Annotated in this window: 107 protein-coding genes (1 of these 107 only partly in view); 72 read left to right on the top strand and 35 right to left on the bottom strand. The window is 65.6% G+C overall.

Features of this window, described 5'->3' with window-relative positions:
• Positions 1-582, top strand: the 3' portion of a protein-coding gene (locus NL2_RS03335; RefSeq protein WP_068071694.1) for a phosphotransferase. Its footprint begins 489 nt before the window's first position; only the last 582 of its 1,071 coding nucleotides appear in the window; the start codon falls outside the window, past its left edge; its stop codon occupies positions 580-582.
• A 53-nt stretch (positions 583-635) separates the two neighbouring features.
• On the opposite strand, the gene NL2_RS03330 is transcribed toward NL2_RS03335, so the two are convergent.
• The gene (locus NL2_RS03330; RefSeq protein ID WP_068071692.1) at positions 636-1,052 is read right to left on the bottom strand and encodes a nuclear transport factor 2 family protein; all 417 of its coding nucleotides are present in this window, start codon (positions 1,050-1,052) and stop codon (positions 636-638) included.
• A 109-nt stretch (positions 1,053-1,161) separates the two neighbouring features.
• On the opposite strand from NL2_RS03330, the gene NL2_RS03325 reads away from it, so the two are divergent.
• From NL2_RS03325 to NL2_RS03305, 5 genes are all read left to right on the top strand, one after another.
• Positions 1,162-2,169 carry an NADP-dependent oxidoreductase gene (locus NL2_RS03325; RefSeq protein ID WP_068071690.1) on the top strand — a complete coding sequence of 336 codons (1,008 nt, stop codon included), beginning with the start codon at positions 1,162-1,164 and terminating at the stop codon, positions 2,167-2,169.
• A 4-nt stretch (positions 2,170-2,173) separates the two neighbouring features.
• Positions 2,174-2,920, top strand: coding sequence for a glucose 1-dehydrogenase (locus NL2_RS03320; RefSeq protein WP_068071688.1), 747 nt, complete (start codon positions 2,174-2,176; stop codon positions 2,918-2,920).
• Between the two features lie 10 nt (positions 2,921-2,930).
• The gene (locus NL2_RS03315; RefSeq protein WP_068071683.1) at positions 2,931-3,458 is read left to right on the top strand and encodes a VOC family protein; all 528 of its coding nucleotides are present in this window, start codon (positions 2,931-2,933) and stop codon (positions 3,456-3,458) included.
• Between the two features lie 12 nt (positions 3,459-3,470).
• A complete protein-coding gene (locus tag NL2_RS03310; RefSeq protein WP_068071681.1) occupies positions 3,471-3,821 on the top strand; it encodes a Rieske (2Fe-2S) protein in 351 nt (116 codons plus the stop codon).
• Between the two features lie 99 nt (positions 3,822-3,920).
• The gene (locus NL2_RS03305) at positions 3,921-4,331 is read left to right on the top strand and encodes a nuclear transport factor 2 family protein (protein WP_068071679.1); all 411 of its coding nucleotides are present in this window, start codon (positions 3,921-3,923) and stop codon (positions 4,329-4,331) included.
• Positions 4,332-4,472: 141 nt separating this feature from the next.
• On the opposite strand, the gene NL2_RS03300 is transcribed toward NL2_RS03305, so the two are convergent.
• Positions 4,473-6,959: a TonB-dependent receptor gene (locus tag NL2_RS03300; protein ID WP_245647553.1), complete on the bottom strand. Its 2,487-nt coding sequence runs from the start codon at positions 6,957-6,959 to the stop codon at positions 4,473-4,475.
• Positions 6,960-7,099: 140 nt separating this feature from the next.
• Here NL2_RS03300 and NL2_RS03295 point away from each other — a divergent pair, with 140 nt between their 5' ends.
• Entirely contained in the window at positions 7,100-8,110 is a 1,011-nt protein-coding gene (locus NL2_RS03295; RefSeq protein ID WP_068071672.1) for an NADP-dependent oxidoreductase, read from the top strand.
• A 117-nt stretch (positions 8,111-8,227) separates the two neighbouring features.
• On the opposite strand, the gene NL2_RS03290 is transcribed toward NL2_RS03295, so the two are convergent.
• A complete protein-coding gene (locus tag NL2_RS03290) occupies positions 8,228-8,992 on the bottom strand; it encodes an SDR family NAD(P)-dependent oxidoreductase (protein ID WP_068071942.1) in 765 nt (254 codons plus the stop codon).
• 85 nt (positions 8,993-9,077) lie between these two features.
• Positions 9,078-11,390, bottom strand: coding sequence for a TonB-dependent receptor (locus NL2_RS03285; protein ID WP_068071670.1), 2,313 nt, complete (start codon positions 11,388-11,390; stop codon positions 9,078-9,080).
• 174 nt (positions 11,391-11,564) lie between these two features.
• Here NL2_RS03285 and NL2_RS03280 point away from each other — a divergent pair, with 174 nt between their 5' ends.
• From NL2_RS03280 to NL2_RS03270, 3 genes are read left to right on the top strand one after another with little or no spacing between them, the layout of a single operon-like run.
• The gene (locus NL2_RS03280; protein WP_068071941.1) at positions 11,565-12,593 is read left to right on the top strand and encodes an NADP-dependent oxidoreductase; all 1,029 of its coding nucleotides are present in this window, start codon (positions 11,565-11,567) and stop codon (positions 12,591-12,593) included.
• Positions 12,590-13,306, top strand: coding sequence for an SDR family NAD(P)-dependent oxidoreductase (locus tag NL2_RS03275; protein WP_068071668.1), 717 nt, complete (start codon positions 12,590-12,592; stop codon positions 13,304-13,306). Before NL2_RS03280 ends, NL2_RS03275 begins: the two co-directional genes overlap by 4 nt.
• 43 nt (positions 13,307-13,349) lie before the next feature.
• Entirely contained in the window at positions 13,350-14,159 is an 810-nt protein-coding gene (locus tag NL2_RS03270) for an SMP-30/gluconolactonase/LRE family protein (RefSeq protein WP_218006087.1), read from the top strand.
• 161 nt (positions 14,160-14,320) lie between these two features.
• On the opposite strand, the gene NL2_RS03265 is transcribed toward NL2_RS03270, so the two are convergent.
• From NL2_RS03265 to NL2_RS03250, 4 genes are all read right to left on the bottom strand, one after another.
• Positions 14,321-15,148: an SDR family NAD(P)-dependent oxidoreductase gene (locus NL2_RS03265; protein WP_068071664.1), complete on the bottom strand. Its 828-nt coding sequence runs from the start codon at positions 15,146-15,148 to the stop codon at positions 14,321-14,323.
• A 3-nt stretch (positions 15,149-15,151) separates the two neighbouring features.
• Positions 15,152-15,655: a VOC family protein gene (locus NL2_RS03260; protein ID WP_068071662.1), complete on the bottom strand. Its 504-nt coding sequence runs from the start codon at positions 15,653-15,655 to the stop codon at positions 15,152-15,154.
• The gene (locus tag NL2_RS03255; RefSeq protein ID WP_068071660.1) at positions 15,652-17,025 is read right to left on the bottom strand and encodes an aromatic ring-hydroxylating oxygenase subunit alpha; all 1,374 of its coding nucleotides are present in this window, start codon (positions 17,023-17,025) and stop codon (positions 15,652-15,654) included. Before NL2_RS03255 ends, NL2_RS03260 begins: the two co-directional genes overlap by 4 nt.
• A gap of 231 nt (positions 17,026-17,256) precedes the next feature.
• A complete protein-coding gene (locus NL2_RS03250; protein ID WP_068071658.1) occupies positions 17,257-18,015 on the bottom strand; it encodes an SDR family NAD(P)-dependent oxidoreductase in 759 nt (252 codons plus the stop codon).
• A 146-nt stretch (positions 18,016-18,161) separates the two neighbouring features.
• On the opposite strand from NL2_RS03250, the gene NL2_RS03245 reads away from it, so the two are divergent.
• Entirely contained in the window at positions 18,162-18,968 is an 807-nt protein-coding gene (locus NL2_RS03245) for an SDR family NAD(P)-dependent oxidoreductase (RefSeq protein ID WP_068071940.1), read from the top strand.
• A gap of 126 nt (positions 18,969-19,094) precedes the next feature.
• Here the strand turns inward: NL2_RS03245 and NL2_RS03240 are convergent, their stop codons facing one another.
• Complete coding sequence (locus NL2_RS03240) at positions 19,095-20,720, bottom strand: AMP-binding protein (RefSeq protein ID WP_068071655.1); 1,626 nt, start codon at positions 20,718-20,720, stop codon at positions 19,095-19,097.
• Between the two features lie 191 nt (positions 20,721-20,911).
• On the opposite strand from NL2_RS03240, the gene NL2_RS03235 reads away from it, so the two are divergent.
• Genes NL2_RS03235 through NL2_RS03225 form a run of 3 tightly spaced genes read left to right on the top strand, consistent with a single transcriptional unit; the run spans position 20,912 to position 23,264 of the window.
• Positions 20,912-22,090: an aromatic ring-hydroxylating oxygenase subunit alpha gene (locus tag NL2_RS03235; protein WP_068071653.1), complete on the top strand. Its 1,179-nt coding sequence runs from the start codon at positions 20,912-20,914 to the stop codon at positions 22,088-22,090.
• 14 nt (positions 22,091-22,104) lie between these two features.
• Positions 22,105-22,896, top strand: a complete 792-nt coding sequence (locus NL2_RS03230) for a sugar phosphate isomerase/epimerase family protein (protein ID WP_068071651.1) — start codon at positions 22,105-22,107, stop codon at positions 22,894-22,896.
• Complete coding sequence (locus NL2_RS03225; protein ID WP_068071649.1) at positions 22,893-23,264, top strand: EthD domain-containing protein; 372 nt, start codon at positions 22,893-22,895, stop codon at positions 23,262-23,264. Before NL2_RS03230 ends, NL2_RS03225 begins: the two co-directional genes overlap by 4 nt.
• Before the next feature lie 18 nt (positions 23,265-23,282).
• Here NL2_RS03225 and NL2_RS03220 read toward each other — a convergent pair whose 3' ends face one another.
• The 3 genes from NL2_RS03220 to NL2_RS03210 form a co-directional block, all read right to left on the bottom strand.
• Entirely contained in the window at positions 23,283-23,975 is a 693-nt protein-coding gene (locus NL2_RS03220; RefSeq protein ID WP_245647552.1) for an SDR family NAD(P)-dependent oxidoreductase, read from the bottom strand.
• Positions 23,972-25,312: an aromatic ring-hydroxylating oxygenase subunit alpha gene (locus tag NL2_RS03215; protein WP_068071938.1), complete on the bottom strand. Its 1,341-nt coding sequence runs from the start codon at positions 25,310-25,312 to the stop codon at positions 23,972-23,974. Before NL2_RS03215 ends, NL2_RS03220 begins: the two co-directional genes overlap by 4 nt.
• Before the next feature lie 136 nt (positions 25,313-25,448).
• Entirely contained in the window at positions 25,449-26,081 is a 633-nt protein-coding gene (locus tag NL2_RS03210; RefSeq protein WP_245647551.1) for a TetR/AcrR family transcriptional regulator, read from the bottom strand.
• 222 nt (positions 26,082-26,303) lie between these two features.
• On the opposite strand from NL2_RS03210, the gene NL2_RS03205 reads away from it, so the two are divergent.
• From NL2_RS03205 to NL2_RS03170, 8 genes are all read left to right on the top strand, one after another.
• Positions 26,304-28,682, top strand: coding sequence for a TonB-dependent receptor (locus NL2_RS03205; RefSeq protein WP_245647550.1), 2,379 nt, complete (start codon positions 26,304-26,306; stop codon positions 28,680-28,682).
• Positions 28,683-28,743: 61 nt separating this feature from the next.
• A complete protein-coding gene (locus NL2_RS03200; RefSeq protein WP_084355820.1) occupies positions 28,744-29,826 on the top strand; it encodes a nuclear transport factor 2 family protein in 1,083 nt (360 codons plus the stop codon).
• 4 nt (positions 29,827-29,830) lie between these two features.
• Positions 29,831-30,268 carry a GFA family protein gene (locus NL2_RS03195; RefSeq protein ID WP_068071645.1) on the top strand — a complete coding sequence of 146 codons (438 nt, stop codon included), beginning with the start codon at positions 29,831-29,833 and terminating at the stop codon, positions 30,266-30,268.
• Positions 30,255-31,001, top strand: a complete 747-nt coding sequence (locus NL2_RS03190) for an SDR family oxidoreductase (RefSeq protein ID WP_068071643.1) — start codon at positions 30,255-30,257, stop codon at positions 30,999-31,001. Before NL2_RS03195 ends, NL2_RS03190 begins: the two co-directional genes overlap by 14 nt.
• A complete protein-coding gene (locus NL2_RS03185) occupies positions 30,998-31,531 on the top strand; it encodes a nuclear transport factor 2 family protein (protein WP_068071642.1) in 534 nt (177 codons plus the stop codon). The genes NL2_RS03190 and NL2_RS03185 overlap by 4 nt, the downstream gene beginning before the upstream one ends.
• A 40-nt stretch (positions 31,532-31,571) precedes the next feature.
• A complete protein-coding gene (locus tag NL2_RS03180) occupies positions 31,572-32,894 on the top strand; it encodes an aromatic ring-hydroxylating oxygenase subunit alpha (RefSeq protein ID WP_068071640.1) in 1,323 nt (440 codons plus the stop codon).
• Complete coding sequence (locus NL2_RS03175) at positions 32,891-33,352, top strand: nuclear transport factor 2 family protein (RefSeq protein WP_245647549.1); 462 nt, start codon at positions 32,891-32,893, stop codon at positions 33,350-33,352. The genes NL2_RS03180 and NL2_RS03175 overlap by 4 nt, the downstream gene beginning before the upstream one ends.
• A 161-nt stretch (positions 33,353-33,513) precedes the next feature.
• On the top strand, positions 33,514-35,166 hold the full coding sequence (locus tag NL2_RS03170) for an FAD-dependent oxidoreductase (RefSeq protein WP_068071638.1): 1,653 nt from the start codon (positions 33,514-33,516) through the stop codon (positions 35,164-35,166).
• 51 nt (positions 35,167-35,217) lie between these two features.
• On the opposite strand, the gene NL2_RS03165 is transcribed toward NL2_RS03170, so the two are convergent.
• From NL2_RS03165 to NL2_RS03155, 3 genes are read right to left on the bottom strand one after another with little or no spacing between them, the layout of a single operon-like run.
• Positions 35,218-35,994 (bottom strand): SDR family oxidoreductase, encoded by a 777-nt coding sequence (locus NL2_RS03165; RefSeq protein ID WP_068071636.1) that lies wholly within the window; start codon positions 35,992-35,994, stop codon positions 35,218-35,220.
• Between the two features lie 49 nt (positions 35,995-36,043).
• Positions 36,044-36,862 (bottom strand): glucose 1-dehydrogenase, encoded by an 819-nt coding sequence (locus NL2_RS03160; protein ID WP_068071634.1) that lies wholly within the window; start codon positions 36,860-36,862, stop codon positions 36,044-36,046.
• The gene (locus NL2_RS03155; protein ID WP_068071632.1) at positions 36,859-37,641 is read right to left on the bottom strand and encodes an SDR family NAD(P)-dependent oxidoreductase; all 783 of its coding nucleotides are present in this window, start codon (positions 37,639-37,641) and stop codon (positions 36,859-36,861) included. The genes NL2_RS03160 and NL2_RS03155 overlap by 4 nt, the downstream gene beginning before the upstream one ends.
• 178 nt (positions 37,642-37,819) lie before the next feature.
• Here NL2_RS03155 and NL2_RS03150 point away from each other — a divergent pair, with 178 nt between their 5' ends.
• Positions 37,820-39,256, top strand: coding sequence for an aromatic ring-hydroxylating oxygenase subunit alpha (locus NL2_RS03150; protein ID WP_068071630.1), 1,437 nt, complete (start codon positions 37,820-37,822; stop codon positions 39,254-39,256).
• Positions 39,253-40,038, top strand: a complete 786-nt coding sequence (locus tag NL2_RS03145) for a ThuA domain-containing protein (RefSeq protein WP_218006086.1) — start codon at positions 39,253-39,255, stop codon at positions 40,036-40,038. The genes NL2_RS03150 and NL2_RS03145 overlap by 4 nt, the downstream gene beginning before the upstream one ends.
• Before the next feature lie 141 nt (positions 40,039-40,179).
• On the opposite strand, the gene NL2_RS03140 is transcribed toward NL2_RS03145, so the two are convergent.
• Positions 40,180-41,304: an acyl-CoA dehydrogenase family protein gene (locus NL2_RS03140; RefSeq protein WP_068071628.1), complete on the bottom strand. Its 1,125-nt coding sequence runs from the start codon at positions 41,302-41,304 to the stop codon at positions 40,180-40,182.
• Between the two features lie 240 nt (positions 41,305-41,544).
• On the opposite strand from NL2_RS03140, the gene NL2_RS03135 reads away from it, so the two are divergent.
• Complete coding sequence (locus NL2_RS03135) at positions 41,545-42,213, top strand: helix-turn-helix transcriptional regulator (protein ID WP_245647548.1); 669 nt, start codon at positions 41,545-41,547, stop codon at positions 42,211-42,213.
• Positions 42,214-42,245: 32 nt separating this feature from the next.
• Here NL2_RS03135 and NL2_RS03130 read toward each other — a convergent pair whose 3' ends face one another.
• The gene (locus NL2_RS03130; protein ID WP_068071626.1) at positions 42,246-43,121 is read right to left on the bottom strand and encodes an OmpA family protein; all 876 of its coding nucleotides are present in this window, start codon (positions 43,119-43,121) and stop codon (positions 42,246-42,248) included.
• Between the two features lie 428 nt (positions 43,122-43,549).
• Positions 43,550-45,169: a GMC family oxidoreductase gene (locus NL2_RS03125; protein ID WP_068071624.1), complete on the bottom strand. Its 1,620-nt coding sequence runs from the start codon at positions 45,167-45,169 to the stop codon at positions 43,550-43,552.
• Positions 45,170-45,298: 129 nt separating this feature from the next.
• On the opposite strand from NL2_RS03125, the gene NL2_RS03120 reads away from it, so the two are divergent.
• Genes NL2_RS03120 through NL2_RS03090 form a run of 7 tightly spaced genes read left to right on the top strand, consistent with a single transcriptional unit; the run spans position 45,299 to position 52,110 of the window.
• Positions 45,299-45,700, top strand: a complete 402-nt coding sequence (locus tag NL2_RS03120) for a Zn-ribbon domain-containing OB-fold protein (protein WP_068071622.1) — start codon at positions 45,299-45,301, stop codon at positions 45,698-45,700.
• Positions 45,697-46,857 carry a thiolase family protein gene (locus tag NL2_RS03115; RefSeq protein ID WP_068071620.1) on the top strand — a complete coding sequence of 387 codons (1,161 nt, stop codon included), beginning with the start codon at positions 45,697-45,699 and terminating at the stop codon, positions 46,855-46,857. The genes NL2_RS03120 and NL2_RS03115 overlap by 4 nt, the downstream gene beginning before the upstream one ends.
• A gap of 4 nt (positions 46,858-46,861) precedes the next feature.
• The gene (locus tag NL2_RS03110) at positions 46,862-48,082 is read left to right on the top strand and encodes an acyl-CoA dehydrogenase family protein (RefSeq protein ID WP_068071618.1); all 1,221 of its coding nucleotides are present in this window, start codon (positions 46,862-46,864) and stop codon (positions 48,080-48,082) included.
• Between the two features lie 31 nt (positions 48,083-48,113).
• Positions 48,114-49,085: a thiamine pyrophosphate-dependent dehydrogenase E1 component subunit alpha gene (locus NL2_RS03105; protein WP_068071616.1), complete on the top strand. Its 972-nt coding sequence runs from the start codon at positions 48,114-48,116 to the stop codon at positions 49,083-49,085.
• 22 nt (positions 49,086-49,107) lie between these two features.
• Complete coding sequence (locus tag NL2_RS03100) at positions 49,108-50,118, top strand: alpha-ketoacid dehydrogenase subunit beta (protein WP_068071614.1); 1,011 nt, start codon at positions 49,108-49,110, stop codon at positions 50,116-50,118.
• Positions 50,119-50,132: 14 nt separating this feature from the next.
• Positions 50,133-51,551: a dihydrolipoamide acetyltransferase family protein gene (locus NL2_RS03095; RefSeq protein ID WP_068071612.1), complete on the top strand. Its 1,419-nt coding sequence runs from the start codon at positions 50,133-50,135 to the stop codon at positions 51,549-51,551.
• Between the two features lie 19 nt (positions 51,552-51,570).
• Positions 51,571-52,110 (top strand): VOC family protein, encoded by a 540-nt coding sequence (locus NL2_RS03090; protein WP_068071610.1) that lies wholly within the window; start codon positions 51,571-51,573, stop codon positions 52,108-52,110.
• Positions 52,111-52,129: 19 nt separating this feature from the next.
• On the opposite strand, the gene NL2_RS03085 is transcribed toward NL2_RS03090, so the two are convergent.
• Both NL2_RS03085 and NL2_RS03080 read right to left on the bottom strand, forming a co-directional pair.
• Positions 52,130-52,549 (bottom strand): nuclear transport factor 2 family protein, encoded by a 420-nt coding sequence (locus tag NL2_RS03085; protein ID WP_068071608.1) that lies wholly within the window; start codon positions 52,547-52,549, stop codon positions 52,130-52,132.
• Positions 52,549-53,907 carry an aromatic ring-hydroxylating oxygenase subunit alpha gene (locus NL2_RS03080; RefSeq protein WP_068071607.1) on the bottom strand — a complete coding sequence of 453 codons (1,359 nt, stop codon included), beginning with the start codon at positions 53,905-53,907 and terminating at the stop codon, positions 52,549-52,551. The genes NL2_RS03085 and NL2_RS03080 overlap by 1 nt, the downstream gene beginning before the upstream one ends.
• 150 nt (positions 53,908-54,057) lie before the next feature.
• Here NL2_RS03080 and NL2_RS03075 point away from each other — a divergent pair, with 150 nt between their 5' ends.
• The gene (locus NL2_RS03075) at positions 54,058-55,470 is read left to right on the top strand and encodes an aromatic ring-hydroxylating oxygenase subunit alpha (RefSeq protein ID WP_068071605.1); all 1,413 of its coding nucleotides are present in this window, start codon (positions 54,058-54,060) and stop codon (positions 55,468-55,470) included.
• Between the two features lie 10 nt (positions 55,471-55,480).
• Positions 55,481-56,119, top strand: a complete 639-nt coding sequence (locus NL2_RS03070; RefSeq protein ID WP_068071603.1) for a TetR/AcrR family transcriptional regulator — start codon at positions 55,481-55,483, stop codon at positions 56,117-56,119.
• A 41-nt stretch (positions 56,120-56,160) separates the two neighbouring features.
• On the opposite strand, the gene NL2_RS03065 is transcribed toward NL2_RS03070, so the two are convergent.
• The 4 genes from NL2_RS03065 to NL2_RS03050 are packed head-to-tail and all read right to left on the bottom strand — an operon-like array spanning position 56,161 to position 59,999.
• Positions 56,161-57,243 (bottom strand): phosphotransferase family protein, encoded by a 1,083-nt coding sequence (locus tag NL2_RS03065; RefSeq protein ID WP_084355819.1) that lies wholly within the window; start codon positions 57,241-57,243, stop codon positions 56,161-56,163.
• A gap of 35 nt (positions 57,244-57,278) precedes the next feature.
• The gene (locus tag NL2_RS03060; protein WP_068071598.1) at positions 57,279-58,304 is read right to left on the bottom strand and encodes a YybH family protein; all 1,026 of its coding nucleotides are present in this window, start codon (positions 58,302-58,304) and stop codon (positions 57,279-57,281) included.
• Between the two features lie 46 nt (positions 58,305-58,350).
• Entirely contained in the window at positions 58,351-59,106 is a 756-nt protein-coding gene (locus tag NL2_RS03055) for an EthD domain-containing protein (protein WP_157083007.1), read from the bottom strand.
• On the bottom strand, positions 59,106-59,999 hold the full coding sequence (locus tag NL2_RS03050; RefSeq protein ID WP_169799457.1) for an SDR family NAD(P)-dependent oxidoreductase: 894 nt from the start codon (positions 59,997-59,999) through the stop codon (positions 59,106-59,108). Before NL2_RS03050 ends, NL2_RS03055 begins: the two co-directional genes overlap by 1 nt.
• A 225-nt stretch (positions 60,000-60,224) precedes the next feature.
• On the opposite strand from NL2_RS03050, the gene NL2_RS03045 reads away from it, so the two are divergent.
• Complete coding sequence (locus NL2_RS03045) at positions 60,225-61,235, top strand: LLM class flavin-dependent oxidoreductase (protein ID WP_157083006.1); 1,011 nt, start codon at positions 60,225-60,227, stop codon at positions 61,233-61,235.
• A gap of 124 nt (positions 61,236-61,359) precedes the next feature.
• A complete protein-coding gene (locus NL2_RS03040; protein ID WP_068071590.1) occupies positions 61,360-62,106 on the top strand; it encodes an SDR family NAD(P)-dependent oxidoreductase in 747 nt (248 codons plus the stop codon).
• Here NL2_RS03040 and NL2_RS03035 read toward each other — a convergent pair whose 3' ends face one another.
• Together NL2_RS03035 and NL2_RS03030 are read right to left on the bottom strand one after the other, a co-directional pair.
• Positions 62,107-62,535 (bottom strand): acyl-CoA thioesterase, encoded by a 429-nt coding sequence (locus tag NL2_RS03035; protein ID WP_068071587.1) that lies wholly within the window; start codon positions 62,533-62,535, stop codon positions 62,107-62,109.
• Positions 62,532-63,686, bottom strand: a complete 1,155-nt coding sequence (locus tag NL2_RS03030) for an aromatic ring-hydroxylating oxygenase subunit alpha (protein WP_218006085.1) — start codon at positions 63,684-63,686, stop codon at positions 62,532-62,534. Before NL2_RS03030 ends, NL2_RS03035 begins: the two co-directional genes overlap by 4 nt.
• Positions 63,687-63,839: 153 nt before the next feature.
• On the opposite strand from NL2_RS03030, the gene NL2_RS03025 reads away from it, so the two are divergent.
• Genes NL2_RS03025 through NL2_RS03015 form a run of 3 tightly spaced genes read left to right on the top strand, consistent with a single transcriptional unit; the run spans position 63,840 to position 66,093 of the window.
• The gene (locus NL2_RS03025; protein WP_068071583.1) at positions 63,840-65,081 is read left to right on the top strand and encodes a cytochrome P450; all 1,242 of its coding nucleotides are present in this window, start codon (positions 63,840-63,842) and stop codon (positions 65,079-65,081) included.
• Positions 65,082-65,085: 4 nt separating this feature from the next.
• Entirely contained in the window at positions 65,086-65,862 is a 777-nt protein-coding gene (locus NL2_RS03020; RefSeq protein ID WP_068071581.1) for an enoyl-CoA hydratase/isomerase family protein, read from the top strand.
• Positions 65,863-65,898: 36 nt separating this feature from the next.
• Positions 65,899-66,093 (top strand): ferredoxin, encoded by a 195-nt coding sequence (locus NL2_RS03015; protein WP_218006084.1) that lies wholly within the window; start codon positions 65,899-65,901, stop codon positions 66,091-66,093.
• Between the two features lie 50 nt (positions 66,094-66,143).
• Here NL2_RS03015 and NL2_RS03010 read toward each other — a convergent pair whose 3' ends face one another.
• Complete coding sequence (locus tag NL2_RS03010; protein ID WP_068071577.1) at positions 66,144-66,431, bottom strand: antibiotic biosynthesis monooxygenase family protein; 288 nt, start codon at positions 66,429-66,431, stop codon at positions 66,144-66,146.
• Positions 66,428-68,149: a class I adenylate-forming enzyme family protein gene (locus NL2_RS03005; protein WP_068071575.1), complete on the bottom strand. Its 1,722-nt coding sequence runs from the start codon at positions 68,147-68,149 to the stop codon at positions 66,428-66,430. The genes NL2_RS03010 and NL2_RS03005 overlap by 4 nt, the downstream gene beginning before the upstream one ends.
• A gap of 116 nt (positions 68,150-68,265) precedes the next feature.
• Between NL2_RS03005 and NL2_RS03000 the strand changes: the two genes are divergently transcribed.
• The 15 genes from NL2_RS03000 to NL2_RS02930 all read left to right on the top strand — a co-directional run bounded on the left by NL2_RS03000 (position 68,266) and on the right by NL2_RS02930 (position 82,918).
• Entirely contained in the window at positions 68,266-69,402 is a 1,137-nt protein-coding gene (locus NL2_RS03000) for an acyl-CoA dehydrogenase family protein (protein WP_068071573.1), read from the top strand.
• Positions 69,403-69,441: 39 nt separating this feature from the next.
• Complete coding sequence (locus tag NL2_RS02995) at positions 69,442-70,038, top strand: TetR/AcrR family transcriptional regulator (protein ID WP_068071571.1); 597 nt, start codon at positions 69,442-69,444, stop codon at positions 70,036-70,038.
• 103 nt (positions 70,039-70,141) lie between these two features.
• The gene (locus tag NL2_RS02990; protein ID WP_068071569.1) at positions 70,142-70,618 is read left to right on the top strand and encodes a MaoC/PaaZ C-terminal domain-containing protein; all 477 of its coding nucleotides are present in this window, start codon (positions 70,142-70,144) and stop codon (positions 70,616-70,618) included.
• 4 nt (positions 70,619-70,622) lie between these two features.
• Positions 70,623-71,849, top strand: a complete 1,227-nt coding sequence (locus NL2_RS02985; RefSeq protein WP_068071567.1) for a thiolase family protein — start codon at positions 70,623-70,625, stop codon at positions 71,847-71,849.
• 3 nt (positions 71,850-71,852) lie between these two features.
• Positions 71,853-72,257, top strand: a complete 405-nt coding sequence (locus tag NL2_RS02980) for a Zn-ribbon domain-containing OB-fold protein (RefSeq protein WP_068071565.1) — start codon at positions 71,853-71,855, stop codon at positions 72,255-72,257.
• Between the two features lie 10 nt (positions 72,258-72,267).
• A complete protein-coding gene (locus tag NL2_RS02975; protein ID WP_068071563.1) occupies positions 72,268-73,872 on the top strand; it encodes an AMP-binding protein in 1,605 nt (534 codons plus the stop codon).
• Positions 73,869-75,038: a thiolase family protein gene (locus tag NL2_RS02970; RefSeq protein ID WP_068071560.1), complete on the top strand. Its 1,170-nt coding sequence runs from the start codon at positions 73,869-73,871 to the stop codon at positions 75,036-75,038. Before NL2_RS02975 ends, NL2_RS02970 begins: the two co-directional genes overlap by 4 nt.
• A 7-nt stretch (positions 75,039-75,045) precedes the next feature.
• Positions 75,046-75,852: an enoyl-CoA hydratase/isomerase family protein gene (locus NL2_RS02965; RefSeq protein WP_068071558.1), complete on the top strand. Its 807-nt coding sequence runs from the start codon at positions 75,046-75,048 to the stop codon at positions 75,850-75,852.
• Positions 75,849-76,910 (top strand): amidohydrolase family protein, encoded by a 1,062-nt coding sequence (locus tag NL2_RS02960; RefSeq protein ID WP_068071556.1) that lies wholly within the window; start codon positions 75,849-75,851, stop codon positions 76,908-76,910. Before NL2_RS02965 ends, NL2_RS02960 begins: the two co-directional genes overlap by 4 nt.
• Entirely contained in the window at positions 76,907-77,215 is a 309-nt protein-coding gene (locus NL2_RS02955) for an iron-sulfur cluster assembly protein (RefSeq protein ID WP_068071554.1), read from the top strand. The genes NL2_RS02960 and NL2_RS02955 overlap by 4 nt, the downstream gene beginning before the upstream one ends.
• Complete coding sequence (locus NL2_RS02950; protein ID WP_068071552.1) at positions 77,212-78,381, top strand: CaiB/BaiF CoA transferase family protein; 1,170 nt, start codon at positions 77,212-77,214, stop codon at positions 78,379-78,381. Before NL2_RS02955 ends, NL2_RS02950 begins: the two co-directional genes overlap by 4 nt.
• A 116-nt stretch (positions 78,382-78,497) precedes the next feature.
• A complete protein-coding gene (locus NL2_RS02945) occupies positions 78,498-80,963 on the top strand; it encodes a TonB-dependent receptor (protein WP_068071550.1) in 2,466 nt (821 codons plus the stop codon).
• A 257-nt stretch (positions 80,964-81,220) separates the two neighbouring features.
• Entirely contained in the window at positions 81,221-81,961 is a 741-nt protein-coding gene (locus tag NL2_RS02940; RefSeq protein WP_068071548.1) for a hypothetical protein, read from the top strand.
• A 91-nt stretch (positions 81,962-82,052) separates the two neighbouring features.
• Entirely contained in the window at positions 82,053-82,661 is a 609-nt protein-coding gene (locus NL2_RS02935; protein WP_068071546.1) for a cytochrome c oxidase subunit 3, read from the top strand.
• Positions 82,658-82,918 carry a cytochrome C oxidase subunit IV family protein gene (locus NL2_RS02930; protein ID WP_068071544.1) on the top strand — a complete coding sequence of 87 codons (261 nt, stop codon included), beginning with the start codon at positions 82,658-82,660 and terminating at the stop codon, positions 82,916-82,918. Before NL2_RS02935 ends, NL2_RS02930 begins: the two co-directional genes overlap by 4 nt.
• A gap of 33 nt (positions 82,919-82,951) precedes the next feature.
• Here the strand turns inward: NL2_RS02930 and NL2_RS02925 are convergent, their stop codons facing one another.
• On the bottom strand, positions 82,952-84,598 hold the full coding sequence (locus NL2_RS02925) for a flavin-containing monooxygenase (protein ID WP_068071928.1): 1,647 nt from the start codon (positions 84,596-84,598) through the stop codon (positions 82,952-82,954).
• Between the two features lie 302 nt (positions 84,599-84,900).
• Between NL2_RS02925 and NL2_RS02920 the strand changes: the two genes are divergently transcribed.
• From NL2_RS02920 to NL2_RS02895, 6 genes are read left to right on the top strand one after another with little or no spacing between them, the layout of a single operon-like run.
• Positions 84,901-85,701 carry an enoyl-CoA hydratase/isomerase family protein gene (locus tag NL2_RS02920; protein WP_068071542.1) on the top strand — a complete coding sequence of 267 codons (801 nt, stop codon included), beginning with the start codon at positions 84,901-84,903 and terminating at the stop codon, positions 85,699-85,701.
• A gap of 8 nt (positions 85,702-85,709) precedes the next feature.
• Positions 85,710-86,474 (top strand): SDR family NAD(P)-dependent oxidoreductase, encoded by a 765-nt coding sequence (locus NL2_RS02915; protein WP_068071539.1) that lies wholly within the window; start codon positions 85,710-85,712, stop codon positions 86,472-86,474.
• A complete protein-coding gene (locus tag NL2_RS02910; protein WP_157083005.1) occupies positions 86,471-87,478 on the top strand; it encodes a phosphotransferase family protein in 1,008 nt (335 codons plus the stop codon). Before NL2_RS02915 ends, NL2_RS02910 begins: the two co-directional genes overlap by 4 nt.
• A complete protein-coding gene (locus tag NL2_RS02905; protein ID WP_068071536.1) occupies positions 87,465-87,854 on the top strand; it encodes a hypothetical protein in 390 nt (129 codons plus the stop codon). Before NL2_RS02910 ends, NL2_RS02905 begins: the two co-directional genes overlap by 14 nt.
• The gene (locus NL2_RS02900; protein WP_068071534.1) at positions 87,851-88,792 is read left to right on the top strand and encodes a PDR/VanB family oxidoreductase; all 942 of its coding nucleotides are present in this window, start codon (positions 87,851-87,853) and stop codon (positions 88,790-88,792) included. The genes NL2_RS02905 and NL2_RS02900 overlap by 4 nt, the downstream gene beginning before the upstream one ends.
• 21 nt (positions 88,793-88,813) lie before the next feature.
• The gene (locus tag NL2_RS02895) at positions 88,814-90,415 is read left to right on the top strand and encodes an NHL repeat-containing protein (protein ID WP_157083004.1); all 1,602 of its coding nucleotides are present in this window, start codon (positions 88,814-88,816) and stop codon (positions 90,413-90,415) included.
• An 8-nt stretch (positions 90,416-90,423) separates the two neighbouring features.
• Here NL2_RS02895 and NL2_RS02890 read toward each other — a convergent pair whose 3' ends face one another.
• Positions 90,424-91,992: a class I adenylate-forming enzyme family protein gene (locus tag NL2_RS02890; RefSeq protein WP_068071530.1), complete on the bottom strand. Its 1,569-nt coding sequence runs from the start codon at positions 91,990-91,992 to the stop codon at positions 90,424-90,426.
• 236 nt (positions 91,993-92,228) lie between these two features.
• On the opposite strand from NL2_RS02890, the gene NL2_RS02885 reads away from it, so the two are divergent.
• The 7 genes from NL2_RS02885 to NL2_RS02855 all read left to right on the top strand — a co-directional run bounded on the left by NL2_RS02885 (position 92,229) and on the right by NL2_RS02855 (position 101,226).
• Positions 92,229-92,879, top strand: coding sequence for a TetR/AcrR family transcriptional regulator (locus tag NL2_RS02885; protein ID WP_068071528.1), 651 nt, complete (start codon positions 92,229-92,231; stop codon positions 92,877-92,879).
• A gap of 13 nt (positions 92,880-92,892) precedes the next feature.
• Entirely contained in the window at positions 92,893-94,119 is a 1,227-nt protein-coding gene (locus NL2_RS02880) for a cytochrome P450 (protein ID WP_068071526.1), read from the top strand.
• Positions 94,120-94,132: 13 nt separating this feature from the next.
• Positions 94,133-95,272, top strand: a complete 1,140-nt coding sequence (locus NL2_RS02875) for an Rv3169 family protein (protein WP_068071523.1) — start codon at positions 94,133-94,135, stop codon at positions 95,270-95,272.
• 265 nt (positions 95,273-95,537) lie between these two features.
• Entirely contained in the window at positions 95,538-97,058 is a 1,521-nt protein-coding gene (gene adh / locus NL2_RS02870) for an aldehyde dehydrogenase (RefSeq protein ID WP_068071522.1), read from the top strand.
• 193 nt (positions 97,059-97,251) lie between these two features.
• The gene (locus tag NL2_RS02865) at positions 97,252-97,707 is read left to right on the top strand and encodes a DUF779 domain-containing protein (protein ID WP_245647547.1); all 456 of its coding nucleotides are present in this window, start codon (positions 97,252-97,254) and stop codon (positions 97,705-97,707) included.
• Between the two features lie 115 nt (positions 97,708-97,822).
• Positions 97,823-98,971, top strand: coding sequence for an FIST N-terminal domain-containing protein (locus NL2_RS02860; protein ID WP_068071520.1), 1,149 nt, complete (start codon positions 97,823-97,825; stop codon positions 98,969-98,971).
• A complete protein-coding gene (locus NL2_RS02855; RefSeq protein WP_068071518.1) occupies positions 98,971-101,226 on the top strand; it encodes an ATP-binding protein in 2,256 nt (751 codons plus the stop codon). The genes NL2_RS02860 and NL2_RS02855 overlap by 1 nt, the downstream gene beginning before the upstream one ends.
• Before the next feature lie 69 nt (positions 101,227-101,295).
• Here NL2_RS02855 and NL2_RS02850 read toward each other — a convergent pair whose 3' ends face one another.
• The 4 genes from NL2_RS02850 to pedF form a co-directional block, all read right to left on the bottom strand.
• Positions 101,296-101,976 carry a response regulator transcription factor gene (locus NL2_RS02850; protein WP_084355816.1) on the bottom strand — a complete coding sequence of 227 codons (681 nt, stop codon included), beginning with the start codon at positions 101,974-101,976 and terminating at the stop codon, positions 101,296-101,298.
• Between the two features lie 54 nt (positions 101,977-102,030).
• Positions 102,031-103,755: a methanol/ethanol family PQQ-dependent dehydrogenase gene (locus NL2_RS02845; RefSeq protein ID WP_245647560.1), complete on the bottom strand. Its 1,725-nt coding sequence runs from the start codon at positions 103,753-103,755 to the stop codon at positions 102,031-102,033.
• A gap of 199 nt (positions 103,756-103,954) precedes the next feature.
• Positions 103,955-104,812, bottom strand: coding sequence for a substrate-binding periplasmic protein (locus tag NL2_RS02840; RefSeq protein ID WP_068071515.1), 858 nt, complete (start codon positions 104,810-104,812; stop codon positions 103,955-103,957).
• Between the two features lies 1 nt (position 104,813).
• The gene (gene pedF, locus NL2_RS02835) at positions 104,814-105,248 is read right to left on the bottom strand and encodes a cytochrome c-550 PedF (protein ID WP_068071922.1); all 435 of its coding nucleotides are present in this window, start codon (positions 105,246-105,248) and stop codon (positions 104,814-104,816) included.
• 163 nt (positions 105,249-105,411) lie between these two features.
• Here pedF and NL2_RS02830 point away from each other — a divergent pair, with 163 nt between their 5' ends.
• The 5 genes from NL2_RS02830 (at position 105,412) to NL2_RS02810 (ending at position 112,918) form a co-directional block, all read left to right on the top strand.
• Complete coding sequence (locus NL2_RS02830) at positions 105,412-106,383, top strand: PQQ-dependent catabolism-associated beta-propeller protein (protein ID WP_068071514.1); 972 nt, start codon at positions 105,412-105,414, stop codon at positions 106,381-106,383.
• A gap of 130 nt (positions 106,384-106,513) precedes the next feature.
• Positions 106,514-107,926 (top strand): porin family protein, encoded by a 1,413-nt coding sequence (locus NL2_RS02825; RefSeq protein WP_068071920.1) that lies wholly within the window; start codon positions 106,514-106,516, stop codon positions 107,924-107,926.
• Between the two features lie 125 nt (positions 107,927-108,051).
• Positions 108,052-110,133: a TonB-dependent receptor gene (locus tag NL2_RS02820; RefSeq protein WP_068071513.1), complete on the top strand. Its 2,082-nt coding sequence runs from the start codon at positions 108,052-108,054 to the stop codon at positions 110,131-110,133.
• The gene (locus NL2_RS02815; RefSeq protein WP_068071918.1) at positions 110,130-110,654 is read left to right on the top strand and encodes a cytochrome b; all 525 of its coding nucleotides are present in this window, start codon (positions 110,130-110,132) and stop codon (positions 110,652-110,654) included. Before NL2_RS02820 ends, NL2_RS02815 begins: the two co-directional genes overlap by 4 nt.
• A complete protein-coding gene (locus NL2_RS02810) occupies positions 110,654-112,918 on the top strand; it encodes a TonB-dependent receptor (RefSeq protein ID WP_068071510.1) in 2,265 nt (754 codons plus the stop codon). Before NL2_RS02815 ends, NL2_RS02810 begins: the two co-directional genes overlap by 1 nt.
• Positions 112,919-112,931: 13 nt before the next feature.
• Here the strand turns inward: NL2_RS02810 and NL2_RS20995 are convergent, their stop codons facing one another.
• Entirely contained in the window at positions 112,932-113,546 is a 615-nt protein-coding gene (locus tag NL2_RS20995) for a c-type cytochrome (RefSeq protein ID WP_157083003.1), read from the bottom strand.
• Between the last annotated feature and the right edge of the window lie 235 nt (positions 113,547-113,781).

Below are 113,781 nucleotides of genomic sequence, written 5' to 3'. Positions count from 1 at the left end.
GACTATGGCCGCCCGGGCAACTATTTCGAGCGGCAGATCGGCCGCTGGTCGAAGCAGTATTTCGAGGATGTGGACGCCGGACGCGACGAGACGATGGACCGGCTGATCGCGTGGCTGCAGGCCAACATCCCGGCGGACGACGATGCCACGTCGATCACGCATGGCGATTTCCGCATCGACAACATGATCTTCCATCCGACCGAGCCGCGCGTGCTGGCGGTGCTCGACTGGGAGCTTTCGACGCTGGGCCATCCCGGCGCCGATTTTGCCTATAACGCGATGATGTACCACATGCCGCCGCATATCGTGGCGGGTCTCGGCGGGTGCGACATCGCCGCGCTCGGTATCCCGAGCGAGGCGGACTACCTCGCCGCCTATTGCGCGCGCACCGGCCGCGATGTGATGCCGGGCTACGACTTCTACATGGCGTTCAACTTCTTCCGCATCGCCGCGATCTTCCACGGCATCAAGGGCCGCTATCTGCGCGGCACAGCAGCTTCTGCGCAAGCCGAGGATCGCGCGCGGGTGCTGCCGGAACTGATTGGCATCGCATGGCAGCAGGCGGTGAAAGCCGGGGCCTGACCTGGCCTGATCCGGGCGCGCCGCAATCGGCAAGCACGGAGAATCATCCTGCCCTACGCCAGCGCCTGCTTCGCCTCGCACGCAGCCACGATCTGCGCGGGATCGAAATAGTACGGGCGGATCTCGCACACCTTGTCGCCGCGGAAGCGGTACATTTCGGCCAGTTCGCCCGGTGCCAGCGCCGGATCGGCAAAGCTGAACGACAGCAGGCACACCGCAAAATCGCCGCCCACCGTGGTTTGCACGCGATCGAGCCCGACCACGTCCATCATCCCCATCACTTTGGTATAAAGATCCTGCAGCGCCGACTTGCCGCGATAGACGCCGGCGTACGGCAGCGGATCGGCCTCGGTGATGAAGAAATCGTCGGTCAGCATGGCGGCGGCGGCATCCCAGTCGCCCGCACCGGACACTTCGTAGAGCCGGTCGACGAATTCAAGCTTCTGCTGGTCGGTGAACTCGGTCGCCATGCCTCAATCCCTTTTCCCATTTGCGGCAAGTTTCCGCGATCTGACCGATTGCCGAACCTAGCGATAAAACTAGCCTCGCACGCCAGCCCGCGCAGGGTAAAGCGGCGCGATGGAAGAGGTTCGACAGATCGTGCTCGTCCGGCGCCCGCAGGGTGTGCCGGTCCCCGAAGACTTTGCGCTGGCGACCGCGCCGATGCCGCGCCCCGGCCCCGGCGAAATGCTGGTGAAGATGCGCGTGGGTTCGTGCGATCCCGCCATTCGCGGGTTCCTCGACGATCGGCCGAGCTACCTGCCCCCCGTCGCCATCGGCGCGCCGATCAACGGCATGTCGCTGGGCGAAGTGATCGAATCGAACAACCCGGCATGGCCGGTGGGCACGCTGTTGCGGGCCTTCGCCACCTGGTCTGACCACTACATCCTGCGCGGCGATGCGCTGGGGCTCGAACAGGTCGATTGCGCGCCGGATGTGCCGTTGCAGCATTACATGGGCGCATTGGGACCGGTCGGGCTGACCGCTTGGGTCGGCCTGTTCGAGATCGGCAAAGCCAAGGCCGGCGAAACGGTGCTCGTCAGCGCCGCCGCCGGGGCGACCGGCAGCACCGTGGTGCAGCTGGCCAAGGCCGCCGGATGCCGCGTGATCGGGCTTGCCGGCGGGCCGAACAAGGCAGACGTGGTTCGCGGGCTCGGCGCCGATGTCGCCATCGACTATCGCGGGGTCGACGATCTGGGCGCGGCGATCAGCGCGGCGGCGCCCGACGGGATCGACGTCTATTTCGACAATGTCGGCGGCGAAACGCTCGACGCCGTGCTGCCGCTGATGCGCCTGCACGGACGCATCGCGCTGTGCGGGATGATCGCGCAATACAACGACGCGGAACATCCGCACGGCTTGCGCAATGCATGGCAGCTGGTGGTCAACCGCGTGGGGATGCGCGGGTTCATCACCTACGACCATCCCGAAGTGCTGGACGAGGCGCAGGCGATGCTCGACGGCCTGTTCGCCGATGGCGGGCTGAAGCCGCTGGAAAACGTGCGCGACGGGTTCGAGACGTTGCCGCAGGCGTTCATCGAACTGATGTCCGGCCAGACCGTGGGCAAGACGCTGGTGCGGATCTGAGCGCATGACCGGGCGGCTGCAGGGCAAGGTCACGTTCGTCACCGGCGGCGCCTCGGGCCTTGGCGCGGCGATCGCGCGGCGCTTTGTCGGCGAAGGTGCGTCGGTTCTTATCGCCGATGTCGACGCGGCTGCGGGCGAGGCATTGGCAACCGAACTCGGCGGCGCCGCGCGGTTCGTGGCGCTCGACGTGCGGTTCGAGGACCAGTGGCTTGCCACGTTCGCGACGTGCGAACGGATCGACGTACTGGTCAACAACGCCGGGATCACCACGCTGGGCAGCATCGAGGATGTGACGCTCGAGCAGTTCCGCCACGAATTCGACATCGACGTGGTCGGCGTGTTCCTGGGCTCCAAGCATGTGCTGCCCGCCATGACCACCCACGGCGGCTCGATCATCAACATGTCGTCGCTGTGCGGCGTGCGCGCGCAGGCCGACCTGATCGCCTACAACGCGGCCAAGGCGGCGGTCACGCACATGACCAAGTCGTGCGCGCTGCACTTTGCGCAAAAGGGCTATGGCATCCGCTGCAATTCGATCCACCCCGGCGCGATCCACACCGACATGATCGACAAAGTCATGGCGCAGTCGGACGATCCGCAGGCGCTTTACGCCGGCTTCGTCGCGACCCACCCGATCGGCCGGCTGGGCAAGCCCGAGGAAGTCGCCGCGATGGCGGTCTATCTCGCCTCGGACGAATCCGCGTTCACCACCGGCGCGGAATTCCGCGTCGATGGCGGCAGTTCGATCTGAGGCGCGAACAATGAACCGGCCGATCCGCCAGGTCGCCTATTTCTGCGCGGATGTGCGCAAGGCCGCACTGGCGCACCATGCCGCGTTCGGGTCCGGCCCCTATTTCGTCGCTGACAACATTCCGCTGCGTTCGGCCCTGCATCGCGGGGTGGAGCGCCCGCTCGACCATACATCGGCCTATGGCCAATGGGGCGAGGTGATGATCGAGTTCGTCCAGCAGAACAATCCCGGCCCTTCCGCCTTCCACGACCTCTATCCCGAAGGGTCGGGCCGCTGGGGCCTGCATCACGTCGCGCTGTTCGTCGATGACGTCGATGCCGAATGCGCCCGGCTTGGCGCGCTCGGCTTTGCCACCGCGTTGCGCGCCGAAATGAGCGACGGCTTCGTGTTCGCGTTCGCCGATACCGTGTCGGCCTATGGCCACATGACCGAGCTGTATGCGCCCGCGCCGGTGCTGACCGGATTTTACGACATGGTGGCCCAGGCCGCGAAGGCTTATGCTGGCGGCGATGTCATCACCACGATTTCCTTTTCCTGAGAGACGTTGCGCATGACCGACGCCTGGCACCCGCTCATCGCCGAAACCGAATTTCCCGCTGACGGCAAGCTGGCGGCGAAGCTGGGCGGCTGGTTCGTGCTGGTCGCGAAAACCGACGGCGGCTTCCACGCGGTGAACGATCGCTGCACCCATCAGGCAGCGCTGCTGTCGGGCGGGCGCATCCGCCGGGGCGCGGTGATGTGCCCATTGCACGGCGCGCGGTTCGAACTGGCCAGCGGCAAATGCATCGGCGGCGCCTATCGCGACTTGCGGCTGTTCCCGGTGCGCGTCACCGATGGCATGATCGAGGTGTGCGTACCCGTTGCACCGCCGACGATGGAAGAACTGCCCGTCGGCATCTGACCCCGACGCAGGCCTGCCCCCTGCCCAATCCCACAGGTTCACGCGGCGCCTGCGCCCGCTAGGCTGGCGGACAAGAACCGATAACTGGGAGAGCCTGACATGCCGTTTACCGGACCCGCCGACGATCGCCTCGCGATCCGCGAACTGCTTGATATCTATGCCGATGCGGTGACGCAGTGCGACGCTGCCGCGTGGGGTGCGACTTGGGCCGAAGACGCCGAATGGTCGCTGCCCGACTACCCCGAGATCGGCACGACCAAGGGCCGCGCCGCGATTCTGGCGATGTGGATCGAGGCGATGAAGGGCTATCCCGGCATCATGTTCGAGGCATGGCCCGGTTCGATCGAAATCGACGGCAACCGCGCCACGATGCGCAGTTACACCTCAGAAGTCTATGATCAGGAGGGCGTGACCAAGCGCGATCGCGGCGTGTACGAGGACACTTGCGTGAAGATCGACGGCCAATGGCTGTTCGCCAGCCGGTCTTTCCGCAACATCCACCGGCAGTAGCGCCTGAACGTACCCGAACGACACCTAACCGCACACGAACACACAACCAAAAGGCCCGGACCGCAGCGCGATCCGGGCCTTTTGGTTGTCCGGCTGAAACCGGCCCGCCGCACCCGATCGGTGCGGCGGGTTCGGTCGCAATCAGAAGCGCTTGGTCACCTGCACCTGCACCGTGCGCGGCAGGTTGCCGAAGCCGAGCTGGTCGGCGCGGACGCCCGCTGCGGTGCCGGTGCCGCCGCCCGTCGAAGGACCATCGACATCGCCGGTGACGATGAACTTGTTGGTCAGGTTCTTGCCGATCACCGCGATCTGCCAGTTATCGTCCTCGGCGCCAAAGCGGAGACCGGCGTCCAGCGTCACATAGCTGCCCTGGCGCGAGCTGGGGTTGCCGAAGCCCGACGCGAGGTAGCTGCTGCTGTAGCGGGCATCGGCGTTCATGCCGAACTTGTAGCCGCTGCCCACTGCCGTATCGTAACCCACGCCCATCGCGCCGGTCCATTCCGGCGCAACCGACAGCGGCTTGCCGTTGAGATTCTGGCGTGCCGAGATCGCGCTGACGAACGTGCAGCCTTCCGCGATGGTCTGGCCCGCGTAGCACGGCGCCTGCGCGAACGAGGTGTAGCGCGCCTTGGTGTAGTTGATCGAACCGTGCAGGTTCAGCCCATCAGCGGCGCGCGGGGCGAATTCGAACTCCAGCTCCGCGCCTTGCGTCTTCGCATCGGCGGTCAGCGTCTGGAAGGCGAAAATCGGCGAGTTGAAGAAATCGACCTGCAGGTCCTTGTACTTGTAGCTGAACGCCGCAAAGTTCAGGCGCAGCTGGTTGTCGGCCAGCGTGGTCTTGATGCCCATCTCGAACCCGCGCGCCTTTTCGGGATTGAAGGTAAGATCGGCCAGCGGCGTCATCGAGAACTTCGAGTTGATGCCGCCGTTGGAGAACCCGCCGGACTTGTAGGCGGTCTTGTACGCGCCATAGACCAGCACGTGATCGATCGGCTTCCACGTCAGCGTGACTTCGGGCGACCAGTCGTTGAACACCTGCTTGGAATTGATCACGCCCAGGCCATCGGGATCGAGCTTGTCGCGGAAGATGAAGGTCAGGCCCGGGTTGTTGTACGGCTGGGTGAAGAAGCTGGTCTTGGTTTCATGCGTGTAGCGCACGCCGGCCGCGAATTCGACGGTGGGCACGACTTTCCACGTGACCTGGCCGAACACGGCGGCGGTCTTGCCGTCGGTGAAGCTGGTCTTGCTGGTGGCGACGTAGTTGTTCTGCGGGGCGGCCGCGCTGTTGCTCAATCCGCCGAGCATGATGTTCTGAGCAAAATCGCGCTTGGTCTTCTGGTACAGGCCGCCGATCATCAGGTTGATCGGACCGTCGAACGCCGTCTGCAGACGCATTTCTTCCGAAAACGCGCGCCAGGTGGAATTTTCGGTCGCCCACGAGCTGGCATCGGTGCTCTGGAAATCGCAGGCGCAGGCCCAGCGGTTGTTGTTGGTGTTGTAGTTGGTGACCGAGGTCAGCTTCACGTCGCCCAGATCATAGGTGACGTTGCCGTTGATCGCCCACGAACGGTAGCGGTTGTACAGCGACCCGTCGCTCTGCGAATTGGGGAAACTGGCCGCGATGTCGGCGGGGAAGTTGTTCTGGTGGGTAACGAAATCGCTGGCGCACTTGTAACCGCTCAGCTGGCTGAGGCCGCTCGCCAGGCCGCAGTTGAACGCGACGTAGTTCCACGAGCTGTTGTTGACCTTGTTGTAGTCGAACGCGCCCTTCACCGTCATCGTCAGGCGTTCGGTCGGGGTGAACTTCACGGTCAGGCGTGCCAGGATTTCGTCCTCGCCCGGCGCCTTCGCCGTGGCCGGGGTCGCGGTGTGGCCCACGGGCGTAACCGCGCGGCCGTTCAGCAGATCCTGAATGTCCACCGTGGTGTAGGTGCGATTGACCGAGACGTTGTCATAGAACCCGCCGTCCATCTTCGAACCCCGAACCGCCAGGCGCACGCCCAGCGTATCGGTCAGCGGACCCGACGCAACGAACTCGCCCTGGTACTGGCGCGACTTGAACTCATAGCCCGCCTTGGCGATGAATTCGCGCTCCGAACCCGGATCGTTGGTGGTCAGCGAGATCACGCCGGCGGTGGCATTCTTGCCGAAGAACAGCGCCTGCGGGCCTTTCAGCACTTCGACGCGCTTGAGGTCGAAGAACCCTTCCTCGATGATGCGGCCCTGCCCGTAATAGGCGCCGTCGACCACGGTGGCGACCGACTGCTCGATGCCGATCGAGGTCGACGACGAACCGATGCCACGCAAGGTGAGCTGTGCGCCCGATCCGTTGGAGGCGCGGCCGACGTTGAGGTTGGGCGTCGCCGCCGCGATCTTCTCGATGCTGGTGATGTCGCGCTGGACGATCATCTTTTCCGAAATCGCGGTCACGGCCACCGGCACGCTCTGCACGCTTTCCTCACGCTTGCGCGCGGTGACGATGATCTCGTCCAGACCGCCCTTGGCGCCGGTATCGGCCTCATCAGTGGCGGGCGTTGCGGCCGTGGCGGGCGCGGACTGTGCGAACACTGGCGCGCTGCTGCCCAGAATGCACGAAGCGAGCAGAATTGCCCTGGTGGTGCGGATCATCGTTTGTCTCCCCTTTATCCCAAGGGCGCGCCTTTAAGTTGCGATCATGACAAACCCTCCTGCCGAATGGGTTAGCCTCGCACTTTCGATAGGTGGCCTGCGCGGGGCCAGCGGGCACCGGGGACGGGAGAGGAATCCCGATGACCGCCAACCGCTTCTGGCAACTCGACCGCCATCCCGAGGGCCACGACTTCGCCTCCGCGCTGTCGCTGCGCGAGGAAACACTGACTCCGCTGGCACCCGGCGAAGTGCGCGTGGCGACCGATTGGCTGTCGATGGACGCCGGCACGCGGATGTGGATGAGCCCGCGCACCGATGGCTATCAGCCGCCCCTGCCGCTGGGATCGAAAATGGCAGGGCTATGCCTCGGCCGGGTCAGCGAAAGCCGCGACGCAGCTTTTCCCGAGGGTACGCTGGTGCGCGGGTTCGGCCGGTGGGCGGACTTCGCAACGATGGTGCCGGCGCTGTCCGGGCTGGAGGCGGTCGACGAAACAGTGGCCGACCCGCGCGAGCATTTCGGCGCGCTGGGCATGAACGCGTGGACCGCGCTGGTTGGGGTGAAAGAGATCGCTGCGGTCAAGCCGGGCGAATGGCTGGTGGTCAGCGCGGCGGCGGGCGCGACCGGCAGCCTCGCCTGCCAGGTCGGGCGCAACCTGGGCGCGCGCGTGATCGGCATCGCCGGCGGCCCCGACAAGTGCCGCTACTTGCGCGACGAGATCGGCGTGGAGTTGGCGATCGACTACAAGGCCGAAGACGTCGCCGCCGCGCTGTCTGGCGTCGAGGGTGGCGTGAACGCCTATTTCGACAATGTCGGCGGGCCGATGCTCGATGCGGTGCTGCCCAACATGGCGCATTACGGGCGCGTCGCGGTGTGCGGCATGGTCGCCGCCTATGACAGCGACGTCGCGCTGCCCGGCCCGGCGCAGTTCGACCAGGTGCTGATGCGGCGCTTGCGGATCGAGGGATTCTTCATCCCCGATTTCCTCCATCGCGGCGCAGAATTCCTGCCGATGCTGCGCGGCTGGCTCGACAGCGGGGCGCTCAGGATGCGCTTTGCCGAAACGCAAGGGCTGGAAAACGTGCTCGATGCCTATGCCGGGATGCTGACCGGGCGCGGCATCGGCAAAGTCGTGGTGCGCGTGGCGGCCTGACGTGCCGATAAGCCAGTGTCCGTCGTCCCGGGCTTGACCCGGGACCGCTGGCCGCTGGGCGCTTCCTCGCCAGCGGTCCCGGACCCGATCCGGGACGACGATAAAGCGGCGCGCAGATCAGTTCGCGGTCATGCCGCCATCGACGGTGAATTCCGCGCCGGTGATGTACTTGGCTTCGTCCGAGGCGAGGAACAGGTTCATGTTGGCGATGTCGTCAGGCTCGCCCATCTTGCGCATCGGGATCAGCGCCAGCGTCGCGTCGTAGTTGGCGGCGTTGTCGGCAGTGGCGACGTCCTGCATGTTGGTCAGGATCATGCCGGGGTGGACGGTGTTGATGCGGATGCCTTCGGCGGCGGTTTCCATCGCCACCGACTTCGACATCATCCGCACCCCGCCCTTGGCCGCGGCATACGCGGCGCAGGCGGGCACGCCGATCTGGCCGACGACCGATGAGATGTTGATGATCGAGCCGCCCTTCCCCGCCTTGCGCATCGCGGCGACCGCGCGCTGGGTGCCGTAGAACACGCTGTTGAGGTTGACGTCGTTCTGCAGCATCCAGTCCGCCGTGGTCATCTGGTCGATCGGGCGCAGCACCGCGATGCCGGCGTTGTTGACGATCACGTCGAGCCCGCCGTGCGCCGCCGTGATTGCGGCCATCACCGCATCCCACTCGGCCTCGCTGGTCACGTCGTGCGCCATGGCCTGCGCCTGCCCACCCGAATCGCGAATGCCGGCGGCGACCTTTTCAGCGCCCGCGCCATCGCGATCGGTGATCCACACCGTGGCGCCTTCCTGGGCGAACCGGATCGCGGTGGCGCTGCCCAGGCCGGGCACCGACGCGCCGCCGGTCACGAGTGCGATCTTGCCTGTCAGCCTGGCCATGGAAACCTCCGTCATCATGTCAAAAAAATAGGGACGCGGCCGCCGAGGCGATCGCGTCCCTTGAGGGTGGAACTGTCAAATCGGATCAGTACTTGAAGCCGACGGTCACGCCATACGTGCGCGGTTCGCGCGCCGAGGCGAACGACCACAGCCCGGCCACGGTGAACGCCGCCGTCGTGCCGCGATCGTTGCCGAGGTTGCGGCCGAACACGGTGACATACGCCTTGGCGCCGCTCAGCTCGAAGTTGGCGGTCAGGCTGGCGTCGAGCAGGTTCTGCACGTCGGTCTTCACGCGCGGATCGTTGCCGTTGACGATCACCGGACCCGTGGTCAGGTTGCCCGTGAGCGGCCCGAGCGAGATCTGCTGATCGTAACGCCCGATGTGGCGCAGGTTCGCGGCGGCGACGATGGTGCCGAAGCTGGTGGGCATGGTGTATTCGCCGCTGATCGAGCCCGAGAACTTGGGGCTGTAGATCGGGTTGTTGGCCGAATAATCGAACGGCACGACCGCCCCGCCGACCGGCGCGATGTTGCCGACGATGAAGTTCTTGAAGTGCGAGTCGAGGAAACCGGCGGTCGCGGTGAACTTGAGGCCTTCAGCCGGGCGCAGCGTGGCGTCGATTTCCACGCCCTTGATCGTGGCCGACCCCACGTTCGAGGTGATCGTCTGGTTGCCGGTGGGGCCGCCGGGGATCGTGGTGTTCTGCTGCAGGCCCTTGTACTTGGAAATGAAGCCCGCGATGTTGAACTGCAGGTGCCGGTCGAGCAGATCGAGCTTGGCGCCGACTTCGTAGCTGTCGACCGTTTCGGGCTTGTAGGCGACGCCGGCTGTCACGGACGTCGCTGCACGCGGACTGAACCCGCCCGAGCGGAACCCGCGCGACCACGAAGCATAGAGCATCGTGTTGTTGTCGGGACGGAAGTCGATCCCGACCTTGGGCGTGAACTTGTTGAAGCTGGCCTTGCCCGAACCCACAGTCCCCGTGGTCAGGAAGCTGTTGACCAGTTCCTTCTTGTCGTGGGTATAGCGACCGCCGAACGACAGGCGGAACCGGTCGGCAAACGCCCAGTTGAAATCGCCGAATGCGGCATAGCTTTCGGTATGGCCATGCACGACCTGCCCGTTCGCATCAAACAGCTGTCCGTCGATCGGAACCAGCGAAGCGGCGAAGGCGCCACCGAACACCCGCGAATACTGCGTCAGATTGTAGCTGGAGTTGAAGTAGAAGCCGCCGATGACGTAATCGAATGTCGATCCGATCTTGCCCGAAGCGCGCAGTTCCTGCGACCACTGCTTGTAGTCCTGCGTGCGCCGTACGTAGTACAGATCCGACGTCGACGAATCGAAATCCTGCGTCTGGTATTCGGTCGATTTGCGATAGCCGGTGATCGAGGTCAACTTCACGTCGCCCAGGCCCAGGTTCATTTCCAGCGTGCCCGACGGAGCACTGTACGTGCTGATGCCCGGGCTGTTGAACACCGTGTAGAGGTCGGTGGTGGTATTGCGATTGCACTGGTTGGCGGGTTCGATGCCACAGAACGCTTCGGTGCTGTTGGCGATGTTCGAGTTGACGACGTCGAACTTCTGGTCCTGCTTTTCGACCGTCAGCTCTGCGTCGAAATCGCTACCGCGCGGCTTGAACAGCAGCGAGGCGCCGAAGTTCTCGTTGTTGTAGCCGCCAGCGTGCTTGCCGGTGACCGCGCTGTTGTAGAACCCGTCGCTCTGGCTGTGGAAGTAGAAGCCCTTGAGGCCGATCGTTTCGCCATCGCCGACGTTGACGATCGCGCGCGCGTCCCAGGTGTTGAACTTGCCGTAGCTGGCTTCGGCCTTCACGCCGGTGGTCATGGTCGGCTTGGACCGGCGGATGCTGATCACGCCGCCGATGGTGTTGCGGCCAAACAGCGTGCCCTGCGGACCGCGCAGCACTTCGATCTGGTCGATGTCGAAGAAGTCGAGCAGCTGGCCGGTGTTGGTGCCGATGAACACGCCATCGACGACGACGCCAACGGTCGGCTCCTGCGACTTTTCGATGTCGGCATACGTCAGCCCGCGAATCGACAGGTTGGCGGCCTGGCCGCCCGAGTTCTGCTGCGTGATCAGCAGGTTCGGTGCGGCGCCCTGCAGATCGCCGATGTTGGTCGATGCCTTGCCTTCCAGCATCGCGGCGTTGATCGCGGTGATCGCGACCGGGGTCGTCTGCAGCGTTTCATCGCGACGGCGGGCCGAAACGACGATTTCATTGGAATCGATCGTGCTGGAACCGGTAGCCGCATCGGCCGGCTGGGCGGCAGCGGCGGGCGCGGCAGCGTCGGCGGCGTGTGCCGGAACAGCAAGCGCGATCAGCGATGTTGTGAAAAGTGCGCTGGTCACTGCCTGGCGCGCGAATGATGTTCGCATTGGATTCCCTCCCTGATACAGGTTGCGCTCTGCGGCAAAACCCTTCCGCCCCCGTTTACCGGATTGGTTCCAGAACCGTACTGCAACTTGTTACAGGTGCAGCGACGATACAGGCGGGCAATCTGCAGTATGTTGGCCGCCGGAAGATGGCCGTTTCGAACTGGGAGAACGATGATGACCGCCAATCGCAGGTTCCTGCTCGCCCGGCGTCCGCACGGCGATCCGGTGCCGCAAGATTTCAGCCTGGCCGAAGCGCCCGTCCCCACCCCCCAGCCCGGCGGCTTCGTCGTGCGCAACCATTTCGCCTCGCTCGATCCGGCGCAGCGCGGGTGGATGGACGATGCGCCCAGCTACATGCCGCCGATCCCGCTCGGTGATCCGGTCCGCGCGACCACGGTCGGCGTGGTCCATGCGTCCGACAATCCCGATTTCGCGCCGGGCGACTGGGTGATGGGGCTCAACGGGCTGGAGGATTATTCGCAGGTCGCTCCCGGCGGCTTCACCAGCAAGATCGACATTTCGGGCGTGGACAGCCCGTCACGCTTCCTCTCGGCGATGGGCGCGGTGGGGCTGACCGCGTACTTCGGCCTGCTCGACATCGGCCAGCCCAAGCCGGGCGAGACGCTGCTGGTGTCGGGCGCGGCCGGCGCGGTCGGATCGGCAGTGGGCCAGATCGGCAAGATCATGGGCTGCCGCACGATCGGCATCGCCGGCGGTGCGGACAAGTGCCGCCGCCTGGTCGCAGACTATGGCTTCGACGTAGCGATCGACTACAAAGATGCCGGTGGCAACGCCAAGCCGGTCGATACGCTGTCCGCCGAAATCGCCGAGGCCGCGCCCGACGGGGCCGACATCGTGTTCGAGAACGTCGGCGGCGCGGTGCTCGATGCCGAACTGATGAACCTGGCGATGCGCGCGCGGATCATCCTGTGCGGACTGATCAGCGAATACAACTCGCCCGAAAAGCTCGGCGCGCGCAACTTGTGGCAGGTGCTGGTCAAGCGCGCGACGATGACCGGGTTCCTCATCGCCGACCACGTCCCCCGCTTCGGCGAAGGCGGCGCGCAGATGGCGCAGTGGATGGCACAAGGCAAGATCCGGGTGGACGAGGATATCCAGCAAGGGCTGGAGAACGCTTACCCCGCGTTCATGCGGCTGTTCTCGGGCGCCAACACCGGCAAGCTCGTGCTGCAGATCGCATGAGCGCCGGACGCCTGGCAGGACGGCGCGCGCTGATCACCGGCGCGGGATCGGGCATCGGCGCGGCCGCCGCCTGGCGCCTTGCGGCAGACGGCGCGCGCGTGTTCACCGCCGACTTCAAGGGCGCGGTCGACCGGCAGGTGGACGTGACCGTGCCCGGCGCCAACGCCGCACTGGTGACCGAAGCGGTCGAACGCCTTGGCGGGCTCGACATCGTGGTGCCCTGCGCCGGGGTCAGCGCGTTCCATCCGCTCGAGGGGCATGACGACGCCTATTTCGACATGGTCATGGCGGTGAACGTCACGGCGGTGTTCCGCCTGATCCGCGATTGCGTGCCAGCGTTGCAACTGTCCGCGCATGGCCGGATCATCACCATCGGATCGACCATGGCGCAGTTCGGCGACGCCGGGCTGGTCGCTTACGGCACCTCGAAACATGCGGTGCTGGGCATGACCCGCTCGGTCGCGGTGGAGCTGGGCCAGTACGGCATCACCGCCAACTGCCTGATGCCCGGCGCGATCGAAACGCCGATGACCGAGCCGGCGTTCACCCAGATGCCGCAGTTCAAGACATACTGGCAAAACAAGGCCTCGCTCGGGCGGCTGGGCCAGCCGGAAGACATCGCCGACGTGATCGCGTTCCTGGCCTCCGACGATGCGCGGTTCATGTCGGGCCAAGGCTTTTTCGTCGATGGCGGGGCGATGCAGCGGCAGTAAGCCGTTCTGCATGACCAAGACCGCAGCCGGAGGGGACTACGCCATGAAACTCGAACCGATCGTCACGGGCCTGACCTTTCCCGAAGCCCCGCGCTGGCACGACGGGCGGCTGTGGTTTTCAGATTTCTACAGCCATGCCGTCTATGCCACCGACCTGACCGGATCGTGCGAGACCATCGTCGAGGTGCCCGGCCAGCCCAGCGGGATCGGCTGGCTGCCCGATGGCGATCTGCTGGTGGTGTCGATGCTCGACCAGGCGGTGCTGCGCCTGCGTGACGGCGTCCTCTCGGCCCACGCCAAGCTGGCGCCGCTGGTGCGCGACAAGTGCAACGACATGATCGTGCTGCCCGACGGCAGCGCCTTTGTCGGCAATTTCGGCTTCGATCCTTATGGCGAGGAGCCGCGCCCGACCACGCTGGTGCGGCTCGGCCCCGACGGTACGCCCTCGATTGCGGCGCACGACCTGCAGTTTCCCAACGGCATGGCGCTGATCGATGGCGGACGCGTGCTGGTGGTCGCGGAATCGGTCGCGCAAGGCCTCACCGCGTTCGACATCGCCGCCGACGGCAGCCTGTCCAACCGCCGCGTGTTTGCGCAAACGCCGGGATGCCAGCCCGACGGGATCTGCGTCGATGTCGATGGATCGGTGCTGGTCACGACGATGACCTGCAACCAGCTGGTCCGGTTCACCGCCGATGGCCGCCACATGGCCACGTACGATCTCGGCGTGGCGGTGTGGGCCTGCGCGGTCAGCGGCGCGGGCGACATCCTGGTCTGCACCAGTCCGGTCGCGGGCAAGGCCGATTGCCAGCGCGAACGCGGCGGCGCGGTACAGCGGCTGGTGTTGGACTGAACGCCACGATCCACTCCCACCACCCGCTCATCCTGAGCTTGTCGAAGGACTGCCCTGTTATTGGTGCGGTTTTGCGCATCCTCAAGATGAAGGACGATCCTTCGACAAGCTCAGGATGAGCGGGGTTGAGGGATGGCTGATCGTGTTGCCGGATTGCCGCCTCAATACTTCACGTTGCGCGTAAACCCGCCGTCCACGGTCAGGTTCACGCCGGTGATCCACGAGGCCTTTTCGCTGGCAAGGAACAGCACCGCGTTGGCGATTTCCTCGGGCTTGCCGAAGCGGCCGGCGGGGTGGCGATCGAGATTGGCCTGGTAGTATTCGGGCATCGCGTCCTTGAGGAAACCCCAGCTGCCATCATCGATGTATACCGGCCCCGGGCATACGCAGTTCGCGCGGATGCCGTCCTTCATATAGTCGATCGACAGCTGGTGGGTATAATTGATCAGCGCGGCCTTGATCGCGCCATAGCTCAGCCCGCCCTCGCCGAACGCGTGGTTCTCGATCGCGGTGATCGTCGACAGCGCGACGAACGCCCCGCCGCCCGCCTCGCGGAACCACGGCAGCGCGCCGTCGAACATCGTCACTGCCGACATCAGATCGACGTTGTAGTTGATGTCCCAACCGGTGCGGTTGCGCGGCACGCCGCCCAGCGCCGATGCGCCGGCGACGACGATGTCGATCCCGCCCATCCACGCCGCCGCCTGCTCCACCCACGTCGCGACGCGGTCGGCATAGCCGACGTCGACCACCCAGCCGCGCACCGTGCCATGGGCCGACAGCGCGGCTTGCGCTTCTTCCACGCCATCGCCTTCCATCGGGTTGGCGAACACGTCCTTGTTGCTGGGATTGGCCTCGCCCCGCCGCGCCCGGCGGCCGCAGAACGCGACAATCGCGCCTTCGTCGAGGAAGGCCTGCGCGATCGCCCGGTTCACGCCGCGCGTCGCCGCGCTGATCAGCACGCGCTTGCCCTTTAGGTTCAGGTCCATCAGTTAAACCGGCAGGATTTCGTCATTGGGATGGATCTCCATGATTTCGAAGACGTTGCCGAAGAAGTCGCGGCAATACGTCGCGGCATAGCCGGTCTTGCTGCCGTCGGGCGCGACCTTGATCGTGGACAGATCGGGCGGGGTGTGCACGCGGATGCCCGCCGCCAGCAGGCGGTCATACGTGTCCCCGATATCATCGACCTGCAGCGCGAAATGGGTGTAGCCGAAGTTGTTGACGCCCTTGTCCGGATCCTGCGCGGGCGAGCGCGGTGCGTGGTATTCGAAGATTTCAAGGTGGGTGTTGCCCAGCCGGCAGATGAACTGGTCGGCCGCGCTGCCGGGCAGGCCCACGACCGCATCGATGAACGGATTGTCGGTCCAGCTGATCGGCTTCACTTCTTCCTTGCCGCCGAGCAGGTCGATGTAGAATTCGCGCGCTCTCGCGATGTCCGGCACCGATATGCCGATATGGTGGACGCCCTGGATGCCCGGAACGGCGTGCGTCATGTCGTTTTCTCCAGATATTTGTCGAGCGTGTCGTGCAAATGGCGGATGCGCGATTCCTGGTAGACCGAGAGCACTTCGCCGCCGCCGTCGCTGGCGTACATGCCCTCGCGCTGCCAGCGCATGATGTCGGTATCCTGATCGAGCACGCTGGCGAGGAACGGATCGACCGAGGGCACGCTGGCGAATGTCTCGTGCTCGCCGATCTCGACCAGTTCGCCCACTTCAAATTCCCCGTCGCGCAGGATCGGGCGCAGCACCATCTGGTCGAAGATCGCGCGGTCGGGGTCATGGCCATCGGGCCGGAACTGCTGGATCAGCGCCAGTCCCGGCGAGGGATAGAACATCACGTTGGGGAACACGCTGTACTTCAGCGAATCGATCATCTCGGCGACCGAAAAGTCCGCATAGTCCAGCCCGAAGTCGGCCTGCATGCTGGTGCGCAGCCGATCGGCCATCACCTGTCGCGCGGTCATCCCCGGCGGCACTTGCGTACGTTCGCCGATCATCGCGCCGTCGCCCACCAGCATCGCGTCGAGCATCTCCTGCTCGCCCAGCCGCGTCTTTGCCGTGGGGCTCGGCACTGCCATGGCGCACAGATCGCGGCTGATATGATCGCTGAAGATATCGTGTTGCATGTTGTGATCGCCGACCACGTGCGTCATCTCGGGGTGGACGAACGGCGTGTGGTACGCCTCCATGAACGCGGCTTGCGCCAGCTTCCAGTTGGCCGGCACGTGCTTGCGCACATGGGTGTGGACGTACCAGCCGGTCATGTCCCACCGCTTGAAATGGTCGGGCAGCACTTCGAGGTATTCGAGCAGCGGCGGGGCTTCGGCGCTCATGTTGATGAACACGAAGCCGTTCCAGCTATCGACCTGCACCGGTCGCAACCCGGCATCGGCGGCGGGCAGGTGCGGGAATTCCCAGTCGCACGGGCGATTGACCAGCCCGCCGTCGAGCGACCACTCCCACGCATGGAACGGGCAGCGCAGCGTCTGCGACCAGCCGGTCGAATTGGACGGCTTCAGCTTGGTGCCGCGATGGCGGCAGCTGTTGCGATAGGCCTTCAGCCCCTCGGGCGCACGGACGATGACGATCGACAGCCGTGCGAGGTCATAGACGTAAAAGTCGCCGACTTCGCGCAAGTGTTCCTCGCGGCAGGCGAACTGCCACACGCGCTTCCACATCCGCTCGATTTCGGCATCGAAGAACGCGGGGCTGTTGTACCGCTCGAACGGGATCGGCCGCAGGTCCTGCGCCGGGTTGCTTTGCGCGCGCAGCACGGGCGGCAGATCCCCGCCGTCGGACGCGGCGATGTCCTGCCAAGTGTTGCCCGGGTAATGCTCGTGACCAAGTTGCTGGACATCCATGCCGACTCTCCCGCTGCGGGTCCGTTGCCCCGCGCGAGATGGCATTGTGGACCTGCATGAATGCCGCTCAACCCCACAAAAAGATCAGGCCTGCCGGTTTTTTCGCACGCGCATTATCGACGCTCGGACGCACGCTTCACTCAGCAGACCAGCACGATAAACCATGTCACCCAAGGCAACGTGATTCACCGCATCGGTTACAGCGCGTTCATAAAATGCGCGGCGCTGAGGTCAGAACTGGACGCGCTTTGTGTAACCACCATCGATAACCACGTTGGTTCCCGTGGTGTAGGACGAGGCCGGGCTGGCGAGGAACACGATGGTCTTGGCCACTTCGTCCGGCCCGCCCCAGCGACCCAGCGCGAACTGTGCTTCGGTCGCGTCGTACAGTTCCGGCGCGGCGCCCTTGATCGCTTCCCAGTTGCCGCCTGGGAATGCGATCGGCCCGGGCGAAACCGCATTGACGCGGATGCCCTTGGGGCCGAGCGCCTGGCCCAGCTGCTTGGCATAGACCAGCAGCGTGCCCTTGAGGGCGTTGAACGCCTGCGGGACGATGAACGTCTCGACCCCGGCGGTGCTCGACATGAACACGATCGCGCCGGCGCCGCTCTTTTCGAGGTAAGGCTCCAGCGTCTCGCAGCCGATCACGGTGCCCTTGACGTCGACGTTGAAGCAGATGTCCCAATCACCCGTGGCGCCCGAACCCGACGAACTGGCGCCGGGGACGAAGATGTCGCAACCGCCAAGCCGATCGGCGGCGGACTTGAGCCACGCCGCATAAGCATCGAGGTCGGAAATATCGAGCGCCTCGCCGATGACCTTGCCGCCTTGCGCAGACAGCGCCTTGACCGTTTCGTCGACCTGTTCCTGGTTGCGTGAGAAGAACGCGATGTCGCAGCCTTCCGCAGCGAAGATTTCCAGCGCGGCGCGCCCGATGCCGCGGCTGCCGCCGGTGAGTATGACCTTCTTGCCCTTAAGCCCCAGATCCATCGTATCGCTCCTCAATCCCGACAACACAGCTTGTTGCCCTGCTCCATGCGGGCGGGCAGCGATACAGGCCACTGCCCTTTTGATCAGGAATTGCCCGTCGCGCGATCATGGTAGCCCGGCGGCAACAAGCGATCGGGGAGATGACGATGGGACGGCTGGCAGGCAAGCGCGCGGTGGTGCTGGGCGCAAGCAGCGACGGCAACATGGGTCAGGTGATCGCCCGGCGGCTGCTGGACGAGGGCGCGCGCGTACTGGTATCGGGGCGCAAGGCCGATGTGCTGGAAGCGTTCGCGCAGGAAACCGGGTGCGACTGGACGGCGTGCGACCTGACCGACGAGGCCAGCGTCAATGCCCTGGCCGAAACCGCTGTGACCCGGATGGGCGGCGTGGACATCGCGATCAACGCCACGGGATGGGGCCTGCTGAAGCCGTTCCTCGAAGTGACGCGCGCGGAGCTCGACGCGATGACCGCGCTGCAACTGGTCGGCCCGCACCAGTTCTTCCAGGCGATGGTCCGCAAGATGGCGAAGTCGCATGGCGGCACTGGCGGATCGATCATCACGATCAGCTCGGCCACGGCCACGATCATGCTCAACGACCATGCGATCTACATGGGCACCAAGGCCGGCACCGACCACATCGTGCGCTGCATCGCGCACGAGTTCGGGGCGGACGGCATCCGCGCCAACTCGATCTCGCCCGGCCTCACCGACACGCCGATGAACGAGGAAGCCAAGCAGGTGCCCGGCCTGTTCGAAAGCTTCCGCGCCTCCTATCCCCTCGGCCGCTGGGGCACGTCGGACGACGTCGCGGCGGCGGTCGTCTTCCTCGCCAGCGACGAATGCTTCATGACCGGTGAGAACCTGCAGGTGAACGGCGGACTGACGTTGCGCCGCAACCCCACCCGCGATGAAATCAGCGCCAGCGTGGCGGCGGCGATGGCGAAGGGTTGAGGTAAAGCGTCGTCCCGGACTTGATCCGGGACCGCTGGCGATCTGGCGCCTACCGGCCACCGGTGCCGGATCAAGTCCGGGACGACGCAAGGTTCGCGACGACGTTCCGCCCAAGACCGCGCACACTCAGCCCCCCAGCTTCTCCTTGATGTCCGCGCGCAGCTGATCCTTGCGGATCTTGCCCGATGCGGTGCGCGGGAAGTCCTCGACCAGTTCGAAGCGTTCGGGGATTTTCTGCTTGGCCAGCCCGCTGTGCGCGACATGCGCCGCCAGCGCTGCGGCATCGAGCCCGGCATCGGAGCGGATCACGTAGGCGCAGATGCCCTCGCCCAGCCGCGCGTGCGGCATGGCGACCACGCTGGCCTCGCACACGCCGGGATGGGTGTGGAGCACGTCCTCGATCTCCTTGGCGGAAATGTTCTCGCCGCCACGAATGATCAGGTCCTTCTTGCGCCCGGTGATCGTCACTGCGCCGTCTGCAGTCAGCACGCCGAGGTCGCCGGTGCGGAAATAGCCGTCGGGCGTGATCGCCTCGCGCGTCTGGGCTTGGTCGGCATAGCCCATCATCATCGCTGGTCCGCGCGCGAGGATTTCGCCCTCCTGCCCCGGCAGCAGATCGCGATCCTCGCCATCGACGATGCGCACCCGGTAATCGACCACCTGGCCGTCGGTGGTTGCGGCGAGGACTTCGTCCTGCGGCCAGCCGAACGTGACGAGCGGCACTTCGGAACTGCCGAACACCCGGAACGCCTTGCAGTTTTCGAACGCGGCGTTGGCGGCGGGGATCACCTCGGCCGGGACCGCCGCACCGCCGCAGGCAAAGAAGCGCAGGCTGGGCAGGCGCTTGGCAGCGGCACGCGCGGCAGCGGCGAGCTCGACCAGGAATGGCGTGGCCGCGACCGTGCCGATCAGATTGTGACGTTCGATCAGCGCGAGCGCCTCGCCCGCGTCCCAGCTTTCCATCAGCACGGTGCGCGTGCCGCAGATCAGCGGCAGTTCCAGCCCGTTGGCATAACCCGAAACGTGCGTGACCGGCGACGGCATCAGCGTCGCCTCGCCCGCCGCGATGCCCCAGTGCGCCGCGCTCACCCGCACGATGCGCTGCAGCGTGACGTGGCTGTGCAGCACGCCCTTGGGCCGCCCGGTGGTGCCCGAGGTATAAAGCACCATCTTGACGCCCAGCGGATCGACCTGCGGCCGGTCGAACACGGCACCGCGCCCTTCGGCGACCAGCGCGGCGTAATCGTCGGGGCCATCGCCGCGCACGGTGAACACATGGGCCAGATCGGGCAGCGCGGGGCGGATGCGCGCGGCCATCGCGGCAAAATCGGTGTTGCGGAACTTGTCGGCGATGAAGATCGCGCGCGCGCGGCAATCGCCCAGCATCATCGTCACTTCAAGGTCGCGATAGATCGGCACGATCGGGTTGACCACCAGCCCCGACAGCGCCGCCGCCAGGTTGATCACCGCCGCCTCGCGCCAGTTGGGCATCTGGAACGCGATCACATCGCCGGCACGCAAGCCGCGTCGGTGGAGCGAGGCGGCCAGCGCCTGCGCATCCTCGACCAGTTCGGCGAGGGTGAACTGACCGGTGCCGTCGATCATCGCGACGAAGCCGGGATCGGCGCCCGCCCGTTCGATCGCCTGATCGGCAATCGTGCGGCGCTCCCACGCGTTGCCGTCCGCGAATTCGCGCTGGTGGGTTGCGGGGATGTCGAGCCACTCCCAAGGTGGCGTTATATTGTCGTTCACGCGCGCACTTTCGCGCGGTCCGGCACCAACGCCAATTGGCGAAAAGGGCAGGCACCTGTCACCTGTCCCAGCTTGTTCGCGGCGCGGCGATGGCCGAAATACGCGGCGAAGCCCCAAATGGTCAGCCTGGTACTGCTGAGGCCCAGATGGTTGAGAATCGCCCCAAACGGGCAAGCGAGAGGTATGCCGCGATGAATCGCATCGAACGCGTTGGCGATGTCGCCGAAATCATGCTCGACTATGTCGAGAACAAGCAGACCCACCAGACCGACAAGACGCTGACCGTCCCCACCCGCAGCTACACCGACAAGGATCAGTGGCGCGCGGAAATGGAACTGGTGTTCAAGCGCGTGCCGCTGATGCTGGCGTTCACCGCCGAACTGCCCAACCCCGGTGACTACAAGGCGATGGAAGCCGTGGGCATGCCGGTGCTGATCAACCGCGACAAGGCGGGCAAGGTCCGCGCGTTTCTCAACGTGTGTTCGCACCGCGCCGCGCCGGTCGCCAGCGAAGGCCATGGCAACTGCCCGCGTTTCACCTGCAAGTACCATGGCTGGACATATGGCCAGGACGGCAAGCTGATCGGCATTTCCGAGGCGAGCAAGTTCGGCGAGGTCGACAAGTCCGCGATGGGCCTGCGCGAACTGCCGTGCGACGAGCAGGCGGGCATGATCTTCGTGTGCCTGACGCCCAACGCGCCGATCGACATCGACGGGTTCTATCGCGGCTTCCTCGACGATTTCGCCGCGCTCGATTTCGACAAATGGACGTATCTCGGCAGCCGGACGATCGAGGGCGCCAACTGGAAGATCGCGTTCGACGGCTATCTCGAAGGCTATCACTTCGCCTCGCTGCACCCCGAAACCATCTTCCCGCGCACGCCGTCCAACTGCATGCATTACGAAGGGTTCGGCGCCAACATCCGCATCGGCTTCCCCCACCACAAGATCGGCGAGGCGCTTAAGGACGTGCCGCGCGACCAGTGGGGCACGCAGGAAAACAACGGCTTCGATTTCGTGCGGATCATGTTCCCCAACGTATCGGTGTTCATCGCGCCCGAGATCACGCAAGTGGCGCAGCTGTTCCCCGGGCCGACGCCCGACAAGAACCGCACCGTGCTCAACTACTTGCGCCGCGAGCCGATCCGCGACGAGGAAGACCGCGCCGCTGTGGAAGCCGCGATGACCTTCTTCCGCGACGTGACGTATAACGAGGATTACCTGATCGGGCTGGAAATCCAGCGCGGTTTGGAAAGCGGCGCGCACGACGATCTGGTGTTCGGGCGCAACGAGCGCGGCAACCAGTACTTCCACGAATGGCTCAACTGGTATCTCGAGGATGACGCGGAACTGCCCGAGCCGGTGCTGTAAGCGAGCGCGGCAGCATGAACCCGATTTCGTTCGCATCGGGCATCGTCCCGGAATTCGGGCCGGTTGAAACGATCCGCGCGGCCGCCGCCGGTGGCTTCGATGCCGTGGGGCTATGGGTCGACCCGACCGAGTGGACGGCCGCGACAACGCGTGACGCGCGCGCCGCGCTGACCGAAACGCGGCTGCCGCTGCTCGATGTCGAGGTGATCTGGCTCAAGCCGGGCGAACCGCTCGACGATCACCGCCGGGTGATCGACATCGGCGCCAATCTGGGCGCGGCCAACGTGCTGTGCGTTTCGTCCGACGCCGATCATGGCGCAACCGCCGATAACCTGGCCGAACTGTGCCGCCACGCCGAAGGCAGCGGAATGCGCGTGGCGCTGGAATTCGGCGTGTTCACCGAGGTCAAGAACCTGACGCAGGCGCTGGCGGTGCTGGATCGCGTGGCGCACCCGCTGCGCGCGCTGCTGATCGATCCGATCCATGTCGACCGGTCGGGCAGCGCGATCGAGGCCATCGCCGCGATCGATCCCCACCTGCTGCCTTACGCCCAGTTCTGCGATGCCCCGGCCACGCGCCCGGATCCCGCGAATTTCGACGCGGTCATCATCGACGCGATCGACTTGCGCGAACAGTGCGGCGCCGGTGTGCTGCCGTTGGCGGACCTGTACCGCAAGCTGCCCGCCGGCGTGCCGCTGAGCATCGAATTGCGGTCCAAAGCCCTGCGCGACGCCTTCCCCGATGCAAGCGACCGCGCCCGCGCCGTCGCGGTGGCAACGCGCAGCTGGCTGAAGGCCAACACGTGACGGTGACCGTCCTGACCCTGCTCAAGCGCAAGGCGGGCATGAGCAAGACCGACTTCGTCGCCTATTACGAAGCGCGGCACCGGTTAATCGGCGAACAGGTGCTAGGCGGCTGGGCGACTCGCTATGAACGGCGGCACATCCATCCGGTCGAAGGCAACGACGTCGACTGGGATTTCGATGTCGTGCTCGAGATCGACTTTCCCGATGCGACCACCCGCGATGCGTGTTTCGCCGCGATGGCCGATGAGGCGACCATGGCGATGATCGTCGAGGACGAGGAACGCCTGTTCGACCGCAGCCGTCTGCGGACGTACTCGGTCGAGGCGCACGCATCGGTGCTGCCACCGGTCACCCGCCAGAGCGCGTGACCGGAACAGCCCGCATTCTCACCAGGCGTGGGGTTCGCCGTTCCACTTGTAGAAATCGCCCGAGTGCTCAATCGTCCAGTCCTGCGCCAGCTTGCGGATCGCCGCGGCGCTGTCCTGCGGGGTGATTTCGGCACCGGGGCCGCCCATGTCGGTCTGGACGTAGCCGGGGTGCAGAATGCCGATGACGATGCCGCGATCCTTGAGGTCGGTGGCGACCGAGCGCATCATCCGTGCCATCCCGGCCTTGGTCGCGCCATAGGCATAGAACCCGCCGTAGGGCCAGGTCGAGGCGGCCAGCTGGCTGGAGAAGTTCATCACCCTGGACCCGGCCTTCATGCGCGGCAGGAACGCCTGCAGCACGCGCAGCGGGCCCTTGAGCATGATCTCGATCGCCTCGTCGAACTGCGCCCAGTCGGTGCTGTCCAGCTCGGGCTCGACCTTGCCGATGATCCCGGCGACATTGTAGACAAGATCGATCGGCCCGTCGCCGGTCGATGCCGCACCCGCCCGGACCGAGGCGTCGCTGGTCACGTCCATCGCGTGAACCGTCAGCTGGCCGTCCGACCCTGCCGCCAGTTCGTTGAGCGCGGTCGCGCCCGCCGGATCGCGCGCCAGGGCATAGACCCGATCACCCGCCGCCAGATGCTGTTTCGCCAGCTCAAACCCGATGCCGCGCCCCGCGCCGGTAATCGCCACATTCGCCATGCTCATCGTCTCCCTTCGAGCCAGTCGTTCAGTATTTCATGGAAGAAGCGCACGCGCGTTTCCTGCGCCGACAGATAGGCATCGCGATACCCGCGCGAGTGCATGCCCGCCTGCATCCCTTCGGCCAGCTCCATGTCCTGATACACGATCTGCCCGGCGAGTTCGGGAATACCACGCCCGCCGTCGAAATTGCGGTGCTCGCACACCTCGACCTCGCGCAGCGGCTTGGGCCCGGCCATGATCGATTCGACCGTGTCCTGCCCCGCCACCGGGAACGCCATGCACCACAAGTCGAAATAGCACTTCTCCGGGTCATCCGGATGCGGTTCGGAGCGGAAGAAGATCAGGTTGTCGGGCAGGAAACTGATCGTCACGTTGGGGAAGATCACCGTGTGCGGGCTGTCGGTGATCTCCTCGTCGTCCATATGCTCGTAGTGCAGGTAGCCGCGCTCCTGCCACAGCTTGCGCTTGGCGGCCTTCAGATCGAGCCAGCCCTGCATCGCCATGTCTTCATAGCTGGCATAACCCGCCGGATCGACGCCCCACTCGCGCAGGATGTATTCGAACGGATGCTGCACGCCGTCGGGCAACCGATCGGACAGCGACGGGCGCATCGGCTGCACCGTGCGGCCATGCCCTTGCGGCCACATCTCATGGCGCGCGGTATCGACATCCTGGTCGATCCACGGTGGCACTTGCGGGTGCGCGGTGCGGGTGTGGTAGCTTTCGCTGAAGTTGTCGGTGACGAACTTCCAGTTGGCGTCGATCGCGATGCGATACCACGCGACGCGCACGGCGGTATCCATCGGATAGCGCGCATAAACCTCGGGCATCGGCGCGAGGTAGTCGTGCAGGCTCTGCCCGTCGGGGTCCATCGAGTACCACACGAAGCCGCCCCAGGTGTCGCAGCGCAATTCTTTCAGGCTGAGCTTGCCGCACGGGTTCCCTTGCGGGAAATCGTGATCGTCCTGCACGCTTTTGAGCACGCCGTCGGTGCCCCATTTCCAGCCGTGGTAGGGGCAGGCGAACGCATCGACCGACGAGCTTTGCCTGACCATACGCATGCCGCGATGGCCGCAGGAATTGTAGAACGCCCGGATCGATCCGTCGTCCTGGCGCACGCAGATCACCGATTCCTTGAGGAAGTCGTGCACCACGAAATCGCCCGGCTCGGGCATTTCGGCGGTGCGCCCGGCGACGTGCCAGATGCGGCTCCACAGCTGGTCGGCTTCCTTCTGCGCAAATTCGCGCGAGAAATAGCGGTTGCCGGTGATGGCATCGCCGCGCAAGTTGGCCGGATCGCGCCCGTCGAGCGGCGCCGAAACAGGGGCGGTCTCGTTCATGGTCATCCTCGTTCCCGTGTTGCTCCCGATCCGCTGGCGGGACCGTGCGCAAGGTGTGAACCACTCGGGCGGATCGATAAACTAACACTTGCTCTAGAAATCCGGCAGAGCTGCCGGTTTTTTCACATCCGCGCGTTCAGGGCATGTCGTACAGCGAACGGACCACGCGGGCGACCAGCTTGCGCACCTCCTCCAGCCGCGCCGGCCCCAGCACCGGGCGTTGCAGCAGCATCCCCATGTGCGCCGCGATGGTGAAGTCGTTGCCCAGCTTCATCGCGTCCCAGTGTTCGCGCCACTGGGGGAATGTCTCGATCATCTCGCGCACCCAGACATCGTCGAAACGCTGCGCCACCGGCGCGAAGTGGGCGTCGAGTTCGGGATCGGTGCGCGCCGCGACCGCCAGTTCGATGTAGGCGGCGTATTCGCGCGTCTGCACGCTTTGCCAGTGCAGGTCGCTGGCGATCTCGACCATGCGGTCGGTCCCTTGGCCGCTGCCCCCCGCCCCGATGTATGCGGTCACGAATTCGTGCATCCGCTGGTAGAAGACATGTTCGACCAGCGCGGACACCAGATCCATCCGCGTCGCGAAATGGTGATGCATCGCCCCGCGCGAGACGCCGGCCCGTTCGGCCACGCTGCTGGTCGAGAGGCCGGAATAGCCCTTTTCCACCAGGCAATCGATCGACGCCTCGATCAGCCCTGCCCGCGTGCGCGCGCTTTTCTGCTGCTGCCAGCGCGACGGCTCGACCACCGGCCCATCCGGCCGCATCGCCGCCAACATCCTGTGTCGAATCGCTGTACCGGTCATCGTCATCATCCCTAGCACATGCCGCCGCAGGCCCGGTTGCGCCGCCTAATCAAAGTTTCAGTTACGCCGCCCCGATGCTGCGCGCATAAAACCGGCAGCAACGCCGGTTATCCAATTGCGATCCGGCCAACACGTTTTCGGCGATCGGGCAATAACGCCCGGCGCATCAAGGGGAGAGCAGGCATGAAGCGGCACTTTGCACGATACATGGGCGGGGCACAGCTCCTGGGCGGCCTGTCGTTGCTGGCCCTGTCGGCCGCGCCGGCGCTGGCGCAGACCAAGCCCGCCGCCGATGCCGCAGCCGCAGACACCGCCGACGCCTCATCGGGCGGTATCGCCGAAATCGTGGTGACCGCGCAGAAAAAGGCCGAAAACCTTCAGGACGTGCCGATTTCGATCGCCGCCGTGGGTGAGGCGCAAGTCGCCAACCTTCACGCCGTGACGCTGCAGGGCCTGCAGGGCGCAGTGCCCAACGTCGAGATCGGCAACTTTTCCAACACCCCCAACACCGCCGTATTCACCATTCGCGGCATCGGCGTGATCGAGCCCGATCCGTATGCCGGCAACACCGTGGGCATCGTGGTCGACAACGTGCCGCAGTATTTCTCGATGGGCGCGCTGCTCGACCTGTATGACATCGACCGGATCGAAGTGCTGCGCGGGCCGCAGGGCACCCTGTTCGGTGCGAACACCACCGGCGGCGTGGTCAACGTGGTCAACCACCAGCCCGACGACAAGCTGGGCGCCAAGTTCGACCTGTCGGTGGGCAACTACGACCACCTGACCGTGGGCGGCGTGCTCAACCTGCCGACGCAGCAGGAAGGGCTGAGCCTGCGCGTATCGGTCAACCACGACCAGCGCGACGGCTATGTCACCAACGTCGTCAACGGCAAGGACATGGGCCACCGCAACGTTACCATCATGCGCGCTGCGCTGCGTTACCAGACCGGCGATTTCGACGCGACGCTGTCGGGCGAATACGATCGCGCGCGCAACGGTGCGCCGGTGGTGGTCGCGGGCGACCTTCCGGGCGAGGCCGAGTTCGTGCCCGCCGGTTTCCGCGGCATGTACACCTCGCCATGCGTACCCGCCGGCAGCAGCTGCAGGGCGCCCAGCCAGTATTTTTCGGCGCTGGACGGCGGCGCGCTGAACGACACGCCCGATATCAGCAACATGAACAACTATCGCGGCGCGCTGACGATGTCGCTCAAGAACACGCCGCTGGGCGATCTCACCTCGATCACCGGCTACCGCAACTTCAACCTGCGGGAATTCACCGACCAGGACGGCACCCCGGTGTTCCTGATCGACACGCGCCGCAACACCAAGGGCTGGCAATTCAGCCAGGAACTGCGCACCGACGTGAAGCTGGGCGACAAGATCAACATCACGATGGGCGGCTTCTACATGAAGACGCACTTCACCCATGAGCAGGACTTGCGCATCAACTTCGCCGGCGGGGTGACCTACAACCCGGATGGCACCGTCAGTTATGGCCTGCCCGGCCTGTTCCAGCGCAACCTGCAGAATCAGGACAACCACTCGATCTCGGGCTTTGCGCAAAGCTATATCCAGCTGTCCGACCGGCTGCGCCTGCAGGCGGGCATCCGCTTCACGCATGAAGAAACCAGCATGCTCGCCTCGACCGCGACCAGCCTGGCGGGCGGCGGCGTGACCACGTTCGACGGCACCGGACCCGACGGCACGCCCAACATCTCGCTCGGCACCGTTGCACCGCCGCTTGGCCGGAAAAGCTGGAACAACGTCGGCTGGAAGCTGGGCGCCGACTACAAGGTGACCGACCACACGCTGCTGTATGCCTACTGGGCGCGCGGCTTCAAGTCGGGCGGGTTCACCGGGCGCATCGGCATCGCGCAGGATCTGGGGCCGTACAACCCCGAGCATGTCGATACCTACGAAGTCGGCATCAAGAGCGAGTTTCTCGATCGCCGGGTGCGCCTGAACGTCGCGGGCTTCTATACCAACTACCGCGACATGCAGCTGGCGCAGATCTACTTCGTCGGGTCCGGGGCCACGCTGACGCAGGGCAACACCATCCTCAACGCCGCCGCATCGCACATCAAGGGCTTCGAAAGCGAGCTGACGATCGCCCCGGTGCGCGGCCTGACGCTGACCGGATCGCTGGCTTATCTCGACGCCAAGTACGCGCGGTTCAACTTCCTGCTGCCCAGCGGCAGCACGCTGAGCCTGAAGGGCCAGCGGTTGCAGAACGCGCCCAAGTGGAGCGGTGCCGCCGGGATCAACTACGAGATGGAACTGGGCGGCGATTATCGTGCGCGGATCGGTGCCAGCTACAGCTACACATCTGAAAAGCTGCTGACCTCGATCATCGACACGGCGCGCGCCCACGTCCAGCCGCAGCATCTCGTCAACGCCAACGCCGACCTGATGATCAACAACCGCATGACCATCGGCGTGTGGGCGACCAACCTGTTCGACAACCGCTACATCAACTCGGTGTTCGATGCGCCGGGCACGATCGGGCTGACCAATTATGCCCCGCCGCGGATGTTCGGCATGTCGTTCAAGCTTGAATATTGACGCTTCCTCCCTGGCCCCGGCCGAGCAATCGGCCGGGGCACTTTTTTGGAACTGCCCGCAGGTGATCACCCCCCAGACCCTTGTCGCGCGCCACCACATCCTCAACACGCTGGCGGTGCACAGCCGCGGTGTGGACCGTGCCGACGCGGCCTTGCTCGGCTCGGCCTACCACCCCGACGCGACCGTCGATTACGGCTTTTTCGCCGGTGACGCCGCCACGCTCGTGGCGATCCTCGCCGGGGCGCAGAAGACCACCCCGCCCACGCTGCACCGCACCTCCAGCTGCTGGATAAAGGTCGCGGGCGACCACGCGGTCTCAGAATCCTACGTCATGGCCTATGCCGAGGAACCTGACCTGCAGCGGCTCGTGCTCGGCCGCTATCTCGACCGCCACGAATGCCGCGATGGCCAATGGCGGCTATCGCACCGCACCTACGTGATCGAGGGCAACATGAACCGCCCGACCACCGTGGTCCGCGACGATCCGCCGCTGGCGCCCGATCACTACGTCCCGCAAGGTGCCAAGGGCGCCGCCGATCCGGGCCGTGCGCTGCTGGCCTTCTACGCCGCGCAAGTTGCCGCCGCCATATCTACCAAGTCTGCCCCCACCGGAGCTTCCGCCATGACCCAGCCTGCCCCTTCCGGACTCGACGCCGCGCTCGCCCGCGCCGAGATCCACGACTTGTGCATGGCCTACGGCCGCGGCGTCGATCGCGCCGACGAGGCGCTGCTGCGCTCGATCTTCACCGACGATGCGACCGTGATCACCGGTGTGATCAACGGCAGCGGGGCGGAATTCGCCCGGCAGATCTGCACGTTCGTCACCAGCGAGCTCGACTTGTGCTTCCACTCGGTCGCCAACGAATGGGTCGAAGTGAACGGCGACGAGGCAGTCGGCGAGCATTACGCGCTGGCGCACATGGTCAAGGACGGGTTCGACGTGATGACCGGCGGACGCTATCTCGATCGCTATGTCCGCCGCGACGGCAAGTGGCTGATCCAGGCGCGCGCATTCGTGACCGACTGGAACACCTCGCACCCCTCCACGCTCGAACGCAGCGGATTCTACGAGGCGCTGAGCATCTGGGGCAGTTTCGGGAAGACCGATCCGGTCTATGCCCACTGGGCCAGTCTGGAAGCCTGACCCGATGAGCGAGGCCACGCGTTCCGGCGGCTGCCTGTGCGGCGGGGTGCGCTATACCGTGGCGTGGCCACTGCAGATGCTGGTGACCTGTTCCTGCACCAACTGCCAGAAGCAGTCCGGCTCGGCCCTCAGCGTGGTGGGCGTCGTCGCGCGCGACGATCTGGCGCTCAGCGGCACCCTCGCCACTTTCACCGACCGGGCGGACAGCGGCAACGCGGTCTATCGCCAGTTCTGCAATCGCTGCGGATCGCCGGTGCTGACCGATACCGATGCGGCGCGGGCGCAAGGCATTATCTTCTTCAAGGCGGGGACGCTCGATCGGACAGACGATCTCGACCCCGCCACGCATATGTGGACCAGAAGCGCGCAAGGATGGATGGTCTTTCCGGATCACCATGCCAAACTGCCCGAACAACAGGACGAAACCGATGGGAAAGCTTGAAGGTAAAGTCGCGCTGATAACCGGCGGAGCATCGGGGCTCGGCGCGGAGGATGCGCGCGTGCTGGCACGCGAGGGCGCCAAAGTGGTGATCACCGACGTGCAGGACGATCTGGGCGCAGCAGTCGCCGCCGAACTGCCCGATGGCCTGTACCTGCACCACGACGTGCGCGATCCGCAACGCTGGGCCGAAGTCGTCGCCACGACGATCGAACGGTTCGGGCGGCTGGACACACTGGTCAACAACGCCGGGCTGGTGCGCTTCGGCACGGTCGAAACGCTGTCATACGAAGACTTCCGCCTGCAGACCGACGTGATGGTCGGCGGCACGTTCCTGGGCTGTCAGGCCGCCATCCCGCACATGAGCCGCGACGGCAGCGGATCGATCATCAACATGGCCTCGGTAGCGGGGCTGAAGGGCATCAGCACGATCCCCGCCTACACCGCGGCCAAGGCCGGGATCATCGGCATGACCCGCTCGATCGCAGTGCATTGCCGCGAGCAGAAGTACCGCATCCGCGTCAACGCCATCGCGCCGGGCGGCATCGTCACGCCGATGACCGCGCAGGCGCTGGCACAGCTGCCGCAGGATGCCGCCGGGCTCGACCAGATCCACGATCACGGCATGGGCCAGCCGATCGATATCGCCAACATGGTGCTTTACCTCGCGTGCGAGGACGGGCGGCACCTGACCGGCACGACGATCACCATCGACAACGGGGAGACCATGGCGTGAGCGGCCCGTTCGATCTCGAAGCCGAAGTCCGCGACCTTGCCGCCCGCCGCGACATCACCGGCGCGGTGCAGCGCTACATGCGCGGGCTGGACCGGCTCGACCCCGTGCTGCAGGCCACGGCCTTTCACGCCGATTCGTTCGTGGATTGCGGGTTGATGGCCGGGCCGGTGGCCGAATTCATCACGTTCGCGCAAGGCTTCCTCGGCGATCTGGACGCCAGCCAGCATTTCCTCGGCCAGATCCAGATCGATCTGCACGGCGACGATACCGCCAGCGGCGAATGCTACTTCCAGGCGTGGCACGGCCTGCACGACGAAGCCGGCAACCCGCGCGACCTGTTCATCGCCGGGCGCTACGTGGACGAATACACCTGCAAAAATGGCGAGTGGCGCATCGCCAAGCGCAAACTTATCACCGACTGGGTGAAGAATGATCCGGCGGATCACAGCTTCTATGTCGCGAACCCGACCACCAACCGGCCGGGACGCAGGGGAGAAGACTTCAGCCAGACGCGCGATTGGCCATCCTGAGCCGCTATCGCGCTGACGCCCAGTTTGAAGGAATCCTGAAATGACCGTTGAACCTATGCTGTCGCGCTATTCCGAAGGTTTTGACCCGCCGGTGCGCGGCGACACCATCACCCCTGATCGCTATATTTCCAAAGACTGGATGGCGCTGGAGAACGCGCACTTGTGGCCCAAGGTGTGGCACCTTGGCGGCGTGCTCGCCGAGCTGGAGGAAGAAGGCGACTTCATCCGCCACAACTTCGGCAAGGAATCGGTGATCATGGTCCGCCAGGCGGACGACACCGTGCGGGCCTTCTACAACACCTGCCCGCATCGCGGGAACCGGCTGGTGCTGGGCGATGTCGGCGGCGCGGACCGGATCACCTGCGGCTACCACGGCTGGCAGTTCACCCCCGACGGCGTGCTGGCGCATGTGCAGGACGCCGATGATTTTGCCGGCGGCAACCCGTGCGGCAAAGTCACGCTGTCCGAATTGCGTTGCGACACCTGGGGCCCGTTCGTGTTCTGGTGCATGGACGATGACGTGCCGCCGCTGCGCGACTGGCTGGCCCCCTTCCCCGAACGTCTCGCGGGCTATGGGCTCGACAACTGGGTGCGCGTGCTGAACATGTCGGCGGACTGCGACTTCAACTGGAAGATCATCCGCGACAATTTCAACGAGAGCTACCACCTCCCCACGATCCACCCCGAGCTTTCGACCTTCATCAACGACGGCCTGCCCGACACGCTGTTCGAGATGTACGACAGCGGCCACAACGCGATGTGGATGAAGGGCCATCAGGCGACCACACGCGTCGATCACATCAGCGGCGACGTGCCCGCTCCGCTCGATGCCATCGCGCTGGCGTGGGGCGTCGATCCGGCCGACTACAAGGGCCGCACGCACGAAATCCGCGCCGCGGTGATCGCCGCCAAGCGCAAGCTGGGCGCCGAACGCGGCTACACCAACTATGCCAGCATGACCGACCAGCAGCTGGTCGATTATTTCCACTGCACGCTGTTCCCCAACCTGACGCTGACGATGTCGCCCGAACAGTGCCAGATCCTGCGCACCGAGCCGCATCCGACCGATCCCGAGAAGTGCGTGTTCCAGCACTGGGTGCTGATGCCGCCGGTGGCAGGCATGACGCATGTCGAAACGCCGGTGGGCACCGTGCCGCTGGCGCACAACGAGCATCAGCATTCGGTCTATGGCGACGGCGTGTCGCTGGGCTTCGTCGCCGATCAGGATCTGTCGATCGGCACCAGCCAGCAGCAGGGCCTCAACTCGCGCGGATTCAAGGGCTGCATCCTCAGCAACCAGGAAAAGCGCGTGCAGCGGTTCCACGAACTGCTCAACGACATGGTGCTGGGATCCGCGACGTGAGCGGCGCTTCGGTCGGGGCCTGCCCGGTCGAGGATCGCATCGCCATCGAGGACGTGATGGTCGCTTACTGCACCGCAGTGGACAGCCTGCACGATCTCGATGGTTTGTGCGACGTGTTCACGCCCGATGCGACGTTCGACCTGTCGGGCATCGGCCTGCCGCGCAAGCTGGGCCACGCCGGCATCCGCGAGTTCTTCACCGCCGTGTTTGCCGACATGAGCCACCACGCGCACTACCTGACCAACTTCGCGCTGACCGCCTACGAAGGCGATCGGGCTTCGGCGCGCGCCTACATCATCGGCATGGGCCGCTCGAAAGCGGGCAACGAGGTAACCGTCAACGGGCGCTATTACTTCGACGTGGTGCGCACCGCTGCGGGCTGGAAGGCCAGCCGCTATACCATGGATTTCATGATGCCGCTGCCGGGCTCGCTGGCGGTGATCCACGCCGACAGATAGCGCGCGCGCAACACGGCACGGTGGGACGGAATGCGCGCGCCTAGGACTTGTCTGAGTGGCTGCCAATCCCGCCTGAATTTATCGTGCCAGCAACCAAATTGACCCGGCCTGTTGGCGATCGCCAGACGCTTCAGCAAGACCGGGTTTCCAGGGAGCGGACGATGGCTGAAGACCTCAAATGGGACATGGAGGCCGACGTCGTCGTGCTGGGCTCCGGCGGGGCGGCCATGACGGCAGCGATCGCCGCGCATGATTTCGGCGCCAGCGATGTGGTCATTCTGGAACGGAGCGGGATGGTCGGCGGCACCACCGCCATGTCCGGCGGGATGCTGTGGATTCCGGGCAACCATCACCAGATCGAAGCCGGCATCGCGGATTGCGACGAGGATGTCGTGTCCTACCTCGATGCGCTTGCTCCGGGCGCGCTCGACCCCGAAACGCTGTGGGCGTTCATGCAGACCGGCCCGGAAATGATCCGCTATCTGGCCGACAAGACCCCCGTCCGCCTGCGCGCGTTTGCCGACTTTCCCGACTATCAGCCCTATTCGCCGGGGGCCAAGCCCGATGGCGGGCGCAGCCTCGACAACGAGGCGTTTTCGTTCGAGCAGCTGGGCAAATGGGCTGCCCGGGTCAACCCCAGCAAGATGGCCTACCCGCTGCGCGGCAGCCTGATGGAAGCGATCCAAGGCACGCTGGACGAAGCCACCCTGGCCGAGCGCGAACGGGGCGACTATCGGGGGCTGGGGCAGGCGCTGGCCGGGGCGCTGTTCAAGGCGGTGATCGATCGCGGGATCCCGGTCGAGTTCGAGAAGCGCGCGCGCAAGCTGGTCAAGGACGGGGACCGCATTGTCGGCGTGATCGCCGAAGACGCCAATGGCCGCGACTTCCGCGTGCGCGCCCGCCGCGGCGTGGTCATCGCCACCGGTGGCTTCGAGTGGAACGAGATGCTGGTCAAAGCCTTCCTGCGCGGTCCGATGACGGGACCGGTCAGCGTGCCCGAAAACGAGGGCGACGGCCTGTTGATGGCGATCGAGGCCGGGGCCCAGCTGGGCAACATGCAGAATGCCTTCTGGCAGCAGAGCGTGCTGGAAATGAAGCCGCAGCACCGCGCCGCCAAGCCCAACTACCTGCTGGGGTCGGACGAGCGTGCGCGTCCGGGTGCCATCCTCGTCAACAGCGCCGGGAAGCGCTTCGTCAACGAGGCTGCCAACTACAACGCGATGGGCAAGGCGCTGGTCGCGTTCGATGCCGGCACCCACACGTACGCCAACCTGCCCTACTGGCTGATCATCGACCAGCGGTACAAGGACAAGTACCCGACCTTTACGTCCGCGCCGGGCACGCCCATCCCGTCGTACATGATGCAGGCCGCAACGCTGGAAGAGCTGGCGGCAAAGGCCGGGATCGACGGCGCAGGACTGACGGCGACGGTGACGCGGTTCAACGGCATGGTGCGCAACGGCCATGACGACGATTTCAACCGCGGCGACAATACGTACGACAATTTCTACATGTGGGGCGATATGGACTTCGATCCACCGTTCCGCACATTGGGCGTGATCGACCGGGGCCCGTATTATGCGGTCAAGATGGAGTCCGGCGCGCTGGGCACGTCGGGTGGCCCCAAGACCAACAGCGACGCGCAAGTGGTGGATTGGCACGGCAACGCGATCCCTGGGCTTTACGCGGCGGGTAACGCCATGGCGGCGGTGCTGGGCGAAGCCTACGGCGGTGCCGGCGGGACGTTGGGGCCGGGCCTGACCTTCGGTTACATCGCCGGACGTCACCTCGGCACCCATTTGCCCAACCACTGACGCGCGGCGGTCATCCGGTGGCCTTGAACGGGTCACCGGATCACCGAAAGATCAGATCTGGCTGAAGCCGCCGTCCATCAGGAATTCGGCACAGGTCACGAAGCTGGCGCTTTCCGAGCACAGGTAAACCACGCCCCCGCCCATTTCGTCGGGCCGGCCCATGCGTCCGATCGGGTGGTTGGCGATGATGCCCGCCATCGCCACTTCGCGCGACGGCACCGCGCCCAGTTCGACGTAGCGGTCCATGATCGAGCCAAGCATGGCGGTATCGATCCCGCCCGGATGCACGCTGTTGCAGCGGATGTTGTAGCCGAGCGCGGCGAATTCGGCGCCCATGCACTTCGACAGCATCTTCACCGCCGCCTTGCTGGTGCAGTACGCCGCGTTGAACGCCGCGCCGCGCAAACCGCCGATGCTGGAGAAGTTGACGATCGAGGCACCGCCCTTGCGCGCCTTGCCGCCCTCTTTCAGCAGCGGCAGCAAAGTCTGCGTACCGATGATCACAGAATCCACATTGATCGCGTTAACCCGGTGCCACTCGGACAGCGGAGTATCCTCGATCTTGGTCACGATCGAGATCGCGGCGAGATTTACCAGCGCATCGAGCCTACCGTACTGTGCGCGCACCAATGCTTCGACCGCCTGCCAGTCGGCCTCGCTGGTCACGTCGTGGCGCAAATAGTGGTCCGCGCCGATGTCCGCCGCTTCGGCCATGTCGGTGCCGATCACCACGGCGCCCGCCGCCTTCATCGCCTTGACCACTTCGCGGCCGATCCCGCCGGCCGCGCCGGTGACCACCGCGACGACGTTTTCCAGTGCTATCGTCATGAATTTAAATCCTGTAATTTCTTTATTTTACCGCGCAGCATCGACCCGCTTATTGTGCGGTCCAGCCGCCATCGACGACCACTTCGGAACCGGTCATGTAACTGCTGTCCTCGCTGGCGAGGAAGTACGCGGCGCCCGCGATTTCCGACGGATCGGCCAGCCGCCCGATCGGCGTGGTCGCGGCCATCGTCTCGACCAGGTCCGACGACTTTTCGGCAAAGCCCTTGTCCACCCAGCGCTGGAAACCGGCGTTGAGCAGCGGGGTCAGCACGAAGCCGGGGTGGATCGAATTGGCGCGGATCGCCATCTTCTTCTGCGCGAATTCCACCGCGATGCCCTTGGTGAACAGCCGCACCGCGCCCTTGCTGGCGTTGTAGGCCGACACTTCGCTGTAGCCGACCAGCCCCATGATCGAGCTGATGTTGATGATGCTCGATCCACCGCGAAACGCCTTGCCGCTGTCGTCCATCATCGGCACGAACGTCTTGGTGCCCAGGAACACGCCGTCGACGTTGATCGCCATGATCTTGCGCCACGCATCGAGCGCCAGCGTCTCGACCGGGCCGGTCAGATCGGTGCCCGCGTTGTTGACCAGAATGTGCAGCGCGCCATGGCGATCCTTCACCAGATCGCGCGCGCGCAGCCAGTCGTCCTCGCTGGTCACGTCGGCGCGCAAGTAGCTCGCCGCCTGCCCCAGCCGCGCCATGGTGTCGCGCGCAGGCGCGCTGTCCTCGGCATCGAGATCGGACAGCACCACTTCGGCGCCTTCGGCGAGATAGCGTTCGGCCACGGCGAGCCCGATGCCGCGCAGTCCTCCCGAAACGAACGCAACGCGGCCCTTCAGCCGCTGTGCCGAAACATCGCTCATACGCCCATCATCCCTGCTGTCGTCGCCCCGTCGATCACGTATTCGGAGCCTGAAATAAATGCCGCCTCGTCAGACGCGAGGTACGCGACCAGACCGGCGATTTCGTCGACCCGGCCCATGCGCTTCAAGGGCGACATGCCTTCGTAGGCGGCGCGCGCGGCCTTGGGGTCCGGCCCGGTCTCGATCAGGTTGGTGATCAGCGCGGTCTCGACCACGCCCGGCAGGATCGCGTTGACGCGGATGCGGTAGCCCTTGTTGCCGCAGTGCACCGCCGCCGACTTCGCCAGCGCGACGACGGCGGCCTTGGTCACCGAATAGGCCATGAAATTGCCCATCGCGCGGTGCGCGTTCATCGAGGAATTGACGATGATCGAGCCGGTCGGCCCGTCCGGGTTGGCCTTCATCGCGCGGATCGCGTGCTGCACGGTCAGCATCACCCCGGTCTGGTTGACGCTGAGCACGTTGTTCCAGCCTTCGACCGTGATGTCCTCGACGCTGCCGTCGCCCGCTTCGACGCCCGCGTTGGCAAACGCGATGTCCAGCCGGCCATGCGTCGCGGCGATATCGGCCATCAACCCTGCCCAGGAAGCGGCCTCCTGCACGCGATGGTGGCGAAACGCCGCGCCGGTTTCTGTCACCAAAGCGGCGGCGGCAGCCTCGTTCGATCCGGTGAACACCACTTGCGCGCCCTCGGCCGACAGCCTGCGCACCGCGCCCGCGCCGATCCCCGATGTCCCGCCGGTGACCAGCGCAACTTTGCCTTCAAGCCTGTTGGCCACTGCTCTCTCCTGCTCCGGCTCCTGGCCGATTGGCTCGCCAGGTCCTGCCCCCTATTGTAGAATGGGAAGATCGGCGGATTGGCGAACCCGCGCAACCTATGCTTTCGGCAAGGTGACGCCGTGTCGCGCGCAGGCCAATGTCGTTCCAAACGACAATCTGGGTGAAGGATTCTTACCAATGGCAGACAGGGATCCCGGCGTCATGACCGGCCAATCAGGCGGAACCGCCCGCAGCCCCGGCATCGGCTGGAACGACCTCATGGCGCTCGATTCGCGCCCCGCCCCCGCCTGCCTCACCGAAGAAAGCTACGAATTTCGCGGCTCGCAACCGATCAAGGCCGAACGCTACACCAGCGAAGCGTTCGCCCAGGCCGAACGCGAGAAGATGTGGCCCCATGTGTGGCAGTTCGCCGCGCGCGAAGAAGACATGCCCGAACCCGGCGACTACGTGGTTTATGAAAACGCCGGCCGATCGTACCTGTTCAGCCGCCAGGCGGACGGATCGGTCAAGGCGTATCACAACGTGTGCCTGCATCGTGGCCGCAAGCTGCGCACCGAAGACGGCAGCGCCGACAGTTTCACCTGCCCATTCCACGGATTTTCTTGGAACAAGGACGGCAGCTTTGCCGGAATGCCCTGCCAGTGGGATTTCGCGCACCTGACGCCCGACAAGATGGCGCTGCCCGAAGCCGAAGTCGGCCGCTGGGCGGGCTACATCTTTGTGCGCGAGGAATCAGGCGGCCCGACGCTCGAGGAATTCCTCGCCCCGCTGCCCGACCACTTCAAGCGCTGGCGGCACGAGGAATGCACCACCGTGATCTGGGTGGCCAAGGAGGTTCCGGCCAACTGGAAGGTCACCGCCGAAGCGTTCATGGAAGCATGGCACACCATCGTCACCCACCCGCAACTGCTGGCGTTCACCGGCGACTGCAATGCGGCCTATCGCACCTGGGGCGACAACGTGAACGTCAACCTGGTGCCGTTCGGGATCATGTCGCCGCACGTCGATCCCGAGGGCAAGACCCAGCAGTGGATCGTCGACGAATTCGTGAAGTTCAACGGCCGCTCGGCCGACAACTATGACGGCGAGGCGGGAATCGATCCGTTCGCGGTGACGGTGCCCGAAGGCGTAACCGCGCGCGCCGCATTGGGCACCGCGATGCGCAACGGCTACACCGCGCAAAGCGGATATGACCATGAGGACGCGACCGACGCCGAACTGCTCGACGGGCTGGTCTACAACGTGTTCCCCAACTTTGCGCCGTGGGGCGGGTTCATGCCCAACATCGTCTATCGCTGGCGCCCCGGAAAAACGCCCGACACCTGCCTGATGGAAGTGCGCATCCTCGCGCGTGGCAAGAAGGGTGAACCGCTGCCGCACGGCGTGCCGATGACGCTGCTCGGGCCCGACGAACCGTGGACCACCGCCGCCGAGATCGGCGTGCTGGGTGACGTGTTCGAACAGGACATGGCCAACCTGCCATTCGTGCAGGACGGGCTGCACTGTTCCAAGAACGGTCTGGTCAACTTCGCCGACTACCAGGAAATCCGCATTCGCCAGTTCCACCAGACGCTCGACAAGTATCTCGACGGCGAACTGGGCGGAAGGGCGTGAGCGAGGGCGTGAGCGAAGCCGAAATCCACCCTCCCCGCATCAACTGCGTCCTCGTCTGCGGCGGGGTGTGGCACGACATGGACTTTGCCCGGCTGGAGCTGCTCAAGCTGCTGGCCGAGGACCAGAGCGTGCGCACGCGTGTGTTCGAGGACTACGAAAACGTCGCCGCGATCGAGGCGGCGGACATCCTCATCACCTACACGTGCGACGTCACGCCGTCGCTGGCCGCGCAGGAAGCGTTGCGCGGGTGGCTGGAACGCGGCGGGCGCTGGTACGCGCTGCACGGCACCAACTCGGTGCTGCGGCTGCTGGCCGATGGTCCGAAAGCGGGGCTGTGGGACGCGCCGCGCTGGGCGCCGCTGATGATGGACATGCTGGGCAGCCAGTTCGTGTCGCACCCGCCGATCGCGCCGTATCGCGTGACCGTGGCCGATCCCTCGCACCCGCTGGTCCAGGGCATCGAGCCGTTCGACACGTCGGACGAGCTTTATCACATGGAAACGCACGGCGATCTGCATGTGCTGCTCGAAACCGAATGCACCGAGGAAGGCACCGGCTTCGTCGAGGCGGCGGACGCCCCGGGCACGCACCCGGTGTTCTATCTCAAAAGCCGCGGCAAGGGCGGCGTGCTGTACCTGACGCTGGGGCACTGCCGCGGGCATTACGACCTGCAGCCGATGCTCGACTGGTGGCCCACGGTAGACCGCTGCGCGTGGGATCTGCCGGTGTTCTATGACCTGCTGCGGCGGGGGATCGGCTGGATCAAGGCGCGGGAGGGCTGATCGGCTGCTGCCAGTCGATTGGGGCAGACGGTTAATCTTGCGCCGCTCATCCTGAGCTTGTCGAAGGATGCTGATGCGGCGCTAAATTCACACCCTTCGACAGGCTCAGCGTGAGCGGAACAGGGCGATGGGGAAGCGCTGTTACGCGGCGATCCCCGCGAACCGGTCGAGCGCCGCGCCGCCATCCTCAGGCCAGCGTGACAGCACCAGCAGGCGCTTGTGGCCGTGGCCCACGGCCAGTTCGTCGGTCACGCCCATGCCGCCGTGGAACTGGATCATCTCGTGCCCCAGCATCAGCGAGGCGTCCGCGATGAACGCGCGCGCGCCATAGACGGCCGTGGCGAAGCCTTCTCCGGGTTGCGATGCGCCAGGCTGCGACACGATCGCCAGTTCGACCAGCGCGCGGGATTGTTCGATCGCGGCATATTGCGCGGCCATGCGGTGCTGGATCGCCTGGAAACTGGCCAGCGGCGCGCCGAACTGCTGGCGCGTGCGCAAATAGTCGAGCGTATCGTCGAACAGGCGCTGCATGACGCCCAGCGCCTCTGCCGCGCGCGCCAGCGAGGCCAGCGTCTCGGCACTGGCGAGCAGGTCCGCGCCGCCGGTCAGCCGGCGGGCCGCAACGTTGTCGAATGCCAGCGACACCGCCATCGTCCCGTCGGCCATCCGCCACGAACTGGCCTGAAGTCCCGGCGCTTCGGCGGGGACGAACCACAGCCCCAAGCCGTTCGCGTCGCCCGGCGCACCCGCATCGCGTGCCGTCACGATGTAGCCATCGGCGCCGCTGCCGCAGGGCACATAGTCCTTGGTGCCAGACAGCACGGCACCGTCTCCGTCGGGCCTGGCACGGGCGTTGACCCACAAGTTGCCATTGCGCGCGCCGGCTTCCACGTGCGCCAGCGCGACCCGCGCCGACCCATCGAGCAGTCGCGGCAGCCAGTCGCCGCGCAGCGAATCGGTCGCACCGGCAGCAAACAGCCGCCCGGCCAGCAACACGTTTTCGATCAACGGTTCCACCACCAGCCCGCGACCCAGCGCCTCGAACACCGTGGCAACCGCCGTAGCATCAAGCCCGAGCCCGCCGTCGTCGGCTTCGAACAGCGCGCCGATCAACCCCAATTCGCCCAGCAATGCCCAGTTGTCCCGCGCGAATCCCTGGGGCTCGGCCAGATAGGCGCGACGCCGGTCAAGGTCGTAACGATCGGAAACAAACCGCTCGGCGAGCGCTTTGAGCATCTCGTCGTCTTCACTCAGGTCAAAGTTCACGCCGCACCCCTACTCCGGCAGCGATGCTATCACCGTTGCGACCTGCGCCATGCTGGGCAAAAGACTAGGAACGAACCGGCAGCAGCGATTGTTTCGCCGGTCCCCGCGCGGTATGATAGGTTCGGGACGAGGAGAGATGCGCTGTTATCGATCGAGAGAATTGACTCGGTCCGGATCGCCGGCCTCGGTGACATCCGGCGCGCGGCCGAAGCGCTTCATGCCATTGCCATGGAATGCGGCATGCGCGCGGCGCCCGCGCATGACATTGCCGACAAGCGCACCCCGGTGGACACCGAAGGCAACATCCTGGCGCGCGACGTGTTCGGCTGGAACGCCGATGAAAAGGTGTGGTGGCGCAATTCTCGGATCGCGCTCGATTCGCCGATCACGTCGGCCTGTCGGTTCGAAAGCGAGCCGTTCTGGGTCAGCGCCGGCGGATTTCGCACGCGCCAGCCCAACAACTACCTCGCCGCGATCGACCTCACCAACTTCGACAACCGCGCAATGACCCGCGCGGCGATCGTCGTGCCGGTGCACCTGCCGTTCGGACAGATCGGCGCGGTCAGCTTCAACCCGCTCGACACCTCGCTGACCGATCTCGATGCGGCGTACCACGAGTTCGGCGATGCCTTCGGCGTCTTTGGCCGCACATTCATCGCCAGCTACGTCCACGCCACCGGACTGGTCCAGGCGCTGCCGCCGGGCTCGCGCCTCTCGAAGCGCGAGGTCGAGTGCTTGCGCTGGGCGGCGATCGGCAAGACCGATCTCGAAATCAGCATGATCATGTCGCGCAGCCGCGCCACGGTGCGCTTCCATATCCACAACGCCTCGATCAAGCTGAACGCGGTCAACCGCAGCCAGACCGTGTTCAAGGCCTCGCAGCTGGGGTATATTTCGCTGAGCACGTGAGGGGGAGGAGAAGCCCGCCCCCTCCAAACGGCTTACATACCGTCCACACTTTTGCTGACCAGGATGTTCACCGAAACGCGCCGGTTCTGCGCCTTGCCTTCGGCTGTGTCATTGTTCGCCAATGGGTCCGCTTCGGCCATCCCGGTGGGGGTGAGCATGCGGTACGGTTTCCAGTGGCAGGTCTGCTGAAGATAGTTGATGACGCTCGCGGCCCGCTTTTCGCTGAGTCGCTGGTTGAATTCCTCGCTGCCGACCGAATCGGTATATCCGACGACCAGCATCAGGGCATTTTCCGTCGCCTCGGCGGCGGTTGCGGTGGCGCAAAGGTCTGCCTTGGCCCGGTACGACAGCGTCGCCTTGCCCGTGTCGAAAAATACGTTGGTCGTGTTCTTGACGTTGTACTTGTCGATATCACCCATCCGGCCGCGCAGCGCCTCGGTGGCCGCCGTCTGTTCGGCAAAGCCTTGCGCCGTGCCGTTGCGGATCATCGTCGCCGTCTTGAGGTCGTTGTTCTTAAGGGTGACCTGGCTGGCCAACAGCACACTGCCCGCCTGCATGGTCTTGACGGTAACCGGCAGGCCGTTGAGCAGCGACGTTGCCCCCAGCTTGCTGTTACCGCCGCCGAAGATGCCGCCGCCGGCCTTGACCCTGGTGGCATCGTTGATGAAGATGACCGTGGCGGTGCCATCGGCGGCAGTGACCCTGATCCTGTCGCCGCTGCGCGCGGTGATGATGCCCTTGATCTCGGGCCCTGCGGTCATCGCCGTCGTATCGGGCAATGGCTCGCCATTCACGATGATGCTGGGATCGCGCTGATCCGGCTGCTGCGCCGACGCGGCGCCGGACGCTGGCAGGGTCAGCATGGCGAGCAGGACGAGCACACCCGGCCTCGTGGAAACGGCACGCATCAAATTACTCCCTCAAATTTCTCCAGCCCGACGCGCCTGTTAGCATCAACCTGTCTGGCAGATGAACATCGATTGCACCACGGCCGGTCGAGCGGGTAGTTCGCGCGCGTTGTGCGACGAACCGATGCAGGCGTACCCACATCGACCACGCCTCGATCAAGTTGAACGCAGTCAACCGCAGCCATACCGGGTTCAAGGCCCCGCAGCTGGGTATATCTCGCCGAGTACTTGAGAAGGTGGGTCAACTTACGCCGTTCAGTAACGGCCGACCATCACTCCACCGCCGCTCATCCCGAGCCTGTCGAAGGACGTGCACTGACGGTCGACCAAGCCAAATCGATTTGACTCCTTGGGGCAAAGTTGGCGTACATCCTTCGACAGGCTCAGGATGAGCGGGGGGTTGTGGGATTGCCTTTCCCCCGCACCCCCTACCCCCGATCCTCCAGCATCATCGCCGCCACGCGCAGCCCCAGCGCCATCGCGGGCGCGTTGGTGTTGCCAGTGACGTGGCCCGGCATGACCGAGCAATCGACCACGCGCAGGCCTTCCACGCCGTTCACGCGGCAGCGCGGGTCGGTCACGGCGCGGTTGTCGCTGCCCATGCGGCAGGTGCCGATGGCGTGGAGCCCGCACGTCGACAGGCGGCGGAAGGTGGCGAGCAACTCCTCGTCGCTTTCCACCTGCTTGCCCGGCACTTCCTCCACGCCCACCATATCCCCCAGCGGCGGCGCAGCCATGTAGGCGCGCATCGTGCGCATCATCGCGACCGCAGACTTCTGGTCGTGTTCGGTGGAGAGCCAGTTGGGCAGGATCTCGACCCGGTCCGACGCCTTGGGCCCGGTCACGCGCAACGAACCCTCGCTGGTGAGCCGCAGCAGCTGGCCGTAGATGGTGATGCCGGGGCGCGGATCGATCTTGTCGAGCGGCACCGGGTTGTTGTCGTCACCCACCGCGAACGTGTAGCCGCCGAGGTAAAGCTGCGCGTCGGTGCGCCCGTCAGGGTGTGCGACATTGCAGAACGCGCCAACCTCGAACGGTCCGGTCGCCATGATTCCGGTGCGCGTCAGGAAATACTGCGCCATCGCCTTGGCCAGCCCCAGACCATAGAAATTGCGGTTGGAGCCGGTGCCGTGGTCGAGCCGGTAGGGCATTGCCATTGCCAGATGCTCGATCATCCGCTCGCCCACATCGGGCGAATGCGCGACGGGTTCGATCCCCGCCGCCTTCAGCCGGTCACCGTCGCCCACGCCCGAGCGTTGCAACAGCAGCGGACTTTCGATCGCTCCGCCCGACACGATGATCTCGCCCGAACAGTCGAACCGGCGCGGCTGACCATCGACCGTCGCCTCGACCGCCACCGCGCGGCGACCGTCGAACACCACGCGGTCGGCCAGCGCGCCGGTCACCACGGTGACGTTGGCCCGCTTGCGCGCGGGCGCCAGGAACGTGCGCGCCGAGCTTTGCCGGCGGCCCTTGCGGATGTTGTGCGTGTACAGCCCGACTCGCGGCCCGCTGGAGCCGTTGAGATCGTCGGTCCGCGCCAGACCGATCGCTTCGCCCGCTGCAATCATCGCCTCGGTCAGCGGATAGGAATAAATCGCCGGATCGACGTGGACGCGCCCGCCGCTGCCGCGCATCGGGCCGGGTCCGGCGGCGTGGTCTTCCAGCGTCAGGAACGCCTCGGTCATCGTCGCGCCGTTCCAGCCGGTCGCGCCCGCCTGCTCCCACGCGTCATAGTCGGCCGGTTCGCCCCGGCTCCAGATCATGCCGTTGACCGACGACGACCCGCCCAGTCCCTTGCCCCGGATCCACACTTCGTTGGCGGGGCCGCCCGGTTCGCGCGGGGTGCTGACCGGATAAGCCCAGATATGCGCGGGGTTGGTCACCAGCTTGGCCACGCCCTTGGGCAGCGTGACCCAGAAGCTGTCGTTCTCTCCGCCCGCCTCGATCACCAGCACAGTCGAGCGGCCATCGGCGCTCAACCGTTCGGCGAGCACGCAGCCGGCCGATCCCGCGCCGATGATGATGTAGTCCCAGCTTTGCGGCATGGTAAAGTCTCCCGGCCGGCGTCGTGGCATATCCCACGACCGAGCGACCCTAGCGTTTTGCAGAGTCGGAAAAGCTCTCACTCTAGGGCTTAAGGGGAGAAACCGGAATCAACGCCGGATGGGAGCGAGATGCAAGCGATCGCCGAAGGGCTTTTCACAGACGAACATCTGCCTCGCCTTGTCGGCGGGCGCAATGTCGCGACCGGGCGCGTCGTGTTTCCGTGCCCCAGCGGCAGCGACTTCGAACCCTGGCCGCTGCGCCGGGAAGGCACGCTGTGGTCGTTCACCATCCAGCGCTATCGCCCCAAGAGCCCGCCCTACGCCGGACCCGACGCGTTCCGCCCGTGGGCCGTCGGCTATATCGAGCTGGCGGACGAAACGATCGTCGAGGCGCGGATCGTCAATGTCGAATTTACCGACATCGCGATCGGCATGCCGCTTGAACTCACGTTCGTCCCGCTCGATCCCGCTGCTGCGGACCCGGTGATGATTCACGCATTCCAACCAATCGGATTAGGGCCAAAGGCATGAGCGACGTCTGCATCGTGGGCGTGGGCATCCACCCGTTCGGCCGGACCGACGGCCTGTCCGGGATCGACCAGGGCGTGTTCGCCGTGCGCCAGGCGCTGGGCGATGCCGGGATCGACTGGCCGGCGATCCAGTTCGCCTATGGCGGATCGGATTCGGCGGGCAATCCCGACACCATGGTCGACCGGCTGGGGCTGACCGGGGTGCAGTTCATCAACGTGCGCAATGGCTGCGCGGCCGGCGGATCGGCGCTGTTTTCAGCGCAGATGGCGATCAAGTCGGGCGAATTCGACATCGGCATGGCGGTGGGCTTCGACAAGCACCCGCGCGGCGCGTTCAACGCGCTGCCATCCGAATACAACCTGCCCGACTGGTACGGCGAGGCAGGCTACATGATCACCACGCAGTTCTTCGCCGCCAAGATCAAGCGCTACATGCACGAGTATGGCATCAGCCCGACTTCGCTCGGCCGCGTCGCCAACAAGGCGTTCCGCAATGCGGTCCACGCGCCCCATGCCTGGCGGCGCGAACCGGTCGACATCGAGACGATCCTCGAAGCGCCGATGGTCTCCGATCCCTATACCAAGTTCATGTTCTGCTCGCCCGCCGAGGGCGGCGTCGCGCTGATCCTGGCCAGCGAGAAGAAGGCGCGCGAACTGGGCAAGCCCATCATCCGGCTGAAGGCCGCGACGATGCGCACGCGCCCGCCCGGCTCGTTCGAGGTGTTCGCGCCGTCGCTCGACGTGGATCGCACGCCGGGGACGCCACGCGGTTCGGCCACGCGCATCGCATCTGCCGACGCGTTTCGCCTTGCCGGAATAGGCCCCGACGACATCGACGTCGCGCAGTTGCAGGACACCGAAGCGGGCGCAGAGATCATGCACATGGCCGAAAACGGCTTCTGCAAGGACGGCGAACAGGAAGCCTGGCTGGCCGAGGGCCGCACCGAGATCCGCGGGCAGCTGCCGGTCAACACCGACGGCGGATGCCTGGCGTGCGGCGAACCGATCGGCGCATCGGGCTTGCGCCAGGTCTACGAAAACGTGGTGCAGTTGCGCGGCGACGGTGGCGGGCGGCAAGTGCCCGGCAACCCCAAGACCGCCTACACCCACGTCTATGGCGCGCCGGGGGTTTCCGCCGTCACGATTCTGGAACGCTGATTCGATGGACATCGATCTTTCGCCCGAAGAACTGGCGTTCCGCGACGAAGTGCGCGCGTTCCTGGCCGCCAACCTGCCCGGCCCGGTCCGCGACGGCGCGGCGGTATCGCCCACCGTGTTCGTCGAACCCGACATCGGGCAAGTCTGGAACGCGGTGCTCAACGAACAGGGCTGGCTGGCCTACCAGTGGCCCAAGGAGCACGGCGGCACCGGCTGGACGCCCGTGCAGCGCTATATCTTCGAGAAGGAATGCGCACTGTCGGGCGCACCCAATCTCACCGTGCTGGGCCTCAAGCTGGTGGCGCCGGTGATCTACAACTTCGGCACGCCCGCACAGAAGGCGAAGTACCTGCCGCGCATCCTCAGCGGTGAGGATTACTGGTGCCAGGGCTTTTCCGAGCCCGGCAGCGGATCGGACCTCGCCTCGCTGCAATGCCGCGCGGTGCGCGTCACCGATGCCGAGGGTGACCGCTACATCGTCAACGGGTCGAAGATCTGGACGACGCATGCGCACTGGGCGAACCGGATGTTCTGCCTGGTTCGCACCGACACCACCGTGCGCAAGCAGGCGGGCATCTCGTTCCTGCTGATCGACATGAACCAGCCGGGCATCTCGGTGCGCCCGATCCTGACGCTGGCGGGCGACCACGAGGTCAACCAGGTGTTCCTGGAAGACGTCGTGGTCCCGGCCGAAGACCTCGTCGCGGGCGAAGGCGACGGCTGGAAGCTGGCCAAGTTCCTGCTGGAGAACGAACGCGGCGGATCGTGCCACGCGCCCAAGCTGGGTTACGACCTGTCGCAGATCGAGCGCGCCGCGCAAACCGAGAGCGACGGGCGCGGCGGCACGCTGGGCGCCGATCCGCAATGGAAGCGGCGCGTCGCCAAAGCACGGCTGGGCGTACAATCGCTCGAGATGATCGAACTGAAGATCATCTCCGAAGTGGCCAAGGGTCGCCCGCCCGGTCCGCAGACATCATTGACCAAGCTGCTGGCTTCCAACTTGCGGCAGGAAATCGACCTGCTGGCGGTGGACCTGTTCGGTCCGGCCGGGCTGCAGCTCGATCCGGCGCGGCCGCTGTATGGCGACAACGCCCCCAAGCCGATCCATTCGCCCGCAGCACAAGTGGCCGCCGCGCGCTATCTCAACAGCCGCGCGTGGACGATCTTCGGCGGAACCAACGAAGTGCAGGCCACGATCATCGCGCGAACGGTGCTGGGGCTGTGAACCACGACATGACGAACGACGGGGAATCGCAATGCAACTGAGCCGCGACGCACTGCTGCGCGCCTATCGCCAGATGAAGGTGATCCGCGAATTCGAGGAACGCCTCCACACCGAAATCCAGACCGGCGAGATTGCCGGGTTCACGCACTTGTACTGCGGCCAGGAAGCGGTCGCGGTCGGGGTTTGCGAGCATCTGTCCAACGACGACAAGATCGTCTCGACGCACCGCGGCCACGGTCATTGTCTGGCCAAGGGCTGCGACGTGAACGGGATGATGGCCGAAATCTGGGGCAGCCGCGAAGGGCTGTGCAAGGGCAAGGGCGGATCGATGCACATCGCCGACATCGACCAGGGCATGCTGGGCGCCAACGGCATCGTCGGCGCGGGCGCTCCCATCGCGGTGGGCGCGGCGCTGGCCGCCAAGCTCAACGGCGAGGGTAAAGTTTCGATCGCGTTCTCGGGCGATGGCGCGTGCAATCAGGGCACCACGTTCGAGGCGATGAACCTTGCGGTGGTGACGCAGGCGCCGTGCATCTTCGTGTTCGAGAACAACCATTATTCCGAACACACCGGGGTCGACTATGCCGTGGGCACCGCCCGCGACATTGCCAGCCGCGCCGAAGCGTTCGGCATGAAAGTGTGGCGCGGCGACGGCACCGATTTCTTCTCGGTCCACGACACGATGCGCGAAGTGCTGGAATACGTGCGCGCGGGCAACGGCCCGGCGGCGGTGGAATTCGACACCGAACGCTTCTTCGGCCATTTCGAGGGCGATCCGCAGCGCTATCGCGGCCCGGGCGAACTCGATCGCATCCGCGAGACGCGCGATTGCCTCAAGATCTTCCGTGCCAGCGTGACCGGCGCCAAGCTGCTCGACCACGCCGATCTCGATGCGCTCGACGCCGAAGTGCTCAAAGCGATCGACGATGCGGTCGACAAGGCCCGCGCGGCCGATCGCCCCACCCCCGAAGACGTCCTTGCCGACGTCTACATCGCGTACTGACGGCAAGGAACGGAACAACGACATGGCACAGATGATGTACCGCGACGCCGTGGTGACGACGATCGCCGAGGAAATGGAGCGCGACCCCAACGTGGTCGTGCTGGGCGAAGACGTGGTCGGCGGCATGGGCACCGCCGGCGGGCCCGAGGCGATCGGCGGGATCTGGTCGACCTCGACCGGGCTCTACGGCAAGTTCGGCAAGGACCGCGTGATCGACACGCCGATTTCGGAAAGCGCGATCATGGGCGCGGCAGCGGGCCTCGCGCTGGCAGGCAAGCGCCCGATCGCCGAGCTGATGTTCGCCGACTTCATCGGCGTGTCGCTCGACCAGATCTGGAACCAGCTCGCCAAGTTCCGCTACATGTTCGGCGGCAAGACCAAGTGCCCGGCGGTGATCCGCATGGCCTATGGCGCAGGCTACAACGCGGCGGCGCAGCACAGCCAATCGGTTCACCAGATCCTCACCGGAATGCCCGGCCTCAAGGTGGTGATGCCCAGCACGCCCGCCGACGTCAAAGGCCTGCTGCGCACCGCAATCCGCGACGACGATCCGGTGATCTTCCTGGAGCACAAGGCGCTCTACGGCATGAGCGGCGACGTGCCCGAGGGCGACTATTCCATCCCGTTCGGCCATGCGCGCCTGACCCGCGCGGGCCAGGACGTGACGATCGTCTCGTCGGGCCTGCTCCTCGGCTTCTGCGAGGCGGTGGCCGACAAGCTCGCCGCCGAAGGGATCGGTTGCGATGTGATCGACCCGCGCACGACCAGCCCGCTCGACGAGGAAGCGATCCTCGATTCGGTCGAAGTCACCGGACGGCTGGTGGTGGTCGATGAAGCCCCGCCGCGCTGCGGGCTTGCCGCCGACATCTGCGCGCTGGTCGCCGACAAGGCGTTTTCCAGCCTGAAGGCGCCGCCGCAGGCGGTGACGCCGCCGCACACACCCATCCCGTTCGCGCGCGAGCTCGAGACCGCCTACCTCCCCTCGACCGACAAGATCGAGGCCGCGGTACGCAAGGTCTTGGGCTGGCGCTGAGAGGGGCGAAACCCATGACCGACATCCGCCCGTTCTGCATGCCCAAATGGGGCATCGAGATGACCGAAGGCACCATCGCCGAATGGATGGTGAAGGAAGGCGACGCGTTCAAGCGTGGCCAGACCTTGTGCCTGATCGAGACCGCCAAGATCACCAACGACGTCGAGGCCGAATACGACGCGGTCGCCAAACGCGTGCTGGTGGGCGCGGGCGATGAGGCGCACCCGGTGGGCACGCTGCTGGCGGTGTTCGCCGAAGCCGCCGCCACCGACGCCGAGATCGACGCGTTCATCGCAGCGTTCCGCCCGGCGGAGACATCGGTTGCCGCCAAGGGCGGTGCCAGTGCCGCGCCTGCTCCGGTTGCCAAGGCCCCTGCCCCGGCAACCCCGGCCAGGATCGTCACCAACCGCCCGATCAGCCCCGAAGCGCTCAAGCTGGCCGAGGCCGAAAGCGTGGATATCGCCACGATCGAGGGATCGGGGCGCAACGGGCGCATCACCTATCAGGACGTGGTGCAAGCCTTGCGGCCCGACAGCCGCGCGGCACCGCGCGGTGCGCTGACGCTGCCGCCCGAAATCGGCGCGATCTTCGCCTCGCCGCTCGCCCGGCGTCTGGCCGCACTGCATGGCATCGATCTGGCCGGGCTGGCCGGTTCCGGCCCGCGCGGCCGCATCTCCAAGGCCGACGTGCTGGCGCGCGTGCCGCAGCCCGCGCCGTCGGTTGGGGCCGGGCCGTTCGCGCTGGTGGAGAACCGCGCGACGATCCAGCCGTTCGACAAGATCCGCAAGGTCGTGGCGCGGCGGCTGACCGAGGCCAAGCAGCAGATCCCGCACTTCTACTTGCGGGTCAGCGCATCGACCGACGCGCTGATGGCCTTGCGCGAGACCGCCAACCTCGTGCTGGGCTGCAAGGCCTCCGTCAACGACTACCTCGTCAAGGCCGCCGCGATGGCGCTGGTCCGTCACCCCGACGTCAACGTACAGCTGCACGGCGAGGACATCCATCGCTTCCCCCACGCCGATGTGGCGGTCGCGGTGGCGAGCCCCAAGGGCCTGGTCACGCCGATCGTGCGGCAGGCGGATCGCATGCGGATCGACCAGCTGGCGGCAGCGACGCGCGCGCTGATCGACAAGGCGCAGGCAGGCAAGCTGGCGTACGACGACATGGACGGCGGCACGTTCTCGGTCTCCAACCTCGGCATGTTCGGGGTCGAGCAGTTCGATGCGATCATCAACCCGCCGCAGGCCGCGATCCTGGCCGTGGGTGCCGCCAGCCGTCAGCCGGTCGAGCACGCCGACGGCAGCATGGGCTTCGAGGGGCGCATTTCGCTCACCCTGTCGGTCGATCACCGCGCGATCGACGGCGCGACGGGCGCCCAGTTTCTTGCCACGCTGAAATCGATGATCGAAGACCCCGAACAGCTGTTCGCCTGACGTTACCGGAGAGACAACGATGCCCAAGCCCGGATCGATCGCCGCCCTCGGCGCGATCATGCAGCAGGCCTACCTGCCCGCGGATTTCGACGCGGCGGTCACCTACTGGACCGAGACGATGGGCGTCGGCCCGTTCTTCCTGCTCGAGAACATCAGGCTGGGCGGCATGACCTGCTACGGCCAGCCGACCGACGCGATATTCTCGGTCGCCATCGCCTACTGGAACGACATCCAGATCGAGCTGGTACGCCCGGAAAACGATGCACCGGCGCACTACACCGGCAAGCACGCGGTGCATGACCGGGTGCAGCACGTGTGCATCGTGGTCGATGACATCGCGGTGGCAAAGAAGGCCGTACTCGCTGCCGGCGGCGAGATCGTGGTCGAGGGCAAGGTCGGCGAGGCCGGCGCGGTGATCTATGCCGATCCCGGCTTTGGCCCCGGCGGGATCGTCGAATATGTGCAGCTCGACAACGGCGGTCCCGAATTCTTCCAGATGATGAAGGACGCCTCGGTCGACTGGGATGGCAGCGAGCCGCTGCGCAAGCTCAGCTGGTAGCGCCGCCCCGGGGCAGGATTTACCCCGGCCGGATCACCAGCACTTCCAGACTGCGGCTGGCGAAATACCAGCGCCCGTCGCGCTTGACCCATTCGTCGTCATAGCGGTTGAGCCAACGCTCGGTCTTGCCTGCGGTGTCGGTGTTCAGTTCGTCGGTATACGTGTGGCCGTGCGCGGTTTCGCCTTCCACCACGATGGCGCCGCAACGCTGGAAATTGACCTGGAATGGCCAGCCGGGCATGGCATCGAGCCAGGCTTTCAGGATCGCCGCGCTGCCTTCGATGCGCTCCATGCCGGGGATCGCGGGCAGCTTCCACACGCCGTCCTCGGCCCAGTTGCCGATCCAGTCGTCGGCGTCGCGCCGCGTTACGGCATCGCCGTAGCTCGCCACCAGTTCGTGGATCGCGACCCGATCTTCCAGCGGTCCGGTAAATGCCATCAGCGTCGTCCTTCCAGGTAATCGTTGAGCACTTCGTGAAACCGCCGCACGCGGCTTTCCTGGCCTGAGAGATAGGGATCTTCGTATCCCAGCGAATGGAAACCCACCTGCTGCGCCACCGCCACCGACAAGTCCTGATCGATGAAATCGCCGAGGAGGTGCCCGCCGTTGCTGTCGCCATACGTGCGGAATTCGTGCTCCGCTTCCTCGTAAGGACGCATCCCGTAGACGGTGGGCACCTCGGTTTCGCCGGCGATGCGCGGCGCGAGATACCAGTAGTCGAACGTGCACCATTCGGGATCTGCCGCATCGGGTTCGGTGCGAAAGAAATGCACCCCGTCGGGCGTGCCCGTGATGGTCACGTTGGGGAACACGGTGTGGTGGAAATAGTCGGTCAGTTCATCGTCGTGCAGGTCGTCGAAATAGCTGCAGCCGCGGTCCGGCCCGAGTGCCCGCTTGGCCTGTTGCAGCGCCTTGCGCCCGTCGCGCGACCGGCCCTGGAACGCGGCGGGTTCTAGCCCCCACTGCTCCAGCATCATCTCCCACACCGGCTCGACCATGTTGGGAAAATCGGCGCGCAGCGAGGGCTGGCCTTGCTCGATCATGCGGTTGTGCCCGTTGGGGAACATGTCGAACCGCGTGTTCGTGTAATCCTCGTCGATCATTTGCCGCATCTGCGGGTGGACCGTGGGCAGGTGATAGCTTTCGTTGAAGTTGTCGGGCGAAAACTTCCAGTTGGTGTTCACGCGCACCGTCAGCCACACCACGCGGACCAGCTCATCCAGATTGCGGCTGGCGAACAGATCGGGGATCGGCGCGAGGTAATCGAGCAGCGGGCGCGGTTGGGATGCGAACGAGTACCACACGAACCCGCCCCACACCTCGCAGGCCACTTCCTTGAGCCCGATCTTGCCACACGGGCTGCCCTGCGGGAAATCGTCGGGGTCCTGCGCCGCACGGACCATGCCATCCAGACCGTAGAGCCAGCCGTGATAGGCACAGCGCACGCCGTCGATCACCCCGCCCTGCTCGACTGCCGCAAGCCGGTTGCCACGGTGGCGGCAGGTGTTGTGGAACGCGCGGACCGAGCCATCGTGCTGGCGGATCACCAGCACCGACTGCTTGAGGAAATCATGGACGATGAAGTCGCCCGGCTCCTCCAGCTGCGCCATGCGGCCCGCGACGTGCCACACGCGCTGCCACATCTGCGCCCACTCGGCGGCGGCGAAATCGCGGTCGAAATAGCGTTCGCCGTTGATCGGGTCGCCGCGCAACGGCTTGGCCCCGCCCAGCGGGGAATCGGGAAACGGCGGCCGGTTGGCGGGCCGGGGATCGTCGAGAACGGGGGCGTCTGCCATCGGGCCTCTCCAATAAAGCCGCACCCCTTGTCCGGGGTCTGGACAGCACACTCTCCCCAACGCCGGTCGCTCGCCACTGTGTTTTAGAACAGGTGTTGGAAATAAATGGCGGTGGCATTCTTGAGACAACAGACACTTGGGAGAGTGGCCATGAATGCCCCCGAACGCTTTGGCTCGCCCGGCTCCGCACGCTGCCCCGGCGCCCCTGCTGTGCAGGACGTGATCCGCGCCGATGGCGATGCCGACCGCCAGCCAGCCTCCTACAAGCTCGACGCCTACACTTTCCTTGGCGATCGCGACATTCCCTACGAGCGCTACACCTCACGCGAATTCTTCGATCTGGAGATGGAGCGGATGTGGACGCGCACGTGGCAGTGGGCCTGCCGCGAGGAGCACATCGCCAACGCGGGCGATTACTATGTGTACGACATCGGACCGTATTCGCTCATCGTCACGCGGACCGCGCAAGGCGAGATCAAGGCCTATTACAACGCCTGCCTGCATCGCGGCACCAAGCTGAAGCCCAGCTTCACCGAAGGGTACAGCCCCAGGCTCGCCTGCCCGTTCCATGGCTGGACCTGGAACCTCGAGGGCGAGCTGGAGGACCTGCCCTGCGCCTGGGACTTCCCGCATGTCGACAAGGCGAACAGTCGCCTGCCCGAAGCCCGCGTGAGCGTGTGGGCCGGGTTCGTGTTCGTCAATCTGGACGAGAACGCGATGCCGTTGGAGGAGTACCTCGCCCCGTTGCCCGATCACGCCGCGCACGCCGATCTGGCCGATCGCTACGTCGCGCTGCACGTGCAGAAGGAGCTACCGTGCAACTGGAAGGTGGCGTCCGAAGCCTTCATGGAAAGCTATCACACGCCGGTCACGCACTACCAGCTGCAGAAGGGTACTGGCGACATCAACACCCAGTACGACACGTTCACGCCGCACGTGAACCGGCTGTTCAGCCTGGCGGGCGTGGCCAGCCCGACGACGGGCGGTGGGGTCAGCCAGCAGGAGATCATCGACACTATGGTGCTGGGCGATCGCGCCAGCATCGGCGATGCGCTGACCGTACCCGAGGACGGCAACGCGCGCGCCGTCATGGCCAGCTTTTTCAAGGGCGTGATCAAGGCCGGGGGCAAGGATGTCGACGATCGCTCGATCAGCGAGATCATCGATACCGTGGGCTACTTCGCGTTCCCCAACGGCCACTTCTTCCTCGCCCCGTCATTCCCGATCGTCTACCGCTTCCGCCCGCTGGGGACGGACGTGGACAAGGCGCTGTTCGACCTGCTGCTGCTCGCGCCGATCCCGGCGGGCGGGCGGCCCGATCCGGTCGAGGCCGTTCGCATCGGCGTGGACGACAGCTATTCGAGCGTGCCGGGCGTCGATCCCGCGCTGGGCGAGATCTACGATCAGGACACCGGCAACATGGGCTGGATGCAGGAAGGCATGAAGGGTTCGAAAAAGCGCGGCGCGACGTTCGCCAACTATCAGGAATCGCGTATTCGCCACATGCACCAGACGCTCGACACGTACCTCGGCACGGCCGAGGGGCCGCTGTCGGCCAGTTGAGGCACGCGCCATGCCCGCGATCGTCGATCACGTTGCGCGGCGGCGGCAGGTCACGCGGATTGCCGCGCGGCTGATCGCGCAATCGGGCACCGCCGCCACCACCATCCGCGCCATCGCGCGCGAGGCCGGGTGCTCGACCGCAATCGTGTCGCACTACTTCCGCGACAAGCGCGAACTGACGCTGGCAACGTACCGGTTGGCGATGGAGGAAACGATCGAACTGGCGCGCCGCCGCCGGGCGCGCGGTGCGGACCTTGCCACCTGCCTGGAAGCGATCATGCCGCTCGACCGGCGGCGGCGCGACAACTGGAAGGTATGGTTCGCGTTCTGGGGCGTGGCGATGGCCGATCCCGAATTCATGGCCGAACAGCGCTTGCGCGGCCGCGAAGCGCGCGCGCTGTTCGCCGAACTGATCGCGGCGCAGGCGGGACTGGAAGACGCCGCATTGCGCGAGACGCAGGCGCGGCGGCTTTTGGTAGTCGTCTCGGGCCTTGCCACGCAAGCCACGTACGATCCGGCGGAATGGCCCCCCCACCGCCAGCGCGAGCTTATCGCGGCAGAAGTGGAAGCGCTGGGGTTGGCACGCGCTCCCTGCGCAGCGTGTGGAGAACCCGCCATCGACGGCGACCGCGACTGCGCCGCCAGTTAGAGCCCTCCCCGGCCAGTGGCGCCTACCGTCGCATGGCGTCGTCAACGCGCGTTCATCGTCATCACCATGGCGAAATAGTGATCGAGGCGATCGTCGTGCGTCCTGTCGATCATCGCGGCGAGCATGGTCGCGGCCGGGTTGTACAGCCCGACCTGATTGTCGGCAGCCAGCGCGCCGGACTGGATGAGCAGGCCGCCCGTCCGCGCCATGACCAGCGCCATGCGCAGCGCCGCCAGTACCTCGTAGTAAGGCAAATCTTGCACAGAGCGGCCCAGCGCGCTTTCGAACTGCGCGATCTGCTGCGCGCGATCGGGCATGCCTGCAGGCAGCGGATGGCCAGCGGCGAGCATCCGTTCGACAACGAACCACCAGCCGAGATCGATTTCGGCCGGACCGATTGCTGCGGCCTCGAAGTCGAGCGCGGCTGTCACCGCGCCATTGGCTCCGAACAGGAAATTGCCGGCGTTGGAATCGCCCCACAACAGCTCGGCGGGCGTCCCGCTGGGCTGGTTGTCGCGCAGATACGCGATGCCCGCGTCGATCACCGCATGCCCCGCCGGGCAGACCATGTTCCGCCACGCCGAAATCCAGCCCAGATAATGGTCAAGGCCCGGCGCGCCGTAAGCGGGTTCCATCAGGAAACCGCCCCCGGCACGCCAGTCGATCCGGTTGATCCGCGCCATGACCGCCAGCGCGTCGTTCCAGGCATGCGCCCTTTGCGATGGCGCCAGCTCCATCAACGGGCCGGCAACGTGATAGCTGGGATGCTGCGGCAACGAGACCCCGGCGCACGCGCGCATCACCAGAAACGGCGCACCCACGATCGACAGGTCTGTTGACCACCCCAGCACGGTCGGAACAGGCACGCCCGATTGCGCCAGCAGGTCCATCATTCGCGCCTGGCGTTCCATCGATGAATCAAGGAACATGTGCCGCCCGATCCGCTCGATCCGCAACACGATGTCGACCGGGCCAGCATCGGTCGCGATTTCGAGCAGCAGGGTATCCGCCGAAAAGCCGGTCTTGGGCTGCTTGATGCCCACCACCGCGCAATGCGGCCCGAGGCATCCGGTCGCGTCGAGCCAGTCGCAGAACGCGGTTAAGTCTTGTGCGACGGCAGCCAATCCTTATCCCCTTTTGTGCACGGCGGACGTTGCGGTCATCGCGTCTTGAAATCGGGCGAAAGCATCATCGCCTTGCCCGTCGCGCGGTCGACCGGGTACGAGACCATTTCCATGAACGTCTGCCATTTGCCGTCGTACTGCCGCAGACAATCGCTCTGCCGGATCGACAGGCGCGGTCGCGAGCCGTCGTTCATGTCGATGACGATGTCCTGAGTATCGATCTGCGCGCCGAGCAGCCCATCGGAATCCGCCTCGTACAGCGGGTTGACGACGTGGAGGCCGGAAAAGCTGTTGTACAGCGGGCCATAATACCCGGTGACTTCCGCGCGGGTGCGGATGTTGCCGGGATTGAACTCGCCGTACAGCAGGACGTCATGACCGGGGGCGAAGAATTTCATCGCGGATTCCAGCCCGACTTCGCGCAGCGCGCTATCGGTCCAGTCGACGATGCCTTGGCGTGCGGCCTCCGGATCGATCGCCTTGCGGCTGAGCGACGCGGCATTCCATGCCAGCGGGCCGCGAACGGGCAGCGGCCCGGCTGCAACCATGCCGGTCTTCCGGTCGATCGCCTGGGATATATGCTGTTGGATCAGCTGCCAACGACCGCCGATCTTCTTGAACACGTCCAGCTTGCGGTATTCGGCAGGCGTCGTTCCATGTCCCGGTGCGGGCACATCGAAGCGGATCTGCGATGCGCTGCAGGCAAACCCGGGCGTAGAGATCACGCTCATCTCGGTAAACCGGCCTTTGCTCCCGGCCAGCGTCTCGCGATATTTGCGATAGGCCTCGAGAATGGCGGCCCGTCCGCGACTGACGGCGGGGACATAGGCATCCACCAGCACCGCCTGATCGGACACGATGTTGCCAAGACCATCAACATTCGCCGTATCCGCCATCCTGTTTTCGATCGAGCGGATAGCCTCGAGGTCTGCCGGCCGGTTCCAGACCGCGCGACCCGCCCGGGGCGAAGCCGCAATGGATGGCTGCAGGCCGAACGGCTGCAACGCCGCACACATTGCGATCGCGGCCATGATGGCGGATTTCGATGTCTTGCGGATCATGCGATATGTTCCTCCCAAAGTTGGCACGTGTTGCCGGACAGTCCGGTCAAGATTCGACGGCCACGCCGCCGGCGTCCCTGTCGAACAGCACCCGCTCCTCCGCGCTGATGAACGACAGCATCTCGCCGGGGCGGGAAAACTTCTGCTCGTCGGGGCGGACGATCCGCGCGTATTCTTCGGAGCCGTAGACCTTCAGGAAATCGCCGATCTGGGCAAACCCCATGTCGGAACACATCGGCACGAAACGACCCGCAGCCAGCCACTCGATGCTCGGCACAACCGGTGCTGGCTTGCCATGGAACTGGGTGTAGCGCGTCAGGGGATCCCATACTTGTGGCGCGGTCCGGGCCACGCGGGGATGCTCGTCGCGATAATACGTTTGCGCCACATCCAGCGGAACGCCCTCCGCCACGTCCCCGCCCGCCAGGAACTTCACCGCCGAGCCTGCTTCCGGCTTGACCGGAAACGCCTGCGCCAGCCAGACCACGCCAGCCGCCCCGTCGATCACCGGCAGGGCCAGGTCGCGCAGCGCTGCATCGGCGCGCAGCATCTCGAGCACCGCGACGGCGGCGGCGGGTTCATCGAACCACAGTTCGAACAAGCCGTCGAACGCGGGCGGAAACACGTCGCGCAGTGCGCCGCTGATCGTTGCCGGGGCCACGTTGACGATCGCCCGGATCGTTCGACCATCGCGGGATGCGGCTGCGGCCAGCGCCGGTGCGATCGTATCGAGCCAGGCCTGCTGGAACACGCCCGCCGGAACATCGCTGCGCTTTCGCAGCAGCAAGGTTGCTCGCCACATCACGCCTGGCCTTCTGTTTGGGGGTTTGGGGACGGTTCGCCGCTGCCGCCCACCCCGGCCATCGCATCGCTGTAATCGGGGTAGGCAAGCTTGCCGATCGCACCGCCATCGACCGGCAAGTTGGCGCCGGTGATAAACCGGCTGCGATCAGACAGCAGGAACAGCGCAGCCTCGGCCGCCTCGGCATAGCTGCCGACCCGCCCGGCCATGGTCGTCGCCGCGACGGCGCGGTCGAGCGAGGCGTGATCGAACCCGGCCGGCAGCGTCGAAACGTCGCCCGGCCCGGGCCTGACCGTGCCCACCACCAGATTGTTGCAGCGAACCCCGTGGCGCGCATAGTCGTTGGCGACTTGCCGCCCGAGCGCTTCCAGAGCGGCCTTGCACATCGCATAAGCCCCCATCAGCGGGATCGCCCGGGCCGCTGCAATCGCCGAAATGTTGACGATGGCGCCGCCACCTTGCGCCATCATGTGCGGCAGAACCGCCTGGCAGCAATACAGCGCACCCATCGCGCCGATGTTCATGGCATCGGCAAAGGCGCTTGCCGGAAGTTCGTGGACCGCCCCCAGCCCGAACGCGTCCCCCGAAGGCCCGGCATTGTTGACCAGAAGCGTCGGCGCACCAAACCGCGCCGCCGTCTGCACCACCAGTTCCGTCACCGCCGCTTCGCTGCTTACGTCGGCCGCGAAGAATTCGGCCGCGCCGCCCGATCGCGTCAACGCCTGCCGCGCGGCAGCGCCGGTCGTGGCGTCGCGGCCGGCAATCATTACCGCCGCCCCGGCAGCGACCAGCCGCATCGCGATGGCAAGGCCGATACCGGAACTGCCACCCGTGACGATCGCGACCCGGTCCTGCAGGCGATCCGCGCTCTCGACGTGCGCCGCCTCAGCCACAAGGCAACGCCTGCCGATACGCCCGCCGCTGGATCGCTTGCGCCACTGTCCCATCCCCTCGACCTGCAGCGGTTCGGTGCCGCTCGTCCCATTCCGTTGCGGCACCATTCCTGCGACCGAGCGCGCAGTTGTCCGGCCAGGAACGGCCGGGTAACCTGCCCATCGCTAGGGCCTTCATCGGGCAGCGTGCTCAATGCGGTGACGGTTCACGCGAAAGGCAAGGCATTGGAACTCGGGATCTACACTTTCGGCGATCTGGTGACCGATCCGATCACCGGCCGGAAGACGACGCCGGTCGAGCGCATGCGCCAGATGATCGAGATGGCGAGGTTGGCCGATGACGCAGGGCTCGACATCATCGGCGTGGGCGAGCACCACACGCTGCGCTACGTCAATTCCGCCACCGCCACCCAGATCGCAGCGATGGCCGCCGTGACGAAGCGCATCCGCCTGACGAGCGCCTCGACCTCGCTGGGCACCGCCGACCCGGTCCGCACCTTCCAGGAATTCGCCACCGCCGATCTGGTATCCGAAGGCCGGGTCGAAATCATCTTCGGGCGCGGTGCGTTTACCGAGAACTTCCCCCTGTTCGGATACGATCTCAAGGATTACGACGCGCTGTTCATCGAGAAGCTGCAATTGTTCGACCTGCTCAATCGCAACGAGCGGGTGAGCTGGTCGGGCCGGTTCCGGCCGCCGCTGGTCGATGCCGAGATCGCCCCGCGACCGGCGCAAGCCGTGTTGCCTGTATCGATCGGCGCCGGGCGGGTCGAAACCGTGACACGCGCCGCGCAAATGGGCTACGCTCTGGCCATACCGATGGTCGGCGGCGACTTGCGGGACTATGCCGAAGTCGCCCAGGCCTACCACCGCGCGATTGGCCCCAACGCGCCGAAACGGCATCTCGCAGCCTTTGCGCACCTGCATGTCTCGGCATCGGAGCGCGACACCCAGGTCGGGTTCTATCCTTATTATTCCGCGTATCTGGAGCCCCTGTTTCGCGGGCCGATGCCGCCGAAAATCTATGCGCAAATGCTCTCGCCGATGGGCGCTTTGGTTGCGGGCAGCCCGCAACAGGTGGTCGACAAGCTGTCCCTGATGCGCGAAATGATGGGCATCACCCGCTTCCTGGGGCAAGCCGACGTCGGCGGCCTGCCCTTTGCGGCGGTGATGAAAGGGATCGAACTTTACGCCACCAAAGTCGCGCCGGCCTTGCGCGAACGCCGGGCGCCGTGACGGTCAAGCACAGCTTCGGTTGAGTGAGGCGTTTGACGCGACGCCCCACTATAAAACAAACACTTGTTTTTTGCGCATCATGGTGCACAATCCACGCTTCAAACAATTCGCCAGAGGATGGGACATGGGTAGGCTCGAAGGAAAAGTTGCGATCATCACAGGTGCATCGCAGGGCATGGGCGAGGCGCATGCCAAGGCGTTCGTGGCCGAAGGCGCCAAGGTCATCCTGACCGACGTCAACGATACGGCAGGCACCAAGCTGGCCGACAGCCTGGGCGAGAATGCGATCTTCGTGAAGCAGGACGTCGCCGATGCCGCGCAATGGGCCGACGTTCTGGCCAAGGCCGAAGCGAAGTTCGGCACGGTGACCGTGCTGGTCAACAATGCCGGCATCATCGGCAAGATCGCGCCGACCACCGAACTCGCGCAGGCCGATTTCCAGACGGTGTGCGACATCAACCAGCTCGGCGTGTTCCTGGGCATGCAGGCAGTGTTGCCGGGCATGATCCGGGCAGGCGGCGGATCGATCGTCAACATCTCTTCGATCGCGGGCATGGTCGCGGTCTACGGGTCGCCCAACCTGGCCTATGTCGCCAGCAAGTTCGCGGTACGTGGGATGACCAAGCAGGTCGCGATCGAATACGGCCCCAACAACGTACGCTGCAATTCAGTGCACCCCGGCTACATCCGCACGCCGATGATGGCTGCCGCAACCGACGAGGAAGGTGGCGAGGCGCTGTCGATGATTCCGCTCAAGCGACTGGCCGATCCCAGCGAAGTGTCGAATCTGGTGATGTTCCTGGCGTCGGACGAATCCTCGTTCATCACCGGGATGGAACACGTGATCGACGGCGGGATGACCGCCGCCTGATCAATTTTCGCAGTAGAAACCCAGCCGCGCGCGAACGCTTTCGGACAGTTCGCGCGCGGATTTGGTTGCGGGATCGACCTGGACCAGCGTGCTGGTCGCCTGCGCGCAGCGGTGGCCGTGCTGGTAAAGCCCCTGCTCCGCCGTCAGCGACGAGCGCCCCAGTTTGAGGATGCGCAGCCCGGTGGAAACCTCGCCCGGCCAGACCAGTTCGTGCAGGTAATCGATTTCGGTGCGGGCCAGTACGAAGTGGCAGCCCGGATCGGCCAGATCGTCGGCATCGCCATGCAGCAATTCGGATCGCGCGGTTTCAAGATAGACGCCGAACACCGCGTTGCTGACATGGCCGAAGCGATCGGTATCGCTGAACCGCACTTTGTCGCCGGTTATCAGCGGATACGACTCCAGCGCGACGGCAAGGGTGCGCGTCATGCGCCTGCGGCTGTGCGGCGCCCGATCTCGCGATGGAACGCGGTGAGCCGGCCCTCGGCGGTGTTGAACAGGTATTCGCCCTGCCCCAGCGAATGCGCGACGGTGCCCCAGCCGTTGATGATGTTGCAATCTTCCGACGCGACGTCCTGGAAGTTCTGCCAATCACGATCGTTCTGCCGCACCCACTTTTCTTCGCTGATGCCTTCGGGGCACGGGCCGACCATGCCATAGGCCACGAAATGGGTCTTGCCCGGTCCGGCCGGCCACATCGTCCAGGTTTGCAGGTGCGTGGGAAAGTTGCTGTAGATGGTGTTGGGAAACGCAAGGTAATGCGTGATGTGCGAGGCGCGGTGATCGGCATCGTCGGGATGGCGGTCGGTCAGGCCTTTGACGGGAATCGTCATCCAGCTGTGCGGATCGCAGATGCGCAGCCGCGCCTTGCCCCACTGCACGATCTCGGACAGCGTCGCCTGGTGCGTGAACGGCACGTGCCACGTCTCGTTGAACGCATCGACCACCACTTTCCAGTTGGCGTCGAGCACCAGATCGAAGCGATAGCGCACGTCGAACGTCTCAAGCCCGAACCAGTCCAGCTCGGTGCCGATGTCGCCCAGGTAGGTCTTGAGGTCCTTGGTGTCGGATGACAGGCACAGCCACACGAACCCGCCGTATTCCTCGGCCCGCACCGGCGGCGTGCGCAAGGCGGCGATGCGATCGGGATCGAACGCGGTCTTCATCGGCGCGAACCGCAGCTTGCCGGTCAGGTCGTAGATGAAGCCGTGCCACGGGCAGGTGAACCGCCCGCTCTCGCAATGGCCGGATTCGCCGGCGACCAGCCGCGCGCCGCGATGCTGGCACACGTTGTGCCACGCCAGCACACTGCCATCGTCCTGCCGGGCGATGACGATCGACTGGTCAAGCTCGCTGAACACCGACCAGTCGCCCGGATTGGCGATGTCGGATGCCGGGCACGCGCGCAGCCAGGCCGAATGGAACACCTTCTCGATTTCGCGGCGATACTGCGCCGGATCGGTATACGATCGCGAATCGACGGTGCTCGGCGGGAGGGGATATTGTTCAATCGAATCCCGGCTGCCGGTTGTTGTGGCAGTTGCGTCGGCAGCTGCTTGTGCGGTTGGTGGGGCCTGCATCATCGCTCCGTCGGTCTCGGGTCAGGGTCGGTACGGCATGGCTATAGCGTAAAATTCGTCGAAGGCTGCGCATTGCGCTTGACGGATCGGCTGCGGCTACCGTAAAAACAAATGATTGTTTTGGGCTAACAGAACACGTGAGGATGCGCAACCATGAATGAGGATGCCCCGTCGGCCGAGGTGTTTGAAGCCCCGTCGCACGATGAGATGATCGCGCGCTTCGGCCGCGATCTGGTCAACGATTTCGATCTCGACGATCCTGCCTTCAACGACAAGTTCGACGAGACGCTGAACTACATGGTGCGCAAGTGCCCCGTGGTCCATTCCAGGGTCGGCCGGGGGTATTACCTCATCAACACGCAGGACGACGTGCGGCGCGCGGCGCAGGACTGGCGCACGTTCAGTTCGGCCAAGGGTTACATGCCCAACCGGCCCGAAGGCCTGCCCTACCTGATGCCCGAGGAATCGGATCCGCCGATCCATACCAAGTGGCGCCACGTGCTCAACCCGCACCTCAGCCCTAGGACGGTGGCCGGTTACGAACAGCCGGTGCGCGACGACGTCAACGCGCTGATCGACAAGTTCATCGATCGCGCGGAATGCGAATTCATCTCCGAATTCGGCGCGCTGCTGCCCGGCTGGGCGTTCTTCAAGAACATCCTGGGCCTGCCGATCGACGATCTGGCGATGCTGGTGAACGGCGTGGAAGAAGGCACGTTCGCGCCCGATCCCGAAGTCCGGGGCAAGTACTTCGGCGAAGTGTTCGCCTATCTCGAAACGCATCTCGCATGGCGCAAGACGCAGCCGTCGCGCGGCGATCTGATCGACACGATCCTGGCCGGCGTGACGTATGAAGGCGGCACCGAATCGCCGTGGGCGCATAAAGTCAGCATCCTCGTCGACCTGACCTTCGGCGGGATTGCCACGACGACATTCGTCATGGCCTCGGCGATCCACCATCTTGCCATGCATCCCGACCAGCGGCAGTTGCTGCTCGACGATCCCTCGCTGATCGAAAACGCGATCGAGGAATATGCGCGGTTCTTTCCGCCGGTGGTGGCGCTGGGCCGTACCTGCACCCGCGACGTCGAAGTCTCGGGCACGACGATCCCCGAAGGCGAGTTCGTGATGCTCACGTACGCCGCCGCCTCGCGCGATCCGCGTCACATGGACGAACCGGAAAAGATCGACGTGCGCCGCGAAGGCATCCCGCATTCGACGTTCGGCGTCGGCCCGCATCGCTGCATCGGCTCAAACCTGGCGCGCGTGGAACTGACCGCGACGCTGGAGGAATGGCTGAAGCGCATTCCCGAATTCAGCGTCAAGCCCGGGACCGAGCCAACCTATGTCACCGGGTTCCTGCGCTCGATGCGCAGCCTCGAACTGGTATGGTGATCGCATGAGCCGGCTGGCCCCGCGCCTTGCGGATTACAAGGATCGCTACCGCAACATCGTGTTCGAACGCCACGACGACGGCGTCCTGCTGGTGCGGTTCCACACCGGCGGCGGCCCGTTCGTGTGGAGCGAGGAAAGCCACGAGGAACTGGGCTATTGCTTTGCCGATATCGGCGCCGACCGCGAAAACCGCGTCGTGGTGCTGACCGGCACGGGCGATGTGTGGTGCGACGTGATCGACTTTGCCAGCTTCAGCCTGAATACCCCCGCCGAATGGGACCACACGTTCTATGACGGGCGCAAACTGCTGGGCAACCTGCTCGACATCGAAGTGCCGGTGATCGCGGCGATCAACGGGCCGGCGCGCATCCATCCGGAAATCCCGGTGATGTCCGACATCGTGATCGCGGCGGACACCACGATCTTCCAGGATGCCCCGCACTTCGTGGGCGGGATCGTGCCGGGCGACGGCGCGCATGTGGTGTGGACGCATGTGCTGGGCCCCAACCGGGGGCGCTATTTCCTGCTGATGAATCAGGAACTGACGGCGGCGGAAGCCTTGACGCACGGCGTGGTCGGCGAAGTGCATCCGGCGGGTGACGTGCTGGGCCGCGCGCTGGAGATCGCGCACATGTTCGCGGGCAAGACCGACCTTGCGTTGCGCTATGCCCGGGTCGCGTTGACGCAGAAATACAAGCGACTGATGGACGAAGGCCTCAGCCTCGGCCTCGGGCTGGAAGCGCTGGCGGCGGTGGATCTGCTGTCGCGTCTGAAGGGCTAACCGGCCGAAAATCGGAGAGGGACGAAAACGATGCGCATGAAAATCGACGACGAAAACTGCACCGGCCATGGCCGCTGTGCCAAGTACGCGCCCAACGTGTTCCGGCTGGACGACGACGGTTACAACGTCGATCGCGGCAGCGAAATCGAGGTTCCGGCGGGCGAGGAAAAGACCGCGCTGCTGGGCATGAAATCCTGCCCGGAACGCGCGATCACGATCGTCGAGGAATAGGCCGCAAGGCCGGCAGGGGCCGAACTGAAGCCCCTGCCGCTCCGCTGCCATCACCCCATATCGAAGTGTTCCATGTTCGACGGTCCGCCGAAGAACGGGCCGACCAGCGCCTTGAATTCGTCGAACGCGGGCGTCTTGGTCAGCGCAACATGCGCGTCGACCGAATCCCATTCGAGCAGCAGGATGAACTTGCCGGGGTTTTCGACGCCGCGCCCCAGCACGGCCGAATGACACCCTGCCGCCGCACGCAGGATCGCCAGCCCGCGCGTATCCATGGCGCTGGCAAATGCCGCTTCCTGGCCGTCCTTGACGTTGATTTCGGCGCGTTCGAGGATCATCTGGTCTCTCCTGTCAGGGTTGTTTCTTGAGCGGAAGCGGTCTTTGTCGCCACACGTTGGGCGGCAAGCGTGGCAAGCTTGAACTTCTGCGGCCTGCCGGTGATCGTCAGCGGAATCTCCTCTGGTGACAGCACCACGACATGCCGGGGAACCTTGAACCGCGCCAGCTTTTCCCGGCAGAGCGCGAGCAGCGCTGCGGGATCGGCATCCACTGCGTCCCGGGGCACGATGCACAGGCAACCCGCCTCGCCGACACGCGGATCGGGAATGCCCACGACCAGCGCCTGCGCCACGTGCGGGTGATCGTCGAACAGTTCCTCGATCTCGCGCGGCATCACCATCTCGCCGTTACAGCGATAGCTTTCCTTGATCCGCCCGGTCAGCGAAAGATAGCCGTCCGGGGAAAGCCGGCCCACATCGCCGGTGCGCAGCCAACCGTCGGAGGTGAAGGCGGCGGCGGTTTCCTCGGGCTTGCGGTAGTAGCCTTTGGTCACGATCGGTCCGCGAACCACCAGTTCGCCCTCGTTGCCGGGCGGCATCTCCTCACCCGAAACCGGGTTGATCACGCGATAGACCGCCACGCGCCCGCCCAGCGCCGGGTCACCGGCCACGCTCGGCAGCTTGGGCGCGCCGTTGCTTGCCAGCAGGCGTTCGCGCCCATCCTCGGGCAAAGTGCAGGTGGTCGATGCGGTGGTTTCGGTCATGCCGTAAGCGGTGACCGTTTCGCGCGCGCCGAGCACGGCCACGATATCGTCCCACACCGAGGGAACGTTGGTGCCGCCGCTGTTGAACATGCACACAAAGCGGCTGGAATCGAACCCGCGCGTGCGGGCCAGGTCGATCAGCTTGTGCGTCATCATCGGCACGCAGACCATTTCGCTGGCCCCGGCGGTTTCGGCCAGATCGAGCATCGCGGCGGCATCGAACACCAGCTGCGGCAGGATCGCACCGCCGACGAACATCGTCGCGATCAGGCATTCGACATAGCCGAACACGTGGTACATCGGCAGCGCAAACTGGATGCGCCGCCCATCCTCGAACGCGCGCGTCACTGCGGACGAGAACGCCGCGCGCATCACCATATCGTGCGTCAGCATCACACCCTTTGAGCGGCCCGTGGTGCCCGAGGTGTAGATGATGTCGGACAGGCCAGCGGGATCGGCCACCGACTCACGCCGGAGAAGTTCCGCATCGCTGGCGGGCGTGGCGGCGGCTTCAAGCGCGGCGAGCGTGAGGTTGGCGCTGCCGCTGTACGCGCCCTCACCCGTAGGAAACGCCACGACATGCGCCAGCGCGGCAGGCCGCACGAGGTCGGCGAGATAATCATGCCCCCGGAAACGGTCCATGGTGACCAGCATCTTCGCATCGGACTGTTCGAGCACGTAGCGCAGCTCGCTTCCGCGCAGCATGAAGTTGCACGGAATGCAGACGCAGCCCGCACGCGCTATCGCGAATTTCAACGCGACGAATTCGGGATAGTTGGCCAGATCGAGCGCAACGTGATCGCCCGGCGCCAGCCCGATCGCGATCATCCCCGACGCGATCCGCCGCGACCAGTCGGCCATATTGCGATAGCTCCACTGTCCCGATTCTGTAATGACCAGCGGACGTTCGGCATATGTCGCGACAGCGCGATCGAGCGCGCCGCTGATGGTCAACGATTCCCATACGGGAAAGCGCGTTGCCAGATCGGCGCGACGTTGCGCGGCTGCGTGCATGTATCACTCCTCATCCCGATTGACTCGGTCTCGGGGTTATCATAACGAACGTTTGTTTTAGGGGCAATCCACTGCTTCGCGGCGGTTTGCAGGGATACACACGATCGAGGCAGGCGATGGATTTCGGTTTCAACGACGAACAGCGCATGTGGAACGATGTCGTCCAGAACTTCATGGTCAATGAAGTCGGGCAGGATTATACGCTCGAACACGATCTTTCGCGCGAATTTCCCGAGGACGTCTACCGCAAGATGGGCGAAATGGGCTGGCTGGGCCTGCTCATTCCCGAGGAACTGGGCGGCATGGCGACCGATCCGGTGATGTTCGCGATCTTCTGCGAAGGCATCGGCAAGTACAGCCTCGATACCGCCGCCTGCATCATGACATCGATGTTCACCGTCACCAACATTTGTCGCCACGGCACGCCCGAACAGCAGGAGCGCTATATCCCGCCGTTCCTGCGCGGCGAATCCAAGTTCTCGATCTCGATCAGCGAACCGCAATCGGGTTCGGACGCGGCCGGTGGTCGCTCGACCGCGCGGCTCGAAGGTGACGAGTGGGTGTTGAACGGCAACAAGGTGTGGTGCTCGGGCGCGCATTTGCCAGACACGACCATCGCCATCCTCGCCCGCACCAGCCAGGACCGCTACGGCGGGTTCAGCCTGTTCCTGGTGCCCAACGATACGCCCGGCCTGCACATCAAGAAGATGAACACCCTGGTGCGCAAGAGCCTGGGCACGACCGAGTTTTTCATGGACGACTTGCGCATTCCCAAAAGCGCCATCCTGGGCGAAGTGGGCAAAGGCTGGCAGTACATCGGCGAACATCTCGACCTGGAACGGCTGAGCATCGCCGCCTCGCAAGTCGGCAACGCGCGCACCGCGCTGGATGACACCAAGCGTTACCTGACCGACCGCGAGGCGTTCGGAAAGAAGCTGTCGCAGTTCCAGGTGCTCAAGCACCGCATGGCCGACGACGAGACCGAACTCTCCGCCGCAAGGCTGATGGTGTATTATGCGGCGGACAAGCTGTCGCGCGGGGAAAAGGCTGCCGGCGATGTCGCCAAGGCCAAGCTGTTCGCGGCCAAGACGCTGTTCCAGATCGCGTTCAACGGCATGCAGGCGCTGGGCGGCTATGCGCAGCTTCCCGAATATCACATGGAACGCTATTTCCGCGAGGCCAAGCACGGCATGGTCGGTGGCGGAACCAACGAAATCCTGCGAAGTATCATTGCAAAATCGATGGGCCTGTGATGGGCAGATGCTGCTGATTGCGAAAATCCGGACAAGATCATGAACGAAGCCAAGCCTGTCGAAGTACCATCGGGACCGCGCGATGCCATTCGCGATGTGGCGGTGCGCCTGTTCGGCAAGCAGGGTTTCAGCGGCACCTCGATGCGCGACATCGCCAACGCGGTGGGCGTGCTGCCCGGCAGCCTTTATGCGCACATCGCCAGCAAGGAAGCCCTGCTGGTCGATATCGTCAGCGACGGGATTCACCGCTTCATCGCTGCGGTCGAACCGATGGTCGGGGCCACCGGCTCTCCGATCGAGCGGTTGCGCGCGATGATCGTCGCGCATGTCGAAGTGGTCGCGGACAATCCCGAACGATCGCTGGTGGTGTTCCACCAGTGGCGGTTCCTGGGACCGGACAACCTGCCGCTGGCGATCGAGCGGCGGCGCGAATACGAACGCTGTTTCATCTCGGTGATCGAGCAGGGCATGGCGACCGGACAGTTCCGCGCCGATCTCAACCGGCGGATCGCGGTGCTCAGCATCCTCGGCGCGCTCAACTGGACGCCCGAATGGCTTTCACCCGACGGCCAGCTGAAGCCTCACGAGGTTGGCGAACTGATGGCCGGAACGCTGCTGGGCGGGGTTCTCGCCTAGGAAATTCTGTACTTTTGCCAACGCGCAACGCTTGACAGGTCACGCAGGTCAACGTAGAAAACAAACGCTTGTTTTTTGAGGGTGAGATGGCTGTGGCGGTATCATGACAGCGCGTACCTTTTCCGATCCGCAGGATAAATGCTTCGAGGATTTCGAATCCGGCGATGTGATGACCACGCGCGGCCGCACGGTCGATATTGGCGACATCACGACATTCGCCGGACTGACCGGCGATCACTACCAGCTCCACACCGACGCCGCGTTCATGGCCGGCAACCGCTTTGGCCAGCGCATCGCGCATGGTCCGCTGACCTTCTCGCTGGCGGTCGGGCTCGTCGGGCTGAGCGGATTTTACGGCGACGCCATCGTCGCGCTGGTCGAGATCACCGGGCTGAAGGCAACCAAGCCGGTGTTTGCGGGCGACACGCTGCATGTCGTCGCGACGGTCGCCTCGGTGGACGCGACGGGGCCAAAATATGGAACGCTGGCGGTCGAGTATTCGGTCCGCAACCAGTCGGGAGACGAAGTTATGACCTTCTTGCAGACGATGCTCGCCAAGCGGCGGCGGATGGAGGGCTGATCGCATGGCCGAGAACTGGCAGCTTCACGTCACGCCCAACGCGGACAACGATCCGGTGTTCGTCGGCATCGGGGAAATCCCGACCGGCAAGTTCCCCGACCGCGGCTTCATCGAAGCGCTGACGCGCGTCGCGATCCTGGCGTTGAACGACGCCGGCATGGTCCCGCGCGACATCGACACCATCCTGCTGATCCCGAACCTGCATGGCGCGGCGGACCAGGCCGATCTGGTGTTCTCGCGGATGGTCGAGGAACTGGGCATCCACGGCTCGGCCAAATCGAGCTACATGGTCCATTCGGGCGGATCGACCAGCGATAACGCGGTACGCGCGGCGCATGGCCTGATCGCCACGGGCCACGCGCAGAACGTGCTGGTGTTGCAGTGCGAACGCTGGGGTTCGGCCGATCTCAACGAGATGATCACGATGCTGTCCAAGAACGGCATCCCCGGCGAATGGGAACTGCCCACCGGGATCCAGTTCAACGCGATCGGCGCGATGATCACGCGGCGCTACATGCATGCATCGGGCAGCACGCCGGCGGAAATGGCTTCGGTCTGCGTCACCTTGCGCAACTGGGCCAACCTCAACGAAAACGCGATGTTCTACACCAAGCCGCTGGCGGTCGAGCAGATCCTCGCCTCGCGCATGGTCGCCGATCCGCTGCACAGCTACGAATGCCCGCCGATGGCCGATGGCGCCTGCGCCTTCGTGATGACCAGCGCAGGCAACGCGCGGCGTCGCGGGATCAGCCACGGCGTGCGCGTCGCCGGATCGGGCGGCTGCGTTAGCCATTATTGCCTCAGCCAGGAAGCCGACCAGGCCGTGCTCGGCTGGCCGCTGGCGGCGGAACGCGCGTGGAACCAGTCCGGCTGGGGTCCCCACGATGCCCACATCGCAGAAATCTATGACAGCTACGCCGCTGTCACCACGATCGCGCTTGAAGGCATCGGCATCGCCGAAAAGGGCGAAGGCGCGCGCTGGTTTGCGGCCGGTAACGGCGATCCCGGCGGCAAGCTGCCGATGAACACCAACGGCGGACTGCTTTCGGCAGGGCACACCGGCGTCGGCGGCGGCACCGCGCTGCTGGTCGAAGGCATCCGCCAGCTGCTCCACCGCGCACCGTCGAAGCGGCAGGTCGAGGATTGCGAGCGCGCCATCATCGGCGGGTCGGGTGGCAGCTACATGGATGCGCAAATCCTGCTGCTCGAACGCACCAAGCTGGGGGCCTGAACCATGAAAACACCCCGCATCGTCAGCGAATTCCGCGCCGGGCTCGGCCAGGGCGAACTGCTGATCCAGAACTGCAACTCGTGCGGCAAGCCCAACATGTGGCCGCGCTATGCCTGTCCGCACTGCCAGTCCGATGACCTTGGCTGGGCCAAATCCAGCGGCAAAGGCACGCTGCACAGCTTCTGCGTGTTGCGTCAGGGCGCGCCCGAAGGGTTCGACGGCGACCTGCCCTATGCCATCGGCGTGGTGAAGCTGGACGAAGGCGTGCAGCTTCTCGCCCGTCTCGAGGCCAGCGCGCCGGACGACTGGTCCGCGTACAGTTGCGACGACCGGGTCGAATTCGTTGCACCGGGCGCCGCAGAGGCCCAACGGCGGCCTTGCGCCATCTTCCGCCGCGCAGCCGATTGACCGTACCGGCATGAACACGTTCGCTTTCCTCGAAAAATCGGCCCGCCAGCGCCCCGATGGGCTGGCGTTGCTGCACGGCGAGGAACGCCGGACCTATCGTGAGTTCCATGACCGCGCGCTGGCGGTGGGCGGCAACTTGCGCGCGCTGGGCTGCGCGCCGGGGGACCGGGTGGCGTTCTGCCTCGCCAATTCGCCGCGCATCCTCGAGGTGATCTACGGCTGCTTTGCCGCCGGGTTGATCGTGGTGCCGGTCAACGCAAGGCTGCATCCGCGCGAAATGGCGTGGATCATCGAGAATGCCGGCGCGAAATTGCTGGTCCACGGGGCCGAGTACGATGAAGGCATCCGCGCCAACGCGGGGCTGTTCGGTGGCCTTGCGCATCGCGTCTGCACCGATCCGGTCGAGGGTGCGCTCGGTTTCGAAGCGCTGCTCGATCCGGCCCATGCCCTGCCCTGCGCCGACGATGCCGCACCCGAAGACTTGTGCTGGCTGTTCTACACATCGGGCACCACCGGCAAGCCCAAGGGCGCGATGTGGAACCACCGCATGGTTGCGCGCGTGATCATGAACTATCTGGCGGACCTGCATAATATCCAGCCGGGCGAAATGGTGCTGCATTGTGCGCCGATGTCGCACGGCAGCGGGATCGTCGCCCTGCCCGCCGTGGCGCGCGGCGCGACCAACGCGATCTACGATTCGCCCAGCTTCGATCCGGAAAGCCTGTTCGCCACGGTCGAGCAGCTGAAAGTATCGCATGTCGCGTTCATGGCGCCGACGCAGATCATCAAGCTGCTGGAAGACTTCGTGCCCGGACGACACGATCTCTCCTCGCTGAAGGCGATCTGCTATGGCGGCGCGCCGATCTATGTCGATCAGCTGAAGCAGGCGATGGCCGCGTTCGGGCCGATCTTCGTCCAGCTTTACGGTCAGGGCGAAGCGCCGATCACCATCACCGGGCTGAGCGCGGCGGCCCACACCGCGCTGCTTGCGGCGGACGATCCGCGCATCGGCTCGGCCGGACAAGTGCGTACCGACGTCGAGGCGCATTGCGTCGACCAGAACGACCAGCCCCTCCCCCCCGGCCAGCCCGGCGAAGTGGTGACCCGCGGCGACGTGGTCATGCCGGGCTACTGGAACAACCCCGAAGCCACTGCCGAAGCGCTGCGCGGCGGCTGGCTGCACACCGGCGACATCGGCTTCTTCGACGACCAGGGCTTTCTGTTCCTGCTCGACCGCGCGAAGGACATGGTGATTTCCGGCGGCAACAACATTTATCCGCGCGAAGTCGAGGAAGTGCTCATCCTTCATCCCCAAATCGCCGAATGCGTCGTGTTCGGCATCCCTGACGATTACTGGGGCGAGGCGGTTCATGCCGTCGTCGTCGCCCGGCCCGGCTCAGGCCTGACCGCGCCCGACGTGATCGCCTTCTGCGGCGAACATCTGGCGGGCTACAAAAAGCCCAAGGCGGTGGATTTCGTCGATGCGCTGCCGGTCAGCGGCTATGGCAAAGTTCTGCGCCGCGAAGTGCGCGATGCCTACTGGCAGGGCCACGACGGGCGCATCGGCGGCGGATCGGGCGCACGAAGCGCCGCAAAGCCGGTGGCAACGATATGAAGCAGGTCACCATTGCCGGGGTCGGGATGACCCAGTTCGGCGCGCAGCCGGGTCGCGGCATCCGCAGCATGGCGCTTGAGGCGATCGAAGGCGCCATCGCCGATGCGGGCATCGCCATGGACCGGATCGAGCGGATCTATTTCGGCAATGCCATCGCCGGGATCGTTACCCAGCAGGAGATGATCCGCGGGCAGGTCGCGTTGCGTGGCCATCCGCTGGGCCATCTGCCGCTGATCAATGTCGAGAACGCCTGCGCCTCGGGCGGATCGGCGTTCAGCCTTGCGGTAGAGGCCGTGGCCAGCGGCTGCGTCGAAGTCGCGCTGGCAGTGGGCGCCGAACAGATGCATCATCCCGACCGCAGCCGCGCGTTCAACGCGCTGCGCGGATCGACCGACATCGAGGATATCGGTGAGGTCGAGCCGGGCACGATCAGCGCCAATTCGCTGCTGATGGATTATTACGCCGCCGTCGCGCAAGGCTACCTCGACCGCTATGGCGCCGACGCGACCGATTTCGCGCGCGTCGCGGTCAAGAACCGCCGCCATGCGATGGACAATCCGCTGGCGCAGATGCGCAAACCGCAGACGGTCGAGGATGTCATGAACGGCCGCATGATCGTGGCGCCGCTGACGCTGGCGATGTGTTCGCCGCTGACCGACGGCGCAGCCGCCGTGCTGGTCTGTTCGAAAAAGGTCGCGGCCGAACTCGGCGTGCCCGCCATTGTCGTGCGCGCCTGCCAGATTGCATCGGGTGCCGCCGGATCGCCCGTTGGCGACGCCACGCGCAAGGCTTATGCTTGGGCTTCTGCCGGACCCCGGGATTTCGACATGCTCGAACTGCACGACGCCGCCGCCCCTGCCGAACTGATGCAGTATCAGGAAATCGGGTTGTGCGGCGAAGGCGAAGGGTTCGGGCTGGTGCGTGATGGCGTGACGCAACTGGGCGGCGCAACACCGGTCAACACCAGCGGTGGGCTGCTCAGCCGGGGCCACGCATTGGGCGCGACCGGTTGCGCCCAGCTGGTCGAACTGGTCACGCAACTGCGCGGCCATGCCGGTGCGCGGCAGGTCGAAGGCGCGAAGCTGGCGATGAGCGTCAACGGCGGCGGCTGGCTCGACGGGGCTTATGCGCTGGCGATCGCCACCATCCTCGAACGCAAGGCCTGACGCAGCCATGGCCTACGACACCATCCTGCTCGATTTCCCGGCCGACGGCGTCGCCCGGATCACGCTCAACCGGCCCGACCGGGGCAACGGCGTCGTGCCCGAAATGGCCGCCGACCTGATCGATGCGCTCAACGCGCTGGAAGCGAACCAGGACATCCGCGTGCTGGTGCTGACCGGCGCGGGCAAGCAGTTCTGCGCCGGGGCCGACCTCATCGAATTCCGCCGCTATCTGGCCGAAGAACACGCTGTCGCGCAGGAACCCTACAACGCGCGTGTGTTGTGGCCGGTCACGCAAAAGCTGGTGTCGAGCCGGTTGCCGGTGGTCGCCGCGATCAATGGCGGGGCCACGGCGGGCGGGCTGGACCTCGCGCTCGCCTGCGATATCCGCATCGCCTCGACCGCCGCCAAGATGGGCGAGACCTATATCAAGCTGGGGCTCAACCCCGGCAACGGCGGCACCTATTTCCTGCCCCGGCTGGTGGGCAGCGGGCTGGCCGCAGAAATGGCGCTGACCGGCGATATCCTGGATGCCGAGCGCGCGTTGGCAATCGGGCTGGTCAACAGCGTGGTCGCACCCGATGCGCTGGGAGATGCGGCCGTGGCGCTTGCCGCCCGCATCGCCGAACGCCCCCGTCTCGCGATTGAGGCGACCAAGCAGCAGTTGCGCCAAAGCTGGCACATGGACCTTGCCGGTTCGATGAACGCCAGTTTCTGGGCAGTCGCCGCGCTGACTTACAGCGACGATCTGCGTGAAGGCGTGAACGCCGCAATCGAAAAGCGCGCGCCGGTCTACAACCGGAAGTCCAAACCATGATCGACGACATGATCATCGTCGATGCGGTGGTGCATCCGTGGAACATGTCCCCGGAAAACCAGAACCCACTGGCGCAGCCGCAGATCGACGCGGTCTATGCCTCGCACAAGCTGTCGTACAATGCAGCCAACGCCGCTTTCATTCTCCAGCCCGACGAGTTTTTCCGCGACATTTCGTTCGACGTTGTCGGCCGCGCAGAGTTTGTCGAAAGCCCGGTCGATTACGCCGTGCTGCATTCGCTGCCCAACCTCGGCTTCGGGCTGGGCGAGATCACCCTGCCCGAAAAATGCGCGGCGTTCCGCCAGCAGTACCCGCACCGCGTCAGCATGCTGGGCACGGTCGGCACGCCGATCGTCGCCACCGCGATCGACGAGATCAAGCGCCAGCAAGACCTGTTCGCGATCGACGGGGTCAAATTGTACCCCGCGTTCTTCTATGACGGCATCGGTCAGGGCTGGCGCATGGATGGCAAGGACTGGGCCACGCCGTTCCTCGAATATTGCCGCGACAACGGGTTGCGTCGCGTCGCGGTGCACAAGGCGCTGTGGCTGGAACCGGCGCCGCGTTCCGCGTTCGACATCGACGATCTCGGCTCACCTCTGGCGCGTTTTCCCGAGATGTCGTTCGAGATGGTCCACGGCGGCACCGCGTTCCTCGATGAAACGATCGAGCTGATGAAGCGTCACGAAAACCTGTTCCTGACGCTGGAAACCACGTTTTCGTACCTGCTCACCCGCCCGCGCGTGTTCGACAAGGTGCTGGGCAAGCTGATCACCGAAGTGGGATCGGATCGCCTGCTGTTCGCCAGCGGCAACAACCTCGCCCACCCGCTTCCGCTGATCGAGGGTTTCCGCAAATACCAGTTCGCCGACACGCACTGCGAGGAGTTCGGCATTCGCCAGCTGACCGATGCGGACAAGTGCAACATCATGGGCCGCAATGCCATGGCGCTGTACGATATCGACGAGGCCGCGCTGCTCGCTTCGACCGCCGATGATGACTTCGCCCGCGCGCGCCGCGCCGGCATTCCCCAGCCGTGGAGCGGCATCCGCGGATGACGGACCCGCGCGATCTGCTGCTGGCGCAAATCCATGCCGCGCTCGATTCCATTCCCGAGCCGTGCAGCATCGCGATGCGCAAACCCACCAGCCTGGCCGGCATGGGTCTGGTCGATGCGGTGGATATCGACGAGGGCGGCGCGGTCACGGTCACGCTGTGCCTGACCGACCCGGGGTGCGTCCACTTCAACGCGATGCAACGCTTTATCGCGGATGAAATCGGGCCACTCGATGGCGTGACCTCGGTCCGCGTCGTGCAATGCCTCGACAAACTGTGGACGCCCGACCGGGTGCGCGCGGCATGAGCCTGGCGGAGACTTATTCCGGCCTGCGCGTGCTCGATCTCGCGACCAATTTCGCCGGGCCTTATGCCGCGATGATCCTGGGCGACATGGGCGCCGACGTGATCAAGGTCGAACGGGCGCCGGCAGGCGACGATACGCGTGGGTTGCCGCCGTATGTCGATGGGCTGGCCACCGTGTTCCGCGCGGTCAATCGCAACAAGCGCAGCATCCTGCTCGATTACCGCGATGCGGCAGACCGCGAAACGCTGATGGAGCTGGTCGAAACCGCAGACGTGGTGATCGAAAGTTTTCCGCCCGGCGTGGGCGAGAAGCTGGGGCTGACTTTTGCCGCCTTCTCTCGCCGCAATCCCGAAGTCATCGTCTGTTCGGTCAGCGCGTTTGGCGACGGGCCGATCGGCAGCACGATGCCGGGCTATGACGCGCTGGTCCAGGCGGTGAGCGGGTTGATGAGCTTTACCGGAAACGAAGGCGACGCCACCGTGCGGATCGCGCCATCGGTGCTCGACCTGACCACGGGCATGTGGGGCGCGATGGGCCTGATGGCCGCGCTCAAGCGCAGGGCGGATGGCGCCGAAAATGGCAAGGGCGGCGGCGAACACGTCCGGCCCGCGCTGATCGACACCGCGTTCAACCTGATGAATCACCAGCTGCTGGGCTTTCTGGCCACCGGTGCCGAGCCGCGCAAGCTCGGGGCCGGCGCCCCCAGCGCCGCGCCCTACGGGGTGTGGCGCGCCAGCGACGGCGAACTGCTGATCGCCACGGCGAGCGAACCGCAGTTCCCCCGGTTGTGTGCGGCGCTGGATTTGCCCGGGGCCGTCGATGATCCCCGCTTTGCCACCATGGCGGCGCGGCTGGAAAATCGCGCGGACCTCGACCGGCTGATCGGCAGCCGCATCGCCACGGCAACCGTCGCGCAGTGGCTCACCATCCTTGCCGCCGCCGGAATATCCGCAGGTCGGGTAAATTCTGTGGCCGACGCCTGCGCGCTGCCGGTGGTTGCCGAACGAAATCTGTTCACCGGCATTGCCGATGATGCGCTCGGTTCGATTCGCCTGCCGATCGATCCGGACGGTTCGGCGCTGCGAAAATCGGCCCCTCGTCTCGATGAAGATCGCGCCGCAATACTTTCGGGCATCACCGCCCGCAAAACCGCTCGCTCGGACTGATTTTCGCTTCGGTATTCGGCTTGACAGCGACCGTGATTGCGATCACAAACCACAAAACAAACAGTTGTTTTATTGACGTCACGACCGGCAAGGCGGGCGCGAGAGGGAGGAAAATCATGCACAGGCATATCCATTCGCAGATTCGATCGCGCATTCTTTCAGGAGCGGCACTGGCCGCCTTTTGCGCCTGTGCAACCCCCGCCTTTGCCGCCGATGCGGCGGACGCAGCCGATTCGGCCAAGACCGCGGTCCCCGATGATACGATCGTGGTGACGGCGCGCCGGACCGACGAAAAGCTGAAGGATGTTCCGGTTGCGGTCGCCGCGTTCAGCACCAAGGCGTTGACCGAACAGCGCATCGCCTCGGAAGCGGATCTGCAGGTCGCCACCCCGGGGTTGACCGTGCGCTCGACCACATCGTCGAACCAGCTCAACTATTCGATCCGCGGCCAGTCGGTGGACTCGTTCTCCTATTCCTCACCCGCCGTGGTCGCCTATTCCAACAACGTGCCCGTGGGCGGAACCACCGCCACGTCGTTCTTCGACCTGCAATCGATCCAGGTGCTCAAGGGCCCGCAAGGCACGCTGTTCGGCCGCAACGCCACGGGCGGCGCGGTGCTGTACGAAACCGCCAAGCCCACGTCGGATTTCGGCGGTTACCTGACCGCTGGATATGGCAACTACAGCAATCGTGAAGCCGAAGGCGCGATCAACATTCCGCTCGGGTCCAGCTTCGCCATCCGCCTTGCCGGCAAGACCCAGCAGCGCGACGGTTTCCAGAACGATCTGGTCCACGGCAACAAGCTGGGTTCGCTCGACGACAAGGTCGGTCGCGTCAGCGTTCTGATCAAGCCGGAAGGTTCGGGCTTCGAGAACGTGTTCGTGTACCAGCGCGGCGAATACGGTGGCTACAGCACGAGCCTGAAGATCCAGAATGCCAACGGTGCCAATGGCGCACCCAGAACCTATACCTTCCCGGGCGACGGTTCGACCAGGGCGCTGACCACAAACTTCGCGGACTTCTATCCTGCCGGTGTCGTTCTCGGCAACGCCAGCCCCGCTGTCGCCGCCTTCCTTTCGAAATACGGCATCAGCGGCATCGGATCGTTCATCGCCGGCTACCAGACCGGCAAGTTCGGTTTCTACGATGTCGCCCCGACACAGGACAGCAAGCACGACGCCACGCAGGACTTCATCTCGAACACGACGTCGCTCAAGCTGGGTGATGCCACGATCAAGAACATCTTCGGCTACAACCGCGTGCTGTCGGTCGACAACACCGATCTTGCCGGCGCACCGTATTCCTGGCTGACCATCGGCGTGCCGTCCGGCCCGATCCCGGGCGGCGCGAGCTACAACGGCGGATATACCTACGGGACCAAGCAGTGGTCGGATGAACTGCAGATTTCCGGGACCGCGCTGGACGGCAAACTGAAGTACGTCGCCGGCGCGTTCATCTCCCAGCAGAAGGACTTCAGCCGCATTCCACTCGATGTGATCGGCGATCTGCTCGTCGGTTCGGTTCCGGGTGCTTTCGGGTTTCAGGGCGCCTACGACTTCGAACAGAAGGACAAGTCAAAGGCCGTTTACGCCCAGCTGAGCTACGAGTTGCTGCCCCGGCTGAACGTCTCCGCCGGTATCCGCTATACGAAGGACGATATCAGTATCTCGTATCCGGATCCCACCGGCATCAACAGCGCGACCGTCGCGACAGCGTCAAAGAGCGCGTCCAAGCCCAGTTGGCTGTTCGGACTGGACTACAAGGTGACGCCCGACCTGCTGGTGTATTTCAACCAGCGCGGCAGCTGGCGGACGGGCGGTTTCAACGGAACGGCACCTGCGGTGGCCAATCCGATTTCGAGCGTGACCTGTCCGGCGTTCGCCGCCAATCCAAAGGCTTGCTATCCCGAAGCGTTCGACCCCGAAACCACATATGACTTCGAACTGGGTGCCAAGTATTCGGGCGTTCTGGGAAGCGTTCCCACTGTCCTGAATATCGCGATCTACGATCAGGAAATCAGCAACGTCCAGCGCTCGCCGTACTTCGGCATTTCGGCGATCGCGGTCAATGTGCCGCATGCGCGGGTGCGCGGTATCGAGATTGACGGATCGGTGCGCCCGGCTGACTGGCTCCAGTTCGGCGGGGCTTTCACGTACACCGATGCCAAGTACACCAGCAACAAGGTGGTGACACCCACGTTCGGCACATTCTTCTTCGGTCCTTACGGCGATACGCCGAAGTATTCCGGATCGGCGTGGTTCCGTGCTTCCACCAATCTGCCCGACGACAAGGGTGAACTGGCCCTGCGTGGTGAAGTCTATGCGCAAAGCTCGTTCTATTACAGCAACCTGGCCAACACCACCGCGCCGGGCACCCGCCTTGGCAAGTACGCCCTGGTCAAGGCCCGCTTCGAATGGAATGAGCTGTTCGGTTCCAAGGTCAGCGCCGCGGCCTATGTCAACAACCTGACCAACAAGAAGTTCTACACCGGCGGCATCTCGCTTTCGAGCGTTACCGGCGAAAACGCCGCGCTGATCGGCGCTCCGCGCATGTATGGCTTCGAAATCAGCGTGAAGTTCTGATGATCGCCGGATGACAACGGTCCGGATGCCGTCGCAACAGCGATGGCATCCGGCTTGTGGCTGGACGAATCCGAACCAAACTCCGGCCAAAATCCAGCGCGCAGGATGGCAGACTCCTGCGTTGACATCGACGACAATGCACAGCACACTATTAAAACGAACAGTTGTTTTTGCCCGAGGCCCGACCGGAGGCAGTTTCATGACAGCTGCGAGTGCCCGGCATAACCCTGGCGCTCGATGGGAGAAGGACAGCAGCAATGGAAGAGCGTGCAGTCAAGGCCGTCGAGCGCGGGCTTGCATGGTGTGGCCCGATTTTTGTGGCCGGATTCATCTGCTTCTGGTCGGTGATGGGGCATAACCTTCCACCGCCGAACATGATGGGCATGACCCCCGATCAGCTCGTGTCGGAATACTACGGCAAGTATCCCAGCATCGGCCCCGGCATGATCGGCGCGGCCACGTTCGGCCTGTTCTACACGATCTGGTCGTGCCTGCTGGCCTCGCTCATGCGCGACGAGTCGGGCAATTACAGCGTCTTCACCTTCCTTGAACTGGCTGGCGGAATCCTCACCGGCTGGCTGCTGGCGTTCTGTCCGGCGATGTGGGCCGCCTGCTCGTTGCTCGTGCACCAGGTCGACCCCGCAACGATCAAGATGGTGCACACCTTCACCTGGATCATCTTCGATTGCACCTACATGATCACCACGATGCAGATGGTCGGGTTGGGACTGTGGACCGTGCTCAACAAGCGCCAGACGATGTTCCCGGCATGGGCTGGCTGGGCCTCCATCGCGATCGGCGTCGCTTTCGTCGCGCTGGTGATCATGCCGTTTGCGGCAGATGGACCGTTCGCCGTCGGGGGTCTGTTCAACTACTGGATCATCTTCATGACCTGGTTGTTCGCGTTCTTTTCGGTCTACAACTTCTACGTTCTCAAGCACGTTTACCGCTCTCCGGCGGAACAGGCACGCGCAGCCGGACGGCTGCAGACCGCCTGATCCGTTCGCAAGTGGCCATGGGTCGCGCCATCGGCCCGGTCCGGCAGAAATGCCGGGCCGGGCTTTGGCTTTCCCGCTTCAGGAAACGTCTTTGGACCTGACCCCCGCCTCCGCACCGGTCATACCGGCCAGCGATACCGATCCGCGCCATCCCGGCACCAGCGGGATCTGGACGTTCGTGTTCATCGACATGATCGTGTTCGCGATGTTCTTCCTTGTTTACCTCAGCGAACGCGCGCGGTTGCCCGCGCTGTTCGCGCGATCGCAAGCGCAGCTGCTGCCGCTGGCGGGCCTTGCCGGCACGCTGATGCTGCTGACCAGTTCGTGGTGCATGGCCGAGGCCGTCCACGCCGTGCGCGCGCGGCAAATGGACCGGGCCAGAATGCGCCTGAACCTGGCCGCGCTGTTCGGCCTGGCGTTTGTCGCCAACAAGCTGTGGGAATATTGCGGCAAGCTGTCCCACGGGCTCACGCCGGTGACCAACGGCTTTTTCACGTTCTACTTCCTGATCACCGGCCTGCATTTCCTGCATGTTCTGGGCGGTCTGGCGTTCATCGGCCACTGCGCCACGCGGCTGGCGGACGAAGGCGGCACCGCGCTGTATCAGAAGAAAATCGAGAACGTCGGCCTGTTCTGGCACTTCGTCGATATGCTGTGGCTGTTCATCTTCCCGATGCTCTATCTCGCCGGTGCGCGATGAGCGGGCGCTGGCTGCCCCGCCTCTCGACTGTGTGGCTGATCCTGGTCGGCATGACCATCGGTTCGACCCTGCTCGCCGAGGAATCGGCCCACGCCCGGTTCGCGATCGCCGCGATCTTCCTGATCGCTGCAATCAAGAGCGAACTGGTGCTGACCAACTACATGGAAGCCGGCCGCGCCGAACCGCAGTGGCGCTGGCTTTATCGGCTGTGGATCACCGCGATCACCGTGTTGATGATCGGCTGGCATCTGGCCTGACGACGCGGCTGCCCGCTTCCATCCGCCCGCCCGTCAGGCGGGTGCGGTCGATCGTGCATGCTCGAACACGAACTCGCCAAAGTCGGCGTCGCGCGATGCCTTGAGCTCGTCGAAATAGCCCGCTGCCCCGCCGAAATAATGCAGCGGCGCATGCGCCTTGCCCGGGATGTTGGCGCCCATGAACCACGATTTGAGCTCGGTCGCGGCGCCCAGCAGCGTGCTGTCGAGCAGTTCCTGCATCAGTTGCACCCACCCATCGACCGCATCGGGCCGCACCTCGATCGCTTCGGCGCCTTCGGCCCGCGCCTTGGTGATGATCCGGCCGATCCAGTCGACCGCGGCATCGACCACGGGCGGGACATTGGAAAACGGCGATTGCGGGCCGGTGATGATGAACATGTTGGGGAAACCGTCCACCGCGATGCCCAGATGGGTGCGCGGACCGGCGTCCCACTTGTCGCGGATCAGTTCGCCGCCGCGCCCGCGCACGTCCATATGCGTCAGCGGCCCCGTCACCGCGTCGAACCCGATCGCGAAGATGATGATGTCGAGCTCGTGCTCCTCAACCGCCGTGCGCAAGCCCTTCTCGGTCGCCTCGAGCAGCGGATGCTCGCTGACATCGACCAGCCGCACGTTGGGGCGGTTGAAACTTTCGTAGAAGAAATTGCCCAGCGGCGGCCGCTTCAGCGCGATCGGATACTTCGGGCACATCAGTTCGGCCGTCGCCGGATCCTTGACCAGCGACCGGATCTTGGCGCGCACGAACTCGGCAGCGGCGGCGTTGGTGCGCTTGTCGGTCAGGATATCGGCAAAGGTTTCAAACAGAAAACGGAAGCCGCCCGCTTCCCACCCGGCCTCGAAAATCTGCTGGCGCTGCGCATCGTCGACATCGTCGAACGTCAGCGCCGAAGTTTCCATCGGAAACGCGAACACCTGACGGCGGACCTGCTGCCAGATGGCGTCGTAATTGTCCTTGATCGACTGGCGATCGACATCGTCGAGCGGATGGTTGCGGCCGGGCAGCACATAGTTCGGCGTGCGCTGGAACATCGTGACATGCGCCGCCGCCTTGGCCACCACGGGAAGGATCTGCACTGCTGTAGACCCGCTGCCGACGATGCCGACGCGCTTGCCTGCAAAATCGACCTGCTGCTTGGGCCATTTGGACGACATGTACCATTCGCCCTTGAACCTCTCGAGCCCGCCGAACGGCGGCTGGCAGGCAATGGCGAACCATCCGACCGCGCTGATGAAGTATTTGCAGCGATAGACCTGCCCGTCGCTGGTCGAAATATCCCAGCGATTGGCCGCTTCGTCATAAATGCAGGATTCGACCGTGGTGCCGAAACGGATGTCCTTGCGCATGTCGAACTTGTTCGCGACGTGCGCCAGATAGGCCTGCACCTGGTCCCAGGTCGGCATGCGTTCGGGCCAGTCCCATTCGTCCTGCAGTTCCTTCGAGAACGAATAGCAATAGGCCCATGCCTCGCTGTCGGTCCGCGCGCCGGGATAGCGGTTCCAGTACCACGTGCCGCCGACATCCGAGCCTGCATCGAACAGGGCCGTAGATAGGCCAAGCCGGCGCGTTTCATGCAAGGCGCGCAAGCCTCCGAAACCGGCGCCGATGATGATCGCATCGAATTCCGCCGCAGGTTGCCGCGCACTGGCCAGATCAGGCATTTCCACTCCTCAACGTCATTCAGGCGCTCTTATAGCGAGCAATCTCTCGCATTTATTGCTCGCACCACGACCGCTGTCAAGCGCGTCTCCGGAAAACCGTAATATTGGGCCGTTAGCGTTGCCAAGCGGCACGATCGCAGCACTTGACTTGACCGCACCCATCACGATATGCCGTTGATTATTGAGAGCGTTCGCTCGCTTTATAATATTGAGCATCGAGCCAGGCGGCAGCAACCGCCGGCCAGCGGGAGAATCGGGATGATCGGCGCATTATCGGCAGGGCTGCACACAGGTCAGCGGCCATGACGTATCCCGACTACGCCAGCCTCAAGCTCGACTGGCCCGTGGCGCGGGTGCTTCGAATCACGCTTTCGCGCGGCAAGATGAACGCGATGGACTTTCAGCTGCATCATGACCTTGGCCACATCTGGGCGCTGATCGACAAGGACCCCGACGTGAACGCGGTGGTCGTGACGGGCGAAGGCCGCGCATTCTCGGCCGGCGGCGATTTCGACATGATCGAGAACATCATCGCCGACCACGATTTCCGCTGCAAGATGTGGAAGGATGCGCGCTCGATGATCGACGGGATGCTCAACTGCAGCAAACCGATTGTGTCCGCGATCAACGGCGCGGCGGCGGGCGGCGGACTGGCCGTGGCGCTGCTCGCGGACATTTCGGTGGCGGCGAAATCGGCGAAGCTGGTCGATGGGCACACCGTGCTGGGCGTGGCGGCAGACGATCACGCGGTGGCGATCTGGCCGCTGCTGACCAGCATGGCCAAGGCCAAATACTACCTGATGACCAGCGAGGCGATCCCGGCCGAAGAAGCCGAGCGGATCGGGCTGGTCAGCTTCTGCGTGCCCGATGAGGATTGCGTGCCGCGCGCGATCGAAATCGCCGAAAAGCTTGCCAAGGGCGCGCCCGCCGCGATCCGCTGGACCAAGCTGTCGCTCAACAACTGGATCAAGGCGCACTGGCCCGCGTTCGAGGCGTCGCTCGCGTTCGGCATCCTCGGCTTCACCAGCCCCGAAGCGCGCGAAGGGCTCGATGCGCTGAAGGAAAAACGCGCGCCCGAATTCAATCCCCTCTCCTACGTCTGAGATCCACCATGTCCGAGACCAGAACCTATATCGTCACCGGCGCCGCCGGCGGCATCGGCGGGGCGACCGCGAAACGCCTGCTGCGCACTGGCGCCAATGTGCTGGGCGTCGATATCAGCCAGCGCCGGCTCGATGCGTTCGTGGAAAGCTGCGCCGGGCTGCCCGGCAAGGTCGCGACGTTCCGCGCCGATCTTTCGGACGATGAGTCCGCCAAGGCGGCGGTCGATCGCTGCCTTGACCAGTTCGGTAGCCTCCACGGTCTCGCCAACGTTGCGGGCGGGATGATCGACATCGTGGCCGAATCGATGGACCGGCCGATCGCGCAGATCGAACTCGGCTATTTCCGCCGCACGTTTCAGGTCAACGTCGATACCGCATTCCTGATGGCCAAGCACAGCGAACCGCACTTCAAGGCCAAAGGCTATGGCAAGATCGTCAACATCGCGTCGCTTGCCGCGTTCGCCAATCGCCACGATCTGGGCGATGTGGCGTATAATCCGGCAAAGGCGGCGGTCGTCGCCCTCACCCAGACGCTCAGCCTGCTGCTGGGCAAGGACGGCATCCGCGTCAACGCCGTGGCGCCCGGTCTGGTGTTCAGCCCCAAGGTGACCGAAACGTTCGGCGGTGCCTATGTCGATCGCCATCTCGCCGCGACCGCGCTGGGCAAGTTCGCCACGGTGGAGGACGAAGCCGAAATGATCGCGTTCCTGCTCGAACCGCAGTCCGACGCCATCACCGGCGAAGTGATCCGGGTTGCATCGGGCACGCGATGACACCTGAAGCGGACACCGCGCGGATGGAGGCTGCGCTGGAGACGTTGCTCGCCTCCGGCAAAGGCGCCGTGCGGGTGGATAACCTCGTGGCGCTGTCCGGCGGCAATGCGCGGCGCGCCTGGTCGTTCGATGCGCGGTGGGCCGATGGCACCACCCGCCCCTGCATCCTGCTGAGCCAGATCGCGGCCAAGCACGTCGATTCCGACACCGTGGCGGAGTTTGGCGTGTTGCAGGCGCTCAATGGTTCTGGCGTGTGCGCGCCGGCTGCCATCGCGCTCGACGCGGCGGGAACAGTGACCGGTGGCCCTGCCCTCGTGCTCGAACGAATTGGCGGATCGGCAGGCGCGGTCGAATTTCTTGCGCAGCAGGACGCCGCGATCGGCAAGGTGCTGACGCTCGATCTGGCGGAGGCGACGGCCACGCTGCACCGGTTCGACTGGGCTGCGGCTGGGCTGACAACGCCATCCGCCCATCCGGCGCTCGCGCAGATCGAGCGCTGGGAGGCGACCTTCCGCGCACACCGGCTGGAGCCGCTGCCGGTGCTCGCCTGGTTGTTCCGCTGGCTCAAGGCGCATGTCCCGACCCCGGCGCGCCTGTCCCTCGTCCATGGCGATCTGCGGCCCGGCAATTTCCTGTTCGAGGCACGCCGCGTCAATGCGCTGCTCGATTGGGAAATGGCGCATATCGGCGATCCGGCGGAGGACATCGGCTGGATCTATCGCGCACTGTGGAGCCCGGCGAAGTTCGTGCCGCTCGACGATTTCGTTGCCGACTATGAAACAGCGGCAGGCTTCACGCTGCCGCGCCCCTCGGTATTGTTCTACCGCATCTTCAGCGAGGTGAAGTTCGCCACGATCTCGGTATCGGCGGCGCACAGCTTTGCCTCGGGCGGGACCAGCAACTTGCGGCATATCGATCGCGCATCGAAAGTGGCGGACTGCGTGCGACGGTCGCTGGACTGGATCGACAGCACCGATTGGGAGGTATGCGATGCAGCGGCCTAGCACGGGCGACCTGCTGGCAGGCTTGCGCAAGGGCCTGACCGAGACGGTGCTGCCTGCCCTGCCCCGCGGACCGGCGCAGGCGCAGTTGAAGGCCGCGCTGCACTTGCTCGGTCGGCTCGAGCGGACGTGGGATCTGGCCCAGGCGCATCTGGTGGCCGACACGGCGGATATCGAAGCGGTGCTGGGGGATCGAATACCGCACGCCGCCGACGCTGCACCTCCAACGGGCTACAACGACCCGGAATTGCGCGCGCTGGCTGCGCACAATCTTGCGCTTCACGAGCGCCTCGAAGCGGTGGAGCCGACGGCCGAAATCGAAGCGTTGTTCCGCCGTATGGCGGCGCGTGACTCCGTGTTCGTGGGCGACGCGCCATGACCGCCTTCACCGCGCGCATCGCCGAAATCCGCACGGAAGCATCCGGGGTGAAGTCGTTCGTGCTGCAGCGCGACAGCGGCGCGGACTTTCCCGAATGGCAGCCCGGCGCCCACATCGACGTCGTGCTCGCCCCCGGCCTGTCGCGCCAGTATTCGCTGTGCGGCGATCCGGCTGATCGGCAGATGCTCAATTTTGCGGTGTTGCGCGAACCGGCCAGCCGGGGCGGATCGGAGCGGCTGCATGACGCCGTTGCACCGGGTGACACGCTGACCATCGAGGCGATCCGCAACAACTTCCCGCTGGTCGCGGCGGAGGAAACCCTGCTGATCGCTGGCGGTATCGGCATTACCCCGCTGCTGACGATGGCCGAAGCGCTCGACCGGCAGGGCAAGCGCTGGCGAATGCTCTACGGTGGCCGTACGGGGGGCAGCATGGCGTACCTCGAACGGCTGGCCCGCCATGGCGAGAACGTGGCGGTCCGGCCAGAGGACGCGCATGGCCTGCTCGATCTGGCGGGCTTCATCGGCGCATATCGACCCGGCAAAGTCGTCTATTGCTGCGGACCCGAGCCGCTGATCAAGGCGGTCGAGGCATGGTGCGCCAGCTGGCCCGAGGATGCGCTGCAGATCGAACGGTTCCGGCCCAAGGAACAGGCGCCGGGCATCATCGACAGCGCCTTCGAGGTGGAACTGAAGCGCAAGGGCATCGTCGTGGCGGTGCCTGCCGACCAGACCATTGCCGATGCACTGGAAGCGGTGGGCGTGCACATTCCCCGCTCGTGCAACGAAGGCACCTGCGGCACATGCGTGACCAAGCTGCTCGATGGCGAACCCGACCATCGCGATTCCTTCTTGCGCCCGAAACAGCGCGCAGAGGGCAAGCGGATCATGGTGTGCTGTTCGCGCGCTCTTTCGCCACGGCTGGTGCTCGACGTCTGAGGTCTGGAAGAGGAACAACGCATGTCACGCGATCGCTTGGGACAACCATCCGCCAACCCGCCTGCCGCTCCCGGTCGCAGGATCGAGACTCTGGTCGGACCGGCGGCCTTGATCGGCGCCAACGGCATGCGCTGGGGACCGGACGGGCGGCTGTATGTGGCGCAGGCGTTCGGTGGGCAAGTCAGCGCGGTGGACCTCACCAGCGGCATCGCCGAGGTGATTTCCGGCGCCGGCGGCGCGATCGTCGCGCCCGATGATCTGGCGTTCGACAGCCACGGCAACCTGTTCATCACCGAAGTGATGAGCGCGCGGGTCAGCGCGATCCGCCCCAACGGCAAGATCGAGGTGATCGCGGGCGATGTTCCCGTGGCCAACGGCGTAACCGTGCACGGCGACCGCATTTTCATGAGCGAGTTCAATCCCGAAGGGCGGATCTGGGAGCTTTATGCCGATGGCTCCCCCCCGCGCCTGATCGCGTCCAACCTGATGATGCCCAACGCGCTGTGCCTTGGCCCGGACGGGATGTTGTACTTCCCGCTGGTGCCGCTGGGCGAAGTGTGGCGCGTCGCGCTGGAAAACGGCGTGCCCGAGAAAGTCGTGGGCGGGCTGGATATTCCCACCGCCGTGAAATGGGACGCCGCGGGTCGGCTGTTCGTGGTCGAATCGGGCAGCGGCAAGGTGACCCGCATCGATCCCGCAACGGGGCGGACGAGCGAACTGGCGCGCGTCGCCTTTGGCATCGACAACCTCGCGTTCGCGCCCGACGGGCGGATGTTCGTGTCGCACTTCACCGACGGTGGCGTGGTCGAAATCGCGCCGGACGGGCAGCAGCGGCAGGCGGTGACGGGCGGCTTGTGCGGCCCGTTCGGCATGGCCTGCGACGCAGCAGGCAAGCTCGTCGTGGCCGATGGCATGAGCTTTGCCATGATCGATGGCGCGGGCACGGTCGAGCGGCCCGCCATGCTGCTCCATCACGGCTTTCCGGGATACGTGCGCGGCGCGGCGGTGGCGGGCGACGGCGCGATCCTTTCGACCAACAGCGCAGGCCAGGTCACGCGCTTTGTTCCCGGCAGCGAAGCCGTTGCCCTGCTTGAGGGACTGGATCAGGCGATGGGCCTTGCCTGCGCCGCAGACGGCACGGTGATCGTGTGCGAGGCCGGTGCTGGCCGCGTACTTTCGATCGCACCCGACGGCAGCGTGTCCACGCTGGCCAGCGGGCTCGATCGGCCGACCGGCGTGCACGTCAACGCCGATGGCTCGGCCATCGTGTCCGAAGCCGGCGCGGGCCGTGTGCTCCATCTGACGCCGGGCGAGCAATCGGTGGTGCTCGACGGTCTGTCCGATCCGCATGGCGTGACCGCCGCAAACGGCACGATCTACGCGCTGGATCGCGGCACCGGGCAACTACACGCGATTGCGGGCGACGGCAGTGCAAACAGCGTCGTGGCCACCGGCCTGCCGGTTGGCGCACACAGCGGGATGAAGATCAACGTTCTGCCGGGGATTGCCGGTTTGATGCCGGGGCCGCTGTTGCCGTTTGCCGACATTGCCGCCCTGCCCGACGGCAGGATCGCGATCGGCGGCGACGAGACCGGCTCGCTGCTGACGATCGCGGGGCTGTAGCGGCCCGGCTACCCGCCATACGTCTCGCGCAGCTTGTCCTTCTGGATCTTGCCGTACGTGGCGCGGGGGAAATCGTCGGCGAACACCACGCGTGTCAGGCGCTGGTACTTGGCGAGACGCGCATTGGTCCATGTCAGCAGTTCGTCTTCGCCCAGCGCACTGCCCGGCCGCAACGCCACCACCGCAATCGGCGTTTCGGTCCAGCGCTCGTCGGGAATGCCGATCACCGCGACTTCGCCGACCGCCTCGTGCGCCATCAGCACTTCCTCGATATCGACCGCATAGATGTTGATGCCGCCGGACTTGATCATGTCCTTCTTCCGGCCCGAAACGTAGAGGAAGCCATCGTCATCGATGTGGCCCAGATCGCCGCTGCGCAGATAGGTACGGCCGGCAGGACTGACCCACACGGTCTCCTCGGTGAGATCGGGCCGGCCATAATAGCCGTTCATCATGCCGGGACCGTAAGCGACGATCTCGCCGGTCGCATTGGTGGCCAATTCGGCGTCATCCTCGCCCACGATGCGGATGTCTTCGAGAAAGCCCGGCATGCCGACGGTGTTGCGCTTGCCGCGCGCGAAATCGGCAGGCGTGGCGATGGTGAAGAACCCTTCGGTCATCCCGTAGACTTCGTAGATACCCGCTGCGGGAAAACGCGCGGCGAGCTGCTCGCGCGTCGCCATCGTCATGGTTTGGCCCGCGCTGACCAGCACCTTGAGCGTGGAGGCGTCGCGCGACCGGTCCGCATGCTGCAGGATCGACACGTACATCGCCGGGACCATGAAGCTGTGGGTGCCGCCTTCATCGGCCACGGCATCGAGAAACGCAGCCGGCGTGAACTTGGGCAGCAGCACGATCTTGCCGCCGTTGTAGAGCGTTGGCAGCATCGTGATCCACGTGCCCGAGGCATAGATCGGCGTCGCGCAGATCGCGACCGAGTAACGACCGATCTCCAGCCCCGCACCGAATCCATAAGCATAGTTGAGCCGGCCGAAGTGGCTGTGTTCGATGCCCTTGGGCGTGCCGGTGGTGCCCGATGTGTAGATGATCGTCATCGCATCGGCAGCATCCACCTTGACCGGCGGCGGCGCCGGAGACGCGGCCGCGACGAGCGCGTCGGCATCGGCCCAGCCATCGGCGGTTTTGGCAGCGGCACCGCCGAACAGGTAGAACCCGTCGGCCCGAATATTCGGCAGTTCGCCCCGCACCGCGTCGATTTGCGCGCGCGAACCGGCGTTGGCGAAGATCAGCACGCCCTCCGATGCCGTGGCCAGCCGCGCCAGCGACGCGCCATCGAGCATGAGGTTCAGCGGCACGATCACGCCCCCGGCTTTCACCGTTCCCCAGAACAGCACGAACGATTCGATCGCGTTGGGCATGAACATGCACACTTTGGTGCCCTTGGTGCAGCCCAGCCCGATCAGCGCATTGGCGGTCTGGTTCACCTTGCGGTCCAGCTCTTGCCACGTCAACCGGTCCGGCCCGCACACCACTGCCGTCCGCGCGCGGTAGAAACGCGCGTTGTGGGCGATGGCATCCACGCATAAGTGATCGTGTTCGTAGACCGGCAATGCCATGCGCTTCCTCAACCCCTTAGGACGTCAGTCCAAGCTCATCGTGTATTTTGCGAGCGGTTACTCACTTTTTATAGTCTCGCCGATCCGGATCGTCAACGCGATGCAGACGAAGTGCTTTATCACACCGCTCACAAATCCGGTGCATGCGGACAATTTCTCGTGCTTGGTTGACGAAGTGCCGGTCGTTTGGCATAGCTTTCCATCTCGCGAGCGCTCGCTCATTTTACGGGACAATCATGGCGGTAAGGCCCAAGAAGATCGAGGATGGGCAGGATACCGGCAAACCGCGCGGAGTCCGCCAGGAACGTGCGCGCCAACGCCGCCGTCATTTGTCCGAAGTGGTCATGCAACTCATCCAGGAACGCGGTTTCGACGCCATTTCGGTGAACGAGGTGGCCGAACGCGCGTCGATGAGCATCGGCGGACTTTACCGGCACATCTCGACCAAAAGCGACCTGCTCGAAATGGTCTGTGACGAGATCAATCTCGATTTGCTCGAAGAAATGAAAGCGGCCGCCGGCAAAGTCCAGGGCGTACCGGCAAAGCTGGACGCGGCGATCCGCGTGTACTGGCTGCGCCACTGGGATTCCTCCGCGTCGATCCTCGTCGCCTATCGCGAATACCAGTCGTTCAGCGAAACGGCCAAGAAGCGCTACCGCAGCGAGGAGCACCACCTCGCCGAATATTTCAGCGACCTGATCCGCGCCGGGGTGGCGGTGGATGAATTTCGCGCGGTCGATGACCGGCTGCTGGCGCATGAGATCATCCTGCTGTCGCACATGCGCGCGCTCAAGGGCTACGCGTTCCGGGACCGGCCGCGCGATGCGATCCTGGCGGAACAGCTGGACCTGATCTTCTCGCGGCTGCGGCCGCTTCCCTCAAGCTAGAGCCGATTTCGCCATGAGTGTCGATGAACTGACTTACGACCCCGCCGATCCGGCCACGCTGCGCAATCCGCATCCGATCTTTGCGCGCCTGCGCGAGGAAGACCCGGTGCACTGGAGCGAGCCGATGTCGGGCTGGGTGGTCACCGGTTATGACGATATCACCGACGCGCTGACCGACAGCGAGGTCTATTCGGCCGAACGGCTGGGCGGCGTGCGCAAGCACCTGCCCGCCGCTGCGCTGACATCTGCCGAGGAAGTGCTGCGCTATCTCAACAGCTGGATGGTGTTCCGCGATCCGCCCGATCACACCCGGTTGCGGCGGCACATGGCACAAGTGCTGAACCTGCCGACGTTCGAGGCGATGCGCGATACCGTGTCGAGCCTCACCCACATGCTGCTCGACCGTATGCCGCAGGGCGATGTGATCGACATCCTGCCCAACTTTTCGATCCTGCTGCCCGGCATGGTGGTGATGGAACTGATGGGCGTCGATCGCACCCGGCTGCTCGAGGTCAAGGGGTGGTCGGACGACATGATGCTGTTCATCGGCAGCGCGCGCGGCGTGCCCGACAAGTATGAGCGCGCCCGGCGCGGCGCGCACGCCATGGCAACGCTGTTCAAGGAACTGATCGCGCGGCGGCGGATCGAACCGGGCACCGACATGCTGTCGCAGCTGGTCTTCTCGGAAGTCGAGGGGCACCGCCTGAATGACGACGAGCTTGTCGGCTGCCTGATGATGGTGCTGAACGGCGGGCACGAGACGACCGCCAACCTCATCAACAATTCGCTGATGGCGCTGGCGCACAATCCGGATGCGGCGGCCGCCTTGCGCGCCGACCCCGGCAGGATGGTGACGGCAGTGGAGGAATTCCTGCGCTACGACAGCCCGATCCTGTCGATAGGCCGCATCGTGAAGGAAGACACCGAACTGGGCGGCAAGCAACTCACCGCCGGTGAGCGGGTGTTCTTCATGCTGCTGTCCGCCAATCGCGATGCCGACGTGTTCGACGATCCGGACACGCTGGATATCACGCGCAATCCCAATCCGCACATGGCGTTCGGCAAAGGGCCGCATTTCTGCCTGGGCACGCCACTGGCACGGATCGAAGGGCAGATCGTGCTCAATGCCCTGCTCGAACGTTATTCCAGCATCGAGATGGCCGAACCGACCGGGTCGATCGACTGGATCAATTCGATGGTCACGCGCGGCCCCACCCGGCTGCCGTTGCGCCTGAAATGACGAACGCCCCGGCATGACACACGATTGGGCGTTCGAGGCCGATGGCCACTTTGCCGAGCAGTTTCCGCTGTCCCCGCTCGACGATCACCTGATCCACCAGACGCCCGATCCGATCCGCGTCGCCTACACCACCGACCCGCGCTTTTTCGAGCGGCACTGGAACGTGTTCCACGACCAGACCGGCGATCTGATGGTCGCGACCGGCGGCAGTTTCTATCCCAACCTCGACACGGCCGAGGCCTATGCCATCGTGACCTTGCGCGGGGTGCAGACGGCGGTGCGCGCGTTCCGCCGCATCGGCGCCAACCGCGGCAACATCCACGTCGGCCCGATCCAGCCCACCATCGTTTCGGGCATGCGCGAGTGGCGCCACGTTCTTGCCCAAAACGCGATGGGCATCGGTTTCGACCTGACCTGGTACGACACCCATCGCCAGATGTACCGCGCCGCCTACGGATCGCTGGACCACGGCACGCCGGCCGGCGGACAGCGCCACGTCACGGCCGGGTTCGAAAGCTTCGGCGAAGTCCACGGCTGGGTCCAGGTCGGCAACGAACGGATCGAGCTTTCACGCGCCGAAGGACGCGGCACGCGCGACCGGCACTGGGGCATCGGACGCGGCGTCGGCGGACCGCGCTTCCAGGCCGATGGCACGGCGCCCAAGGCCGGCTGGATCGGCGGCAACTGGGTCCAGTTTGCCGATTTCGCGATCTGGGGACCGATCGTGCTGTACCGCTACGGCGATGCGCGCGCCCGGCATGGCAAAGTCCGCAAGGTCGATCGCCGGCTGCGCTTCGAACCCGATACCAAGGTCTTCCTCGAAGGGGAAATCGACTACACGCTCGACGACGGCAGCGTGAAGCGCGTCCACTACGAGCGGATCGGCAACCAGACCGTTTACATGACCAGCGGCCTGTACGGCGGATCCCCCGACGGAACGATCTGGCAAGGTGATTTTATCGGCGAGAATGTGGTTCAGGGCGATCGTTTCGATCTTACAGACCCTGCCGTGCGGCTGCGCCTGCGCGGGCTGGATGAACACCACTGCCGCATCCGCTGCGACGGAGAGGAAACCACCGGCATCCTCCAGCCGCTCGAGCCCGACGCCTACGAAGCCTGCGCGCGGGGCGAAAAGGGCTGGAGCCTGCTGTAAACCGATTGCCGGTTTGCTGACTGATCGCCTAACCCGGCGTGCTTGGCACGATGTGCCCGCATATCGACGCAGCAACCCCGGCTCGGATGATCGTTGAAACCCAGCGTCATCACCAATGCCCTGCGGCTGCGGATAGTGCGGCTGTAACCGACCAGCATCGTCGCGACTTGGCCTAAGGTGCAATTGCCGCCGCCCGCCCGCACGGGCAGCGTGCCCTCACCACTGGGATCGGGCCGGCGCAGAGTCGGCCAAGGAGAGGACTTCCATGCTCGAGCAGGCGATGAACAAGTTTGCGGGCGCCGCGATGATCCGCGACCGCTACGACAACTACATCGGCGGCGACTGGGTTGCGCCGGTGCGCGGCCAGTATTTCGACAACATCTCGCCGGTGACCGGCCAGCCGGTGTGCCAGGTGGCGCGCGGCACGGCCGAGGATATCGAGCTGGCGCTCGATGCCGCGCACAAGGCCAAGGATGCGTGGGGCCGCACCTCGCCTGCCGAACGCGCCATCGTCCTCAACCGGATCGCGCAGCGGATGGAGGACAACCTCGACCTGATCGCGATGGTCGAGACGATCGACAACGGCAAGCCGATCCGCGAGACGACCGCCGCCGACATCCCGCTGGCGATCGACCATTTCCGCTACTTCGCCGGCTGCGTCCGCGCGCAGGAAGGCTCGATTTCCGAGATCGACCACGACACCGTGGCCTATCACTTCCACGAACCGCTCGGGGTGGTCGGCCAGATCATCCCGTGGAACTTCCCGATCCTGATGGCGGTGTGGAAGCTCGCCCCCGCGCTCGCCGCCGGCAACTGCGTGGTGCTCAAACCCGCCGAACAGACCCCGATGTCGATCATGGTGCTGGCCGAACTGATCGGCGATCTGCTGCCGCCGGGCGTGCTCAACATCGTCAACGGCTTCGGCATCGAGGCAGGCAAGCCGCTGGCCAGCAACAAGCGCATCGCCAAGATCGCGTTCACCGGCGAGACCACCACCGGCCGCCTGATCATGCAGTATGCCAGCGAGAACCTGATCCCCTGCACGCTGGAACTGGGCGGCAAGAGCCCCAACATCTTCTTTGCCGACGTGATGGCCGCCGATGACGATTATTTCGACAAGGCGCTGGAAGGCTTCGCGATGTTCGCGCTCAACCAGGGCGAGGTCTGCACCTGCCCCAGCCGCGCGCTGGTGCACGAATCGATCTATGACCGGTTCATGGAACGCGCGATCGCGCGGGTCGAGGCGATCAGGCTGGGCAGCCCGCTCGATCCATCGACGATGATCGGTGCGCAGGCCTCCAACGACCAGCTAGAGAAGATCCTGTCGTACATCGACATCGGCCAGCGCGAAGGCGCCAAAGTGCTGACCGGCGGATCGCGCCACACGCACGAGGGTGAGCTGGCACAGGGCTATTACGTCAAGCCTACCGTGCTCGAAGGCCACAACAAGATGCGCGTGTTCCAGGAGGAAATCTTCGGGCCGGTGCTCGCGGTGACGAAGTTCAAGGACGATGCCGAGGCGCTGTCGATCGCCAATGATACGCTGTACGGCCTTGGCGCGGGCGTGTGGAGCCGCGATGCCAACACCTGCTACCGTTTCGGCCGCGCAATCCAGGCCGGACGCGTATGGACCAACTGCTACCATGCCTATCCGGCGCACGCGGCGTTCGGCGGCTACAAGCAATCGGGCATCGGGCGTGAGAACCACAAGATGATGCTCGATCATTACCAGCAGACCAAGAACATGCTGGTCAGCTACAGCCCGAAGGCGCTTGGCTTCTTCTGATGCGCCCCGCCGCCCCCGATGGGCACCCTCTGCCACGATCTCGCATCGGCCAGCCCATTCGGGTCGCTCTGGCCGGTCGGGTCGACTGCCCGGTTGCTAGCTCGGTCGGGGGACCGGTCGTGGCGGCGGCGCGGCGGGGTCCGGGGGCGGACGTTCTCTCCAGCGTCCGCCCCCGGCAACCCGGCGGCGCGCCGTGAGCAACCCATCTGGCACCACCACAATCGTTCAGGCGGCGGGTCCGGAAACGGGCCCGCCGCCGCGCGTGCTGGTCACGCCATTGGCCGCCGAATGGATCGCGCGGCTGCAGGCAACCCACGGCCCGCTGATGTTCCACCAGTCGGGCGGCTGCTGCGATGGCTCGGCACCGATGTGCTTCGCCCGCGGCGAATTCCGCGTCGGCGGCAGCGATGTGCTGCTGGGCCGCATCGCGGACGACACACCGGTGTGGATCGGCCTGTCGCAGTTCGAATACTGGCGCCACACGCAAATCACGATCGACGTCGTCCCCGGTCGCGGCGCGGGCATGAGCCTGGAAGCCCCCGAAGGCGTGCGGTTCATCGTGCGCAGCCGCGTGTTCGACGATGCCGAAGCGGCCGCGCTGGACGCAGCGGGCGAACCGCCGCGCGGTGACAGCGCCGCCGCCGGGTGAACGCTTTGCGCAACGCGCGCAAAAGGCTAGGGAAGATTGAGCGGAAGGGTCCATCAAGAAGCCCCCGCGATCGAGAACAAAGTCGTGGCGCAAACCGCCACTGCGGGAGAGAGTTGTGGCGCAGAGCCTTTGCGACGATGGCCTGGTGGTCGTCTCATCGCACGATCCGGATCCTGACCGCGCGGTGGCCGATGTTGCTGCCGGGCTGGGCACACGCGCGCTCGCTGGCGGGCTGCTGTTCTGCTCGCACAGCTATGACCGCGACCGGCTGAGCGCCGCCATCGCCCGGCATCTTGGCGGCTTTCCGCTGATCGGCTGCACCAGCGCGGGCGAGTTGAGCGAGCGCGGCTATGACAGCGACAGCCTGGTGTTCATCGGCTTTCCCGCCGACGCGTTCCGCATGGCGGTGCACTGTTTCGACGATCTCGACGGGTTCGATGTCGAAGCGGGCCGCGCCGCGATCCGCCAGTTGGCCGCAGGCGCGGTGCAGCGCGCGCGCGAACTGGGCGACAAGGCCAACCACGCCGCGCTGTTCCTTGTCGATGGCCTGTCGCACCGCGAGGAACTGCTGACGATGACCGTCCAGGACGCGCTGGGCGACACGGTGATGGTCGGCGGATCGTCGGGCGACGGCATGTTGTTCCGCGAGACCGGGATCTTCGTCAACGGACAGTTCCTGAAGGATGCGGCGGTTGTGGCGATCCTGTCCAGCTTGCGCCCGATGCATGTGTTTTCGGCCCACCACTACCGTCCGGGGCCAGCCAAGATGATCGTCACCGGAAGCGACCCGCAGGCGCGTGTGGTCTATGAAATCAACGCGATGCCTGCCGCCGATGAATACCGCGCGCTGGCGGGCCGGCCGGGCGAGCCGCTTGACGCCGCGTTTTTCGCCGCGCACCCGCCGATGGTCCGCGCGGGCGGGCAATACCACGTGCGCTCGATCCAGTCGGCCAACCCTGATGGCAGCCTGACGTTCTATTGCGCGATCGACAACGGCATCGTGCTGTCGGTGGGTGAACCGGTCGACCGCGTCAAAAGCCTCCACAGCCTGTTCGACGAGGTCGATGCGGCAGTGGGCGGTATCGATCATGTCATCGGTTTCGACTGCGTGCTCAACCGCATCGATGCCGAAAACCGCCAGCTGGGCCACCAGGTTTCGCGCATCTACAGCGAGCGGCGGCTGGTCGGCTTCAATACGTATGGCGAACAGTTCCGCGCCGCGCACATCAACCAGACGCTGAGCGGGCTGGCGATCGGCCGCTGATGGCAGCGCACCCGATCACCCCCCGGCCCCAGCCCGCCTCCGATCCGGCACAGGCCCGCATCGCCGAGCTGGAAGAACGGGTGCGCCGGCTTGACCGGATCAACGCCGCGCTGATCGACCGGGTCGAACGGTCGAGCGACCTGCAGGGCAGTGCATTCTCGATGTTCGAGACCGCGATCTCGCTTGAGGCGATGGTCCGCGCGCGCACCACCGAGCTTGAGGAGGCGCTTGCCAGCCTCAACGCCGCCAACGCCGATCTGGCCGTGGCGCACCGCGATGCCGACGCGGCGCGGGTCCGCTTGCGCGACGCGATCGAATCGCTGTCTGACGGTTTTGTGCTCTTCGATGCGCAGGACCGGCTGGTGATGTGCAATAAGGCCTACCAGGGCTTCTGGCCGGAAATCGCCGAACTTTCGGGCGATCCGCCGCAGTTTTCCGAAGTCGCCGAAGCGGTTGCGCGGGGCCAGCGCCCGGTCGGCGCGCTGCGATCACCCGACCGCTGGGTTGCCGAACGGGTCGCGCGCCACGTCGTGGCCAACGGCGTCCACATCCAGGCGCTGACCGACGGGCGCTGGGTCCAGATCAGCGAGATCCGCACCACCGAAGGCGGCACCGTCGGCATCTATACCGACATAACCGAGGTCAAGGCCGAGGATGCGCGCGAACGTGCGCGCGAACTGGCCGAACGCAACGTGGCGCTGCAGGCCACGCTCGACACGCTGTCCGAAGGCGTTTGCCTTTATGACGCGCAGCGGCGGCTGGTGGCACACAATGAGGGGCTGGAGCGCCTGCTCGGCCTGCCAGCGGGCCAGCGCGACACGATCGGCACGCACGAACGGCTTGTCGCGTATTGCGGCACGCTGATGCTGGAGCGCGCGGACGTGGTCGCCTGGCGCAGCGGCAGCGAACGGATCGAGGCGCAGTGCAGGCTGGGCGGCCGCCAGTTCCTGATCCGCTCGACCCCGATCGCGCCAGACGGCATGGCATTCAGCTTCGACGACGTGACCGATCGGCTGCATTACGAGGAAACGCTGCGCGAAGCCGCCGGTACGCTCGAACGCCGCGTCGCCGAACGCACGACGGAACTGGAAGCCGAAGTAGCAGAGCGTCGTTCGGTCGAAGCCGCGCTGCTTTCGGCCAAGACCGCTGCCGAACACGCCAACCGATCGAAGACCAGCTTCCTTGCCGCCGCGAGCCACGACCTGCTGCAACCGCTCAACGCCGCGCGGCTGTTCGTCGCCGCGCTGGGCGAGCGGCGGCTGGCGCTGCCGACGCGTGCGCTGGTGCGGCAGACCGGGGTGGCGCTCGATTCGGTGGAAGACCTGCTCGAAACGCTGTTCGAGATTTCCCATCTCGATGCCGGCGCGATCCAGCCCGAAATCGGCTCGATCGAGCTCGACCAGCTGCTCACCGCGCTGCGCATCGAAATCGCGGCGCTCGCTCGTGGCAAAGGGCTGACGCTCGAAATTCCGGAAACGGGAACCTGGGTGCAAAGCGACGTGCGGCTGCTGCGCCGCATCCTGCAGAACTTCCTGTCGAACGCGGTGCGCTATACCTCGTCGGGCGTCGTTTCGGTGCGGGTGGACGACGAAGGCGATCACGTGCGCATCGCGGTCAGCGATACCGGGCCGGGCATCGATCCGGCCAACCTCGACCTGATTTTCGAGGAGTTCCGTCGGCTGGAAAGCGATCACCGCATTCCGGGCAAGGGCCTGGGCCTGGCCATCGTGCGGCGGGCGAGCACGATGCTGGGGCACGAAGTGCTGGTCACGTCTGTCCCCGGCGAAGGATCGACGTTCGCGATCCGCGTTCCGCGCGGCGATGCGCAGGCCGGTACGCGCGATCCGGTGCTGCGCCGCGCCGCGCTGGGTCGGCTGGAAGGCGGCGTGGTGCTGATCATCGACAACGACGACGCGATCCTTTCAGGCATGCGCGCGCTGCTGGAGAACTGGGGCCACACCGTGCTGGTGGCGCGCGGACCGGGCGATCCGGCGGCGATTGCCGCGGCGCAAGGCCCGCTCGACCTCGTCATCGCCGACTACCATCTCGACGACAACGCGCGCGGCGACGATGCCATCGCCGCGCTGCGCAAGCTGGCCGGACGCGAGCTGGCGGGCGTGGTGATCACCGCCGACCGCAGCGAGGAAGTGAAAGCCCGGATCGCGGCCGCACGCTTCCCGCTGCTCAACAAGCCGGTCAAGCCCGCGCAACTGCGCGCGCTGATGCGCACGATGCTGAGCGGGGAATCGGGTTAGAGTCTTTTCCAGCCTAACGGCTGGAGGCGGCACCGGCCCGCACGAGTTTCAGTGAAACTGAAACTCAGATTATCCCGTAAACCCCACGCGGTTGGCGAGGATCACCGCCTGGGTGCGGCTGAACACGTTGAGCTTCTGCAGGATCGCCGAGACATGCGCCTTGACCGTGGTCATCGACACGTCGAGCTCGAACGCGATCTGCTTGTTGAGCTTGCCGTTGACGAGGTGGCCCAGCACCACGCGCTGCTGCGGTGTGAGCGTTTCGATGCGGCCGTTGATCGAGGCTTCCTCACGCGAGCCGGGATCGTCCGCGTCGAGGATTTCGGGAACGTAGATCTCGCCCGCCATGACGTGGCGCAGCGCCTCGACGATGTCGTTGCGCTTCAGCGATTTGGGCACGAACCCGGCGGCTCCTGCAGCCAGCGCTTCGCGCACTGTGGCGCGGTCGAGGGTGCCCGAAACCATCACCACCGGCGTGGCCGGCCAGTTCTCGCGCATCGCCTGAAGCGCCGAAAGGCGCGAAACATCGGGCATGTTGAGATCGAGCAGCACGAGGTCGATGTCGTCCTGCGCCTGCAGGATCGCGCTCGCCTCGGCGAAATTGGCCGCCTCGAATATTTCGCAACCCGCAAAGCTGACCGCCAGCACGCTGCGCAACCCGTCGCGCACCAGCGAGTGATCGTCGACGATCAGCACCCTTTCGGGAGCGGGAGCGTGGGAAAGGTCGGGGACAAGGGCCATGGCGTTCATGTTATCTGCCAGTTGTGGCGGCGCAAGGAAAAGCCCTCGCGCCGCCAGACACGATCAGCTCTTCGGCAGTTTGAACACCCACAGGGCGCCGCCCTGGCTGATGTCCTTGAACGTCTTGGCCACTTCGCCGCCCCACAGCGGCACCGCGCCGCCCCAGCCCGACATGACCGCGACATACTGCTCGCCGTCCTGTTCCCACGTGATCGGCGATCCGACCACGCCCGACCCGGTGTTGAACTTCCACAGTTCGGTGCCGGTCTTGGCATCGAAGGCCTTGAGATAGCCTTCGGGCGTACCGGTGAACACCAGGTTGCCCGCAGTGGTCAGCACGCCGCCCCACAGCGGAGCCTTGTTCTTGTATTCCCACACGATCTTGCCGGTCTTGGGGTCCATCGCGCGCAACGCGCCGATGTGATCGGGCGCCACCGGGCGGATGGTGAAGCCGGCGCCGAGATAGGCCGCGCCCTTCTTATAGGCGATCGGTTCGTTCCAGATGTCCATGCCCCAGTCGTTGGAGGGCACGTAGAACAGCCCGGTGTCCTTGGAATAGGCCATCGGCATCCAGTTCTTGCCGCCCAGGAAGCTGGGGCTGGAGAACACCGAAGTGCCCTTTTCGCTGCCGTTGGGCGGACCCGGGCGGTTGGCGTCGACGAAGTTGGGCCGCCCGGTCTTCAGGTTGATACCGTTGGCCCAGGTGGTTTCCATCACGAACTTGCTGGCGCCCATCAGGTGTCCGTTGGTGCGGTCGATGACGTAGAAGTAGCCGTTGCGATCGGCCTTGGCGCCCAGCTTCATCGGCTTGCCGGCCATCGTGGCGTCGAACGGGATGAATTCGTTCACCCCGTCGAAGTCCCAGCCGTCGTGCGGGGTGGTCTGGTAGTGCCACTTGATCACCCCGGTGTCGGGGTCGAGCGCCAGCGTCGAGGCGGTGTAGAGGTTGTCGCCGGGGCGCAAGTGGCTGTTCCACGGCGCGGGGTTGCCGGTGCCGAAGAAGATCAGGTTGGTGTCGGGGTCATATGTCCCGCCCAGCCACGTCGCGCCGCCGCCGGTCTTCCACAAATCGCCCTGCCAGCTGGCATTGGTCTTGCCGGTGATGCCGTTGGGCTTGCCGTTGAGCATGCCCATGTGGCCTTCGATCACCGGACGTTCCCAGATCAGCTCGCCGGTATCGACGTTGCGCGCCTGGATCGCGCCGACCGCGCCGAATTCGCCGCCCGAGTTGCCGGTGATGACCATGTTGCGCACGATCAGCGGCGCGGCGGTGGCCGAATAGCCCGCCTGGTAATCGGCGATCGCCTTGTTCCACACGACCTTGCCGGTATGGCGGTTGAGCGCCACGAGATGCGCGTCGAGCGTGGCGAACAGCACTTTGTCGCCCATGATCGCGGCACCGCGGTTGACCACGTCGCAGCACGGCATGATCCCGTCAGGCAGACGCGCGTCGTATTCCCACTTCTTTTCGCCGGTGTGCGAATCGAACGCGTAAAGCCGCGAGTACGATCCGGTCACGTAGATCGTGCCGTCATAGACCAGCGGCTGCGATTCCTGGCCGCGCTGCTTTTCCCCGCCGAGCGAAGCCGCGAACGCGGGGACCATCGACTTGACGTTGTCGGCGTTGACTTTGGCCAGCGGGCTGAACCGCTGCGCCTGCGGGCCCATGCCGTAAGTCAGCACGTCGCCGGTCGACCCGGCATCGTTGACGAGGTCTTGCGCGGTCGGTCCGTCGGCAGCCTGCAGCGGTGCGGCGATCAGCAGGCCGAGCGTGGCGATGCTGGCCATGCTGCCGGTGATGCCGTTCTTGAACTTGCCCTTCATGGTGTCCCTCCTGTGATGGTGACTGCATCGTTCCGGAACTGCTTGCCGGTGCGGCCTGTTTTCCATGGATGAGACCCTATCGGGTGCAGGGGTTGCAGCAATTGGACCTTAGGCCAAGCATGCGCGATGTTGCGCAGCATGGAATGCCGCAGGGCGCAGCAATTCAGCCGGCGAGCGCGGCGCGCCAGGTGACGCCGTGCTGCGCGAACATCGCGGCCAGCCGGCCGTCGGCGGTCATTTTCGCAAGGATCGCCTCGATCGCATCGCCCAGCGTGCGGCTGTTTTCCTTGACCGCCAGCCCGATATCCCAGCCCGGCGACATGATCGCCTGAAGCGGGCTGGTGCGGCGCTTGATCGCGGGATTGGCGAGATCGTGGGTCGCCGCCTCGACCTGTGCCCGCGTGGCGACCGCGACATCGGCCTTGTCCTGTCCGATCGCGGCGACGGCATCGTAGCCGCTGCGGAAGTGGACGACATCGCCGCGCAGCACGCCACCGAACCCGCCCATCAGGTACATGTCGGGGATAGAATCGACTTCGGCCGCCAGCCGCCGACCCTTGAACTGCGGCGGCGGCACTTCGCAATCGGACTGCTCGTTGCCGCAGACCGCGGCGAAGCTCTCGCGGTAATACGGCGCGACGATCGCGACCTGGTCGTTATCGAGCTGCAGCTTGTGGTCGAACGGCACGTGCATCATCGCGTCGCACGGCTGGAAGCCCAGCAATCCGCCGCGCCACACGGTGTTGCGCAAATCGTCGCCCATGTCGTCGCCGGCGAGGAACGCGACCACGTCGGCGCGCACGCCCAGCTCCGCTGCGATGGCGCGCGCCAAGTCGGCGTCGATGCCCTTCACCGCGCCATCCGCGCTCCACGACCACGGCCGGTTGTCCTGATACACCGCCACGCGCAGCACGCCGAGGTCCCTGACTTTGGCCAGCGGCGCAGCGGCGATGCGCGCGGGGACGATGGACAATACCAGCGACGCCGCGACCGATCCGAGCAGCCCCCGCCGCGAGATCATCTCAATCTTCCAGATGCTTGGTTTCAAGCCAGCTGCGGATCGCCCAGCCGGCCTTCTGGCCCAGCACTTCGCCCAGCGGCGGCATGTAGACCTTGCCGTCGTGGCTGGAGCCGTGCTGGTAGCGCTGGACGAACCATTCGTCGCCGGTGTCGCCCAGTTCGAGATAGCGCAAATCGGGCGCGATCCCGCCCGACATCGCCTGCAGCCCGTGGCAGCGCGCGCAGTTCTGGCCATAGGCGGATTCGCCGATCTCGATCGCCTTGGCATTGCCGCGATAGGGATTGTGCGTCAGCCACGCCTCGCCGATCTCGGGCAGTGCGGTGGTGTCGACCGGCTGCGGCGTGACGTTGCCGTGCGCCATCAGTTGCGAGCCGACGCTGAGCGACGCCAGCGTTCCCGCCACGATCAGCGCTACTCGTCCGAATTTGGGGGTCATTGCCCAGGCATCCTTTATCGAGGGCTTGCGCATTTGCGCCACGACCCGTTCGTTTCCCGTGCCGGTCACTGCCGGTATCGGGCCAAACTAGGCAAACCCGCCCCTGCCGGACATAGTACCATGGTCTAGTACAATTGCGCTGTGGGAGGCCTAGTTTGCTGGAATGAGGACACATTTGTTCATCGCCGGTACAGTCGCGGCGCTGGTGGCGGGCACGCCCCGGACGTCCGCCGAAACCGCCTACATTTCCAACGAACGCGGCAATTCGGTCACCGTGATCGACGTACCCAGCGGCAAGGTCATCGCGACCTGGCCGACCGGGCGCCGCCCGCGCGGCATTGCCCTGTCGCGCGACGGCAAAGCGGTGTTCGTCGCGGTGGGCCAGGACAACGCGGTCGAAGTGCGCGACCGCGCCGACGGGCACCTGATGTCCTCGCTGCCATCGGGGCAGGATCCCGAGCAGTTCTTCCCTTCGCGCGACGGCAAGCTGCTGTTCGTGGCGAACGAGGATGACGCCGCCGTCACCGCCATCGACCTCGCCAACCGCACCGTTGCGTGGCAGGTGCCGGTGGGCAAGGAGCCCGAGGGCGTCGCCGAAAGCCCCGACGCGAAATGGCTGGTCGTGACCAGCGAGGAAGACTCGACTGTCGCGTGGATCGATCTGGCCACGCACACGCCGGTGGCCACCACCGAGACCGAGGCGCGCCCGCGCCATGTCGAGTTCACGCCCGATGGCACGCAGTTGTGGATCGCGGCGGAGGCCGGGCAGAAAGTCCACGTCGTCGACGTCGCCACGCGCAAGATCGTGCGCACCATCGACTTCGTGCCGCCCGATGCGCCCGCCTACAAAGTGCTGCCCTGCGGCATCCGCTTCACGCAGGACGGCAAGACCGCGATCGTCGCACTGGGCCGGTCGAACGCGATCGCGGTGGTCGATGTGCCAAGCGGCGCGGTGCGCGGCTACGTCAAGGTCGGCAACCGGCCGTGGCACCTCGCGCTGGCCGAGGGCGACCGCACGGCGATCGTCGCCAACGGGTTGAGCGACGACGTCAGCGTGGTCGATCTCGCCGCAATGAAGGTGGTCGCCACGGTTCCGGCGGGCGGCGGCCCATGGGGCGTGGCCATCGCGCCCTGATCGCGGTTGCGCGCACCCCTGCCCGACGCGCGTCGGCCTAAAGTACCACTGCCCAAAGTCCAATTTCAGCCGCTGCCCCGCTGTCGCATCATCCCCCGACACCGCAACGATAAAAATCCGAAGGGGGATGATGATGAGAGGCAACTACCTGCTGGCCTGCGCCGCCACCGCCGCACTGGCGCTGACCGCCACGGCCGCCCAGGCGTCCACCAGCGAGGCGCTGCTCAAGCGCCTGCACGAGAAGGGCATCCTCAGCGACGAGGACTACAACGAGCTGATGCAGCAGGAAATGGCCGACCAGGCCAAGGCCGCCGCCGCGCCTGCCCCGGCGATGGCGCAAGCCGAAGCCGCGCTCAACGACAAGCGCGTGGTCCACATGACCGAAAGCGGCATCGGCTTCGAAGCCGGCGGCGCCACGATCCGCTTCTCGGGATCGGTCAACGGGTTCTACGTCCACGACAATCCCGCCACCGCCAGCGCCACCACCGCAGTCGTCGGCGGGGTTGCGGCGGTCGGCGGCAACAACAGCAGCGCGGTGCGCAACGGGTTGCTGCCGGGCTTCCTCAAGGTCGAGGTATCGACCACGCAGGGCGGCTGGGACATCGGCGCGCACTTTGGCATGTACCCCGGCATCAACAGCACCGCCTACGGCGCGCTCGGCGCCAACAACGGCGGCCAGCCGACCGCGCTGGGCACCGCCGGGATCGATTTCCGCCAGACCTACATGACCATCGGCCGTCACGGCCTGGGCGAACTCAAGATCGGACGCGACATCGGGCTGTTCGGGTCCGAGGGCATTCTCAACGACATTACGCTGCTATCGTCGGGCAGCCCCGGCGGCAATGTCGCGCCCGGCAACACCACGCTCGGCCGCATCGGCATCGGCTACATCTACACCGACTTCCAGCCGCAGATCACGTATTCCACGCCCAACCTGGGCGGTCTGCAGGCTCAGTTCGGCGTGTTCCAGCCGTTAGAATCGCTGTCCGCGCCGGCACAGGGCAACAAGAGCCCCGGTTTCCAGGGCAAGATCACCTATGACGGCAAGTTCGGTGACATCGGCGCGCGGCTGTGGCTGTCGGGCATTACCCAAAAGCACGATACGCTGGGCGCGGGCCTGACCAGCTACACCGGTCGCGGCTTCGATACAGGTGCCAAGATCACCGTCGGCCCGGTCGCGCTGACCGGCTATTACTATGACGGCAAGGGGCTGGGCACCACCGTGCTCAACCTGTTCGACACCGATGCGTTCGGCAACCCGCGCAAGAGCCACGGGTTCTACGGCCAGGCGCTGGTCACGCTGGGCAAGCTGGGCCTCGGCGGCAGTTACGGCGCGAGCTACCTCGACTATGCCAACGCCGCCGACGCCGTCGCCAACCCGACGCTGCTCGACAAGAATTCGAGTTACGTGGGTCAGCTGCGCTACGGCCTGACCAGCTGGGTCACGCTGATCGGCGAATACATCCACACCAAGTCCGAGGCGCACAACGGCAACGAAGCCGCCAGCAACGCACTGGCCGTGGGTGGAATCCTGTTCTTCTAGCGCTCTCCCCGCTGGAAGCAGACGGTCGCCGCGCCTATGGGCATGTCGACCGGCCCCGTCGGGCGGTCGTGGTGACACGGCCGCCCGAACCTGTCCTGGCCAAGCCCATCGGAAATTGATCGCCCATGCCCCTTCCTGACTGCCGCAACCCCCGCACCCACGCCCGGCTGAAGCTGCTGGCCGCCGCCCTGAGCGCCCTGCCCGTTGCCGCGCATGCAGACGAGGCATCGCCGCCGCAGATCGTCGTGACCGGGACCGGCCTGCCCGACACGCCGGCAGCGCCCGCTTATGACCTGCAGACGATCGCGCGCGACCGGCTGACCGCCACCGCATCGGGCCGGATCGAGGACGCGCTGTCGTCGGTCGCGGGCTTCCAGCAGTTCCGCCGCTCCGACAGCCGCGCCGCCAACCCATCGGCGCAAGGGGTGACCTTGCGCGCGCTGGGCGGCAATGCGAGCAGCCGCACGCTGGTGCTGCTCGACGGGGTGCCGATGGCCGATCCATTCTTCGGCTCGATCCCGCTGAGCGCGATTGCGCCCGAACGCCTCGCCTCGGCCCGGGTCACGCGCGGCGGCGGATCGGGCGCGTTCGGTGCGGGCGCGGTTGCGGGCACGATCGACCTCGCCAGCGCCGATGCCGCGCAACTGGGCCTGCTCGGTGCGAGCGCGCTCGTCGACGATCGCGGCGAGACCGAGCTTTCGGGCACGTTCGCGCCCACCATCGGAAGCGGCTTTGCGGTCGTCTCGGGCCGCTGGGATCGCGGCCAGGGGTTCTGGACCACGCCCTCCAGCCAGCGCGTGCCGCTAAGCGTGAAGTCGAAGTACGACAGCTGGTCCGTGGGCATCCGTGGGGTCGCTCCGCTGACCGACACGATCGAGCTGCAGGCGCGGGGTCTGGGCTTTTCGGACCACCGCACGCTGCGCTTTGCCGGGGCCGACAGCACCTCGAGCGGCGAGGACGCCAGCTTGCGCGTGGTCGGGCACGGGCCATGGCAGTTCGACGTGCTCGGCTATATCCAGGCGCGCAATTTCACCAATATCGTGATCAGCTCGACCAGCTTCAAAAAGACGCTGGACCAGCATGCCACGCCCTCCACCGGCGTCGGCGGCAAGATCGAACTGCGTCCGCCCGTGGGTGGCGGGCATGTGCTGCGGCTGGGCGCGGACTGGCGCAACGCCAGCGGCGAAGGGCGCGAGGATGCGTACAACCCCGCCACCGGCGCGATCACCGCGCGGCGCGCCGCCGGCGGGCGCAACGGCGATGTCGGGCTGTTCGTGCAGGATGACTGGACGTTCGGTGCGCTGGTGCTGACCGCAGGCGCGCGCGCCGATCGCTGGACGATCTCGGCGGGCCACTTGCGCACCACTACGGCCGCGGGCGTCGTCACCGGCGACGTCGCCTACCCCGATCGCGCGGGCTGGCAGGGCAGCTTTCGCGGCGGCGCGGTGTTGACCCCGCTGCCCGGCCTGTCGCTGCGCGCGTCGGCCTACACCGGCATGCGCCAGCCGACGCTGAACGAACTGTACCGCACGTTCGCGCTGGCCGCGACAGGGGCTGGTTCCAAGACCGTGATCACCACCACCACCCGCGCCAACGCCGCCTTGCGCAACGAGCGCCTGCGCGGGTTCGAGGCGGGCGTCGATGTAAAGCCCTTCCCCGCGCTGACGCTGTCGGCCACCGCGTTCGACAACAAGGTGCTCGATGCGATCGCCAACGTCACGCTGGCCTCCACCGCCACCACGATCACCCGCCAGCGCTTCAACGTCGATGCGATCCGCGCGCGCGGGCTGGAATTCGGCGCGGCGCTGCGCGTGGGCCGCGTCGGCCTGGACGGGTCGCTGGCGCTGACCGACGCCAAGGTCGAGGCAAGCGGCGCGTCCGCCGCGCTTGATGGCAAGCGCCCCGCGCAAACGCCGAAAATCGCGATGAGCGCCACGCTGTCATGGCACCCGCGCGACGACTGGACGCTGGCCGCCACGCTGCGCCACACCGGCCTGCAGTACGAGGATGACCTGCAAGTCGACAGCCTGCCGCCCGCCACCACCATCGACGCCTATCTCGAAGTGCCCGTCGCCGGTCCGTTCGCGATCGTGCTGCGCGGAGAAAACCTGACCGGCGCGGACATCGTCACCCGCAACCAGGGCGGCTCGATCGACCTCGGCACCCCGCGCACGCTGTGGGCGGGGATCAAGGTCAGGGTGCGGTGAACGGTTCCGTCGCCCGCTATAACCGGCTTGCGCGCACGCTGCACTGGATCATCGCCGCGCTGATCGTCGCGAACCTGCTTACCGGCCTGTTCCATGATGCGCTGAAGCCGGTGTGGCAGCCGATGCCGTTCCACAAGGCGAGCGGGCTGACGATCCTTGCCCTGTCGCTGGTCCGGCTGGGCTGGCGGCTGAAGTGGCGGATGCCCGGCTGGCCCGACACGATGGGCCTGCACCAGCGCCGCGCCGCCCATGCGGTCCATGCGCTGTTCTATGGCCTGATGATCGCGATGCCGCTGACCGGATGGGCGATGTCGTCCGCCGGAACCTACCCGCTGACGTGGTTCGGCCTGTTCGGCGTGCCGCGCCTGCCGGTGACCAAGGGCAGCACTGCCTTCGCGGTCAGCCACGAAAGCCACGAGCTGATGGGCTGGCTGTTCGTCGCGCTCCTGGCGCTCCACATCGGGGCCGCGGTGCACCACCGCTTCGTCGTGCGCGACGGTGTGTTGCGCCGGATGCTGTGATGCTGCCTGTCGCCGTGCTGGCGGCGGCGCTGACGGTCGCCGACGCACCCGCACCCAGCCCTGCCCCGATCGTGGTCACCGCGCCGGGTGGCGCAATCGATGCCGAGGAGGCCAGCGGGATCGACGCCGCCGCCATCATGGCGGGCGCACGCAGCGATCTGGCAGCCGCGCTGCGCCGCGAGGCCCCGGGCGTCACGCTGGCCGATGCCGAGGGCAACGAATGGCAGCAGGGCGTGATCTGGCGCGGCTATGGCGCCAGCGCGGTGCAAGGCACCGAACAGGGGCTGGCGGTCTATCTCGACGGCATCCGCTTCAACCAACCGTTCGGCGATACGCTGGCGCTCGATCTCCTGCCCGAAGCGATGCTCGTCCGCGCCGAACTGCGCGCCGCCAGCCCGGTCTATGGCCGCAACGCGCTGGGCGGCGTGGTGCTGCTGCAAAGCGCCTCCGCGCGCGACCTGCCCGGCGTGCGCGCGTCGGTGAACGGCGATTCGATCGGCGGCGTTGGCGGCAGCGCCAGCATCGGCGTGACGCGCGGGTCCGACAGCGTGCTGGTCGCAGGCGACGCGATCCGCGATCCCGGCTGGCGCGACGCCAGCGCTTCGCGGCTGTACCGGCTGGGCACGACCCTGACCCACGATGGCGCGAACTGGGGCTTTGCCCTGCGCGCCAACGCAGCGGACACGCGGCTGGGCGGCGACGGGGTGGCGCCGGTCGAGCTGCTCGCGGCGCGGTATGTCGCCGTGTTCACCCAGCCCGACACCACCCGCAGCCGCTATGCCCGGATCGCGCTGCAGCCGTGGGTCGATCTGGGCCGGGGCAACCGGATCGAGGGAAGCGTCCACCTCGCCCACCTGCATCGCACCAGCGGCAGCGGCGACCTGGCCGAGTTCGACGCCTGCCCCGGCAATCCGGCCACGCTGTGCGCCACCGGTGATGCGGGCGCGGCATCGCCATTGCTCGATCCCGCCGGGCACCCGGTCGCTTTCGATCCCGCGATCCCCGCCTACGGCGTGCTCAATCGCGGTGATGAACACACCACTTCGGGCGGCGTCAGCGTGCAGTGGCTGTCCACCAGCGAGACCGACAAGGGCACCCGCCGCATCGCGCTGGGGATGGTCCATGAACGCGCCGACACGCGCTTCCGCGCGGTCGCCGCGCTGGGATCACTCGGCGCGGATCGCGCGATTGGGGCGATCGGACCCGATGGCGGTACGGTGCTGTCCACCGCCGACGGCGCGATCACCCCGGTCGACGTCGCCTCGCACTTGCGCGACACCTCGCTGTTCGGCGAAGTCGCGCTGCCGCTCACCGCGACGCTGCGGCTCGAGGCCGGCGCGCGCTGGGCGGTCAACCGCGTGACGCTCGACGACCAGCTCGGCACCGCGCTGAACGGCAGCCACCGCTTCGCGCGGCTCAACCCCTCGGTCGAGCTCGACTACACCCCCGCCCCGGCCATCGAACTCCATGCCGGCTTTGCCACCACCAGCCGCACGCCGACCCCGGCCGAACTGTCGTGCGCCGACCCCGCCGCGCCGTGCGCACTCGCCAGCTTCTTCGTCGCCGACCCGCCGCTCAGGCAGGTGATCGCGCGCCACTGGAGCGCAGGCGTGCGCCACACCGGCGACGCGCTGTCGTGGCATGTCGAGCTGTGGCGCACCGACACCAGCGACGACATCCGCCGCGTGGCCTCGACGATCAGCGGCCGCGCCTTTTTCGTCAACGGCGGACGCAGCCGGCGGCAGGGCGTGGAACTGAGCGCCCGGTGGCAGCGCGGCGGTTGGCAGGTTAGCGCGGGCTACGCCTTCACCGATGCACGCTTTCGCGACGGCTTCGTTGCCAGCAGCCCCAACAATCCCGCCGCCGACCCCGATGGCACGATTTCGGTGTCCCCAGGAGCACGACTGCCCGGCCTGCCACGCCACTCGGCCAATCTCGACGTCAGTTACCAGCGCGACGGATGGCTTGCCGGGCTGTCGATCGAGGCGCAATCGGGCCAGGTGCTGGTGGGCGACGAAAGCAATGCCAACGCCCCGCTGCCCGGCTTTGCCATTGCCGGGCTGCGGCTGCGGCGCAGCTGGAGCAGCGGGTTGGCGGTGACCGCGCAAGTCACCAACCTGTTCGACAAGCGTTACGCCACGTTCGGCACGTTCGCGCAAACCGGCGCTGTCGTGCTGGCCGAAGCCCCCGGCGCCACCAACCCGCGCGCCTACGCCCCTGGGGCGCCGCGCCGCCTGCGGGTGTCGGTGGCCGCGCGGTTCTAGGCCGGTTGGTCGCTCAGCGCGACGCCTTGAGGAACGCGATGATCTCGGCGCGCTTGGCCGGATCCTTGATGCCGGGAAAGCTCATCCGCGTGCCGGGCACCATCGCCATCGGTCCGGATATCCAGGTGTCGAGCGTCGCCTCGTTCCACGTCAGGCCCGCACCCTTCAGCGCATCGGAGAAAGCGTAACTGCCGACGGCCGCCGCCTTGGTGCCGTAGATGCCGTAGAGATTGGGGCCGATCTTGTCGCCCGCGCCCTTTTCTGCGTTGTGGCACACCGCGCACCGCGCGAACGTGGGTGGCGGGGTGACTGCGGCAGCCGCGAGTTTCGTCGGCGCGGCAACGGGTGCGAGCGTGGCGACAGCCTTGGCGGCCCCGGCGGTCTTTGCGGCGGGGGTCGAAGCGTTGGCGCCGGGCGTCGCGCTCGGCGAGGCCGATGCGCTCGGTGACGGCGATGCGCTGGCCGAAGCCTCGGGCGCAGGCGTGGCGACGTCCGACGCGGCGTCCGGTGCAGCGGCGGTGCTGTCGGCAGTTGCGGTCGCCTCGTCGGTGGCGCTGGTGTCGGGCACTTGGCCCGAACACCCAGCCAGCGCGAGCGCGGCGAACGCGGAAATGGAGATCAGGCGCATGGCATCCTCGGTTCAGCTCGTTGTGCGGGGTGTCTTGGCATGCAGCGCACCGGTCCGACATTGCACTTTAGAGCCACGCCGTCACCGCGATTTGACCAAAGTGCTATGGCACCGGACCGTGCTGCGCCCTAGGCGAACGTGAACGACAGACCGCCGGGAGGATACGACATGGCCTGCGATACCGGAACGATCACCGCCGCGAACGCCGAGGGCGAGACGGCGAGGACCCAGCTGA

The organism is Novosphingobium lentum NBRC 107847, assembly GCF_001590965.1.
GTDB classification, from domain to species: Bacteria; Pseudomonadota; Alphaproteobacteria; order Sphingomonadales; family Sphingomonadaceae; genus Novosphingobium; species Novosphingobium lentum.
This window is presented reverse-complemented; position numbering and strand designations above follow the sequence as displayed.

Coding starts and splice junctions, on each gene's coding strand:
- NL2_RS02915 (WP_068071539.1), top strand. CDS start 85,710: ATGTCCGAGACCAGAACCTATATCGTCACCGGCGCCGCCGGCGGCATC.
- NL2_RS02900 (WP_068071534.1), top strand. CDS start 87,851: ATGACCGCCTTCACCGCGCGCATCGCCGAAATCCGCACGGAAGCATCC.
- NL2_RS03025 (WP_068071583.1), top strand. CDS start 63,840: ATGAATGAGGATGCCCCGTCGGCCGAGGTGTTTGAAGCCCCGTCGCAC.
- NL2_RS03330 (WP_068071692.1), bottom strand. CDS start 1,052: ATGGCGACCGAGTTCACCGACCAGCAGAAGCTTGAATTCGTCGACCGG.
- NL2_RS02830 (WP_068071514.1), top strand. CDS start 105,412: ATGAGGACACATTTGTTCATCGCCGGTACAGTCGCGGCGCTGGTGGCG.
- NL2_RS03130 (WP_068071626.1), bottom strand. CDS start 43,121: ATGCGTGCCGTTTCCACGAGGCCGGGTGTGCTCGTCCTGCTCGCCATG.
- NL2_RS03245 (WP_068071940.1), top strand. CDS start 18,162: ATGGGACGGCTGGCAGGCAAGCGCGCGGTGGTGCTGGGCGCAAGCAGC.
- adh (WP_068071522.1), top strand. CDS start 95,538: ATGCTCGAGCAGGCGATGAACAAGTTTGCGGGCGCCGCGATGATCCGC.
- NL2_RS02890 (WP_068071530.1), bottom strand. CDS start 91,992: ATGGCATTGCCGGTCTACGAACACGATCACTTATGCGTGGATGCCATC.
- NL2_RS03300 (WP_245647553.1), bottom strand. CDS start 6,959: ATGATCCGCACCACCAGGGCAATTCTGCTCGCTTCGTGCATTCTGGGC.
- NL2_RS02975 (WP_068071563.1), top strand. CDS start 72,268: ATGAACACGTTCGCTTTCCTCGAAAAATCGGCCCGCCAGCGCCCCGAT.
- NL2_RS03055 (WP_157083007.1), bottom strand. CDS start 59,106: ATGTGGCGAGCAACCTTGCTGCTGCGAAAGCGCAGCGATGTTCCGGCG.
- NL2_RS02910 (WP_157083005.1), top strand. CDS start 86,471: ATGACACCTGAAGCGGACACCGCGCGGATGGAGGCTGCGCTGGAGACG.
- NL2_RS03060 (WP_068071598.1), bottom strand. CDS start 58,304: ATGATCCGCAAGACATCGAAATCCGCCATCATGGCCGCGATCGCAATG.
- NL2_RS02820 (WP_068071513.1), top strand. CDS start 108,052: ATGCCCCTTCCTGACTGCCGCAACCCCCGCACCCACGCCCGGCTGAAG.
- NL2_RS03165 (WP_068071636.1), bottom strand. CDS start 35,994: ATGACGATAGCACTGGAAAACGTCGTCGCGGTGGTCACCGGCGCGGCC.
- NL2_RS03280 (WP_068071941.1), top strand. CDS start 11,565: ATGACCGCCAATCGCAGGTTCCTGCTCGCCCGGCGTCCGCACGGCGAT.
- NL2_RS02905 (WP_068071536.1), top strand. CDS start 87,465: ATGCAGCGGCCTAGCACGGGCGACCTGCTGGCAGGCTTGCGCAAGGGC.
- NL2_RS03005 (WP_068071575.1), bottom strand. CDS start 68,149: ATGCACGCAGCCGCGCAACGTCGCGCCGATCTGGCAACGCGCTTTCCC.
- NL2_RS02920 (WP_068071542.1), top strand. CDS start 84,901: ATGACGTATCCCGACTACGCCAGCCTCAAGCTCGACTGGCCCGTGGCG.
- NL2_RS03235 (WP_068071653.1), top strand. CDS start 20,912: ATGAATCGCATCGAACGCGTTGGCGATGTCGCCGAAATCATGCTCGAC.
- NL2_RS03210 (WP_245647551.1), bottom strand. CDS start 26,081: ATGCGGCCGGATGGGCCGGTGGTCGAGCCGTCGCGCTGGCAGCAGCAG.
- NL2_RS02990 (WP_068071569.1), top strand. CDS start 70,142: ATGACAGCGCGTACCTTTTCCGATCCGCAGGATAAATGCTTCGAGGAT.
- NL2_RS03215 (WP_068071938.1), bottom strand. CDS start 25,312: ATGAACGAGACCGCCCCTGTTTCGGCGCCGCTCGACGGGCGCGATCCG.
- NL2_RS03270 (WP_218006087.1), top strand. CDS start 13,350: ATGAAACTCGAACCGATCGTCACGGGCCTGACCTTTCCCGAAGCCCCG.
- NL2_RS03085 (WP_068071608.1), bottom strand. CDS start 52,549: ATGGCATTTACCGGACCGCTGGAAGATCGGGTCGCGATCCACGAACTG.
- NL2_RS03035 (WP_068071587.1), bottom strand. CDS start 62,535: ATGACGCGCACCCTTGCCGTCGCGCTGGAGTCGTATCCGCTGATAACC.
- pedF (WP_068071922.1), bottom strand. CDS start 105,248: ATGACCCCCAAATTCGGACGAGTAGCGCTGATCGTGGCGGGAACGCTG.
- NL2_RS03030 (WP_218006085.1), bottom strand. CDS start 63,686: ATGCAGGCCCCACCAACCGCACAAGCAGCTGCCGACGCAACTGCCACA.
- NL2_RS02945 (WP_068071550.1), top strand. CDS start 78,498: ATGCACAGGCATATCCATTCGCAGATTCGATCGCGCATTCTTTCAGGA.
- NL2_RS03110 (WP_068071618.1), top strand. CDS start 46,862: ATGGACATCGATCTTTCGCCCGAAGAACTGGCGTTCCGCGACGAAGTG.
- NL2_RS03105 (WP_068071616.1), top strand. CDS start 48,114: ATGCAACTGAGCCGCGACGCACTGCTGCGCGCCTATCGCCAGATGAAG.
- NL2_RS03015 (WP_218006084.1), top strand. CDS start 65,899: ATGAAAATCGACGACGAAAACTGCACCGGCCATGGCCGCTGTGCCAAG.
- NL2_RS02970 (WP_068071560.1), top strand. CDS start 73,869: ATGAAGCAGGTCACCATTGCCGGGGTCGGGATGACCCAGTTCGGCGCG.
- NL2_RS02950 (WP_068071552.1), top strand. CDS start 77,212: ATGAGCCTGGCGGAGACTTATTCCGGCCTGCGCGTGCTCGATCTCGCG.
- NL2_RS02880 (WP_068071526.1), top strand. CDS start 92,893: ATGAGTGTCGATGAACTGACTTACGACCCCGCCGATCCGGCCACGCTG.
- NL2_RS02980 (WP_068071565.1), top strand. CDS start 71,853: ATGAAAACACCCCGCATCGTCAGCGAATTCCGCGCCGGGCTCGGCCAG.
- NL2_RS03170 (WP_068071638.1), top strand. CDS start 33,514: ATGGCTGAAGACCTCAAATGGGACATGGAGGCCGACGTCGTCGTGCTG.
- NL2_RS02895 (WP_157083004.1), top strand. CDS start 88,814: ATGTCACGCGATCGCTTGGGACAACCATCCGCCAACCCGCCTGCCGCT.
- NL2_RS02955 (WP_068071554.1), top strand. CDS start 76,907: ATGACGGACCCGCGCGATCTGCTGCTGGCGCAAATCCATGCCGCGCTC.
- NL2_RS02850 (WP_084355816.1), bottom strand. CDS start 101,976: ATGAACGCCATGGCCCTTGTCCCCGACCTTTCCCACGCTCCCGCTCCC.
- NL2_RS03205 (WP_245647550.1), top strand. CDS start 26,304: ATGAAGCGGCACTTTGCACGATACATGGGCGGGGCACAGCTCCTGGGC.
- NL2_RS03000 (WP_068071573.1), top strand. CDS start 68,266: ATGGATTTCGGTTTCAACGACGAACAGCGCATGTGGAACGATGTCGTC.
- NL2_RS03075 (WP_068071605.1), top strand. CDS start 54,058: ATGAATGCCCCCGAACGCTTTGGCTCGCCCGGCTCCGCACGCTGCCCC.
- NL2_RS03180 (WP_068071640.1), top strand. CDS start 31,572: ATGACCGTTGAACCTATGCTGTCGCGCTATTCCGAAGGTTTTGACCCG.
- NL2_RS03265 (WP_068071664.1), bottom strand. CDS start 15,148: ATGGACCTGAACCTAAAGGGCAAGCGCGTGCTGATCAGCGCGGCGACG.
- NL2_RS02960 (WP_068071556.1), top strand. CDS start 75,849: ATGATCGACGACATGATCATCGTCGATGCGGTGGTGCATCCGTGGAAC.
- NL2_RS03120 (WP_068071622.1), top strand. CDS start 45,299: ATGCAAGCGATCGCCGAAGGGCTTTTCACAGACGAACATCTGCCTCGC.
- NL2_RS03095 (WP_068071612.1), top strand. CDS start 50,133: ATGACCGACATCCGCCCGTTCTGCATGCCCAAATGGGGCATCGAGATG.
- NL2_RS03195 (WP_068071645.1), top strand. CDS start 29,831: ATGAGCGAGGCCACGCGTTCCGGCGGCTGCCTGTGCGGCGGGGTGCGC.
- NL2_RS03260 (WP_068071662.1), bottom strand. CDS start 15,655: ATGACGCACGCCGTTCCGGGCATCCAGGGCGTCCACCATATCGGCATA.
- NL2_RS03135 (WP_245647548.1), top strand. CDS start 41,545: ATGCGCGCGGCGCCCGCGCATGACATTGCCGACAAGCGCACCCCGGTG.
- NL2_RS03295 (WP_068071672.1), top strand. CDS start 7,100: ATGACCGCCAACCGCTTCTGGCAACTCGACCGCCATCCCGAGGGCCAC.
- NL2_RS03100 (WP_068071614.1), top strand. CDS start 49,108: ATGGCACAGATGATGTACCGCGACGCCGTGGTGACGACGATCGCCGAG.
- NL2_RS02810 (WP_068071510.1), top strand. CDS start 110,654: ATGCTGCCTGTCGCCGTGCTGGCGGCGGCGCTGACGGTCGCCGACGCA.
- NL2_RS03150 (WP_068071630.1), top strand. CDS start 37,820: ATGGCAGACAGGGATCCCGGCGTCATGACCGGCCAATCAGGCGGAACC.
- NL2_RS03230 (WP_068071651.1), top strand. CDS start 22,105: ATGAACCCGATTTCGTTCGCATCGGGCATCGTCCCGGAATTCGGGCCG.
- NL2_RS03190 (WP_068071643.1), top strand. CDS start 30,255: ATGGGAAAGCTTGAAGGTAAAGTCGCGCTGATAACCGGCGGAGCATCG.
- NL2_RS03290 (WP_068071942.1), bottom strand. CDS start 8,992: ATGGCCAGGCTGACAGGCAAGATCGCACTCGTGACCGGCGGCGCGTCG.
- NL2_RS02845 (WP_245647560.1), bottom strand. CDS start 103,755: ATGGCCAGCATCGCCACGCTCGGCCTGCTGATCGCCGCACCGCTGCAG.
- NL2_RS03020 (WP_068071581.1), top strand. CDS start 65,086: ATGAGCCGGCTGGCCCCGCGCCTTGCGGATTACAAGGATCGCTACCGC.
- NL2_RS03325 (WP_068071690.1), top strand. CDS start 1,162: ATGGAAGAGGTTCGACAGATCGTGCTCGTCCGGCGCCCGCAGGGTGTG.
- NL2_RS03040 (WP_068071590.1), top strand. CDS start 61,360: ATGGGTAGGCTCGAAGGAAAAGTTGCGATCATCACAGGTGCATCGCAG.
- NL2_RS02840 (WP_068071515.1), bottom strand. CDS start 104,812: ATGATCTCGCGGCGGGGGCTGCTCGGATCGGTCGCGGCGTCGCTGGTA.
- NL2_RS02925 (WP_068071928.1), bottom strand. CDS start 84,598: ATGCCTGATCTGGCCAGTGCGCGGCAACCTGCGGCGGAATTCGATGCG.
- NL2_RS03315 (WP_068071683.1), top strand. CDS start 2,931: ATGAACCGGCCGATCCGCCAGGTCGCCTATTTCTGCGCGGATGTGCGC.
- NL2_RS03310 (WP_068071681.1), top strand. CDS start 3,471: ATGACCGACGCCTGGCACCCGCTCATCGCCGAAACCGAATTTCCCGCT.
- NL2_RS03320 (WP_068071688.1), top strand. CDS start 2,174: ATGACCGGGCGGCTGCAGGGCAAGGTCACGTTCGTCACCGGCGGCGCC.
- NL2_RS03125 (WP_068071624.1), bottom strand. CDS start 45,169: ATGCCGCAAAGCTGGGACTACATCATCATCGGCGCGGGATCGGCCGGC.
- NL2_RS02985 (WP_068071567.1), top strand. CDS start 70,623: ATGGCCGAGAACTGGCAGCTTCACGTCACGCCCAACGCGGACAACGAT.
- NL2_RS02875 (WP_068071523.1), top strand. CDS start 94,133: ATGACACACGATTGGGCGTTCGAGGCCGATGGCCACTTTGCCGAGCAG.
- NL2_RS03285 (WP_068071670.1), bottom strand. CDS start 11,390: ATGCGAACATCATTCGCGCGCCAGGCAGTGACCAGCGCACTTTTCACA.
- NL2_RS03080 (WP_068071607.1), bottom strand. CDS start 53,907: ATGGCAGACGCCCCCGTTCTCGACGATCCCCGGCCCGCCAACCGGCCG.
- NL2_RS02825 (WP_068071920.1), top strand. CDS start 106,514: ATGATGAGAGGCAACTACCTGCTGGCCTGCGCCGCCACCGCCGCACTG.
- NL2_RS02965 (WP_068071558.1), top strand. CDS start 75,046: ATGGCCTACGACACCATCCTGCTCGATTTCCCGGCCGACGGCGTCGCC.
- NL2_RS02885 (WP_068071528.1), top strand. CDS start 92,229: ATGGCGGTAAGGCCCAAGAAGATCGAGGATGGGCAGGATACCGGCAAA.
- NL2_RS03090 (WP_068071610.1), top strand. CDS start 51,571: ATGCCCAAGCCCGGATCGATCGCCGCCCTCGGCGCGATCATGCAGCAG.
- NL2_RS02930 (WP_068071544.1), top strand. CDS start 82,658: ATGAGCGGGCGCTGGCTGCCCCGCCTCTCGACTGTGTGGCTGATCCTG.
- NL2_RS02855 (WP_068071518.1), top strand. CDS start 98,971: ATGGCAGCGCACCCGATCACCCCCCGGCCCCAGCCCGCCTCCGATCCG.
- NL2_RS03220 (WP_245647552.1), bottom strand. CDS start 23,975: ATGAGCATGGCGAATGTGGCGATTACCGGCGCGGGGCGCGGCATCGGG.
- NL2_RS20995 (WP_157083003.1), bottom strand. CDS start 113,546: ATGCGCCTGATCTCCATTTCCGCGTTCGCCGCGCTCGCGCTGGCTGGG.
- NL2_RS03275 (WP_068071668.1), top strand. CDS start 12,590: ATGAGCGCCGGACGCCTGGCAGGACGGCGCGCGCTGATCACCGGCGCG.
- NL2_RS03250 (WP_068071658.1), bottom strand. CDS start 18,015: ATGGATCTGGGGCTTAAGGGCAAGAAGGTCATACTCACCGGCGGCAGC.
- NL2_RS02940 (WP_068071548.1), top strand. CDS start 81,221: ATGGAAGAGCGTGCAGTCAAGGCCGTCGAGCGCGGGCTTGCATGGTGT.
- NL2_RS03305 (WP_068071679.1), top strand. CDS start 3,921: ATGCCGTTTACCGGACCCGCCGACGATCGCCTCGCGATCCGCGAACTG.
- NL2_RS03160 (WP_068071634.1), bottom strand. CDS start 36,862: ATGAGCGATGTTTCGGCACAGCGGCTGAAGGGCCGCGTTGCGTTCGTT.
- NL2_RS03115 (WP_068071620.1), top strand. CDS start 45,697: ATGAGCGACGTCTGCATCGTGGGCGTGGGCATCCACCCGTTCGGCCGG.
- NL2_RS02995 (WP_068071571.1), top strand. CDS start 69,442: ATGAACGAAGCCAAGCCTGTCGAAGTACCATCGGGACCGCGCGATGCC.
- NL2_RS03255 (WP_068071660.1), bottom strand. CDS start 17,025: ATGGATGTCCAGCAACTTGGTCACGAGCATTACCCGGGCAACACTTGG.
- NL2_RS03010 (WP_068071577.1), bottom strand. CDS start 66,431: ATGATCCTCGAACGCGCCGAAATCAACGTCAAGGACGGCCAGGAAGCG.
- NL2_RS03070 (WP_068071603.1), top strand. CDS start 55,481: ATGCCCGCGATCGTCGATCACGTTGCGCGGCGGCGGCAGGTCACGCGG.